Here is a 115343-nt window from a genome sequence, read left to right as displayed (position 1 = left end):
TTCTGCATTAGAATTAGCCTTTGGTTACAACGGTCTCCAGCGGCTGACTGGTCAACAGTCTGGCGGGGGAGGCGGCACAAATCAGGGTGAGGGACAGCCACCTCCACAGCAGGGTGATCAGCAAAATGACAATGATTCATCCACCATGCCTCAGCCGCCATCTAGTGGAAATCAAAACAACTCAGACAATTCAAACCAATCATCCAGTCAGGAACAGCCTTCAATGCAAGGACCCCCAAACAGTGTAAACGGCACAACACCACCTGATATGCCATTTGGCGGTAATGGTGATGGACCGCCAAATGGCGTGGGCGGAAAAATGGGAAATGGGTCCGGCATGTTTGGTACAGGAACCAAGGGACCGCTACGTTTATTCCAATCTGAACTATCCGATCAAATCAGCTGGCTGCTTCCATTTGCAATCTTCGGTGCGATTGGTATCTTCTTCTCGACTGCCTTTGAAAGAAGACGTCTCAATACAAAACAAAAAGAAACACTATTTTGGTTAGCTTGGCTTATTCCTGTTGCTGCATTTTTCAGTGTAGCAGGATTTTTCCATCATTATTATTTGATCATGCTGGCACCTCCAATTGCTGTATTAGTAGGAGCCGGATGGGTTTCGATGACACACTTATTTCAAACAGGAACTGGGTTTAAAAAATGGCTGCTTCCAATTGCGATATTCGTTACAACAGCATTTGAAATCTTTATCCTATCCACTTTTACAAGCACGATCGGTCTTGGACTAAGCATTTCAGTCGGTATCATTGGTGTTGGAACAATCCTTTCTCTGCTTTTCATAAAAGGAAAAGAAAAACGAAAACAATTCGTGTCTCTCATCGCCATCCTTGGCATGCTGATTGCACCACTATACTGGTCAAGCACACCTCTTCTTTATGGAGGAAACAGTATGCTTCCAGAGGCTGGTCCTCAGCTTGCCACTTCAAGTGGCAGCATGAGTTCACAAGTCAATGAAAAGTTGATCAGCTATCTTGAGAAAAACAATACGGGAGAAGAATTCCTATTCGGAACAACAGATGCAACCACTGCTTCACCTTACATTATTAAAACAGGAAAAGCTGTTATGGCATTAGGTGGATTTAGTGGATCTGATAACATTCTCACGCTTAGCGAATTTAAAGAGCTCGTCAAAGACGGCAAAATCAAATACTTCTATCTTTCTGGTATGAGAGGCGGCAGCTCTGACATTCTAACTTGGATTCAAAAAAATGGAAAAGAAGTATCTGCTTCTAAATGGCAGAACAGCTCTACATCCAAAACAAACCAGCAAACAGACAGCCAACAATCAGAACAAAATGATCAGTCAAATGGACCAATGGGCGGAATGGAGAGCGGCACTCTTTATGAACTATCCGTTGATTAATTCATCTATTAAAAGGGAGGAACGATGACTGATGGAAAAGAACATACGATATTCTATTGTAGTCCCAGTCTATAATGAAGAGCTTGTGATCCATGATTCCTATCAGCGACTGAAAACAGTCATGGATTCGACGGGAGAAGCATACGAGCTTCTCTTCGTCAATGACGGTAGTATGGATCGAACAGCTGAACTAATTAAAGGGTATTCCCAAAACGATCCGAAGGTAAGACTCATTGATTTCTCACGTAACTTCGGACACCAAATTGCAATTACAGCTGGGATGGATTATGCAAAGGGAGAAGCTGTCATCGTGATAGATGCAGACCTACAAGATCCGCCTGAATTGATATTAGAGATGATCGCAAAATGGAAAGAAGGCTATGAAGTCGTATACGCCGTGCGCACCAAACGAAAAGGCGAAACTTTTTTCAAAAAGCAAACCGCTTCCCTTTTCTATCGCGTTTTACGTCAGATCACCGAAGTAGATATCCCAATCGACACCGGTGACTTCAGGTTAATGGATCGTAGAGTGTGCCATGAAATGAGAAAAATACGAGAAAAAAATCCATTTGTTCGCGGCCTAGTCAGCTGGGTAGGTTTTAAACAAATTGCAGTAGAGTACGTTCGAGATGAACGTCTAGCAGGAGAAACAAAATACCCGCTCAAAAAGATGCTTAAGCTCTCGATGGATGGAATCACTTCCTTTTCCTATAAACCTTTGAAGCTAGCGAGTATAGCAGGAATTGCCCTTTCCGCTATCGGATTCATTTCAATGTTTCTTGTACTTTACTTAAAGCTTTTTACAAACAGCACCATTACAGGATGGAGTTCATTAATTGTCATACAGCTGTTCTTTAGCGGCATTATCCTCTTTATGCTGGGAATGATCGGGGAATACATCGGCCGAATCTACGACGAGGCAAAAGATCGACCTCTTTACATCGTAAGAGAGAGTTACGGGCTTCAGTCAAAGCCACATCCTGTTCAACCCCCTGTTCATTTCAAGCAATACAAACAGCATTAAAAAAGCGTGTGAGACCTCTTTAAAGGTCCCGCACGCTTTTTGTATTAAGCAGGTGTTTCAAACCGCTTTCTGTTAATGAAGAAAGAAAGAGTAATAATCAGATAAATGCCCATTGTGACCATTGTTTGGACAATTGGAGTTGTTGACACAACGCCGATGAAAATGGCAATGATCGCAATCACAGAAAACCATGTTGTAAAAGGATACAGCTTCACGCGATATCCTCCTGGTTCTGCTACACTTCGAGATTTTAAATGCCCGACAGCAATAATAAACCAGATGAATAAGACCGTATAGCTTAAAGATCCCATTAAATAATTAAAGGTTTGACTTCCTACAAAAAGAGAAATCAATACAGCGGCATACAATGTAGATGTACACACTAGGATTGCTCTAACAGGCACCTGCTGTTTTGATAGCTTTGAGAAGCCCTTCCATACACGTCCATCCATCGCTTGCGTATAAAGTACCCTTGAGGATGCGTACAGTCCAGAGTTCATAGAAGACAAGATCGCTAGTAAAATGATACCGTTCATGATATCACTTGCGTATGGCACGCCAATTGTTGCAAACACGGTGACGAATGGACTCACTTGCTCATTGTTTACTTGATTCCAAGGAATCAAGCTGACGATGATGAAAAACGGCAGTACATAGAAACCGATGATTCGTACAAATGTACTTTGAATGGCCTTTGGGATGACTTTTTCAGGGTTTTTTGTTTCTGCTAATGTGACCCCAATCATTTCCGTCCCTCCATATGAATACACCACAACAAGCATGGCCGCAATTAAGCCGCCCGTTCCATTCGGGAAAAATCCTCCGTGGCCGGTTAAGTTGGATAATCCCGGTGCTGCATGCTGACCAAATGAGACAAAAAGCATGGTTAACCCAATGATAATAAATAAAATAATGACAGCAATTTTAATAGAAGCTAACCAGTACTCCGTCTCAGCAAACATTTTAACAGAACAAACATTGATCAATGTCACAACAAGCGAAATGATTAACACAAGTATCCAAATCGGCACCTGTGGGAACCAGTACTGAATAAAGATCGCAGATACGATCGCTTCTGCTGCAATGTTCAGCACCCACATTTTCCAATATATCCAATCTAAGAAATAAGCTGGATATTTACCTAACACAGGTTCAATTAAATCACGAAACGTTCTTGCGCCAGGTCGTGCAACCGTCATTTCGGCAAGTCCTTGCATAATAAATAATAAAATAAGACCACCAATCATATATGCCAAAATGACAGCAGGACCTGCGATATCAATAGCAGAGCTGCTTCCTTTAAACAGACCAGCACCAATTGCACCGCCAAGTGCGAGCATCATAATATGCCTTGACGTCATTGTTCGTTTTAACTGCACATGTTCCTTTTCCATTTTCTATAGCTCCTTTAAATTTGAATCTTCAGACAAATATAAGATAAAAGCATATAAAAAGGCCAGTCATCTCATTGAAGAGACGACTGACCTTGCAACCGCGTTACCACTCTAATTGATTCAGCCATTGCTGAATCCAACTTAAAACCCATTAACGGAGGTCACACGTAAAGACTTACTATTCATTCAGTCTTACCGCTCTTTGAGCGAGTTCAATGATTCGTTTTACTGCGTTGCACCAACCCGCAGCTCTCTTAAAAAACGGATGTTCATCTACTATTCTCAAGTCAAAGCGTTTATAGTCAATTTGTATATTCATCAAAGATTTTATTTTTTAAATATACTGACTAACCACGCAATTGTCAACATCCTTTTTCAGACATTCTCTTTTAACGAATCCAAACAGCTACTTCATCCATCGGACGGCGCGTTTTGCCACGCTTCGGCTCGATCACACGATAACCAAAGGCTGCCATGACAGAAATATCATACTGACCATCTTCAAGAAGCCCTTCTTCATCTAAAATGCGATGAATCTCATCGTAGCTGAATCCCTCGACTGGGCATGAATCAATGCCAATTTGTGCAGCGGCTGTCATCATGTTTCCAAGGGCAATATACGTTTGTTTTGAAGCCCAATCAAAGAGCGTACGTTCATTTTCTAACAAATGAAGATCATTCTCTTGGAATTCTTGGTAGCGTCCCTTCACCATCTCGAACGTTTCGTCTGTCATTCCTTTGATTTGCTTGTTGATGTATTCTGCATATGCTGAATCATAACGGGCGTCTGTTCTTGCCAAGATGATCACAAAATGGCTGGCAGTCGGAAGCTGCTTTTGCGCTCCCCATGTATATTCTTTTAATTTTTCTCTCAATGCTTCATTTTGAACAACGAGGAACTTCCAAGGCTCAAACCCTACAGAGCTTGGGGAAAGTCTTCCTGTTTCTAAAATAAACGCAAAATCATCCTCTGATATTTTTTTCGCTGGATCAAACTCTTTTGTTGCATGGCGGAACTCATACGCCTCAATGATTTCTTTTTTTAATTGTTCTTTGTTTCGCATTGTATTCATCCTTTCTATTAACCAATTAGGGTGTGTGTTTCGTCAATCCAATTTCTTTCCATTCCCATATAGAAATTGTTATGATAAGAAAACAAACAGCCCGAATGTGTGATGTGATATCTATATGGTATAAGAAAAGCTTCGAGCGATTCAAGTACGCACATTTTTGTTCGTTAGTTACCATCTTGTTCGTATATCACCAAATTTGCCTTAGAAAGGAGTCTTAAGATGAGTGCACCATCCAATCCAGTCAGTATTGTCAATCATGGCTGTCCCGTTTCAGTGACGACAAGTGTCATCGGAGGGAAATGGAAAGGAGTGATCCTTTATCATTTGACCTGCGGACCAAAACGCTACAATGAATTGCGCCGGCTGCTGCCAAGAATTTCTCAGCGTGTCCTCACACTGCAATTGCGTGAGCTTGAACAAGACGGCGTTGTTCATAGAGAAGTCTATGAGGAGGTCCCCCCTCGTGTCGAATATTCACTCACTTCTCTCGGAAATACATTAAAGCCTATCATCTTCGCCATGCGTGAATGGGGCGAATCCTATGGGAAAGAAGCGCGCCCAAAAGAAAAAAGCTGCCATCTCTAGCAGCTTTTTTTTAAGATGAAATTGCCGTTGGCTCTTGCTGTGGATCATCCTTCACAAACAGGATGCCAAGCTGATGATGCTCCCCTTCGTAAGAAGCACGTTTCTCAAATCTTGTCTGACCATTTAAGCCAATGATCTCGAGCTTTGTCAATGCACGATTGGTTTGAAGGGCTTCATAAAATTCCGAAACGGTTTTGACCTCAATTCCATTCACTTTTGTAATGACTTCTCCGATCTCAAGCTTTAAATCAGCCGCTGGTGTATTTGGAATAATCCCCAAGACCATCAGCCCTTGATTACGCTTAGAGAAGTAGAACGGGGCCGCATTGTCATTGACCCTCTGCTTCCATGAGAGAAAGGCTCTTCCTATCACCGCAATCAATACAGCTCCCCAAGCAATCGGTTCAAACCAAATACTTGCAGCACCTAATAAGGCGACAGCGAGTCCGAGCATGAGAATACGACGTGCCGTAATTTGAATACTAACAATTGGCAGTGAGCCTTGAATTCTCTGACCGAATCCGATGATATATGGAATCAAAATAAATGAAAAGCTTTGATCATGCACTTGAAGTACCGGCCACCATGGCAGAGAAGAAGTGAATTCACCTGCCGGCATCAGCAAAACAAGCGGTAAAAGCCACAGACGGTTTGCCCGCTGCTGACCAATTAAAAGTCCTCTCGCACTCATCACCATAGCAGGCGATGTACGTAAATGCGCCGTTCGATAGGCTAGAATCCCCTCGGTCATTAATAAAAGTCCTAGCAGAATGACAACGGCTGATGCATTCATCATTGAGAGCTGCGGCAGCCAAGAATGACTCACTTGGAAATGCATCAGTCCAAGTGCCGCAATAAAACTGAAACCGAGTGTGTATGCAGACGAAAGCGCACTCGCCTTAAAGAATAAAGAGAAAACGATGGTCATCGCTGCAATCAGCACGATGAATCCAGGAGGGAGGGCAATCCCTAAGCCTACTGAAATGACGGATAGGCATATCCCTAGAATCCATCCCTTTGAATATGTAAATTTAAGTTCATCGTATACATCTTCTATTCTTGTTTGAAACGCTTTTCTCTCCCGCTTTACGCGGATGTAGCCATGCAATAGGCTGATTAATATCATGAAATAAAAAAGAGGATGGATTAAAAACAGACCGACCGCTTTTAATCCGGCTCCCATCCACTCCGAGCTCATTATCGTTCACCGCCCAAGTCAAGCATTTTCTCTTATTCTATCAAATAAATCGATGCTTGACATCAGGTTTATTTCTCCTGATTCATCCAAAGTGTGACATTCGACAGTGAAAAATCTTTTAAGTAGTGATTGACATCTACATCTAGTATGCCGCCGAGCAGCTGCATCGACCTCTTGATGTCGGTTAAGTTTATACCAAGTCTCTTATGATTATCCATTAAATAATTGAAGTATATCTCAGCACAGTCTTCATCGATTTCATCGACTGATTCTACCGTTGTGTAATTGACCAAGTACCTGCTTAACAGCATGAGCAGACTTAATGCCTTTGTAGCGGAAAACGTCACATCTTTCGAACGACTCTTAAGTTCCTCTACCAACTCGTAATATTTTTTCTCTCTCACAATACTTGCCCTTTTCAATTGTGTACCCCCATTTACTAGTTCTTTTAAGAAAAGCGCAAACCTCGGTACAGCTTAATGCTCAAGCTGAATATCCGCAAAAAATAAAATATTTAAAATGAGTGCTACTTTTTATTGTAAGAATTATTTATGTAACATACAACTTTCAAAAGTTTCATTTTCATGACATGTTTAAATCAACAGAAAGTCTCTTATATACATATGTTATCGGGTAAAATTGAAGGAATGTTATGTTTTTTGTAAAATAAATGAATATATTTCTCGATATAATTTATTTTTATAAATAAATTATTACATGTTCGTGACACTTATGAACCAAAAAAAAGAGGCAATTATTCGCCTCTTTATTTTTTAAGATATAGTGCTTTTAGTGCAGTCTGCAATTGAAGGTCATTTTTTTCGTATGATTTCACTTCATCCACCATTTTGTTCATCATTTCCGCTGTTTTCAAATCAATGACACCTGATTTATCAAGATTGTATGTGCTTTGGAAGGCAAGTACGGCCTTTTTCGTTTCTTCATCAAAGTATCCATCTACCCTGCCAGGGTCAAACGACAATCCCTTTAACAGTGTCTGGGCTTGTCTCACTTCCTCATTGTTCATATCAAGCTGAAGCGGTTCTTTTAGCTGAAGCGGACCTACGGTAAAGTAATCAGGCTGATGAATCGCAATTGTCGGTACAACGCCTTTTTTGTGAATCCAATTGCCTTTTGGCGTGAGCCATTTATAAAGCGTTAATTTAATATTACTTCCATCTCCCATCGGAACCGCCTGCTGCACAGTTCCTTTTCCAAAGGAGACATCACCGACGACTTCATATTTTCCAGCTTCTTTCATGGCTCCAGCAAGTATTTCCGAAGCGGAAGCACTTCCTTTATCAATTAAGACATTGACTGGGTAAGGCTTTTGTTCTTTCAGCTTTGAAAAATATCGTTTCCGGTCGCCATTCCGTTCTGCGATTTGAATATAGGGCTGATCCTTCGTAATAAAATGCTTCAAAATATCTTCCACACTTTGCAGATAGCCGCCAGGGTTTCCTCTCACATCCAGTACAAGGCCTTCTATGCCCTTTTTCTCGAGTTGTTTCAGGCTTGACGTGAAATCCTTCGCCGTATCTTCAGAGAAGCTGGAGATCGCAATATAGCCTGTTTTATGACCATTGACCTCTTTTACAGAAGAAGTCACTGTTTCAAGCGGGATTTCTTCTCGTTTGATATGGAACGTTAGCTCTTTTTCAATCCCGTTTCGTTTGATTGTTAAGGCGACAGACGTTCCTTTTTTTCCTCTTATTTTCAGTACAGCATCGTTTAAGCTTTTTTCTTTCATCGGCTCACCGTCAATGCTGATGACTTCATCTTTCGGCTTTAGACCCGCTTTTGCCGCAGGGGATTTTTTAAAGGCGGAGACGATAATGATCTTTCCTTCATCCATCCCCACTTCTGCCCCAATTCCCTCAAAGGAAGAATCAAGCGAATCAGAAAATTGCTTTGCGGTTTGCTTGTCCATGTATACTGAATATGGATCGTTTAACGTTGAAAGCATTCCTTGGATCGCGCCTTCAAGCAGCTTTTGACGATCCACTTCCTCTACATATTCATTCGAAATAAGGTCATAGGCTTTCTCGATCTTTTCCATCCCATTCTCTTTCGCCTTATCACTTGATTGAGCTTGTCCAGCCATTGCAGCAGCTGCTTGCGGTGACTCCGCATGAGTTCCCTCTTTATGCGTCATCACACCTGCACTTATTAAGAGAACGACACTTGCCATAATAGATGCGATTTGTTTTTTCATATTTGGCCTCCTTCTTCAACTCTTCCTGATGACCTGAGTTATTATATGCCAGAAGAAGGGATTTCATGTAAAGACATTCTCCCGTGAAGGCTTGACGAATCATTTTATTAGGTGTAATTTTTATTTTGTTATGATTGAGAAGGAGTCTTCGCTATGTATATTATCTTGACGATGCTTTTATTAGGAATTTTATTAGGTTTTGTAGGAGCAGGCGGGGCCGGATTTGTCATCGCATTGCTTACATTAATTTTTGATATCCCTATCCATACAGCACTCGGGACGTCATTAGCCGCTATGGCATTTACGACACTATCAGGTGCATACAGCCACTACCGGGAAGGAAACATTCAGCTGAAATCTGGTTTGATTGTCGGGGCTCTGGCTTGTATTGCTTCTTTTGCTGGGGCTAAGGTCGCTCCTTTTATTCCAGAAGAGAGTCTGCACTATTTAACAGCAGGGATGCTTTTTTTATCCGCTGTTTTTATGATGATCAAACTATTTGTTCTTAATGAAGAGGCTGAGCAGCAGCCGCTTTCTTCACGTCAGCTGATGACAAGAGGCATTATTTTAGGCCTTGTGTCTGGAATGCTGTCAGGCATGTTTGGTATCGGGTCTGCACCATTTATTCAAGTAGGACTTTTGATTTTACTGAAGCTGTCGATAAGGCAAGCCGTTGGCACGACAATGCTTGTCATTATTCCGATTTCCATCGGCGGTGGAATTGGATATATTTCAGAGGGCTATGTTGATTTTATCTTGCTGATCCAAATATTAATTGGAACCGTCTTAGGCGCATTTATCGGCGCGAAATTCACACGCCTTGCACCGAAGCTCTTATTGAAATCAGCTGTTCTGTTAACACCTATTATTGCCGGATTACTGCTATTATTTTAATTCTATCTAGACCAAAAAAGCCGATAACGACATGTTATCGGCTTTTTGATTAGCGGATATATTGCGCTGGATTGACTGCATTTGATTTCGCGCCATTCCATAATCCTTTATGAATTTCAAAATGAAGATGCTGACCATGTGATTGGCCGGTATTTCCCATATAGCCAAGGAATTGTCCTTGTTCAACTCTCTGTCCTGTTGACACACTTCTTGTAGACAGGTGAGCGTATACAGTTTGATATGTCTGTCCATTGATATTGTGCGTAATGAACACAACATTTCCGTAGCTCGATGAGTAGCTTGAGTTTGTAACGGTTCCAGATGCTGCTGCATAGACAGGAACTGTGCCTTTTGCTGCAATATCTAATCCGAAGTGGTTTCCGCCAGAACGTCCGCCAAAGCCAGATGAGAAACGCCCTGCAGCTGGTTTAATAAAGCCTGAGCTGCTTGCTGGTGTATCAGATACTTGATCTGAGCCGCCGCTACGAGGTGCAGGTTCATTTTTTTCAGCTGCTTGTTTTGCTTTCGCCGCTTCTTCCTTTTGACGGTGTGCTTCCTCAGACTTCACAGCCGCTTTTTGGTTCGCAAGAATTTCTTGTTCATTCTCAAGCTTGCCTAGTTCATCATGTGCATAATTTTTTTTATCTGTCACATCACCTAAAATATGTTCTTTTTCTTTATGCTTCTTAGATAAATCTTTTTTCAGTGCCTCTAGCTCTTTCAGAGATGTTTCAAGTCCACTTAGCTGATTATTTAGCTCTGCTTCTTTTTGCTCCACCAGCTTTAAATCATTTTCATGTTCTGTAATCATGTCTTTGTCGGCTTCGACAATCGTTGTGACAGCCCCAACACGACCGACAAAATCACTAAAGCTGCGAGCACCTAGCAGCACATCTAAATAGTTGATCGTACCGCCGCTTTTTTGCATAGAACGAATTCGGTCTTTGAAAATGGCTTTTCTTTTTTCAATTCGCTCATTGATAACTTGAATGTCTTTTTTTAGCTTCTTGATCTCTTGCTTCGTTTTTTTAACTTCTTTCTCTTTTTCAGCGACTTTTTCAGTTGCAGTACTTACCTTTTGGTCAATTTGTTCAATTTCTTTCTTGAGCTTTGATTCTTTCTTTTCAAGCTTTGCCAGCTCTGACTTTTTCTTCTTCAAGTTTGATTCAGTCTTCGATGTTTTCTCTTCGATTTGTTGACGTTTTTGATCTAGGTCTTCGTATGCGAATGCACGATTCTCGTTCCCTGGAATGTATAGCCACGTTGTTCCAATAAACGCTGCCATTCCAGCCATCATCAGCTTTCTTTTCAAAACGATATTCCCCTCCCATGACAACTGTCGACATGAAGAGCCGACCGGATGAATCGGATCAACCGGTCACATCTTCTATAGAAACCTCGAATGCTGCCATCAAAATATATTTATACTTTTAAGAATTTACGGATAGACGTTAAGCTTCCCCATACCCCAATGATTGCACCGATCACTAGCAGGATCAGTGATACTTGATAGACAAACGGGTTGTATGGAAGCATTGAAATAAATGAGCCTTGTACTCTCGGTGCGACCCAGCCCACTGCATATTGATACGTGCCGAGCAATAGAGCAATAGGTATAATGGAACCAAATACACCAAGCAATAATCCTTCAATGAAGAATGGCCAGCGGATAAACCAGTTCGTTGCACCTACCAGCTTCATAATCTCAATTTCTTTACGTCTAGCAAAGATCGTAATTTTGATCGTATTGGAGATTAAGAACATAGCTGTAAATAACAGTCCAATAATGAGCACAATGCCGACATTACGCGCTACTCCGACTACATTAAAGAGTCGGCTGACCTCTTCTTTCCCATAGGTTACTTTATATGTACCCTTTAGGTTTTCTAATTTCTTCGCTACTTTTGGTGTATCGTGAGGATCTGTTGTTTTCACAATGAACGCATCGTTTAATGGATTTTCTTGATCAACAAGTCCCATGGATTGTCCATTTTCTCCAAAGCTTTTAATCAGAGCTTTCAGTTCGTCATCCTTAGATGAGTACTTCACATTACTGATTTCAGGAATCTTTTCAATTTCTGCTTTTAATTCATCCTGCTGCTTTTGATTCGCCGTTAATTCGATTAATACTTTTACTTCTACTTCTTTTTCAGCGTTCGATGCCATGTTATTCAAGTTGAGCATAATCACAAGGAAAACCCCAACTAAAATCAATGTGACAGTAACCGCACTAATTGATGCAAAAGTCATCCACGTGTTTCTTCCTAGTGAACGGAAGCTCTCACGTAAATGCCGCGAGAGAGTTTTAATCATAAATTCCGTACTCCCCTCTTGCTTCGTCACGCACAATCATTCCATCTTCGATTGCGATGACGCGTTTCTTCATGGTGTTTACAATTTCTTTGTTGTGTGTCGCCATAACCACTGTTGTTCCGCGGTTATTAATCTCTTCGAGCGTCTTCATGATTTCCCATGAAGTGTCTGGATCAAGGTTTCCTGTCGGCTCATCTGCAATGACGACCTCAGGGCTATTGACGATCGACCGAGCGATAGATACACGCTGCTGTTCACCGCCGGACAGCTGGTCAGGAAATTGGCGCGCTCTGTGCTTTAGCTGGACCAGATCGAGAACATCAAGCACTTTTTTCTTAATGATATGAGGCTGTTCACCAATCACTTCAAGAGCAAATGCAACGTTCTCAAACACAGTAAGAGTTGGAAGTAGCTTGAAATCTTGGAATACTACGCCAATTTCTCTTCTTACGTAAGGAATTTCTTTTTCCTTCATTGAACCTAAATCTTTGTTATTAATTAAGATTTGCCCTTTGGTTGGCTTCTCTTCACGATACATCATTTTGATGAAAGTGGATTTACCAGCACCACTGGGACCAACAACATACACAAACTCTCCTGGATGGATAGAGACATTGATTCCATTGATCGCCTTTACGCCATTAGGATAGATCTTGTAGACTTCCTTCATTTGAATCATGTAATCACCTAATCTTTTCTTATTCGCTGACTAACAGCTTATCATGATGTTTTGACACTTCTCGTCAAAAAACGTTATGTATGGTTACGCACATACCCTTCGATACTTACTAGCAATTTATGTCCTTTTCATCCAAAAAGATGAAAAAATTGAATTGTCTCATTTTCAACAACTCCAATTATACGTCATGAATCGACGCAATGGTATTACATTTATATTTCAAAACTTATAAATAAAAGGTAAATAGAACAACCAAAACTGAGAAACGTGCCTTTATACCCTTATTTTTTAAATGAAATTTAATATAATACGTTTTCATACTATTCAAAAGTCTTTTTCTACATATAAAGAAACAAAAAAACCTTGTCGATTAGACAAAGGTTTTATTTTTTCTCTGCAAGCCATTTTGCTACTTCTTTTGCTTGCTTCTCATCTACCATTCCGCTTGGCATAGAGCCTTTACCGTTTTGCGCAATATCTGCGATTTGGCTTTCATTATATTTTTTCCCTACTTCTTTCAGGCTTGGTCCGCCTCCGCCAGATAGGTCTTTCCCATGACAGCCAATACAGTTTTGCTGATAGATCTCCTCACCACTGCTCACAGATGAAGCACTTTTGCTTCCTTCTTTTTCGCTGCTTGAATTTCCTCCACATGCCGCGAGAACAAGAAGCATTGCTGCAAATAGCATCGTTAATCCGCTTTTTTTCATCTATTTCCCTCCCTTACAATCATTTGGTCAACGCTATTATATCCTTGTTTATGCCCTTTTAAAACCCTCACCAAGCACCTCTTTTGCATCCATTACAATGACAAATGCTGATGCATCGATTGCTTTCACCACTTGTTTCAACTTTGTGAATTGTGACTGCCCAACGACACACATCAAAATTGGGCGGTCATGATCGGTATATCCTCCGACTGCTGAGATCTTTGTCACACCGCGGTCAATTTGATCAAAAACCGCCTGTCTGACCTCATCTTCATGCCCTGTAATGATCATCGCCATTTTCGAATGACTGAAGCCAGCCTGTACCACATCAATCGTTTTACTCGAAATAAACACACCAATGACTGCGTACAGCCCCTCTTCGATTCCAAAGACCGTCATCGCAGCCAGAACAATTAAGCCATCCATCATCGCTAAGCATGTGCCTAGCGTCAGTCCTGTGTACTTATTGATGATTTTGGCAGCGAGTGCCGTTCCACCTGTTGACCCATTCCCAAGGAACACGAGCCCTATACCGATCCCAATGACCACACCGCCAAAAATAGCTGCCAGCAGCGCTTCATGTGTGACAGGTGCAATATGTCTTGTGACAAACACCATGAAAGGTAAAAAAATCGAGCCAACGAGTGTTTTCACTCCAAATGTACCGCCTAATAAATAAAAGCCAGCGATAAACAGCGGAATATTGAGCCCCCATTGCACATACGCTGCTTCAAAGCCGAATGACTGCATAATGGTACTAATTCCGCTCACACCGCCTGCTGCAATCTGATTCGGCAATAATAACGTATTAAATCCAATCGCCACAATGGCAGATCCGATTAAAATGAACAAATAATTTTTCACTTCGATCCAAAATTGTGAATGTCCCTGCTTCATGTCTTTCTTCCTCCGTTACTTCTGAATGCACACCTATTTTAAGCCCTCTTAAAACGATTGTAAATAACAGCCAAATGCAGTGCTAATGGATTAATACTTTATCACACAGACGGATCAGCGTACTTGCCGGTTGGCATAGGATTAAATGATGGTATATTTAATATGTACATGAGAAAGAAGGGCATGCGATGAAAAAAATACTGAAGATAACAGGTATGACATTACTTGCACTGATCATCTTAGTTTTTGGTGCTTTCTATACATGGAGCCGCTTTACATATGGACCAACAGAAGCATTAAAAAAACAGTTGAACATGGAGCAAGTGGAACATAAAAACAATGTTTATACATTTAAAGTACCAAAAAGTGATACTGGCATCATTCTCTATCCTGGGGCAAAGGTGGAACCACTTGCGTATGCCTATATTGGGGATACGCTCATGAAAAAAGGCTACTCTGTCTTTATCCCTGACATGCCATTTTCCTTTGCGATCTTCAATCCAAACAAAGCACAGGACATCATCACAGATCATCAAACGATCAAACACTGGTATATTGGCGGACATTCACTTGGCGGGGCAGCTGCCGCTATGTTTGCAGAAAAAAATCAGAGCAAGCTCGAAGGACTCTTTTTCCTAGCATCTTATCCAGCATCAGATGACCTGAAACAATCTTCATTGAAAATCCTTTCTATTTCAGGTGAAAAGGATGGGCTGGCAACACAAGAGAAAATCAAGAAATCGAAAGCAAATCTGCCGTCTCAAACCGTTTATCATGAAATAAAAGGCGGGAATCATGCGCAATTTGGCATGTATGGCAAACAAAAAGGGGATCAACCGGCGGACATTCCAGCCCTATCGCAGCAAAATGATCTCATTCAGGCAATGCTTGATTGGCTGAAGCCAGCAAAAAAGCTCCCATAACGGGAGCTTTTCATTTTTATTTTTTCGTCACTTCTAAAAATTCTTCAGCATCTGCTACAGCCAAACGAATGGCTTCTTCCCAAAATGCTTTTTGGGTAAGATCAACGCCTAGATGCTTTTTGGCTAAATCTTCTACTGTCATTGAAGCAGTATCTTTTAATAATGCAATATATTTCTCTTCAAATGATGTACCAGCCTGCAATGCTTTTGCATAAATTCCTAAGGAGAACATGTATCCAAAGGTGTATGGGAAATTATAAAATGGAACATTCGTGATATGGAAATGCAACTTAGACGCCCAGAAATGAGGATGGTATTCATCTAATGAGTCACCAAACGCTTCCTTCTGCGCTTCGACCATCAATTCATTCAATCGGTCAGCCGGCACTTCTCCTTGTTTACGCTCTTCATAAAATCGCTGTTCAAATAAGAAACGAGATTGAATGTTCATGAAGAATGCTACACTGCGCTGCAGCTTATCCTCTAACAAGCTGAGACGCTCCTCTTCATTTGCCGCTTCTTTTAATGAAGCATCAGCTACAATCATTTCTGCGAAGGTGGACGCTGTTTCAGCTACATTCATTGCGTATTTACGATTCAGAATGCGAACATCCTGCATCACTTCCTGATGGAACGAATGACCAAGCTCATGCGCTAGTGTCGCCACATTGGATGGACTTCCTGAGAAGGTCATAAAAATACGTGATTCTCCGCTATCAGGGAAATTTGTACAAAAGCCGCCTACCCGTTTGTTTGGACGGTCCTCAGCTTCTACCCAGCGTTCGTTAAAGGCTTTTTCAGTAAAAGCAGCGAGCTCTTCTCCAAATCCAGCGAAATGTTTCACAATAAAAGCAGCTGCTTCTTGATAAGGATAGATTTTGGTCTCACTGCCGATAGGAGCCCCAACATCAAACCAGCTCAGCTTATCCACTCCAAGCATCTCAGCTTTTCGGTGTAAATAATCAATGAATGGCTGCTTATGTTCATCAATCACAGACCACATCGCATCTAGGGTTTCTTGTTTCATACGGCAAATTTCAAGCGGCTCTTTTAAAATGTGATCCCAGCCTCTTGCTTCATACACTTGCAAACGAAAACCAGCAAGGTGATTGAGCGTACTAGCAAATAAATGTTCATCCTGCGTCCATGCATGCTCTAGGTTGTGGTAAACGGCCTTTCTGACTTCACGATCTGAATCATCCATAGCATTTTCCGCTTGGCCTACAGAGATCATCTGCGTTTCACCATGCTGTTCAAACGGAATGGTAATTTTATTCACTAAGCTGGAATAAAGTTCATCCCATGCATGGTACCCATCTACAGCCAGCTTTTGGATCAGTGTTTCTTGTTCAACAGGTAATTGATCCTTCACACGGTCTCTTCGCTCATTTAATATGTAGCGGACATCTAAAAAGGCTGCTGAATTCATCAGTTCTTCCCACTTGTTTGCAGGGATAGCAGCAAGCGCTTGATCAAACAGTGCAAGAATGGTTCCTAAATCAGCTTCCAGCTTGGCAATCGTACCTCGAAGGCTGCCCGCCTTCAAATCCTTCGTATTTTGAGCTTGAAGACAGGATACAAATGAACCTGCTTGAGACAATTTTTTATATGTAGTTTCATACGTGTCAAGGACAGACGTTAATTTGCTTTCAATGTGTGTATCTTCTTTTGAAAAGGCATCCACCTTTTGTCGTAATTCATCTAATAGCTGCTGAATGTTTTGCAGGTATGTCTTAAATTCTGGTGAAGAACTGCCTCCTTTAAAAAAGGCATCTAAATCCCACGTTTCTTTCAATGGTGTTAATCCCAAAATATTTCCCCCTTTATTTGCTAATTTCATCATACAAAGGATATAGAATCAGTATGTCGTATGTATTCCTTTATATTCATTATATTTTCTCACAATTAAAAAAACCCGGCAAGAAGCCGAGTTTTTATGATAATTTCGAACGTAGGTAAGCATCGATAAATGAATCTAAATCTCCATCCATCACCGCTTGAACATTTCCCATCTCCGTATTGGTTCGATGGTCTTTCACAAGAGAATAAGGGTGGAATACATAAGAGCGAATTTGGCTTCCCCAGCCAATTTCTTTCTGCTCTCCTCTGATTTCATCCAATTCTGCCTGCTGTTCTTCGATCCGTTTTTGATAAAGTTTCGATTTCAGCATTTTCATCGCACGTTCTCTGTTTTTGATTTGTGATCTTTCTGTTTGACACGTCACGACGACATTGGTTGGAATGTGTGTAATACGAACGGCAGAGTCCGTCGTATTGACGTGCTGTCCGCCTGCACCGCTTGCACGATACGTATCTACCTTGATATCCTCTGTCCGAATATCAATATCAATTTCTTCATTGAATTCCGGCATAACATCACAGGAAACGAAGGATGTATGTCTACGACCAGATGAATCAAAAGGAGAAATACGGACCAAACGATGGACACCTTTTTCTGCTTTTAAATAACCGTACGCGTTATGCCCTTTGATGAGTAAAGTCACAGACTTAATTCCTGCCTCATCACCTGGAAGGTAATCAAGCGTTTCGACCTTAAAGCCTCTGCGCTCTGCCCAGCGAGTGTACATTCTTAGAAGCATAGAACCCCAATCCTGTGATTCGGTACCGCCTGCACCTGGGTGAAGCTCAAGAATGGCATTGTTTTTATCATAAGGTTCGCTTAAGAGAAGCTGCAGCTCAAATTCGTTAAATTGCTTCGTTAAGTTCTTCAGCTCTTTTTCAAGCTCTGCATGAAGCTCTTCGTCATAATCTTCCTTTAATAAGTCATGCGTCATTTGCAGCTCTTCATGCGATTCACTGAGCTCATGATAGGAATTCACAGAATCCTTCAGTGCATTGGCTTCATTGATAACGCCTTGAGCCTTTTGCTGATCATTCCAAAAATCAGCCTCTGACATCGTCGCTTCAAGCTCTGCGATTTTGGCTTCTTTTGTTTCTAAGTCAAAGAGACCCCCTAAAATCAGCTAGCCTGCTAGCCATATTTTCAAGCTCTTGTCTAATTTCTACTAATTCCATATCCTTCACCTCATAGATGTATGGGGGCTGACATGAATAGAAAGAGGTTTTCACCTCTTTCCATTACTTATTCTGTCTTCCCATGACAATTTTTATATTTCTTGCCGCTTCCGCAGTGACATGGAGAGTTTCGTCCAATGTCGACGACTTTACGTACCGGCTTTTTCTTCACTGTCTTCTCCTCATCGCCCTCTTGTGGCTGATGAGCCGTTGTTTGACCTTGAACCACTTCTTCTCGTTCTAGGTTGTTTTGGATTTCTGATTTCAAGACATACTTGGCCACATCATCTTCAATTGAAGCAACCATATGCTCAAACATCGCAAATCCTTCCATTTGGTATTCACGTAGCGGATTCGTTTGTGCATACGCACGTAAATGAATACCTTGACGCAGCTGATCCATTGCATCGATATGGTCCATCCACTTCGAATCCACCGCACGAAGAACGATGACTTTTTCAAATTCACGCATTTGTTCTTCGCCAAATGTTTCTTCTTTTGCATCGTATTTTTCTTTAATACGATCCATGATGAAAGTTGTGATTTCATCTGCTTCTTTACCGAAGATATCTTTGACTGTGATGGCACCTTCGTCTAAATAGTTCGTGTTGATTAATTCAACAAGACCATCTAGTTTCCATTCTTCAGGCAGCTCTTCTTTTGGCGTATAAGATCCCACAGCACGCTCAATTGAAGATTGGATCATATTGATGACAATTGATTTTAAGTTGTCGGAATCGATGACTTCAAAACGCTGTTTGTAGATCACTTCACGCTGTTGACGAAGCACATCGTCATATTGCAGAAGCTGCTTACGGGAATCAAAGTTGTTCCCCTCTACACGTTTTTGAGATGATTCAACGGCTTTAGACACCATTTTACTTTGGATTGGTGTAGAGTCATCCATACCAAATCGGTCAAGCATCGCCATCGTTCGCTCTGCACCAAATCGGCGCATCAATTCATCTTCCATGGATAGATAGAATTGGGTAATCCCTGGGTCTCCTTGACGTCCAGAACGTCCGCGAAGCTGGTTATCAATCCGGCGGGATTCATGACGCTCTGTCCCGATAACAGCCAGACCTCCAAGTTCTTTTACACCTTCTCCAAGCTTGATGTCAGTACCACGTCCTGCCATGTTTGTCGCAATGGTCACAGCACCTTTTTGACCAGCCTCTTCAATAATTTGTGCTTCACGCTCATGGTTTTTCGCGTTTAACACTTGATGAGGAATGCCTTTATTTTTAAGCAGCTTAGAAATAAGCTCAGATGTCTCAACTGCTACTGTTCCGACAAGAACTGGCTGTCCTGTCATATAGCGCTGCGCAACATCTTCAGCCACTGCTTTAAATTTACCATCCATTGTGCGGTAAATTAAATCAGGTCTGTCATCACGAACTACTGGTTGATTGGTCGGGATTGACACAACCTGCATGTTGTAAATGTTACGGAATTCTTCTTCTTCCGTTTTTGCTGTACCAGTCATACCAGATAACTTTTCATACATACGGAAGTAGTTTTGGAACGTAATTGTTGCTAGTGTCATGCTTTCGTTCTGCACTTCAAGACCTTCTTTTGCTTCGATGGCTTGATGCAGACCTTCACTATAACGGCGTCCTTTCATTAAACGTCCTGTGAAGGAGTCAACGATGACTACTTGGCCTTCTTCTACCACATAATCCACGTCTTTTTGCATCGCAACATGTGCTTTCAGCGCCTGAGCGATGTGATGGTTGAGCGCGACATGTTTGACATCAAACAGGTTCTCGATGCCGAAAGCTTTTTCCGCCTTCGTCATTCCGCTTTCAGTCAGCTGCACACTTTTTGTTTTAATATCATACGTAAAATCATCTTCGATTTTTAATGTACGGACAAATGCATTGGCTTGTACGTAAAGCTTTGTTGATTTCGCAGCTTGTCCAGAAATAATAAGAGGTGTTCTCGCTTCATCAATTAAAATGGAGTCAACCTCATCGATCACAGCATAATGAAGTGGTCTCTGAACCATCTGCTCTTTGTAAAGCACCATGTTATCTCGTAAATAGTCAAAGCCGAGTTCATTGTTTGTTGAATACGTGATATCAGCGGCGTACGCTTCTCTTTTTTCATCTTTGTCTAAGCTGTTTAAGTTTAAGCCGACCGTTAAACCAAGAAATTCAAAAATTTTGCCCATTTCCTGCGCATCACGGCTTGCCAAATATTCGTTGACTGTCACGATGTGGACGCCTTTTCCAGAAAGAGCATTTAAATAAACAGGCATTGTTGATGTCAATGTTTTCCCTTCACCTGTTTTCATTTCAGCGATGTTGCCTTCGTGAAGTGCGATCCCCCCCATGAGCTGCACCTTAAATGGGAACATTCCTGTTACGCGGCGGGAAGCCTCGCGAACCGTAGCAAATGCTTCAACCAACAGGTCATCCACGGATTGTCCTTTTTCAAGTTTTTCTTTAAATTCAATCGTTTTATTTCGTAAAGCCTCGTCAGATAATTTTTCAAAATCTTGAGCGAGAGCTTCGATTTCATTTGCCTTTTTTTCATATCGGCTGATCGTACGTTTCGTAGGATCAAACACTTTGTTTAAGATTCCAAGCATATAATAACGCTCCTCTATTTCATGCAATTTTTCGGCATGTCCAAAAGTTTGACAGGTCCATATTTACCTGCATTTATCATACCATACCTTCTTTCATTTCCAAAGAATTTGCCATAATTTCGCACAAAAAACCCGCCCCTTATGAAGGGAACGGGTTTACTTTATTTAGGTTGTTTTTGGATCAGCATCAACTGATATTTAAGCGTTTGGCTCAATGAGTCCATATTTACCGTCATTTCGGCGATAAACCACATTGGTCAAATTTGTCTCAGCATTTGTGAAAACGAAGAAACTATGACCTAACATGTTCATTTGGAGAATGGCCTCTTCGCTATCCATCGGCTTTAAGTTGAAACGTTTTTGTCTGACGATTTCTGTTTCATCAATCTCTTCGTCATCTTGAACCGCTACTTCAGCCGTACCATTTCCTCCAGCAAACAAGTGCTTTTTGGCACCTTGCTCGCGGAATTTACGGTTTACTTTTGTTTTGTGCTTTCTAATTTGACGTTCTAATTTACTGGCTGCTAGGTCTACTGCATTGTACATATCCTCATTATGCACCTCAGCTCGAAGTGCTAGATCAGTCATTGGAATGGTAACCTCAACTTTAGATTCTTGATCGTTGTAAAACTTCAAGTTCACGTTGACTGAAGCATCAACATCTGTCTCAAAATAACGCTCCAGCTTTCCAATTTTTTTCTCGACATGATCTCTTAGTGCAGGTGTTACGTCGATGTTTTCTCCTCTGACATTGTAATTCATGTAAAGAACGCCTCCTTTAAAATTAAGGATATGTAAACCTATTTCTACTTTTCCCTCCTTTTCTCCTGCTCAAACGTAAAAAAAATGTGAATATTTATTGAAATTTGTCGAATTTTGCGGTGCTTCAACTGTTGCTTGATAGGTGATGAATATATATTCGGCTGATTCTTGAAAAAGACCAGCGCACATTAAATGGTAAAAGATGAAATCGATGTTTTCAGCGATTGAGACAAGGATTTTAAATCCTCCGCAGCGGCTTTCATCTCTTCATTGGCCGCTAATGATTCTTCAACAGCAGCAGACATATACTCCGTCTCTTCTGAGTTTCGTTTCGCACCTTCTTCAATGACACCAACCGTTTGAGAAATTTCCTCTGTACTAGCAGAAATCTGTTCTGCAGTGGCTGACAGCTCTTCGGCTTTCATTGAAATATCACGAATAGATTCCAGGATTTCATGGAAGCTCTGTTCAGATAATTGTGATACTTTTACACCCTCTGCTACATCCCGCTCAACCTTCGTCATCGATTGCGATGACCTTTCTGTATCTTTGTCCACGTTCTCGAGTAATTGACTAATTTGATCTGTCAGCTGACTAGATTCTTCTGCCAGCTTCCTCACTTCATCTGCTACAACTGCAAAACCTCTTCCATGTTCTCCAGCTCTTGCTGCTTCTATGGCTGCGTTTAAAGCAAGTAAATTCGTCTGGTCAGCAATGGCATGGATATGACCTAACAGACCTTGAATGCCTGTAAACTGCGCTTGTACATTGGTCATTGTGGAATGGTGTTCATTCACAGATTCTTTAATAGAACTCATTTGTTTCACAAATTGTTGAATAAGGGCGGTACCCTCTTCAGCCTTTTCAGTCACTGAAATTGAGTGACCCGAAACATCGGACGTGTGTACAGCTGCATTTTGCATGCCAGTCGATACTTCTTGAATGGCAGAGGCGACTTTTCCGACCGCATCTGATTGTTCACGTGAAGCTTCACTGACCTGTTCGATCGAGCTAGATGTCTGCTCACTAGCCGATATCGTTTGACTGATGGTTTCCTCAAATTGAGCAGCAGAATCAGCAAGCTGTCTTGATCCGCTTTGCACCTGCAAAATAAGCTGACGCAAATGAGCCGTCATTTGATTAAAGGCTGTGCCGAGCTGACCAATCTCATTTTTAGAGGTCACTTCAATCTCTTCAAGGGTCAGGTCACCATCTGCCATCCTTCTTGCGGCATTTGTGACAGAAACAATTGGTTTTGTCATGCGATGAACGAATCTGACACCGATCACCAGAAGGCCAACAATAATTGCTGCACTGACCAAAATGAGTGTAAGCAATAATTGATTACTATCTTGATTGAGCTGATCGATTTTTTGATCACGTTGTTTTAGCTGGTTTTGAGCGAATTCTTTTGTAAAGGTATGTATTTCTTGTTCGATAGGTTGTAATTCTTGAGTGAGGCGGGTGTTGAATTCTTTTTGATTTTGCATATTTAATGAATTAAATAATCGATTCGTTGAGGTGTAGTAGAGATAATTTTTTTCTGAGATTTGATCTAATAGATTTTTTGCTTGCTTGACCGTACTTAATTTTGAAGCTTCTGTTGTTTTCTTATTAATATCTTCATATGTTTGCTCAATTTTCTGCAAATTTTCAGCATCTTGGACGACGACATATGTTTTGATCTGTGCTTCCTGCTTTTGCAGAAGAGCCTCTAATTCCAGCGAGGTCTGATAAAGCTTCACTTCCTTGCTTAATAACGCTTTATAGGATTGATCTGTTTTGTAATAGAGAAAGCTTGAGAATCCTAACATACTGACAAACAATACACATATGACAATAAGCCCAAATAAAAATTGATTTTTTAGTCTCATAATTTCCTCCGAATGGTCTGAATTGGACAAAAATTAATGAATGACATACGGCCTCATACAGGCATGTATTTCATCCATCCACTTTCTATATTCAGGTATAAAATATGATTTCAGGAATGATTGGAAGTGATTTGAAGGGAATGTATAGAAAGCTAGTATATCAAAACTTAAAAATATTTGATCAAACGAACGAATCGTTTTGGCAAAGTGTTCATTTTCAATAATCGAAAGCAGAAGGGGGTGTGTTGTGTCTAAATGAAAGAAGGCATGGATCAGATCATTAAAGATCCGATCCCCTTCTGTTTTGTCAAAATCCTTCTCAATTTCATCTAAATATTTTAGACTCTCTTCTATCGTGTATAGAAGTTCATAATATGTGGTTAATAAAATATAGTCATTTGAACGATACGCCACAGGTCTCACCTATTTATTTCCGTTTATCGTAGTATACGCCGTCACTTGTTAGGGGCTGGTATGGATTTTGATAATTCAGCTGTTTTGTTTTCTTTTTTTGAATGGCTTGAATATCTGCTTTTATCCCATTTTGGATAACCGTTAATTGCTTCGTCATCTGTTGATCTGTTTGTATGATTTCTCGGATTTTCTCTTTTTCTTGATCCGTCAATTCATGCTGTATATCTCTCATTAATTCGTCTCTTTCAATTAAAAAGGCATCAAAGTCTTCAACCAGTGTCTCACTTTGCGGATTTTCCGCTATTTCGGCTGCCATTTTTAATGTTTGATCATGCAGCTGGTCCACAATACTCATAGAGAGCCCCCGATAGAGTGGTGACGGCCTTTTCGATCGGTTTGAATGACTTCCTTCCACGCATCACGGAAATCAGTTACGTACTGTTCTACTTCATTCAATATCTCTTCGTCATTTTGAAGATTAGCTTCTATCAGTCTGCGATAAATGTAATCATACATACTTGCCATACTCTTTGATACGTCATAGGAACGATTTAAGGTGACATTTAATTCTTGAATGATGTTTTGAGCCTTTTTCAGGTTCAAGTTTCTCGTTTCTGCATCCTCTTTTTGAATGGCATGCTTCGCTATTCTAATGAACTTTAAGCAGCCTTCATAAAGCATAAGCGTCAACTCGGCAGGTGTTGCGGTCTCAATAGAATTTTTCTGATAGGCGGCATAAGGGTTCTGTATTGCCATATGTTATAAACCTCCAATTATTGTCCAAGCAGTTGAGAAAGGTAGCCAGATTGGTTGTTTAGCTTTTGAATTGCACTATCCATGGCGTTAAACTTTTTGTAGTAACGGGCTTCAACCATTTTTAAACGATCTTGGAATGTACTCATTCGTTTTGTCAAAGAATCAAGGTCCTTACCAAGTCCGTATTCCTTTAATTCCATTGTTGTGCTGCCAGCCTTTTTTTGAATGCTCTTCGAAAAGTTTGATAACGAATTTTTGATACGATAGATGATTCCTTGTTCTTGATATTGCTGCTGTGCTTTGTCTTTATCTTTTGAATCCACATTTAAACTACCCGAGATGAACATTTGTCTGACTTTCTCCGGGTCTTCTTCAATGGCTTTTCTTAATTTCTCTACTCCATTTATATCTTTACTAAATTCCAGCTTTCCGCCATCTTTATACTTGGATGATGTCTCAATACCGATTTGTGTGAGTTGGATTTTATTCGCATCACTTGTCGTAATATTAGCATACAAATCACTTCTTATTTTAGAGGCACCAGATCGTAAAATGGAATCACTTCTCAGCAAGCCAGACTTCGCAGTCGTTTCCCATAGCTCTATTTCTTTTTCAGACATCCCTTTTTTCTCTTCAGCCGTTAATGGTTGATAGTCTCTGTTTTTCTTTTCATTGACTTTACCATTAATCTGCTCAACGAGCTCATTGTATTTATCAACAAATTGTTTAATTTTGTCATAGATTGCATCCACATCTGTCGAAACGTTTAAGCTGACAGGCTGATCCGTTGTTCCTTTAAGTTCGTACGTAATATCAGCCTGTGTGAATGTATTGTTGTTATTTTCCATTTTCAGACCATTAATCTCGTATTGCGCTTTCTGTCCTTGAGTGGTCGCAACTAATTTGTTATCTCCATCTACTTGGAAGCCTAATTGCGTTAAAAATGAAGCTGAATTGCCATCAGCTGCTTTAATACTGACACCCTCACCAGTTGTCCGAGAAGTAAGAGCAATGGTATCCACGTAGTTAGTGCCATCAGAGATTTGGCCTTTGTAAGCCGTCACACCTAATTGCGCGCTGTTCAGCTTTTTCACGATGTCATCGATTGTATCGGAATCAGAGGTATTGATCGTCACCATTTTCGGTTTTGTTGAATCTGGCGTCGTCACTTCAAACGTAAACGTGCCATTTGCTGGTGTAAATCCAGATGTACCAGAGGATTTGAAGACAGAAGCTGTCGCTAGTTGAGTGACATGAATAGAGCCAGAGGTCGCATTTGTTGACCCAGTTGCTGTGACAGCAGATTCATTAGAGCTTGTTACCTTTTTTGCGCCATATGTACTTGGACGCGTTAAGTTTAAACTGTTGATCAAATCATCTAATTCTTTGATTTTCGAGTTAACCTCGCGATAGCTGTCTCTTTGCCATTCAAGTGTTTGTTTCTGGCGTGTCATTTTATCAAGTGGTGCCTGCTCCGTTTTCATCAGCTTTGATACGATTTCATCAATATCGAACACATTTGAAAATCCAGTAATACGATTGACCATTGTTTATGTTCTCCCTTCATTTACATTCTTTTATCTACAAATAAACCGACAATTTCTGTCATTGCCGCATAGAAATCAAGCCATTCCTTGGAAGGAATTTCTCTAATAACTTCTTCTGTTTGGTTATCTACGACTTTGACATAATATTCATTGAGTTTTTCATGTAATTCAAATTGAAGATGAAATTGAGTAGGCTCAATCAGCTTGTTTGCGCCTTGAAGCGTTTTTTCAATTTCTTCTTTTGAAACAGCCTTGCCATTTGCTTGTGAGTCAGAGTTTACATTTTCATTCTGGTTATTAGAAACACGGGTTTGAAATGCATCGATAATTGGCTCTAGCGATGTCAACTTACCAACAGACATAGTTATTCAGCTCCTGTGCTTTAATCTATCTTTTATATCGGCTTTGAATTTGCAAATTAAATATAGATGGACCGATTTGTTAAAGTTTCCTATAGATCATGAACATCTGTATCGGAACACGTTCACACGGAGAAGGACAGCTTAATGCAATAAAAAAATCCTCACTTTTTTTGTGAGGATAATTGAGAGAGGAGATCTAAGGATAAGCTCGCAGCACGATTGTTCTCTTCTTGAATAGACAGGTACACTTCTTTCCTGTGAATATCGATGTGCTTAGGAGCCTCAATCCCGACTTTCACTTGATCGCCCTCGATTGAAATAATCTTGACTTCAATATCATCGCCTATTTGAATTGACTGGTTTAATTTACGAGACAGCACTAACATGAGGATGCCACCTCTAACAAATGTTTTGTATGATAGGCTGAATCATGCAAAATCACCTGCTTGGCTTTCATGTTTTTCCGGTTCACAATAATAGGCGCTCTTAAATTAGCTGTTGTTTTTTCAATAGATGATTCCATTGTTAAAATAACCATTACTTCCACATCATTGGCATCTTCTACTTCCAGAATGTCTACAACCGTTTCGTCTAAATCAAATTCGTATTGATTGAAGAATAAAAACGGACTGCTGACGATAAAGCCTAATGCTGCGTTTTTCAATGATTGAAGAACTAAAAACGGAGATTCTTCTGATAAAGGCAAAATGACAAACTGTTTTTGATCCAGAAATCCTGGTATCCCGTTAGAGAAGTTAATAATTTGCTCCTCTTTGATTGTCACTTCACCATGGTATTTTGTTTGAATGATCATAATTCACGACCTTTTTCGTTTTTCTTAACTATACCTTATCACCATTTTGGCCCGTTTCGTCAACTTCTATTTTTAATTCCGGGTATTGTAACATATCAATATTGACTTTACCTGGCTGGTAGTTAACGATTGGTTTATGAGGTGTTGCCTCTATGACAGCTTTTTGCGGCTCCACATCAATTTGAAGCTCAGAAGGCTGATAGTGGATTTTCACACTAAAGAATGAAGGTATTACACCAATGGTGAATTGTTTTGCTGGAGGACTGCCGTTGATCTTGGCAAACTCAGCAATCGCATTCCCGCCATTCTCGATCTTGATCAGTTCACTTCCTTCTTCCGCTCTTCGACCCATTCCTTCTCCAACAGCACGCTTCCCCTCAGCTGCCCATTCCTCAGAACGTCTAAAAATCGACTTGATGTCCATATCGGCAAATGCCTCGGTTTGATCAATGGTTAATTTCGACGGTGTCCTTTTGATATTCATGACAGCTCGTGGCTGCTGAATCTCAAGATCAGCTCGTGGCTGCTCTACTTCTTGGCGAGAAGGAGTTGTCGACATTTGAAGTTTTGCATAGGTTTGCTGCATTAACAATCTAGGGATTTGCATATGTTCACCTCCATGATGCAAAAAAGCACCCATCGGATGCTTTTTATTATCTTAAGAAATCAACAAGGGATGGCTGAATGACTTTAGCTGTTGTCGCTAAAGCAGCTCTATTCACCGTCTCTTGTTGAAGAAGATCAAGAATGGCCTTTTCACTTTCAACATCTTCATTATCTGATTTAGCATTTTTCAATACTTGGTATTGTGAAGTCAAACGACTTCCTACTAAGTCAACACGATTCGAACGCGCTCCTAGGTCAGATCGCTCAGCACTCATCACTTCTTTAAACTGATCAATACTTCCTAATGCATCATCAGAATTCGCGAATGTTCCATTTTTCAATGAATTTTCTAAATCAGTCAGCATTTCAATGACATTTTGACCATTGGCCTGTCCACCAAACGCTGAGATTGGATTTGAGTTTACATTTAAAGTAATCCCATCAGAAATATTTGCTTGAACAGCATTCGCATCTGTATAATTTTCGAAGTTAAATGTATACGTTCCGTCTGCATTCTCAACAACTGGTTTAACATTTGTATTCGTCCCATTAAATACGAACTTACCTAGCATTTGAGTGTTCATTGCATCGATGATTTGATTCTTCATCTGACCAATTTCCACTCCGATAGCCGCTAAATCTTCGGGCTGCTTTGTTCCGTTTGCCGCATCAAGCACTTTATCTCGTATATTTGACATAATATCAATGATTTCAGTGACACTTGTTTCAGATGTATCAATCCAGTTTTGTGCTTCATTTAAGTTATTTTTATATTGTTCATTTCGAAACAAGGCAGTACTATATTGAAGGCTTTTTACTGCTGCAACAGGATCATCAGACGTATTCGTGAAACGTCTTCCTGTTTGTGCCTGCTCATTAATTTTAGAAAGTTTTTCATAACTTTTACTAATATTTCGAAGTGAGTTTTGAGAAATCATACCTTGTGTGACTCGCATCCGTTATCCCTACCTTCCTACGACACCCATGCCGTTTATTACTTTATCCAGTACTTCATCTTGTAATGTCATAATTCTCGCAGCCGCATTATATGCATGCTGGAATTGGATCATATTCGTCATTTCTTCATCGATGGAGACAGCGCTAGTCGACATTCTACGTTCATTGGCTGAATTGACAAGAGCAGCTGAACTGCTTTCAAGCGTCATGTTCTTTTTCCCTTGTACCCCCATCTCAGCAATGACATTTTGGTAATAATCCTGAATGGTCGTTGTATTTCCACCGATTGGTAACTTTAAGTCTTGTATATTAGCTAATTTCGTAGCATTCGAACCGTCACCTTGTGTTTGATTGAGAGATGCTGCAATATTATCTGTTGATGCTAAAATGACATCGCTCACTTTAATACGAGCTGCCAAACCTTTATTCAACTCATTGTTATTCTCGATATCAAAAAAGTCTTGTCCACTTGCACCAGTTAACGTGTACCCCTGCTTATGTACATCGTTAAATGTATCCATGAATACTTGTGCTACTTCATCCAGCTCTGCAAGCATATCTGGATACATGCCTTTTTCAGCACCGTTTGACATGTAGCCATAAGCCTCAACAAGTGCTTTTACTTTACCGTTTACTTGTAATTGATCCGCTGCAATAGTTGTTGTTCCGAATTGAAGTGAGTTAACAAGTCCCGTTGTATTATCGTAAGAGATTTGCAGTTCAGACTTTTCATTTGTAATACCATTCAAAATGTTTCCAGCAGATTGTCCATTTGCACCGATAATGTCGATGTTGACAGTTCCTTCAGCAATTTTAAGTGCATTACCACCAGGTGGATTGTAGCTGACCTTAATATCAACAAGTGAGGATAATTGATCGACCAAAGTATCACGTGTATCATAAAGATCATTTGGAAGATATCCATTTGGCTCAACCGCTGCAATCTGTTTGTTCACTTCATCTATTTGAGATAGAAGAGTGTTTACATCTTTGGCTGTTGAATCGAGTTCCGTTTTCAAATTCTTTTGTACCGTTGTTAAAGAAGAATTGAGCAGACGGAATTGGTCAACTAGAGCCTGTGCACTTGTTTTAACAACTGTACGTGCAGAAGCTGTATCAGCATTTTTTGTTTCTGATAAGACCTGTAATGATTTCCATAGATTATCAAAAGCTCTGTTCAAGCCTTCATCCGTCAAATCATTCATAACCCCTTCCATCTGTGAAAGGGCATCTGACTTCGTTGAGTAGTAAGATAAGTTATTATTATGATCTCTGTATTGTAGATCTAAAAAGCTGTCTCGAATTCTTTCGACCGTTCCAACTTGTACACCTGTCCCCATTTGACCATACGTCTTTCCATCATAAACAGAAAGGACTGGATAAGGATTTTCTGCTTTAAAGGTCACTCTTTGTCTTGAGTAGCCCTCCGTATTGGCATTGGAGACGTTGTTTGATGTGACATAAAGCCCTGCACGCTGAGCTGTGATTCCTCTTTTTGCCGTTTCTAGTCCCATGAATGTAGAACCCATTGGTATCCTCCTTGTTTACGCCTTTGAATCAAACAAAGCCCTTTGCTGTTTAGGCTTTGAACTCTCAAGACCATTTTGTCCGTAATTCATATTTTCTTTATTAGGGTTAACGAGATCGAATGTCAGTGAAATAAATTGAAGTGACTGCTGAATAAGCTGCTTGTTCAGTTCATTTACATCTTTTAGTTCCACCATGATGTTATTTAGTTTCTCATATAATGAAATAAGCTCTTCTTGATCTGTACCTTCAGCCTTTTCGATACATGCAGTGATGGTTGGTGATTGATCACTTTGTAAAAATTGAACGGTCGCTTCAATCCGCTTTTCTTCTAATTGAGAAATGGCCTGAATATACTTTTGCTCTAAATTCAGAACCTCTGAAAGAGCATCAATCTCATTGCTTTTCAGCATTTCTGTTTTATCCTTAGACAACTTTAATAGCTGTTCATGCAATCCATAGAGACGATGCAGTTCTTCAATAATTATTTTAACTGACATTCACGCTGCTCCCTTTTGTTATTGTTGTTTATAAAAATTCAGCATTTTATCTGCAATGCCTTTTGTATCTACTTGATATGTTCCGGCTTCAATGCTTTTTTTAATTTGGTCAATTTTATCTTGACGTTCTCTCATAATATTCGGCACCTTTTGCATTTCGATTGCCTTTTTAGAAATTTCGACTTTATCAGTTGATTTTGCTTGATTCGATTGCAACGTTTGTTTCTCATATGTTTTCTTGTAAGGATTTACTGGTTGTGTTCCATATCGATTAATTTTCACGGGATTCCTCTCGCTTTCCGTTACAGTCTGTCTTGATTCTATCCATTTTATCGACCAAACTGCAACTTAGTTTAGGGAATCAGTCGTTTTTAGGATTAATGGCATAATAGGTGTCTTTTTTCCTAGATTCAATCTCCCTTTTACGCTCCTCTTCTTGGTTCATTTGGCTGATTTGCGAATGAATATCCTGTTCACATTGGCTGCATAGCTTGTTTTTCCTGATCGCTTTGCCACATCTTTCACAAGGATAATTAATATTCGGAAATTGACTAATTTGCAGTCTTTTCAAACGAATAAATTTCAAGATTAATTCTTCATCAACTTCAGTTGCATCTACTATTTCAGCGATGGTTGATTGTCTATTACTTTGCTTCCTCAAGAATTTATATACGATATCAAAAGAACGTTCTTCTTCTTCATAGCATTTGTTACAAACCGTTTGGATGGTGGTTTTTAAAAATAGCTGATTACATTGTGGACAGTTTGCCAATTGATTCATAACCAAAACCCCTTACGTTATTTTCTTTTCTTATTATCGGTTAATTATCATGATTTTTAACTACGTATCAACGTAAAAGAAGAAACACTTTTGGCACCTGCATCTTTTAAAATTCTTGCTGCATCATAAATGGTTGCTCCCGTTGTATAGATATCATCAACTAATATAATATCCCTTTGAACAATCACATCTGTATGCTTTATTTGAAACAATCCTTTTTGATCTAGGCGTTCATTTTTCTTTTTTTTGGACTGCTTACTTTGATGTATTTTCACTAGTGGCTGCAATATTGGCTTACCTATCAAGGAAGCGATGATGACGGACTGATTAAATCCTCTTTCTTTTAGTCTTTCATGACTTAAAGGGATCGGAATCAGCAATTGTTCTTTTTTGCTGAAGGAATGTTTAAATGCTGCTTGTACATCTCGTTTAAACAGCTCAACTAAAGCCGTATCACCCCGAAATTTAAAGCGGGCAAGGACATCTTTCATCAACTCGTTGTAAGTATAAACTGACCTATTTTTCAAAAGGACTTTAGTAGAATCAGGGCGTTCATTCCATCTATCACAGTCCTGGCATATTTGGTCATTTGACTGCGCCCTTCCACACGTTGGACAAATAGGACGCTCAATCTTAACTAAGTCATTCTTACATGCTACACAAAGACGATCATCATTTAATAGTAGGAATGATTTCCATGTAAAAGCAGGCACAAAATGTCCCTCACAAATTTGGCAAATCAATTGGTTTCCTTGTTCAGCAGCAGACGATTTTCACATCTTGGAAATGCGGAGACCTTGGAAGCTGCTTCTGTCAGAATTACCAGCATAGCAGTATTCTTCTGTTTATCCACCATTTCAGATTTACTGTAAGATATTTTATCGATATCTGTTATATATTGTGGTTTCACTTGATTCAGTGAAATTGCTAATACATCTTCCATACACTTTTCACAATGACAAATCATGTTTAATTGGTTGAGATATTGATAGAGAATTTCCTTGAGTAGTATTTCTTTTGCATTGAGTAGCATATTTTGTCTCTCCTGCCATTTGTGTATTGTGAATATAATGTACCATGATTTAGTTGAACCCACACTGTTTTTCAGAAAACTCATTTGCAGCCGTATCATTCATTTTTACGATATGCTTCTTTGCTTGTTTCATACTTCTCGTTAAACCAAAATGAAAAAGGAAAACGTCTCCTGTACAATAATCCGGGTGTCTGCCTACTCTTCCAGAAATCTGAACAAGTGCACTCTCTGTAAAAATAGTAGATTCCGAACCTAAAACCCCGACTTGAACATTTGGAATGGTTACGCCTCTTTCTAGAATAGTGGTTGTAACTAGTACATCGTATTCGTAATCTCTAAAGTACTGAACCTTTTGTTTCCTATCTGGATCATCAGCAGATACTCCCTCCACGTTTAAGGAGTGTTCTCGAAGAATCTTCGTTACCTTCTTCATGGTAGCAATTGAAGGAACAAAAAGTAATACTCTTCTTTTATTTACAATATGTCTCTGCATCCAATTCATCACTTTACGGGGCAGCTGATTCTTTTTTAATTTCTTTTTCCAATGTCCAATCCAATGAAAGGTCGGTACGGGTAATGGTTGTTTATGAAAACGCAGAGGAATTTTTATCGCTTCCAGTTTTCCACTAGAAACCTCTCTCGTCATTTTTTTAGAGGGTGTCGCACTTAAATAAATCCTAACCCCTCCGTTCCTACTCATCGCCTTTAGAACAGCAAATTGGAGACGCTCATCCATTGAATAAGGGAAGGCATCGACTTCATCTACAATGAGGACATCAAATGCATTTTTGTACCTCATCAGCTGATGGGTTGTGGCGATCACAAGCGGTGCAATCTGAAACCTTTGAGAACTGCCTCCATAAAGTACGGCTATTGTCATCCCTTGAAATGCTTTTCTAAGTCGTGGTTCGAGTTCAAGCACAACATCTGTTCTAGGTGTCGCAATACAGACTCTCATTCCTTGATTTAACGCATATTCGATTCCGTGAAAAAGCACCTCCGTTTTCCCTGCTCCGCAAACCGCCCAAACAAGTAGATCAAATTTGTTTTTGATAGCTTCAATCATTCCTTCTGACGCTCTTTTTTGCCCTTTAGTCAGCTCTCCCTGCCATGTTAATTCAGCTCGATATGTTTCTACCATTTGTGGACCTGTCCATTCATAAAGAAACCCACATTCAGTTGCTTTTCCCATCATGATGCATGATCTACAGTATATACAATCCTTTTGACACACTTCACATGGAGAGTGAGCAAAGTACCGCTTGTGTGATACACCGCACCGGCAGCATGTAAAACCATTTGCTTTCCTCTCAATGGCAGGTGTTCGATTGACTAAGCCCTTCTCCTCCAACCAATCCAAATTGGACTGTGGGCACCTTGTTTCGGCGGTGAGCAGATGGCGTGAATGCAGCTGCCGCATTAGTTCCATTGCTTTGTCCATATTCAACTTCACCAAACACCTTTCAATTGATGTTTGCCTATTATGCGCAAAGACATGACCTTTCGTCCAACAGTTAAAATAGAAAAATAAAACCCCTTTTCTATACGAAAAGAGGTTTTTTAGGAATTATCTAATTACCCAGCCAAGAGCTAAAGAGCCTTCACCTAAATGGGTGCCGATCACTGCACCAAAGTAGCTTTTATAAAATTCAACATGAGGATATTTTTCTGATAAGTGCGCAATTAATTCTTCTGCTTCTTCTTCTCTATTACCGTGTATCAGGGTTGCTCTCATCGGAACACCACGTGATGCATCTTCATCAAATAATTCAAAAATACGTGAAATGGCTTTTTTACGTGTGCGAATCTTCTCAAAAGGGACAATTAGCTTGTTGTCAAAATGCAGAATAGGCTTTACCTTTAAGAGGCTTCCAATAAAAGCCTGTGCACCATTTAATCTGCCGCCTCTTTGCAAATGAGTTAAATCGTCTACCATAAAATACGCCCGCTGACTTTCTTTCAGGTAATTTAAATGTGCTAACACTTCTTCTAAAGAAGCACCTTCTTGGATTTTTTCAGCAGCTTCTAACACATAAAAACCTTGTGCCATACAGCTTGTTTCTGTATCAAACGGGTAAATATCAATCCCGTCAACTAGATCATTCGCTGAGGCAGCACTATTATACGTTCCACTAATTCCACTTGAAAGGTGAATACTAATCACGGCGTCGTATGTTTCACTTAGTTTTTCATATAAGGCTATTAATTCACCGAAAGCAGGCTGAGAGGTTGTTGGAAGATCTTTGTGTTTTTTGATTTCTTCATAATATGTCTTCCAGTCCATTTCTATTTCTTCACGGTATGATTCACTGCCAAAGATGACGTTGAGGGGGATCATATGAATATTATGTTTATCACGCAGCTCTTGTGGTAGATAAGCAGTACTGTCTGTTACAACGGCTATTTTCATTCTTAAATACCTTCCTTATTCGTTAAGTTACTCTTTTTTATTTTAAAAGAATGATCATTTTTTCATTAGATTTATAATAGTAATCAAAAAAGCCTGCCTAATCAATAGGCAAGCCCGCTATATCCGAAAAAGACTCCTTACCCTGTCTATCATATCTCTCCAGCTAAATGTGAGAGAACAAAAAACAGGCGAAAAAGGAGTACTTGTCCGGAACATTATCTCATTTCTACCCAGCCGTTTTTAATAGCTACAACAACAGCTTGTGTACGGTCGTTTACATTCATTTTTTGCAAAATGTTACTCACGTGGTTTTTGACTGTTTTCTCACTAATAAAGAGCGATTCACCGATTCCTCTGTTGCTCTTTCCGTCAGCTAACATTTGAAGAACTTCACATTCACGTCTAGTTAAGATATGAAGTGGTCTGCGAATTTCAGGATATACCTCGTGCTGTGGATGTGCTGAAACGCCACTAGTTGCTAGGCGTCGGAATTCATTTACTAAATTATGAGTGACTTTCGGATGTAAATAAGAGCCTCCGTCAGCTACAACTTTCACTGCTTCGATAAGTGTGTCTGCATCCATTTCTTTTAACAGGTAGCCTCTCGCTCCTGTTTTCAATGCATGTGTTACATAGTTTTCATCGTCATGAATAGATAGAATAATGACTTTTGATTCGGGATAAAGCTCAACAAGCTGCTTTGTAGCCTCAACACCATTTACATTCGGCATATTAATGTCCATAATGACAACATCCGGATGATAGTGTTCTACGATACGTGCAGCTTCGTCACCGTCGTCTCCTTCTGCAACTACTTCAAAAGTAGGTTCAAAATCTAAAATCCGTTTGACACCTTCACGGAATAATTGGTGGTCATCAATAATTACAATATTTACTTTAGTCACAAGCTACGCCTCCCCATGTTTATTGTTCTACACCTGAACTTTATGGTCAATATGTCTTTTGACTCTATTTTACAATTTTATTTTGCAATGTTAGCGGCACGCGAATCATGATGAATGTCCCTAGACCTATTTTTGAGTCTATGGTCATTTTACCTTCCAGTAAGTCTACGCGTTCTTTCATACCAAGTAAACCGAAGGATTTGTTTTTGTTTGTTTTCACATCTTTCATATCAAAGCCTTTTCCATCGTCTTTAATAATTAAGGTCACAAAGTCTTTCGTTACTTCTACTTTGACAGAAATTTCTTCAGCTTCTGAATGCTTTAATGAATTTGTGACAGCTTCTTGGGCTAGTCTAAACAGTGCTACTTCAAATTGAGAAGCAATTCTTTCGCTTTCTGTATCACCTAGGCATTGGAACGTAATTTTGGTTTTCCCATCATATTCTTCAATTGTGTTTAAGTATTTTCTCAGTGTTGGAATCAGACCCAAATCATCTAAAGCCATCGGTCTTAAATCATAAATGATTCTTCTCACTTCGTACAGTGCATTTCGCACATTTTGTCTGAGACTTCTAATTTCTTTAAAGCCTTCTTCTGTACCGCGGTCTCTAAAAATACGTTCAATTAATTCGGAACGCATCATCACGTTTGCCAGCATTTGAGCAGGGCCGTCATGAATTTCCCGAGACACTCTTTTGCGTTCTTCTTCTTGGGCTTCAATAATTCTGAGCCCAAAATCTTGTTTTGCCTGAGCATCTTCAAGTAAAACGCCGACCTGACGTAAATCCTGGTTGAGATAGTTGAGAACAACTGTAATCTGACTCACAAGCGTTTCAGAGCGTTCTATGACGTCTTGTAAGCTTAATAATCGTCTTTCAAGATCGTCTCTTCTTTCTCTCAGCTGCTTCTCACGCTGCTGAATCATGGTGAGTTCCACCTGCAAGTTATGTGCTTTTTCGTAGGCCTCACGAATTTCCTCTTCGCTGAATTTGTTGAAATTTCTGCTGACCTCAGATAAGCGATTTCTAGCATGTCTTGTATGGACTTCCAGCTTGTCCCCAAAATCAATTACTTCGTTTACTTGCTGCTTGATTTGCTTGAGCTCTTCTACTAGGCTTTCATATTGTTGACGGGACTGTTCGCCTATTCTAAATACTTCGTCCTTGCTGCCATCAACTGTACTTAGCATTTTCATGATGATTGAATCCAATAATTTCGGATCCATTTTGGGTGTTGTCATGGCTTTTCCCTCCCGTAACAGTGATGTCATCTTTTTTTATTATAAATGTCATTGATCTGCATTTTATGTCGAATTATAATGAAAGAATGCGTATAAATCATGAAGTTTTTATGACGACCCTTTTTCCACTCCTATCATCATAACAAAATACGCTGTAAAATTCTAAAACCAATGCAAATTTTCACTAGTCTTACAATTTGCTTGTCAGGAGGGTATGTCTTTTGCTGAATCGCTATCTTACAGTAAAAAGTCGTGGCGAGCATGAGATCGTCATTGAAAAATCACGTTTTATTTGTCATATACAGCGTGCTGTCTCAGAAGAAGAAGCACAAGCATTTATACAATCCATTAAAAAACAACATTGGAATGCCACACATAATTGTTCAGCCTATCTCATTGGTGAACATGACCTGATTCAAAAAGCGAATGATGATGGTGAACCAAGCGGTACAGCAGGTGTCCCAATGCTTGAAGTGCTAAAAAAACGGAAGCTGAAAGATACAGTTGTTGTGGTCACTCGTTATTTCGGCGGTATCAAGCTAGGTGCCGGTGGATTGATTCGTGCCTACGGAAAATCTGTATCAGAAGCTATCAACCATGTTGGAATGGTAGAGCGCTGTTTAATGCGTACAATGCACACAACAATAGATTATACATGGCTTGGAAAGGTAGAGAATGAGCTTAGAGCCTCATCTTTTCAGCTAAAAGAAATCCATTATGCAGAAGATGTTATTTTTGAGACATATGTCGAAGAAACACAAACAGAGCAGTTCATTGAGTGGATGACTGAGCTGACAAATGGAAAGAGTGTTACAAAAGAAGGCGAATTGATTTATTTAGAAAAGGACATTGGTCCGATAAAGGAGACAGATGAATGGCACAACGAGTAAAAGTGCGTGTACGAAAGAAAAAGAGTAAGAAGAAGAGAATTATCAAACGTATTCTGGTCTTATTTTTACTTCTTATCATCTGCATGGGCGGATTTGCAGTATATAAAATCGTCAATACTCTTCAAGCTGCTGACAAAACATATGATGAACTAGATCGCGGAGAGAAATCGAATCTTCGTGATGCTGTCATTGATATTAAGAAAAAACCTTTCTCTGTATTATTTGTCGGAATTGAGGATTATGCCACGAAGGGTGATCATGGCCGTTCAGATTCACTCATTGTCGCAACGATTAACCCTCAAGACAAAACGATGAAAATGGTTAGTATCCCTCGTGACACACGCGTACAGCTTGCAAGTGATACGACAGGAAGTAAAGAAAAGATCAATGCAGCATTTGCTAAAGGTGGTAAAGACGAAACGATTGAAACTGTCGAACAATTCTTGCATATTCCGATTGATAAGTATGCAACCGTTGATTTTGACGGGTTCAAGGATGTCATCGATGAAGTCGGCGGAATTGATATCGATGTTCCATTTGACTTCAATGAAAAAAGTGATGTTAAAAAATCGAAAAAGATTTACTTCAAAAAAGGCAATATGCATTTAAACGGGGAAGAAGCACTTGCTTACGCACGGATGAGAAAACAAGATCCACGCGGTGATTTCGGACGTAACGATCGTCAGAAACAAATTTTACGTGCAATGATTGATCAAATGGCGAAGCCAAATAACATTGCGAACGTCGATAACATTGCTAAAGAAGTCAGTGATCACATTACGACCAATTTCCGTATCACAGAAGGTCTTGCGCTTCAGCAAATCTACAGCGGATTTAAAGGAGACGACACAGAAACACTTTCTATTAAAGGAAAAGACCTTTACTTAGGTCCGAATCGGACGTATTACTTTGAGCCAGATCCAACCAATCTAGCTAACGTCCAATATGAATTACGGACCCATTTAAAGCTTCCTACTGAATCTCCAACTGAAACAGATTCACAAACCAATCCGTCCTCTGGTGAAACAGGGTCAAGTGATACAACTAACTCATCGACCAGCACACCTGGACAATAATAAAAACAGCCCAGTTCCTAGGAACGGGCTGTTTTTTACTGCCTTTTGACCATTCGTTTATAAAATTTCGTAAATGGTTTAAACTCTTCATTCACCAAGCCTGTGACTTCTGCAATCACTTGCATGAACATGACCAGTAAAAAGATAATAATCAGTGATAACCAAATGGTGGCGCTTGTCAGCAAAATCGCACTTAAGCTAAAGACTAAGCCAATCATATAAATCACGATGACAGCCATACGATGGGACAAGCCAAAAGCCATCAGTCTATGATGAATATGAGATTTGTCAGGTGCTGAGATCGGCTGTTTGTTTAATATTCGTCTAATGATGGCAAAGGTGGTATCGAAAATAGGGACACCTAAGATGATCACTGGGACAACTACACTAAACAAAGTGACACTTTTGTACAGCCCTAATAGTGACAGTACCGAAATCATATAACCTAAAAAAAGCGAGCCGGTGTCACCCATAAAAATCTTCGCCGGATGAAAGTTGTAAAAAAGAAAGCCGATGGTACTACCAATGACAACAAGGGATAAAGAAAGAATCAAAATTTTATCAGCTGAAAATGCCATCACGGCAATGGTTGATAAACCGATGACAGAAATACCGGCAGCCAGTCCATCAAGGCCGTCAATTAAATTAATGGCATTTGTGATTCCGACAATCCATAACACGGTTAGGGGATATGCCATCCAGCCTAACTCAATTCGATCTGTTAAGAAAGGAACAGAAAAAAAGTCCATTTTTAAGCCTGTGCTTACAATCAGACAAGCAACAAGAACTTGTACGAGAAATTTGAATTTTGCACTTAAATTATATTTATCATCAAATATACCTAGAATGACGATAAGTACGGCACCAACTGAAATTGCTGTAATTTTATTATGTAGAAACAGCCCGCCTGCTAATGCTCCAGCCGCTACCCCAATAAAAATTGCCAAACCGCCCATTCGAGGCATTACTTTATCATGAACTTTTCGTTTATTCGGCTGGTCCACTGCACCAATCTTAATTGCAAACTTTTTGACGATTGGTGTCACAATTAAAACTGTAGCCAGAGAGACAAAAAACGCTAATAAGGCGCGTTCGTAATCCATAGGTCAGTCTCCTTCTAAATTGAAATCTGTATTTTGTATATTGGCCGCTCTTTCCATTATACAATTGAATAGAGGATGATCACAAGCTCCCCCTGTGAAGAAGAAACAAATAAAAACGCACAATCCCTGATGAATTATGCGTTTTCTTTAATATTCGTTAGTTCCACCATATTTGTGAACAGCGCGTGCCAATCTTTTTTCTTCGCCCGGCTTTGTCTTAGATGTCTATAGTCCATGTCGTCTTTTTTGCTGATCACTTTTTGGCAGGCTTCTACGAAGAGTGCAGGATCTTCGCCCTCTAAATATTCATACACATCATTCTCTTTTAGCCTTTCCGTTGACGGAAGATTTAAACCAACAACCGGTATTCCTGCGGCTAAAAATTCATATAGCTTGAGTGGGAACACGGCTTGATTGTAAGGAGATTGTTTGTATGGCATCATGCCTACATCAATCAGCTTCATATACGCAGGCACTTCTTCTGGTGCAACAGCACCTGTCCAGATCACATTTGGCAGTTTAAGTGCATGCTGAAAAGATGGATCGCCATTTGTTCCATCCGGACCGACAAATAAAAATGTCCAATCAGGCTGCATGCGAGCAGCTTCTGCTATCATGTCAAAATCGAGCTTCGGCTTGATGCCTCCAATAAAGCCAAGAACAGTTCCTTCTCTTCCTCCCAACACATCCTCCTTACATGGAAGATTGCTTTTGGCAAACACATCGTACTCAACGCCATTTTCCACTGTAAAGACATCTTTCGGTTCACCCATGAGACGTTTTTTAATTTGATCGTGTAAGTATTGAGAAGAGCATGTAATGCTGTGTGCGTATTTGATAATTCGATTTTCTGCTTTCACAATGACACGCTGCCTCATATAAGAAAACAAATTATTTTTGCCGCTTATCGGCTCTCCCCACAGGTCACTGCAATCATAGACAATATGTTTCCATTCAAATAAAGAAGATAAGAGCGGAAAGCCCGGAAACGTATACCATAAGCAAACAGCGATTCCCTTCTTTTCCTCCTGCCGCAAATGCTCAAGAAGTGGGGACAATTTATGAATATAGAACATGTCTTGATATCGGCCAAAGCGAAAAAATTTGCTCTTAAGCACATCAGGAATGGTCAATTGCTTCATTCGATCGGTTATGGGCTGAAAGGGAGCTTTATGATGGGATGCAGATGGGCATACCCAGATGACCTCTTTCGTTTCTGGATCAGATGCTAGAAATTCCGCCAGTCGATGCCGTCTGTACCTCAAGCCGTCCTGTCCCCATTCTCCCGTCGCTACGATAACATGTATGATCGAGTCTGCTTTCACCTTTATCACCTTTTTCCCTTCTGTTTATAAGCGCTTCTTCACAGCATTTGTCGCATAGTGCATAAAACACCAAGATGCTTTGACAAAATGAAGCTGCTCAATTTCTCTGTAGACGAACCACGTTTTTTTCGCTGCTTTCCACTTGTTACTAGAGATCGAGTTTCCAACGATGCGGTATTCACTGAGTGGTTCACTCATACCATAGGCTGTAAATCCTCTTTTTAATATGGACAGCCACGTAGCTAAATCCTGTCTTGTGCGGATGTTTGGCATTTCTATATGTCCGATCTTCTGTACATCAAGCATCACCGTTAAACAGCCGATAATGGTATTTTTCAAAGCTTCATCATAAGTTAATCTTACGGGTGCAGTGACGGTTTTTTCTAGTGGTTCTCCATTTTCTGCAATGATGTCATATGCCGTGAATGTAAAGGCATAATCGTTTGTCAGCATGAAGTCTACCTGCTTTTCGAGCTTCGTCTCTTTCCACTTATCATCGCTGTCTAAAAAAGCAATAAAGCGGCCTTTTGCCTGCTTGATGGCTGTATTTCTAGCGATGGCGGCTCCCCCATTTTGCTCTAAATAAATGACGTTGATTCTGTCGTCTGCTTCACTTAAGTCCCCAAGCAGCTTCCTTGTTCCATCTGTTGAACAATCATCTGCGATGATCAGTTCCCAATTGGAATAGGTTTGGGCAAGGACGGAATGAACTGTATCCGTTAAATAACGTTCCGCATTATAGGCCGGTGTAATGATTGATACTAACGGTTGATTGTTCACCTAAGACTCATCTCCAGTTCATCATTAAGATTCTTTGAACACTTCGGGTAAGACCACAAACATGAGCGAGATACTAAAGCCAATGACAAGTCCAAGCAGTGCACGCTTTTTCGCTGACATGCCTTTATTGCCTTCATCAAGAACTTGAGCAGGGTCAACAATCTTCGCCTGCTTCATTCCAAGCTTTGTAGACTCCAATTCATATAAGAATCGTTCTTTATCTACTTTGGAATCGTTACTGACAGATTCGTCTTCTAGAGCAGATAATCTACTTTCAATCACCTGCTGCCTTTTTGTAAATAATGCTTTGTCTTGCTTCAGAAATGTATCCGACACCTGCTTTACGACAGCTAAAGCATGATCCTTATCAGCATCTGTGAAGGACAGCTGTAATTGTGTATCTGATTGATTGGTGAGGACGAGGCGACTTTTCACATCCTGCCTTTCTTCTTCTTTGACGTCACTGAGTGCTTCATTCAGAAATGCATCGCTTTTTAATAGAGATGTCACTTCAGCTATATTGTTATACACTCCGTCATCATATTTGCCAAGCGTGAGAGTAACAGCAGCTGTGTAACTAGACTGCTGCGTTGTTCCTTTGGCAAAAAAGAATCCAAAAGCGCCTAATACGACAGGCAGCAGCACGAGCCATACGATATACTTTTTGATTCGCTTCCCTATTCTAGATATGAAACCAGACATGTTCATTCTCCCAACATTGACGTATTTGCTTTTTCACTAGTGTAGCCATACCAGTGCAGCATCACACACGGTTTACCAAGTCTTAAACCGCTGTTTGTTTTTCAACATATTCACCGCTGCGATCACGAGTCCTAAAAAGACCCAGTGGAAATATAAATTCGAGACAGAACTAGGACTGATACTTGAAACGAGAAAGCTCAGCATGGCAGCGAACAAACCTTCAATGATCATTTTTGCTGATCTTGTGTCAGCCCATTGGTATTGTTTATACAGCGTGAACATGAGATAAGCGTAGACGGATATATAGCCCAGCATGACTGCAAATCCAAAGTTCGTCATCACTTCCAGCAGCCAATTGTGCACTTCAACGACTTGATCTGTATCAAAGATCGAAAAGTGGGCTAAGTAGTAAGACACATTCCCCGCTCCGACACCAAATCCGTATGAATCCGTAAAGAAATGCCATGCATTTTTGATCAAATTCGCTCTCGCAATGTTGGATGGGAGTGGTTCACTAAAAGAATGCGCGACCTGAGAAGCGAGAAACAAGTCATAAAAGACTGAATAAATCTTGGCTGAAAAAACAGCGATACAGATGACACCAAGTCCGCCGGCTGCGATGAGTGACCACTTTTTGAGAAAGCGCGGCATGAGCAGCCACACATAGATGGCGACTCCCGCAAATATGCCAAGCAGGCTCGCGCGGGATTCTGTTAACAAAATGAGATACAGTGCTGCAATGGCGCCAAATAATCCAAATGCTTTGATATAACCATTTTTCATTTGCCGCATACACGCTAAATATAAGAAAAAGCTAATCGATAAAAACGTCGCAAAGTCATTTTGATTAAAAAAGACAGCTGTAGGATAATGCTGTTTATACGCCGGCCCAAGATACAATGAAGTATTCGGTAAATGGTTCAAAGTAAAGTGATTATAAAACCCTATCCCCATGACAAATACAGTCATGACGAGCCAAATGCTATAAAAGGTGACCACTTGATCCATTCGCTGGATGTACATGACAACAAGAAAGACAAATCCCATCCCCATAGCAAGCAGGGACATATATTTGAGACCGTCTGTCACCGAATGAGCCCACAGCAGTGAGATGAGCCCGTAAAGAAACCATGCAGCAAAAAAGCCAAGAATCCCTTTTACACGAATCTGCTGCCACTGCGATATGTATGTCCCCTTATCTCTCATCCGCCATATGAATAAAGCAAAGGCAGCAATGAGCATGATACGGTAGAGAAAAAGACTAAAGAACCCGGCACTAATAGAAAAGAAAGCGTTGTTGAGAAAGGTCAATGCAATTAAAAGATAAATGGCTGACATGAACACTTGCTCACCGTTCATGTATAGCTTCATTAACACAATAAAAGCCGTCAGGACCAAAAGCAGGACCGGAATGGCGACGATCTTTTTTAACCCGATGGGCTGCGCAGACGCCATTTGTACAAGTCCTAGCCCTGCTGCAAATAATATACATCCAATCAAGATTTGCCATGCTGTTTGTTTCACGCTCATACCCATTTTCCTCCTAAGCAACCCATCCGATTTGAGGGATTAAGCCTTGACTTCCTGTTTATAGTAGGAAATGGTACGAGCCAAACCTTCCTGTAAACTCACAACAGGCTCCCAAGCTAAGACTTGTTTCGTTTCCTCATTTGCTAAAGTACTATGCACGATATCTCCTGCACGCTGCGGCTTGTAAATCGGTTCAAGCTGTGAACTCGTTACCCGTTTCATCGTTTGAAACAGTTCATTCACAGTGATGGAATCACCACACGAAATATTTAAACAAACGTTTGATTGGGCTGTTAAAGCCGCAACATTTGCTGCTGCTAGATCACCCACATAGATAAAGTCTCTTGTTTGTTCCCCATCTCCAAAGATAAAAGGGGCCTCATCCTTTGCAAACTTATCAGAGAAAATAGAGACAACACCGCCTTCGCCAAGTGCGTCTTGGCGCGGACCATATACATTGCTGTACCTGAGAATACAATAGTCTACATCATAGAGTGATTTTGCCATTTCTAAATACCGCTCTACTGTCAGTTTTGCTAAGCCATAAGGTGAACCAGGCTTCAGCCGGTGTGCGGTGTCTACTGGCAGATATACCGGGTCTCCATAGACAGCTGCTGAAGAGGCAAAGATGACTTTTTCCACTCCTGCTTCAGCCGCAGCTTTCATGACGTGCAGAGATCCTTTGATATTGACCTCTTCGTCATAAACGAAATCCTTAACGGAAATGGCTACACTCACTTGTGCTGCAAGATGAATGATGTAATCCGGTGCGATTTGTTTGATCAAATCAATCGTCGCTGGCTTTGTGACATCTGCCTCTATGCATCGCACGGAAAGATGGGCAATATTTTCTCGAGATCCAGTTGAAAAGTTATCAAGAACGATGGGCTCATAGCCTTTTTCTAGTAAAGCCTCTACCGTATGTGATCCAATAAATCCGCTTCCCCCAGTAACCAATACTTTCTTCATCCAAGCTCCCCCTGTTATTGTGCCTTCGATACCAATTCTGCTTCCCATACACTTGGGCGGCCGATAGACTGGTAAATAAATCCTCTCTCTTTCATTTCTGCTGGATCAAACAAATTCCTTCCATCAATTACAATTGGCGAACGAAGCAGCTGCTTGATCTGGTCTTTATCCATCTTCTGTACGTCGTCCCATTCTGTTAGGATGAGACAGGCATCGGTATCTTTTACTGTTTCATACAGGTCGTTGCTGAAAACCGCCTGCGGGCCAAGCTCCCGTTCAGCTTCTACATAAGCAATTGGATCATAGGCTTTCACAAAAGCACCTAGCTCTCTCAGCATTGGGATAATATCTAATGCAGGTGCGGAACGCATATCATTCGTATTCGGTTTGAATGCAAGGCCTAAGACAGAAATGGTTTTTCCTTTAATATCACCGAACACACTCATCAGTTTGCTGACAAGGTGGGCTCTTTGGTTGTTGTTCGTTTCAATGACAGATTCGATCAGCTTGAACCGATACCCGGATGTTTCGGCAATTTTGAGAAGAGCCATCGTGTCTTTCGGGAAACAAGAACCCCCAAATCCAATGCCTGCTTTTAAAAATTTATGCCCGATGCGGCTGTCTAATCCAACTCCTTCACTGACTTTTTCAACGTCAGCGCCTACCCGCTCGCAAATATTTGCAATGTCATTAATGAAAGAAATTTTTGTGGCAAGCATGGCATTTGCAGCATACTTAATCATTTCAGCACTTTCTAAGTTGGTCTCCACAACTTCTGTTTGAAACGGATCATGCAGCCTTTTGATGATGGTGGAAGCATGAGTGCTTGTTGAACCAATGACCGCCCGCTCCATATTCATCGTGTCTTGAATTGCAGAGCCTTCTCGGAGAAACTCTGGATTGGATACGACGTCAAAGGGATATTTGCTGCGCGATGCCTTTTCCACAATGGCTTGAACGAGGCGGCCTGTTCCAACGGGCACTGTGCTTTTATTGACGATGATTTTATAGCCATTCAGGTGTTCACCGATCGTTTGAGCGACGGCTTTCACATACGTTAAATCCGCTTCCCCTTGTGGTGTCATCGGTGTCCCTACGGCAATATAGATAATCTCTGATTCCCTAATAGCGGCAGGAATATTCGTTGTAAAAAACAGTCTTCCTTCTTCTGTATTCTTTTGAATCAATTCCTTTAAACCTGGTTCATAAATGGGAACGACACCACTTTTTAAGCTGTTGATTTTTGATTCATCAATGTCACAGCAGATGACACGATTTCCGATATCAGCAAAACAAGTACCCGATACTAACCCGACATACCCTGTTCCAATCACAGCAATTTTCTTCAACATTTTTCATCCTCTCAGTAAAAGCATATTGTCCGTTCCAAGCTGTTTATCTATCTATCATTCTTTGCACATTTCATCTTGTTTAAACGATGGATGTTGATTGATTGAGCACCTTCTCATATTGCTGAACGAGATGCTTCGCATTATGTTCTGATGAATATTTTGTATGAACCATTTCATGAAGATCGTTCTTCACTTCTTCATTCCATCTGTTTTCATAAAGGCAGGCGTGAATCGCCTCTTTCAGCTGACGCGTCGAACGCGGTTCAACGAGCAGGTGTTGATAGGTAGAAAATAAGGATGGGAGACCACCAACCCGTGTTGCAATGACAGGTACTTTTAAAGCGAGCGCTTCTAGAACGACGGTTGGCATTCCTTCACTGTAGGAAGGGAGTGCAAACAGATCAGCTGCCATTAAGTAGTCTCTTACCTGCTCATTCGGCACCTGCCCTGGAAGTATAATAGATGCTCCCCTCCGTTCCGTGAGCTCCTTTGCAAGGGGGCCTTTTCCGACAAAGACTGCTTTCACACCATCCATGCTGCTGACAGCATCAGCTAATTCCAGCAAGCCCTTCTCTTTCACTAAACGCCCGACGAAAACAACGAGCTTATCTTGAATCGGTAAACCTAAGTGCTTTCTGATGCCTTTTTGATCTTCTTCCGTTCTGGAAAATGATTGGAGCGGAATACCAAGCGGAAGACATTTTGCTTCTACCTTCGTCATATCATTTGTCTTTTTAGCCAGCTCCTCACTCACTGTCAGAACAACAGATGCCTGCTTCACCGCCGTTTCAAAGGCTACCTGTGCCCCTTTGCTATAGCTCGGATATACGTTCACATCACTGCCGTGTAAGGTCAAGAGATAAGGGATTTGCGTTTCTTTCTGAATGACAGCCGCCGCTCCGCCAGACGGCATGGCAAAGTGCGCATGAATAAAATCTGGTGACAGCTGATGACGCTGCATTGCTTCGAGAACGGAAGCCGCTATTCGTTTACTCGGCTGTGCCCATTTCAGCTGTCCAGGGAGCGCTCGATAAGGCGGTCTGTAAACCGTCACTCCATTCCTCACTTCCTGTTCAGGCAGCTCTTTTTTCTGCCGATAGGATGCCTTGAGCATCCGTAAAACCGGCGGATTCACTGGATTAGGACAAATGACAGTCACTTTTATTCCTTGTTTGAGCAGCTCCTGCACTTGCGTTTCATGAAATACGCCCTCACTCGGGTGTTTTTCACTAGGATATACACTTGTCAGCCATAGTACCTTCATGACGAACGACCTCTTCTCAATAATTTGCCTGCAGCCTGCGGATACATTTTGATGAGCAGCAAGCCATACAATGCAGCACTGACACAAACAGTCAGTAGTAATTGAAGTGAAATATCTGCTGACGTCAGCTTCATCCCTTGATGTAAAGCTATCGCACAGACCGCCATAAGCAGCGTCATGACAGCAGGCTTTCCAAGTGATTTTAAATACACCTTCATATCAAGCTGAATGACATATGCCATGAGCCATCTGCCGACAATAAAGTTGAGCAGGCTGACACCTGAGTAAATCCAAGCTACTGTGAGCAGACTGCCTGTCATGACACCTGCATATAATGCGCAGCCATACACGATGAGCATCCCCGTATCCCAATAAAAGGCTAAGTCCGCTCTCCCTTTTGCAAGAAGTATGGAACCGTTTGGATTCATTAGCACACGCAGCAGGCCGACAATGCACAATATATTTAAAACCGGAACCGCTACTAGCCATTTCTCTCCAAACACGACTTCTATAAAACTGTCTGATACGGCAGCAAGGCCGATTAATAATGGAAAACTAACCAATGCGAGCATATTCGTCATACTTAGGAAGCCCTCACGCAGCATGGAGTGATCACGCTGACTTTTTGCGAAAACTGGGAAAGCCACTCTCGTCACAATCGGATTAATCTTCAGCACGGGAATCGTCACAATTTGATACGCCAAGCTGTAAATACCTAACGCTTCCGCTCCAAGAAACCGTCCGATTAAAATCATGTCGATGTTCGATCCTGCTCGGTTAACCAATCTGGATGCGAGCTGGAATGCACCGAATGAGAAAAATTCCTTCACTTCTCCTAATGCAAAAACAGGTGCTGGACGCCACTTCTTCCAATAAGCCGCTGCATACATGAGACCTTTTCCTGATTGCAGCACCACTTGAGAGATGACATAGGCGACAATCGGATTCATGAAGAAGGCGAAAACAAGTAAAACGAGCAGCGATATGATGGTCGCAATGGCTTCAATGGTGCTTAAAGTTTTAAAGGCTAAGTCTTTTTGCATCATATACTGGTACTGCTGGCCAATCGGTGCGATCAGAAACATGATCGATAATAGCTTGAGCAGACCCTCTAGCTCTGGCCGGTTATAAAAAGCGGCTATCATTGGGCTTAGCAGGATGAGCAGACAAAACAAGATAATCCCTGTGAGCAAGTTGATCCAATATAATGTAGATAATTGACGTTCTGTCGTTTGTTCCTTTTGAATGATCGCTGCCCCAATTCCTAGATCAAGTAAAATCTGCGTAAATATTGTGACAGTTGTGATCATACCAACGAGTCCAAACTCTTTGAGTGACATCACGTTCCCTAAAAAGGCGAACTGTGCAATTTGGATGATGGTGATGATCAATGCGGACAAGCTTGTCCATTTTGCCCCGCCTAGCATGCGTTTTTTCATACTTGCCATTCTCTTCCCTACTTTACTTATCTGGCTCCGTCACCAGTCATGATGACTTTTAACGTTTTTACCATAATCTTCGTGTCGAGAGAAAATGTCAAGTTTTGAATATACTGTAAGTCATGTGTTAATTTTTCACTTGGACTCATTTCATATCCGCCATTTACTTGAGCAAGACCTGTCAGCCCCGGCTTTACTGCCAATCTTTTTGTGAAGCCTGGAATCGTCCGATTAAATTCTGCGGTAAACATCGGTCTTTCTGGACGAGGGCCTACGATACTCATTTCTCCTTTTAACACGTTGATAAATTGTGGAAGTTCATCAATTCTTGTTTTACGGATGAATGCCCCCACTTTGGTGATACGCGGGTCATTTTTTTGAGCCCATTTCGCTCCTCCGCTTTCTGCGTCAGTTCTCATCGATCTGAGCTTCCATAATTTAAAGTAAACACCGTCTTTCCCTACCCTTTCTTGCATATAAAAGGCTGGCCCTGGTGTTTCCAGCTTAATCAAAAGAGCAAACAGCAAAATGATTGGCGTACTCAACATCAATCCGATGAACGAGAACATTAAATCTATGAAACGTTTTGCAAATAAATAACGAACCATATGTTCTGTTAAGGCAAAAGAGTGATTTCGTCTCACTTCATATTCTCTGTAAAGATTCATCGCTTTCTCTGCACTCACTGACCTGCACCTCACCATTCAAAGTAGTTGTTGTGTAAAGAGATGTTCTATGAAAGTCAGTTTAGCAGAGCAACATTAAGCAAATGTAAATGCGCTGTTAAGTCTTGTAAAACTGTGTTAAGAATGTGCACTTATATCAAGTTATGCCCTTTTCAACGTAAAAAAGACCCGCAATTCTGCGGGTCTCCGAGTCTTTTCTTTATTTTGCTTTTACAGATTCGATTGTTTTCAATCGAAGTGTTCCGTTTGCATCTTTTGTATAGGTTACTTTCACTTTTGATTCTTCTTTTAAGCTATTCACTTGTTTAGAAAAGGTATTTCCGAATTGAATAGCTACTTCTTTTCCATCAATGTTGACAGCAATTGTATGTCCATCAGCCAAACCGACATATGTGCCTTCTTTGGTGACTTCATTTTTCTTACTAGTTGTTGATTCTTTCTTTGTTTTAGAGTCACCTTTTGAGTCAGATTTTGATTGGTCTTTAGCAGGTTCTTCTTTTGTGATTTCTTTGCTTGAGCTGTCTTTTGCTTCTTCATCAGATTGACCTGCTGGTTCTTCTGTTTGAGCAGCTGTTTCTTTACTTTGATCATCTGCTTTTTCATTTGATGATTGATCTTCTGATTTTTTGTCTGCAGCCTTATCTTTGTTTTGATCGGCTGCTTCAGTTGTTTCTTTTTTGCTGTCATCCTTTTTGTTATCGCTTGATTGATTTGTTGTGCCGCACGCTGTGAGCAATACTCCTAGAAGCAATACTAGAAACGGCATTGTGATTAATTTTTTCAAGTTCGTCACCTCTTCATGATTTGTCGGTTTGCTGTCTTTTGAAGATTTATGCGTAAACCATTCACCTTCTATGTTTCAATTATAACAAACATAACCAAAAATGAAATGTATTTTTAACTTGACACACCATTAACGATTCATTTTACGGCAAAGTAGTTGGACACACCAGTCGCAATTCCAGAAGCCAACCGATCCTTTGTAGCGGTTGATTTTAAAATACTCGCATCAATTGGGCTTGTCACAAAGCCGGTTTCTAGCAAGATGCTCGGCATTCTGGAATACTTGATGACATAGAAACCTGCTGTTTTCACTCCGCGGTCTCTTGTACCAAGGGCACTGACCATTCGGGGTTGAACCTGTTGTGCCAGCTTGACACTATGAGCTGCCGCATATGTCGTATCATAATACGTCTCTGTTCCATTCGCACGGCTGTTATCACTTGCGTTGGCGTGAATACTGATGAATACATCAGCGTTTGCCTGCGCTCCTTTACTGACACGTGTCTGCAAGGAGTCAAATGTATCAGATGTTCTCGACATGACAGTAAGGGCACCCGCTTGATTAAGCCTGGACTGCAGCTTTAATGCTACTCCTAAATTGATGTTCTTTTCAAGCAGTCCATTCCCTACCGCTCCAGCATCCTGCGCACCATGACCTGCATCAATAAAAATCGTTTTGCCTAACACCGCATTTTTCAGCTGTGTGATGACATTTGATTGAATGGTTGATGTTCCGCCTACCACAGAAAATGCTGACATTTGTTTTGTTCCAATGACTTTTCTGATGGCATTCGGCACCGTTTGAGCGTCTGTGAGAAGAAGGGTTTGTTCCTGCTTCGCTGCTATACTTGCCGCAGCTGCTGCATCTGCATAAGCATACCCATGACTTATAAATGTTTGACTTGTCTTCATTGGATACGTTTTAGCAATGTGGGCAGCCACCTCATACCGATCGGCACCGCTTATTCTGACTGGTGATGGAAGCTTTTGAAAAGCGGTTTTATTAACACTTGCTTCTCCGCCGATCACAATGGTCCGCTTGACCGCTTTGTTTTTTAATAGATTGGCTGTTTCCGCGCGCAGTCCTTTGGCATCTGTTAATAAAATAGGATAGCCTTGTTTGGCAGCGTATGGAGCAATCGCGACAGCATCAGCATAAGCAGAACCATTCACGACGACAGCTGCACTAGCACTCTTCATGTGCTTAGCCACATTTGCTGCCAATTCATAGCGGTTCTTTCCTTGAATACGGGAAACGGATAGATTCATCGCTTTTAACTGCTTCACGACTTTTTCAGAAATACTTGCAGTCCCGCCAAGAATCGTTACCCGCTTCGTTTTCAGCTGCTGCAACCCTGTCTTTACAGCACCTGAAAGACTGCCCGCATTCGTTAACAGGACTGGGGCCCCTTGCTGATAGGCATAAGGCACAGCACTTAGGGCATCTGCATAAGCATCACCGCCCACAAGAACAACTGCAGGCGCTTCCTGCCAGCCCCTTTTCGCGGCATTTACCGCCACCTCATACCGATTGCTTCCTTCTATCCTCGATACAGTGTGCTGAGCAAAAACGGATGGTGTATATAAACATAGTGAAATAGCAATCAGTAAAATACATTTGATATCAAAACGCATGAAGTCAACCTCCTTGGTTTGAACCCTTCACCCAGGATGCTTCATGGACTTTTGAAAAAAGGCTGCCGAGTACGTTCTCGAGCAGCCTAAGAGGATCTGAGGCACCCCCCAGGTTTGTGTTTTCTTATCTAAAATAACCTGACACACCGCTTGAAATGCCTGACGCTAATCGATCTTTATACGTAGCAGATTTCAAGATGTTTGAATCAACTGGGCTGGAAACAAAACCAGTTTCTAAAAGAACGCTCGGCATCTTAGAATATTTAATGACGTAGAAGCCAGCTGTTTTCACACCACGGTCTCTTGTACCTAGTGCACTGACCATTTTAGGCTGGATGTTTTGCGCCAGCTTCAGGCTGTTTGCAGCCGCATATGTTTTGTCATAGTATGTTTCTGTTCCATTTGCACTGCTGTTATCATTTGAGTTCGCATGGACACTAATGAAGATATCTGCTTTCGCATTGGCACCTTTGCTCACTCGTGTTTGAAGACTGTCAAATGTGTCTGATGTTCTTGACATGGTCACAAGTGCACCAGCGTTGTTTAATTTCGTATTTAAACGCTTTGCTACATCTAAATTCAAATTCTTTTCATATAATCCGTAACCTACAGCTCCTGAATCATGCGCGCCATGACCTGGATCAATGAATACTTTTTTCCCAACAGCCGGGTTTTTCAGCTGGTTTACAACAGTTGGTGTCACAGTATTTGTACTGCCTACGACAGTAAATTTGGTGATTTTCTTGCTGCTCACTGTTGCTCTTGTTACTTTTGGAAGCGTCTTTTCATTCGTTAGAAGCAATGCTTTGTTTTGCTTTGCTGCAATTCCTGCTGCAGAAGATGAAGTGGCATAGCCAAATCCTCTTCCTACATAGGTATTATTGACGCTCATATTGTACTTTTTCACAATATTCGCCGCAACATCATAACGAGTCGAGCCTTTGATTCGCGTTGGAGATTTCAATTTATTATAAGCTGCTTTTGTGACGTAATTCTCTCCGCCGACTACAATGGTTTGTTTCACATTGCTTGCTTTTGCAACAGAAGCGATTTCAGAACGAAGTCCCTTTTTATCTGTGTATAGAATTGGGAATCCTTTTTGTGCAGCTACAGGCGCAATCGCAATACCATGTGCATAGAAAGAACCTTCAACGACAACGACGCCTGCTGGCTTTTTCATTTTTTTCGCGATATTCGCAGATAGCTCATATCGGTTTTTTCCTGAAATACGCTGTGTGGAGATGCCCATTTTCTTCACTTGATTGACCACGTTGTTTGACACACTTGATGTGCTGCCTAAAACGATCACAGTTTTTGTTTTTAATGAAGTCAAGGCTTTTTTTGTATCACCCGAAAGGCTTTTACTGTTTGTGTAAAGAACTGGTCCATTTTTTTGGTGTGCAAGTGGAATTCCTGCTGTTGCATCTGCATACGCAGTTTTCCCTACTAAAATGACTGTACTTGCAGTTCCCCATCCTTTTTTCGCTACGTTTGCCGCTACGGCATATCTGCTCCCGCCATCAATTCTTGATACTGAATTGTCTGCCAAAGCTGTTGGAACGATAACGAAAATAGCGATGAGGCTGAGGATGGCTGTTTTCATCAATGAGCGCATCTTCTATGTCCTCCTTTTACCCTTTAATAGTTTGTTAGTTTTGTACCTGGATAGTAGAACGAGAGTATGGAAGAGTATGAGTTTCCAGATTCAGCTCTCGCTTTGGCTCCGTATTGGCTCATACCAATGCCGTGGCCATACCCTTTTCCTGAAATCGTGAAATCATTTGTGTTATTTTTGACTGACGCAAACGTGCTTTTCACTTTTGTTGCGCCCATGACTGATCGAAACTCGGTCATCTTCATACTTGCCGTTGTGCTTTTGTTCACCGAATATGTGCCTGTTTTGTTTTTCAGATGGTATGTCAGTTTGATCGATACCGTCTTCGCACGCTGGCCTTTTGTTTTCCCTGAGAACGTCAGGCTTGAGATTGATGCGATTTTCATATCAGATGCAGCAGTTTCTTTGTTTTTAAGCAGCCATGATTTCAGGCCAGCAAGGTCAGCTGCATTTGTCTCTTTTGCTTTAGACCATTGAGATGCTGCCGTACTAGCAGTCAATGTCGTGCCGAGTTGTTTTTTAGAGAGTTTCAGTGTCCATGGATTGACTGGATCTTTTGTGTCCTTTTTGGCCACTAAGTATGGCAGTGCATTTCCCCATACTTCTTCACTTGCCTCTGTATAACCGCCATTGCTAGAGTAATAGGTTGCTGAAATGAGCTGATTGTTGTATTTCAGAACCTTTCCTTTTGTGGCATCGACAGCTTTTGTCGAATTTGTGTACCAGTTATATCCTCCATAGACTTGGAAGGCTGTTGTATCAGGGACGACTTTTCCAATACTTTTCACCGAATACGTTCTAGCGGCAACCGCCTGTGCTTTTAACGCTTCAACATGCCAGCTTGCAGGCATTTCATTTGGCACTACGCCTTTTAGATAGTCTTCAAATGGAATATTTTCGAGAGTCGGCCTGATATACCCTGATTCAATTGCAAAGTTTACGCTGCCTAAATACGGCTTTCCTGCAATTTGAAGGACATTTTTTGTTGAATATTTCTCAGGAACAACTCTTACTGTGTTATACGTTTTTATGCCTTTTAATGAAATTTTTCCGTTAGAAATATTCAATTGGTAGTTTTGATTTTTTTTCAGATAAACTTGTTTGGCTAATGAATTTTTCAAGCTATCTTTAATCGCACTTGTGCTGCCCGCAAGATGATAAGCATATGTACCTTTTTCCTTCAACAGTGCTTTTAAAGACGCTGTGACAGAATCGGGTTTCACATACACAACGGTACTGTTAGATTTTGCAGCCAATTGCGACAGCGGCATAGCATAAATATAGCTAGAGGCTTTCGCCAAATAAACTTTATCTGCATTAATATTTAATTTCTTTATAATATTCACAGATAATTCATAGCGATTGGCACCGCTGATTCTTGTCACCTGTGAGGTTTTTTTGATTTGATTTTCAACTTTTTGTCCAGTACTTTTCGTACTGCCGATGATGATCACTTTACTTGGCATTCTATAAGACGGAATGGAATCTTTTTTCGTTAACAGGATAGGGTATCCCTTTCTCGATGCATAGGATGCAATGGCAATCCCATTCATAAATGAGTTCCCGCCGACAACGACAGCTTGCTTATAGTTACCCATTTCTTTAGCGATTTTTTGGGAGATTTCAAACTTGTCTTTTCCACTAATACGTCTGACTTTGCCATACTTTTTAATAGATTTCTCAGCAGCTGTTGAAATGCTTTTCGTATTTCCGACAATCAGAATGTTATCCGGCTTCATTTTCTTCAGCTGGTTTTCTGTTGTTTTCGTAAGCCTTTCAATATTCGTATACAAAATAGGTGCGCCCAATTTGTATGCTAACGGTGATACAGAAATCGCATGATCAAATGCATCACGACTGACAATGACGACAGTTGATGGATTTTTCCAGCCAGCAGATGCGATGCTGTTGGCTACTTCGTATCTATTTTTGCCGTCATATCTTTTCGTCACAGCAACATTTGATCCTGATAGCTTGTATTCCCCAGTTGTTGAGATATCCATGCTTGTTTTGTTTCCGATATAATTAGACAATTTCACTGAAATTGCCGAGCTTGCCATGGCAGACTGAAAGGGTGCAACTAGTAGAGTCAGTATCATGAGAACGATTAGTGTAACGCCTGTTTTCTTCAATTTTGTTCATCCCGCCCATCTTTTTTAATTCTGTTTTTCAATCTTCTGGATTTCCTTTTGACCACTGTCATTAATAAAGTAAGAGATTTCTACTGTGTCTCCTGGTTTAAATTCATTTAACACATCTTTAAAATTATCCGTAAATTCATAGCTTAGGGTCGTATTCACTTTTTTCACTTCGACTGTATGTGCATCAGCCATTCCAATAAATTCAGCTTTCTCTTCCAGTACCTGAGGAGTTGAACTGCTTGTCTTGTTTTCTCCTGTGGACTGCTCAGCCGTTCCACATGCTGTGAGCACGATACCTAGTAGCAGTATTAAGAACGGTAAAACGACGATTTTCTTCATTTTTTTCACCTCATGTCTTTGTATCGTCTTATAACTTATTATTTTAAGGTAAATTTAAGGTTTTTTGAAACCTTTTTTTTGTTACAACGTCTATATCTAGGTTCAGAGTAAAAAAATAACTTGTTTATCAAGATTCGTAAACCTATAATCATGGAAGAATCATAGAAAAGGTGAGGGACATTATGAGAGCTGAAAGAAAAAGAAAGAAGAAAAAGGTTCTTTGGATTGTTTTATCGATTATTGGCTTATTCGTATTAGCAACTGGCGGATACGCATATCATCTTTGGAACACAGCAGCATCGACCGTCGCAGGCATTCAGGAGAATTTAAAGAAGTCAGATAAGCGTGACAAAGATGTCGATTTAAATAAGAAAGACCCGATTTCTATTTTAGTTATGGGAGTCGATGAACGAAAAAATGACCGAGGCCGTGCAGACACATTAATATACATGACAGTAAATCCGAAAACGAAAACGACCGAGATGGTGAGCATCCCGCGTGATACGTATACGAAAATTGTCGGAAAAGGCACAATGGATAAAATCAACCATTCCTATGCATTCGGCGGTACACAAATGGCAGCAGATACTGTAGAGGAACTGCTTGATGTACCTGTTGATTACTTCGTTAAAGTCAATATGGAAAGCTTTAAGGATATTGTCGATACACTTGGCGGAATTACGGTGAACAGCACGTTTGCATTTAGCTATGACGGCCATTCATTTGGTACAGGAGAGATTAACCTGAACGGGGATCAAGCCCTTGCCTATACGAGAATGAGAAAGCAAGATCCAAAGGGTGACTTCGGACGTCAGCAAAGACAGCGCCAAGTCATTGAGGGCATCATTGCAAAAGGTGCCAACATTTCATCTATAACGAAATTCGGCGATATGTTCAAAGTCGTGGAAAATAATATGAAGACAAACATGTCATTTGACGATATGTGGACGATGATGAATGATTATCGTGATGCAAGACAGCATGTGGAGCAGCACGAGTTGAAAGGATCAGGCGCACGTATCAATAACATTTATTACTACCAGCTTGATGACAGCAGTCTGGCTAAAGTGAAGAAGGAATTGAAGGAAAGTTTGGAGCAGTAAAAAAGAAGACTACAGAAATGTAGTCTTCTTTTTTTATGATTGAAATGGAACTGGTCTTTCTTCGCTTAATCCAAAACGATGAAGAAGCTCTTCAACAATTCGTTTTGACGCTTGTCCATCACCATATGGATTAGACGCCTTCGACATGTTGTCGTACTCTTTCTGATCGACTAGCAGCTGTTTTGCCATATTGTAGATGGTCTCTTCATCTGTACCCGCGAGCTTAAGCGTACCAGCTTTCACACCTTCAGGGCGTTCTGTTGTATCGCGCAGAACTAGTACTGGCTTCCCTAGAGAAGGCGCCTCCTCTTGTACACCGCCAGAATCCGTTAATATAAAGTGTGAGGCAGCAGCGAAGTTATGGAAATCAACGACTTCAAGCGGCTCAATTAAGTGCACACGATTAAGATCACTGAATTCTGTCTGAGCCGCATCACGAACAGCAGGGTTTAAATGTACAGGATATACAACCTGAACATCTTCAAACTCTTCGACAATACGTCTAATCGCTCTAAACATGTTTTTCATCGGCTGGCCAAGATTTTCTCTGCGATGAGCCGTTAACAAAATCATTTTATCTGTGCCTATTTTCTCTAAAATAGGGTGTTGATACTGCTCTGTAACCGTTGTTTGCAATGCATCAATCGCTGTATTCCCCGTCACACAAATCGTCTCTTCTTTTTTATTTTCAACTAGAAGATTCTGCTTCGCTTCAGCCGTAGGGGCAAAATGAATATCAGCAATTGTGCCAGTCATTTGACGGTTCAATTCCTCAGGGAACGGTGAATATTTATTGTGTGTTCTTAAACCCGCTTCAACATGACCGACAGAAATTTGGTGGTAGAATGCGGCCAAGCTTCCTGCAAAGGTTGTTGTTGTGTCTCCATGAACAAGGACAATATCAGGTTTTTCCTCTTGGAATAATTGATCTAGTTTCAATAGTGCATTTGATGTGATTTCAGATAATGTCTGGCGTTCTTTCATAATATTTAAATCATGATCTGGTTGAATGTTAAAGGCTTTCAACACTTGATCAAGCATTTGCCGATGCTGTGCAGTCACAGTGACTGAGGATTTGATTTGCGGATGTTTTTTCAGCTCAAGGACAAGGGGTGCCATTTTAATCGCTTCAGGCCTCGTCCCGAATACAGTCATTACATGTAATGTTTTCAATAGTCGATGCCTCTTTCCTTCTCATTTATCATAAGTGTATTATACAAAAGATTAGGAACGAATCCTAATCATTCTATTTTCAATTTTTACATCACCTTTACTCTTTTCAACATAAAAATTTACACAAACTCTTTACAATAAACATTGAATCAGATCATGCATTTATCGTAAATCATTTGTCATTTCTATCATTTGTAAGTTACACTTTATGAAAGATGAAAAATAGAGCCAAATCATTTTTTCTATATGTAAGGAAGGTGCAAAGTTCATTGAAAAAAGTACGTAAAGCCATTATACCAGCTGCAGGTCTTGGGACACGTTTCCTCCCTGCAACAAAAGCAATGCCTAAAGAAATGCTTCCAATCGTTGATAAGCCAACCATTCAATATATTATTGAAGAAGCTGTTGAATCTGGAATCGAAGACATTATTATCGTCACTGGAAAAGGGAAAAGAGCCATTGAGGATCATTTTGATTTTGCACCAGAGTTAGAGCGCAACCTTGAGGAAAAAGGAAAGAGCGAGCTTTTAGAAAAAGTGAGAAAATCCTCTAACATTGCTGACATTCATTACATACGTCAAAAAGAGCCTAAAGGACTCGGACACGCGGTTTGGTGCGCACGCAACTTTATCGGTGATGAGCCTTTTGCTGTTTTATTAGGTGATGACATTGTTCAAGCCGAAACACCTGGGCTTCGCCAGCTGATGGATGAATATGAAAAAACTCTTTCATCTGTCATTGGGGTTCAGCAAGTAGCAGACAGCGATACTCATCGCTACGGGATCATTGATCCTCTTACACAAGAAGGACGCCGCTATCAAGTCAAAAACTTTGTTGAAAAGCCGCCGCAAGGAACAGCACCATCGAACCTAGCCATCTTAGGTCGCTACATTTTCACGCCAGAGATCTTTATGTACCTCGATCAGCAAGAAATTGGTGCAGGTGGCGAAATTCAACTGACAGATGCCATTCAAAAACTGAATGACATCCAGCGCGTCTTCGCCTATGATTTCGAAGGGAAACGATACGATGTCGGTGAGAAGCAAGGCTTCATTGAAACAACGCTTGAGTTTGCTCTTCAGGATGAAGAATTGAAAAAGAAACTCATTCCATTTATGAAACAGCTTCTCGAAAAAGAAGAAGTGAACTAAAAAAGCTGCCGGCATCGGCAGCTTTTTTAATTAATCACGGAAATAGTCAGTGTATGCTGTTCATTATCAATGACAAACAGATTGTTTTCGCCCTTCACTGCGAATTTCGTTTGTTTCTCATTCATCCAGACATTCTGTTCTGTCAGCCCAAGTGTGGAAGGAGAGATGGACATCACCTCTCGAAACACAATGGTGTTTGCCTGACCATTTTGAATGACATAGTCAGTTTTCTCTGTGGTCAAACGCTCAATCGTATCCCCTTGATCACTTTTGATCGAGCTCAGCGTCTGCATTCTTTGCTTTAGAACAGACTCTTCTTTTCCAAGGAAAGAAAGTAAATACTCATATGAACCTGCTGATGCAGGCGATACATAGGAATTAAACTGTCCTGGTCCAATGGATAATGACTTTAAATCCTCTGCATTTTGAAGCGCATCAGGTTTAACAAAATACGTTTCTGACGCTGTTTTAATTTGAACGGTTTGTTTATTTTCAGCCACAGCCTGTACTTCTTGTCCAAATGGCAAAGTGACATCAGCCTTTTTTTTCATGGCTCGGTCTTTGTAAACCTTGAGTGGATCAGCCGTGATAATCATCTGTTGATCCACCTTTTTCATATCGGGTGCCCCCTTCGTCTCTTGGTTCTTCGAATGAGGCGCTTCTATCTTATCTGATGGGATTGCACCAAATGTCGCCAGTGTACGAAGCGGGCGATCCGAAAACATCGATAAGGCAAGCAATATCGTTAAGGCCGCTAAAACTGTCACTTGAAATGCGGGTCCGAACAATGAGCGCCGTTTTCCGTTCTCTTGATAACGAGACACCTTTTCTGTCTTTTGTACGCCTTTTCTGCCTTCCTTATGTTCCATTTGGTATTTTTGTTTCTCTTTCTTGGAAAGCTTGTTAAACCAATCAACAAATTCCTTATATTCCTTTACGACCTTTTTCGTATCATCAAACATACGAAGCTCACCATAATGCATCCAAGCCACCCGATCACAGATTTTTTGGATTTGGCTAATGGAGTGACTGACAAAAAAGATCGTCTTTCCTTGTTCCTTGAATTCTGTAATGCGGTCCACACATTTTTGATAGAAGGTTTGGTCTCCAACAGACAGTGCTTCATCAATAATCAAGATATCTGGATCGATATGCGCTGAAATGGCAAAACCAAGACGGGATTTCATTCCGCTTGAATAGCTCTTTACAGGCTGGTCAATAAAGTCTCCAATATCCGCAAACTCTACGATTTTTTCATAAAGCTCATCTATCTCTTTATTCGTTAATCCCATCATTAAGCACTTTAAACGAATGTTGTCTTTTCCGCTTAACTGGTTGTTTAGCCCTGCTGCAATGGCAATTAACGAAGGCTGGCCGTCCATCTCAATTTCACCACTTGTCGGTGGAATGATTTTCGCTAGAAGGTTCGACATTGTCGATTTCCCAGATCCGTTAATCCCCACAAAACCAATGGTCTCGCCCTCATATACATCAAAGGACACATCACGAACAGCAAAGAAACCTTTTTCATTTTTATTAGGTAAAAACAGTCCTTTAATCTTATCCGACTGTTTTTTATATAGGACGTATTGCTTGGATACGTTTCGAAACGAAACCTTTAGTTTCATCGTATAATCTCCTTACTTTTTAAAGAAAATCGACAAATTTATCCCTAAATTTCATATGAAGCAATGAACCGACTGTTAAAAGAAGAAGCGTGATCAGCCAAAAATAAAGTGTGTATTTGACATCATGGAAAAACCATTCTCCCTTTAACAAACTATTTCTAAAACCATCAATAATGTAGAAAAGAGGATTCAGTCTTAATATATCCCCAATCCACGCTTTGTCTCCAGTGAGCTTTTCTGAGATATTCCAAAAAATCGGCAGCAAAAAGAAAAGTAATCTTGTCACGGATTGTAAAAGAAATTGATAGTCTCTCACGAGTACGCTAATCGTGGAATTAAACAAACTAAACGAAAACATAAACGCGATCATACAAATAAAATAGTATATATATTGCAGCCAATGCGCGTCAGGGTAGATGCCATAGGAAATCAGCACAATCAGATAGACACCCATCATAACAAAGTAGCTGAACAAGTTGGACATAATCACCACAGACGGCAGCGCACTAATCGGAAAATTCATCTTCGATACCATATTAATGCGTTTAAACACACTGTTTGATCCATCAAGAATGGTCGGACTAATGAAAAACCACGGGATTAATCCGGCAAGCATCCAGATGATAAATGGAATCTCCACACCGCCAATGACAATTGGCTGTCCTCCGCGAATGCCCATACCAAAAACAAACCAGTAAGCCAGCATTTGAATCAATGGATTTAAAAACTGCCATAAAACACCTAAATAATTCATCTGATATTTTGATTTTGTTTCATAAACAGCAAGTCGCATAATCAGCGGAAATGAGCTGATTTGCTCCTTTAGTATCGTCAACATTGCGTTCATTGTTATCTTCCTTAACAAAAGTTTTGAGTACCAAAATTAAAAGCACCGCTCATAATTGTAACAGATGTTGTTTATTTTTTCACTTTAAAGACAAAACAAAGATGCTATCCTTCATAAGTATAGGAATTATTTGCTTGATCATAGGTTATAAGCAAATTTGGGATGATATTTACATTTCAGAATAATGTATGTTAAACTATCTTGACTATATAATCAGAGCATATTATTTGGATATCCATATTATAGTTATTCAGTATTATTTTTACTAATTAAAAATAGATTATTAACTAGATTTTAAGGAGAGAGACTATGGTTTCTTTAGAAAGTATTTTAACTAGTAACTCTATCTTATCTTTGTTCATACATTCATATGATAAAAAAGACCTAAAAACAATAAATTTCATTCGTGATAATCAATCATTTGATTTTCCTCTACAGCAGAATAAAGATGGTTTTTACGTAGCAGAAATACGTGCTAAAGACATTCTCCCTCTAAAAGGTTCCTCTTTCAGTATTTTCGTAGCAGATCAAGTTGGAATACTCACTCCGCTACAATATGCCGTTCATCACAAATGGCAAAGAAAGATTCTGCATAGAGAATTGGCTGTACTAATTAAAAGAACAAGCAATGAAAACTTACAAACAAAAATAACGTTCGAAATTTTAAACGCTAGAAAAAGAACAAATTTATACAAAACCAATATGATTGATTTCATGCTTGAAAATTATACTCTCACAATAAATGGTGTTTCAAACATTTTAGACATTGATGCTCCATTAGATCAAAGAAAATTCTTTATTTCACTTCATAGAGTACCTTCAAAGGATAAGATATTATTTCCTGTTAATTCAATTTCAGAAAATGGAATTTGGTCTGCACACATAGATTTAAGTTCACTTGGCCTTCATAATTTATATGAGGGTATCTGGCAAATGCATTTTTATGAAGAAATAGAGGGTAAGCTACTAGGATCTTTTATAAAAGACAGAAAAAAATTGGTTCCTACAAATTCATTTAAAACTACTGATCATCTCTTTCAGTGTCAATTTAAAAAGAAAAATAGTGGATTGATATTAGATGTCAAACAAGAAAGTCTACTTGTTTCTTTTAAAGAGAGCTATATTCAAAATCAAACGATGACTGCCCAAATATCTATAGCAAGTGAACAATTAGCATTAATAGATCATCATGTCTCTGAAATTCACATGATAAATAACAAAGACACAGAGAGTACTGTGTTAACTAAAATAAAACGTATAAATGATGAAGATTTTATTTTAAAGATACCTTTTAAACGTATCATTGAAGCCTTACAAGATGGAAGTCAGAAACAATCTGACTGGCTCTTTTTATTAACAAACAAAAAAAGTCAGAAAACTATTTTCGCCAAAGTCACAAATACCTCTTTGACTTTTGATGAAAATAACGTTCTTAATATATTTGAGAAAGTACCTTTTGAAGTAGGACTACATCGAACCGCCAGTCAAAACTTGAGTTTTACAGTTAGGAAAGCTAGAACCGTAAGAAATCTCTATCAAGTCAAAAAAATACGTGGTCACTACTTAAAAATTGAAGGCGCTGCTATCTTAAGAGGCTTAGAAATGCCTCATTCAGATTCTGTTAAGCGCTCATTAGTCTTAAAAGAACGCGCATCTTTAAAAGAAATAACCATTCCCGTACAAAATAAAAGAGACTTAACATTTGCTTATCATTATAAACGGGACAAGAAAGACTATACGTACTGTGGGTTCAAAGTGTTATTTGATACATCCACACTCCCTGAAGAAAAAGGAGTTTGGGATTTCTTTATAAGATTCGATACAGAAAAGTTTTCATTTAATAGGCGTCTAGGGTTTGTTAAGTATACTTATAAGAAAGACAAGTATCTTTCTATTATCAAATATAAAGGTAATGATAACAATAAGATTTTTAACTTTTCGTCAACAACTCCTAAGGGAAATCTAAAACTAGAAGTACTTCCCTTTAAATCTTCTATTTCTGAGGATCAAATTAGTGAAAACAGAGAAGAAGTTTGGATTATAGGAGAAAGACCAGATACCGCTCAAGATACAGGTTATCACTTTTTCAAATATTGCAGAGAAAAGCATCCTGATAAAGAAGTTTATTATGCTATTGAAGAAGGAAGTAAAGATATTCGAAATATCGAACATCTTGGAAACGTACTGATCATTGGCTCAGCTGAACATATTGAAAAAACACTACAAGCTACACACTTTATCGGTTCTCATGATCTAGAATATTTCCTTCCATTTAAAATACCACAATATCAACATACGAAGAAAGCAAAAAGAATCTTTCTACAACACGGTGTAATGGGAAGAAAATCAGCCGAATATCATCGATTTTTCTATCAATATCCTTTTCATATAGTTTGTGTCAGCTCGGTTTATGAAAAGAAAATGATGATGGATCATTTTGGTTACAAAGAATCAGAGGTTAAGGTGACTGGCTTATCAAGATTTGATCATTTAGCTAATTCTAAGACAACAGATCATAATGGCGATAGAGAGATTTTAATCATGCCAACATGGAGAGAATGGCTCAATACAGAAGAAACTTTCTTAAAATCAGATTACTATGAGAAGTATATTTCGATTCTAAAAGATAAAAAACTGCTTCAAGAATTAAAAAAACATAGAGTGAAACTATTATTTTATCCTCATTATCGAATGCAGCCATATATCTCTTATTTCAACAAATATAAGAGTGATGTAGTGTCTATTTTGGAATTGGGTGAAGTAAACGTTCAAGAATTATTAATGAGAGCCTCTCTCCTTATTACCGATTATTCTAGTGTGTCATTTGATGTAAGTTTTATGAAAAAACCAGTTATATATTATCATTTTGATTTTGAAGAATTTTTCAATAAGGGTATTTTAAGAAGTAAGGAAGAAACTTTCCTAGGTGAAATTGTAGAAGATCAAGCAAGCTTAGTTAATGAAATTATTCATACAATTCATAATGGTTTCCGAGAGAAATTATTTGTCGAAGAAAGAAGAGATTTAATTCTAACGTATACTGATAACAAAAACTGCGAAAGAATTTTTAATGAAATATCTTCTTTAAAAGATGATGATTTTTCAATCATTGCTTCCTTAACAAGAATTTCTAAAGAAACTCTTCAAAATATAAAAATAGCGACCATTCAAACACTAGTCCGAAACTATCTTTTCACAATCAGTGTTAAAAAAGTAAAAGAGTTAAAAGGTAAATCTCGAAAAACACTCAAAGCTCTTAAGACAATTAAGAGACATCTAAAAAGAAACATACACAAAAAAAACTTTTCTAATTAATAGCTACTAAATAACGATATTGAGAATATTTATTTTTTGAAGATGCCAGTCCGAGACAGTCGACTGGCTTTTTTGTTTACTAGTCAGGATAAAAAAACACCTTTAAGTGAAAATCAACTTAAAGGTGTTTGTCTTCTTAATCATAATCTTGTTCATACAATAATACACGAATTTTAAGCATTATGTTTTTTATCAAACACTACTTCAACGACCCGCTTCGAAGATTCTCCAGTCTCTAAGTAGCAGAATTTCTCATAAAACGGCGAGAATGCCTCTGGTAATGTAAAGGATGGCTGTTCTGTTTCTCTGATCCAGTCAATGACACTTGCTGTCTCTTTCACAAGCGGTCCAGGTGCTTCTTGTTCAAAGTCGAAGTAGAAGCCTCTGAGCTTGTCTCGATAGGTTTCAATGTCTGGCACATAGAACAGCATTGGACGCTTGAGGTTTGCATAATCAAAGAACACAGATGAGTAATCTGTGATGAGCAGATCAGAAATCATATAAAGATCTCTAATGTCTTCGTAATGAGAGAAGTCATAGGCAAAGCCTTCATATGGGCCTAAATCAAAGTTTTCAGCAACTAAATAGTGCATACGCAGAATGATGATATATTCATCTCCGATTGCAGCTCTGAGCTCATGCAGATCAAGGTCTAAATCAAATTTGTACTGCCCTTTTTTATAAAATTGATCGTCTCTCCATGTCGGTGCGTATAAGATCAATTTTTTATCGAGCGGCAGGTTCATTTTTTGTTTCAGTGCTCTCATCGTTTCTTCATTGTTTTGATTGTGAAGGAAGTCATTTCTCGGATATCCTGACTCAATCATCGTCTTTTGAAATTGGAACGCACGTGTAAAGATTTCAGTCGAGTAGGCATTAGGAGAGATGAGATAATCCCAATTCGATGCTTCTTTCGTGAAATTCTTTTTGTATTTCTTCGTGTTTGTTCCAGGCATATGCACCTCGTCCATGTCCATTGCCAGTCGTTTTAACGGCGTACCATGCCAAGTCTGCAAGTATGTTGTGTGATCTGGCTTTGGAACCCACAGCGGAAGACGGCTGTTTACGACCCAATACTCGGCTCTTGCCATCGCAAAAATCCATTTCAATGACAGACGATTGATATAATAGATGCCTTTTTCCTTAAACGGTGCTTCATGACCCTTTTTAACGCTCCAGATCAGCGTATATTCAGGGTGATTTTCTTTCATATACTCATAAATACCACGTGGATTACAACTGAATTGTTTTCCGTTAAAGCTTTCAAAAACAACGGTTTTCTTTTTCACAGACAGCTTACTCGCCAGTTTAAAGGTCGTTTTAAACGTTCTTGTCACAAGGCGGTTACGGACTTTTTTGATTTTACCGATCTTCTTTTTGAATTTCTTCCACTTGCTTTTGACGTAATACTTGGCACGTGTTTTCATGGTGTAGTCATTAATACGGATGCCAAGCGTTTGTCTTTTTTTCTTTCGGTACACTTCATATCGAATCGGTACATCGTTACGCTTATGGATTTGAACAAGTCCTTTGAGTTTGTTCGAGCGGTCTCCAAGCACTAAAGAAGTGGTTGTTAATGTTTCCTCTACTCCGTTCACATCGCAGATAAATTCAAGATAGAAGCGATATACAAGGCGTCTGTTCAAGGAATAGGTCAATTCCTCTAAAGGAACTTCTGCTAAAAATTGATAAAGCTGTGGTACCTGTTGATCATCGCGGTATTCGATCACTTCATCTTTTATATGGGTGATATTGACCGGAAAACGATGTTCAATTGGTTCTTCACCATTTTTCTTCAATAGAAGTTTTGCTTCTTTGATCTCATATTGATGTTCTGCACTTAGAACACCTGCATACCCGGATAAAGATAACTTACATCCTTTGTTGAGCTCGATTTGATTGAATTTCACAACCTTTAGCTCACGCTTGATTTTCAAAGAAGCATTCCCTTTGTCTGTGCGGTATGGAATGATATACAGCATGGCGTCTTTATTTTCTAAAAAAGTCAGCTCAGGCTTTTCTACTTCCATTTTTAAACGGCGTTTATAGTTTGACGTTTTCTCTTCAGATTCATTATCTGTATTGATATCTGCTTCTTTTACTTCTTCTTCCTCTTCTTCGGAATCAGAATCATAAGCTGAGTCCTCAAGCTCGTCCTCATCCTCTTCTTGGTTTGTGCTTAAATAGTCCGTGACATACAAGTTATATGTCTGGCCTTGCTCTAACGAAAGCGGCAGCGATGATTCACTCAATATCAATTTGAATAGATTCTCTTCTTGATGAACAAGCGGAAGGAAAAGCTCTTGTTTTGATACTCTTTCCCTCATAAACAAATAAAATTCCCTATCTGTTAATGGCATGTCATCATCGATGCGAATCAGCATTTCTAATTTCTCATGGTGATTTTTTAACCCTTCAACAACACTCTTCTTCTTATGAATTCCCTCTTCAATCATTAATCGCTAATCTCCTCTGTTCAGAAATCTTACCGTTATATGGCTATTTCACTTTCCAAGAATAGTTTCCTTGCTTCGTTTGATATGACCATCCATCGATGGACGATGGTTTATTCGTAAGCAGCTCACCTTCTATTTCTAGACGCTGCAAAACCTCTTGAAGTTCTACTGTTTTAAAACGAATGTAAAAATCCACAAATTTCGTTTGATTGATTTCAATGTTTTTCTTTGTTTGAAAATGGCCGATTGGGAAGCTGACTAGATGGTTTTCATCGATTGTTTGAGAGATGATTTCAGCTCCATTCACTCGATCATATCCTGCAAAATCAATTTGCACATGATCCGCATGACTCATTTCATCTTTTACATCGAGTTGAAGGTGAAGAACATGATGCTCAGAGCTTAAATCACGCAGGACCCATTTCATACGGTCCACGATTCCTCTCAGTTCATCTTTATGCTTACGATTTTCGAGCATATGATGAATGGCCGTATTCCAAACAGTCTCTTCGTCAGAAGGAACAAGATAAAAATAAGCTTGTTCTCCCAAGACTTTCTCGACATCTTCTTTATGCTCAGTATCCCCAAAAAAGACAGCATCCACTTGCTGTTTTCTTATTTGTTTAAATAATTCTCCATATTGAGAATTGATTTGATGCAGATCTTCTTCATAATGTGCATGATGCACAAATGCAGCGTAATATGTTGTTTCAGGCTGATCGATTTTAAACAGGTGGCGGTCTTGATCCCGGTCCTCTGTAATCATCAATTTCAAACGGTCATTTTGGGATTGAATACTGGATAGCCATAATTGTTTAATATCCGTCTTCTTTGTAAATGTTTGAATTCCTGTTTTTTTATACCAATTAATATGCCGAACTGGATTCTTTTTTACATCTCCATGGTAGATGAACTCCATATAAATACTGCCATCGTCATTGATCAATTCCTCCAAGTATAGTGCACCTGTATGGGGAACAAAACTTTGTACTCTGCATAAAACGCCCTGCCAATTATATTCTTCCCTTTTCACCAATTGCCGCTCTTCATTATATTGTTCAATATAACAAATGGGAGAAGAAGACCGTTCATATCTCGTCACCTGAATCTTGGATTCTTCTGCTGGAATTACGGCTTCATTGATCGAATGCGATGATTCACCGACAATAAATTCCGAATAACGTCTTTTACTTCCGCTTTCCGGTAGAATATAGTGTTCATACACATTCAAGATCTCAACCTCAGGAGAAAAAATTTCTTCCATGCGGTGAATACGTTCCTTCATATTTACATCATAATTCAAAGTTAAAATTGCAGTACGTTTATGTTGATCAGCTAATGGTTCTATTCTTGTCTTTAAAGACTTCGTTAAGCCCTCATCCTGTTTTGGCACATCACCCATAATAAAGTAGTAGTCCATATCAGGCATGTCCACTGATGCCAGTGTTTCATGTTGTTCAGATTGATCCAATGTATCTTCAACTTTTTTCTTCATCCAATTTTGAAACAAAGGAAGCTCTCCTTAAAAATAATGATGACTTGCTCATTGTATTTTACATGAAAAAGTACTTCTCACCAAAAGATAAGAAGTACTTTTTTTCGATCTATTAAAGTCCCGCAATTTCTTCCTTAATTTGTGTTGTCGAGATGCCTTCTGTTCTCTTCAAGTATACGACTTCGCAATGTTCTTTTAAGAAATCGAATTTACCTTCCCAGTCATCTCCCATGACAAACACATCGATATCGTGCTCTTGCACGTCACGGACTTTTTGATCCCAGCTGTTTTCTGGAATGACTTCGTCTACATAACGAATGGTTTCAAGAATCAGCTTTCTATGCTCGTAGCTATGATAAGCTTTTTTTGATTTTTGTAAATTAAACTCGTCTGTAGAGATGGCCACCACTAAGTAATCTCCGAGCTGCTTTGCACGCTCTAGCAGCTTAATGTGCCCCCAGTGTAATAAATCAAATGTACCGTAAGTAATAACTTTCTTCATTGCAAACATAAACTCCTTTCTTCAATCCTTATTCGACTGCATTCGTGCAGTAATTTATCCGTAATTCTGTGATATTCGATTCGCTCTTCGGAACCTCATTATATCACAGCGCCCACCAAACGTTAAGTGGATGTAAAGACAAACTATTTCCAATTTATTGGGTGCAGGAGGGAAAGTCCGAGGAATCAATGTTTTACAGAGTATCATCCATATGAATTGATGAAAATGTCACGAAATTTAAAGGTTTGTAAAGTTATTGTTAATAATTCATGGAGCATCTGTGATAAAATGATGAGTAGGTGAAGAATGAATTTACAATGAACGTTCATAGATAACAAGATAAAAAGGAGGTCTAAACAATGCAAACAGAAGTGGTCTCTAACCTTTCTTATGTAAACGGCGACTTAGATGAATTTATCAGCTATATGAATCAGCATCATATTTCTCAGAGAAGAGGCGCCATGATTGCGACTGTTAATCCAGAGATAGGCTATGCCGTCATGAAAGATCATGCGTACCATCAAGTCGTCTCATCTGCGGATTATGTACTGCCGGATGGTGTAGGCGTCGTATTGATGTCTCGCATGACCCAAAGTCCGCTTAAGTCAAGAATTGCCGGCTTTGATGTCTTCATGTCTATGCTTGATCTAGCAAACAAGCAGTCTAAAAGAATCTTTTTATATGGTGCGAAAAAAGAAGTGCTTGAGGCTGTGAAACAGCGAATTGATACGGAATATCCAAATGTGATCCTTGCCGGAAGCTGTGACGGCTATCAAGCCGATAAACGTTTCGTAGCAAAGCAAATCGCGCGCTCGAAACCTGATATGGTGTTCGTTGCATTAGGTTATCCAAACCAAGAGAACTTTATTTACGAATACCGCCATTTATTCCCGCAGGCTGTTTGCATCGGTTTAGGCGGAAGCTTTGATGTATTTAGCGGAACGGTGAAGCGTGCACCACGCTGGATGATTAAGACAAATACAGAATGGCTGTATAGATTGATTGTGAATCCATGGAGATGGAAACGAATGCTGAATATTCCTAAGTACGCTTTTGCCGTATTGAAGGAAAGCAAAGGAAAAAAACGTTACTATCCTGAGCAAGTAAAGGATCAGACGAAGCAGCTGTGAGAGACTGACAAATGTTGAATATACGCTCAATGATGATTTCATGTTACGCAGCTTTTATTTCTTTCATTGGTTGGCTGATGAGCGGCGTGAAACCGCGTGAAAACCAGGTGACGCTGCTTGTTTCATTCCAAGAGAATGCGGCTGCTCTCATTCATACTTATCAACAACAGGCGAACATGACAATGAAGCTTACTGTCCTCTATACGAAGCATGCTTCTGCGATAGAAAAGGACGGGCCTCATCTGTCATTTCGCTATTTTCATGAAAAAAATCCTCTCCATCTCATTCAATGTATGTATACGATGTTTAAAAGCAAGGTTGTCGTGACGGATAATTACTTTCTCATGACCAGTGTGCTTAGAAAACGGCCTTCTACCACCTGTATTCAAGTATGGCATGCCAATGGCGCTTTGAAAAAGTTCGGGCTTGAAGATGCTTCAAATTCTGAACGAAGTCCCCGTGACATCAAACGCTTCAAACGCGTCTATGCTTCTTTTGATTACATCGTGACAGGCTCAGATCACATGCGTGAGATTTTCAAGACTTCGTTCGGGGCCAATGATGAACGCTTTTTACAAACTGGTGTACCACTGACGGATCTGTACTATGAACAGCATCGGCCTTCATTAAAGCTGAATGATATCCCAAAAGGGAAAAAGATCCTGCTCTATACACCGACCTATCGAGACTTTGCAATGGACAGCCTTGTCCTGCCTTTTTCAAAAGAGCAATTGCAAACTGAGCTGAATGGCGATTATATTCTGCTCGTCAAGCTTCATCCTGCAGTCAAACATTTAGCAAAAGCACAAACAGACGGTGAATGGATATTTGATGTGTCCGATCAGCCGCTCTATCCATTGCTTTGTGCTTGTGATGTCCTAGTGACAGATTATTCGTCGATTGTGTTTGAGTATGCACTGCTCGAAAAGCCTGTCTTGTTCTTCACTTATGACTTAGACACTTACCGGGAGAAACGCGGCTTAGTTGATCGGTATGAAGACATCATTCCTGGAAAGGCTTGCGTTACTCAAAACATGCTTTTGCAGGAGCTTTTACACCTAAACGTATCAACCAATAAAGAACAAATCAAAACCTTTGCTGAGGAATGGAACCAATATTCAAAGGGACAATCAAGTCAGCAGCTCCTTTCATTCATTGAACAGCAGCTGCTCTTACAAAAAAAACGTCCGGCTTCTCAATAGGAAGCACGGACGTTTTTTTATTTGTTATACACTGGGATATCGTAATAGAGCGTATAGTCATCAAGCAGGTTATACAAACTATACATACGAGTGACTTGCTTAGAAGCCCAGCCAATATCTGTTGCATATTGATGAGTTGCTGTAGCAGACCAGCGCATTTTATAAATCGTATCTTGTTTGTATGTCGCATTATTGATGTAGCTGTTGCCAATGAATTTTGCCCCGCCAATAATCGCTGCCTCTGGTGTGAACCATTGCTGTTCATACGCATACTTTGCACCGAGATAATTCGGATTGCTGTCATATGCGCCAATGCCATACATGTTATATACTTTCTTTCCATTAAACATTGTACCATTCGCTAAAATGGAACTTCCGTTACCCGTTTCAAGCAACGCATGAGAAATAAGATAAATTTCGTTGATATGATACGTTTTTGCTGCTGTAATAAAGGCTTGTCCTTTACCCGCAAGAATCCCTTTGCCTGCTAAAATCTTTGTATTAACCTCTGCCGGATTGAGATTCGCAGCTTCAGAGAGTTTCAGAAATTGAAAATAAGATTGCGTACCTTCTGCAATATTGGCTGGATCTACATATTTTTGCACCTCTGCTGCACTTGCATTTCTCCAGCCGAGGTTGATCCTGATCCAGTTTCCTTCTTTTCCAAGCTGTTTCACTTTTGCTCCTTTATTCAGCTGTGCCACAATGTTGCTTGCAGAGCTCGAATCAGGTGTAGAACGGACATTTAAGCCATCCGTATTCACTGTCGATGTTGCTTGGTCTACATATGCTGCATAAACATAGGCCGCACCATCTGTCTGTGGTGACACCTTCATTTGTTTGTTTACCATCTCATTGACAGTGAGGTTATAATTCGTTTGCATGACCATTGGGCCATTTTTAATTTTTACGGCTGTGGCTGTCCAGCCATATTGGCTTTTCACAAATGCAATGGCTGCATTTACAGTTGGTAATCCTGTAAATTGCTGCGTAATGTTGATTTTGTAAGTTGGTTTCGTTGTTGTTGTATACGCAGCGGTTTCATTCCGTTTTTTGAAAAATGCCATGCCTTGGTCACGCAGTGCCGCTGTTGAGATGGCACCTGTTTTGATCTGATATTGAGCATAATCGACTGCGGCTGTTTTTTGTGCAGCAGCCTTCATTTTTTGTTTCGTCAAATAGCTGAGTGCTTGATTCAGTTTTGTCTGATTCACTGTCGGCTCTGTCGTGATACGGTATTGCTTGACCGCTTGTGTCAGCGTTTTTGTACTGCTGGCAATGCCATTTTTCTTGATGATCTCTTGAGCCTGCTTCACTTTAGTTTGTTCATATACAGGTGTTGTCTTAAGACTATATGTTTTGCTGACAGCCTGTCCCTTACTTGTCTTGATGCTGCTTGTCACCTTCTGCGTTTTTAAGTATGCGGCACCTTTATTCACTTTCGCTTGGTCTACTGCTTGATTGACGACGAGTCGATATGTGCTGTCTGATACCTTGCCTGTTTTTTTCGTTGTCGCAGATACTTTTTTCTTTTGGAAGAAAGCTGCTGCTTTTTTCGCTTGATCATCTCCTAAAAGGTTCCCCGTCACTACATGATATGGCTGTGTAGAAGAAATCTTTTTGGACGTGTAGCGCCATTTCTTTTTCTTGAAAAAAGCTATCGTTTTTGCGTAAGCTGTATCGTTCAATTGATTGAGCTTTACGATATAATTTTTTGTTTTTCCCACTCGCTGCACAGTACCTGCAGCACCGGCTTGCTTCTTAATTTGAGCCGCAGCTGAAGCTGCTTGTTTGTTGTCTTTGAAATAGCCTGATTCCAAGCTGTAGACATTTTTTAAGGCTCCTGTCTTTTGAATCTTCCCGCTGATCTTTGCTTCTTTTTGCAGCTGAGTAAGGAGTGTCTGTGCCTTCGACTGGCTCGCTTGTGCAGCCGATGTGACGATGTAATACGGCTTACCCGCTGTCACCGTTTGAAGCACTGGTTTTAAACCGGATGCCTTTTGAAAACCTTGCAGAATGGTATTTGCCTTACTTTGTCCAACAATACCGCTTGAAATCAGCTGATATACAGTTCCAGCTTTGTTTTCTGTTTGGTATGTACTGGTGACGCCTGCCTGCTTTTGTAACTCGGTTTGAATATTTTTCACTTTCGTTTCAGAATCAATGGTTCCTGATATGACCTGATAGGAAGGTCTGCTTTGATTGATGACTTCATAGGAGCTATTGAGCCCAGATGTTTTTGTTAGCTCAAGTGAGAGCTTTTTCGCCTGACTTTCATCATTGACTGGGTCAGATACGATCTTTTGTAAAGGAAGGCGGTCACCTACTGGAGACACCGTACCGCTCATGCCCACCTCTTTTTTTAATGCAGCTGCACTTGCACTCGCTGCTGCTTGTGACTCATATCCTGAGGCAGTGAGCTGATAGCTCGACGTATTTCCTGAGGTTTGGTAAGTGGCTGTCCACTTTTTGTCCTTCTTCAGTGTTTCCACTGCTTTTTTCACTTCTGCTTCTGTTGTAAATACCTTTGTGGTGTTCATCGTATAAATGGATTGGTCGACATAGGAGGCTGCTTGTGCTTCTTTACCCGTGTGTAATGTCATACCAAAGGCAGCTGCGAGTAACATAATCTTGATGGTTTTTTTCACGTTCCCTGTCCCTCTCTTAACTTTGCATAATAGTCTACTAATCTCTTTATCGACAAAAACAAGTACTCTTTCAAGTCATTTATGCAATAGAAAAATAGAGGACCCCCTCGAAGTCCTCTTTGCCTTATATATGCGACACAATCAGTTCACAAGATCCTTCTATTGAGAAGCTTCCTGTTTCAGCCGGCAGAATAAAATGAGCGCCCTTTGGCAGTGGATATGTGTTTCCGTCATGCTCTAAAGACCCTTCTCCTTTAATCACACTGCATAGCAAAAACGGATAATCCTGCGCAAGCTCTACTTTTTGATCAATTTCCCATTTATACACAGAGAAATATTCTGCTTCGACAAATGTACGTATGGTAACTCCCTGGCGTGTTTCAACTGATTCATCTGCATAACCGTCTACATGAGGAACCGTTGTGACATCAATGGCTTGCGCAAAATGAAGTTCACGTTCGTTGCCATCCTGGTCTTTTCGTTCATAATCATATACGCGATAGGTTGTATCTGAGCTTTGCTGCGTTTCAAGGACAAGTGTTCCTTCGCAAAGCGCATGAATGGTACCGCTTGGCACATAATAAAAATCACCAGGCTTAATCTTCACCCGCCGCAAAAGACCTTCCCAATCTCCGCTATTCATCATGGTGACAAGCTCAGTTCTTGTTCTTGCATTGTGCCCATAGATCATTTCCGCTCCTTCTTTGCAGTCAATGATATACCAGCACTCTGTTTTTCCAAGCTCGCCATTTTCATGTCTTTCCGCATAATCATCATCTGGATGAACTTGTACGGACAAGTCTTGGTTTGCATCTAAAATTTTGGTTAAAAGCGGGAAGCGATCGCCTTCTATCCCCCCGAACAATTCTCTATGATTGTCCCAAAGTTCGATCAGCGTTTTCCCTTTATATGGACCGTCTTGCACGACACTTGGTCCGTTTGGATGAGCAGAAATTGCCCAGCATTCTCCCGTTTGATCAGAAGGAATATCATAGCCAAATTGATCCCTTAAGGCTGTACCTCCCCATATTCTCTCCTTCAATTCAGGCAGTAAAAAAATTGGTGACTGCTTCATTCAGGATGACTCCTCCCTTTGCTACCCTTTGATAATCCTTGCCTAGCTTGATGAAAACTAGTAAGTCTCAACTTTTATTATGACGCTATCTAAAGAGAAGTCAATCCTTTCAGTACACCGAATGAAAACGATAACACAAAAATTGTTTTACCCTTTGACAGAGCCTGCAAGAAGCCCTTTGACAAAGTATTTTCCAAGAAGAATATAGACGAGTAGTGTCGGCAGCGCAGCCAATATCGCTCCTGCCATTTGGACGTTCCATTGCACAATTTGACTGCCTGATAGATTTTGCAAGGCAACCATCACCGGCTGATGCTCCGCAGTGGTCATCGTGACTGCAAATAAGAATTCATTCCACACATTTGTGAACTGCCAAATGGCGACCACAACAAATCCTGTGATCGAAAGCGGAAGAATCATATGTCTGAAAATCCCGATAAAACCTGCGCCATCCATTTTCGCCGATTCAATCATTTCATCTGGGATGCTCACATAGAAATTTCGGAACATGAGTGTTGTGATCGGAAGTCCATACACGACATGGACAAGCACAAGCCCTGGAATTGAATTATACAATCCGACTTCACGCAAAAATTGAATAAGTGGAATTAGAATACTTTGATATGGAATAAACATCCCAAATAGCATCAGCGTAAAGACGACTTCTGATCCTTTGAAACGCCATTTTGATAGGACATAGCCATTCATTGCACCTAATACAGCTGACAATAAAGTAGCAGGAATGACTAGATAAAGAGAATTCATTAAATTGGGTGCCAGCTTTTCAAACGCGATTTGATAGCTTGAAAAATCGATGGTAGATGGCAGCGACCACATTCGCTCAAGGGTGACTTCACCTAATGGCTTCAAGCTAGTGACGAGCATGACATAAACTGGCATCAAAAAAAATAGACTGCACAAAATCAATAAAGCATAAAGAACTGGACGGACAAACTGTCTGGCTGTCATGATGAAGCCCCCTTCCGGCTCGACAGGAGGTATGGCACGATAAAGACCGCAACAGAGATCAGCATGACAATCGCAATGGCGGCACCGCCTGCATAATGGTTTCCTCTAAAGGTCATTTCAAACATATACACGCCCGGGACATCCGTGACAAAGTTCGCACCCGGTCCTGTCATCGAGTAAATCAAATCGAAAATCTTTAATGAAATATGAGCCATGATGATGACAACACTTGCAGTAATCGGTTTTAAAAGAGGAAAAATGATTTTCCAGTAAATCTGCCACTCCGTTGCACCATCCATTCTAGCAGCCTCTCTTACTTCCTCTGGAATTCCTCGGAGACCCGCCAAATACATCGCCAGAGAGAAGCCTGTCATTTGCCAAACAGCTGCAATCACGACGGCAATCATGGCCGCAGGTACACCAAACTCAATTTTTCCCCAAACAAATCCGGCTAAAATATTCGTATCCGTGTACCATTTAGGCTGGATACCGAGCGTTTTCAAAAATAAATTCACCCCTGTTGACGGGTTTAAAATCCATTGCCAAACAACCCCTGTGACAACGAAGGAAAGGGCCATCGGAAAGAAGAATAAATTCCGAAAAAGAGATTCCCCCTTGATCTTCTGATCTAGTAAAATTGCAAGTGCAAGACCAGAGACAATGACAGCCCCAATAAAAAATAGAGTAAAAAAGACCGTGTTTCGAAGATCTGACTGAAAGCGGAAATCTTGAAACAGCATGGCATAATTGCGAAGACCTGCGAATGAGAAATCAGGAACAAGCGTGGTCCAGTTTGATAATGACACATATCCTGTCCAGCCAATAAAGCCGTAAACAAAGATGAATAATAAAATCGCTGAAGGGGCTAAAAAGAGCAGCGCCAGCAGCTGGTCTCCATTCCATTTTTTCCGCATACGTTTGACCTTGGGCATAGATGTTTTTGTCATCGGCGATGTGTCCATGCGCATGAAGCTACACTCCTTTTAAAAAAGAGGCGGTGCCTAGCCGCCGCCTCTTTCGTCTTTATTTCATTGCATCTTTTAAAGATGAAACAAACTGGCTGCTGTCTTTTTGTGTCACGAAGATATTGACGGCTTGATTCGCTTTTGTCACAAACCCTTCTTCAGCAGCTGAGCCATGAGCAAGAGACGGCGCCAGCTTTGACTCTTTAAATGCCTTCATCGCCGATTTTCCGTATTCATCATATTTTGATACGTCTGCATCCACACGTGCTGGAATCGATCCTTTTAGCGGATTAAATGCATCCTGTCCTTCCACAGATCCTAAAACAGATAAGAATTTCTTCACGTTTTCTGGCTGTTTCACACCCTTTGGCAGTCCGAATGTATCGGTGATCACCATAAAGCTTCCTTCCGTTCCAGGAGTCGCCGTGAATCCAAAGTCTTGATTCACCTTCAAATCAAGATCATTCACAAAGTACCCCTTCGCCCAGTCACCCATGACATTCATTGCTGCTTCCCCTTTTGCCACGAGCTGTGAGGCATCCTGCCAGTTACGTGAGCTGTGATCATCATTGACGTATTCGAGCATCCGTCCAAAGATGTCTGCCGCTTCCTTCACTTTCGGGTCATCCATTTTCATGTCGCCATCCCAAAGTTTTTGATAACCATCTGCCCCTAATACACCCAGCAACACACTTTCAAACAAATGAGTCGCTGCCCAAGGCTCCTTATCTCCAAGTGCAAGTGGTGTGATCCCTTTTTTCTTTAATGCATCTGCTGTTTTGAAAAATTCATCAAATGTTGTTGGCGGCTCTAAGCCTGCATCATCAAATACCTTTTTGTTATACCAAAGCACATTGCCCCTGTGAATGTTCACTGGCACGGAATAGATTTTTCCATCTTTGCTGACAAGATCAATCAGTGATTTTGGAAATTTGTCTTTCCAGCCTTCTTTTTCATATAAATCATTCAGCGGCTCCATTTTGCCTGCCGCGACCCAGCTCTCATTCAGCTCCGCCCCGCCATGCACTTGAAACGTTGCAGGCGGATCATTCCCCTGCATACGGCTAGTCAGAACAGCCTTTGCATTCGTACCAGCACCACCTGCGACAGCTGCATTTTCAATTGGAATATCTTTATTCTTCTCTTCAAACAACTGGATGAGTGCCTTCAGCCCGTCTTCCTCACCCGCTCCTGTCCACCAAGAGAAAATTTCGAGCTTTTCCGTTCCGCCTTCTTTTTTTGCCTCTGAGTTCGTCGATGAACTGCAGGCAGTAACGATCAGCATACAGAGTGCAAGCAGTGTAAAGCCTAATTTGACCTTCATGATTGATCCCCCATCCCTATTTTGTAAGCGTTATCAAAACAAGTATAATGGCAGATCCTTGCTTTTTTTCAGGCAAACTTCTGCACTTTTTTATGAAATTCTTCATTTTTTTACGGCCTGTTTTCGATATTCCTTCGGTGAACAGCCGACCATCTTCTTAAACACACGGCTGACGTAATTAGGATCTGTATATCCTGCTTGATAGGTAATTTCTTTTAAGCTAAGCGAGCTGTCCTTGAGGAGCTTTTTGATTTTATCCAGCCGGCAGGTTGTCACATACTCTTTAAATGTCAGACCCGTCTCGTCTTTAAATCGTTTTGTGAAATAGGTTGGACTTAAATCAACATAAGCGGCCGTTTGTTCAAGTGTGATCTGTTCACAATAATGCGTTTTGATGTAACGTTTTGCCCGCTCAATGTCATTGATGGTCTGGGTTCTCGCTTCGTACACGTCAAATAGGTGTTCACAGCACTGACGGCATTCAGCTGCGGTGCTGATTGTCAATATTGATAGATCTGTACGGAGACGTGATTTGAAGAGAATCAGCAGTTCCTTTACTTGTGAAATCGTCGCCCCCTCTAATTGGAAAGCATCAAATAAAGCCAGCGCATCCTCTCTTCTCCCTTCCTCGAGCGCCTGCATCATGCTATCCGCAAGGTCTGGCAGATGAATCAATGGACCGGGCTTTATGTCTGTTTGGTAAAAGCCATAACGAACAACGCCGCCACTCTTTTTTCGCTGATAATAGGAAAGCTTCGCCTCTGCTGCACTTTTCTGAAGATGAAGCGGGTTTGAGACTGGGTGCCCTATGCCAACGACAGGTGAAGGCTGACCATTTGTCATGGCAGCTCGAATAGCTTGCAGCACCTCTGCCTTAAGCTGACCTGGTCCTTGCTGACTATAAATGAAGCATGTAAACAGTTCACCCCCCATCTGAATAGGCACCGTATGAAATTGTGCAGATTTCAGTAAATCGTCCAACAGTTGATTCCCTCCCGTCCGCTGCACCGCGATGATAAGACCTGCTTCATATTCTGAAAATAGTTGTTGAAACTCCATGGAGGTATAGGATTGACCGTTCATGATATGGGCTTCAAGCCACTTTGACTGCTGATCGGCCGCTGCCGCCTGCCGCTGAGACGCCTCCTGCTTTATTTCTGCTGCTACAAATCGAATGGCTGCGATGGTTTCGTCTTTATCAGCTGGTTTGACCAGGTATTGTTTCACCCCTTCTTGCATCGCTTGCTTGGCGTAATCGAATGTATCGTAGGCTGTCAGCATAATGAATTTTGTATGAGGACTGCTTGCTTTGATCTGTTTGATCGCCGTCAGTCCATCTATGCCAGGCATCTGGATATCCATGAGCACAAGATGAATGGGCTCAGATCGCACGAATTCAACCGCCTTCTTTCCATTTTCCGCTTCTCCTGCTATATGACACTCTGGAACCCATTCGGTTAAGAACTTCCGCATCGCTAGTCGTTCTATTTTTTCATCATCGACAATCAGCACGTTCAGCATGCCGATCCCTCCTTCATCGGAATAGCCAATTGTATGGTGGTGCCTTCGTTTGGCTTTGAATCAATTTGAAGGGCATCCTGTACCCCGTAAAACAAACGCAGTCTTGACATCACATTTCGAAGACCAATTCCTGTCGAGTGGCCTTTACTCAGTATGTTCGGATCTTCCTCTTCTTTTTCTGACAGCAATCTTCTTTTCTCCAATTCATTGATGCCCATCCCATTGTCCCGAATCCGAATCATCACATAGCCGCCTTCTTGATAGATTGAGAGCTCGACAAGTCCCTCTTCCTCCTTTGGTTCGACGCCATGAATGAAGGCATTTTCGACAAGCGGCTGTAAGGTGAGACTTGGGATATGTACAGATAAACATGATTCATCAATGGACGTTTTGCATGTAATACGATCGGCAAACCTCGTTTCTTGTATATGAAAATACTCTTTCACCACTTTCACTTCTTGTTCCAATGTAACGGATGTACTCAGAGCAGACAGCGAATACCGCATCAGCGTGGAAACAGATTGAATCAACCTCGATGTCGCTTCCGCTGATTCTAAGTAAGCCATCCGCGAAACGATGTTTAATGTGTTAAATAAAAAATGCGGGTTCATTTGGTTTTGCAGCGTTTTTAGCTTCATGTCTTTGATTTTTTGATCCAATGCTGCCTTTTGTTTGATCTCTTCAATCATCATTTTCATCTCTTGCCGCATTCGCTGAAAGGCTTCATTTAAAACAGAAATTTCATCCTTTGAGGTGACATGCAAATTCGATCCATCAAAATTTCCTTCTGATACTTCTTTTACGCTTCGGGACAGATGAACGATGGGTCTTGATATCCCGCCAGCAATCATATAAGCCATCCATAATGCGACCCCGATTGATAACGTAAACAGACACAAGGTAAAGAGCGCATAGGTTTGATGTCTTTTTTGAAGAGATTGATAGAGTACTTGATATTCAGATAATTCATCATCAAGCAGGGTCATCGTCTGCTCTTGTATATAGGAGGAGACGGTTCTCACTTCCTTCACACTTGCAGCATATTCTTCGATTTTCCCTTCTTTTACATGTGTCATGGTTGCATCACTTTCATTGATGAGCGTCCATATCATATATTGATATTTTTCAATAGAAGGAATCGCAGCATGAAGCCCGGCATCCTTTCGCAGCGCTTGATCGTAGGATTTCATTTTCTGTTTTGACGTAATGTATTCTTTGGCAAACTTCCGATCCTTTTCAATGGCATAGGCATTGACTTTTTCATACATCGTTTTCGCTTCTGTCGATATATCATTGAGCAGCAGAAAAGAACGGAAGCTCCTGCTATATTCTGATGTGATTTTTGAACTGCTCCAGTAGACAAAAAAAGCAGCTACGTTGCCAAGAAGCACAAGGGTTAAAAATGCCAATAACAGCTTACTTCGAATCTTTCTCATGGCTGCATCCCCTGCTTTCTGTCTGTTTGCTGAAGGGGCAGATCCCCGCGCCGGATCACACTCGTTCCCGTGTACTGAAGAGGTTCTTCTTTTTCACCTTTTTGCAAACGAACAAGCGATTCAACCGCTTGATAGCCCATTTCATAAGGATGCTGCACGACCACGGCATCAATCGTTCCATCATCAAGCGCCTGAATCGTATCAGGCAATGTGTCAAATGCAAGCACATAAAAATCAGTGGATGATTGGTACTGTGCGATTGCTTGAATGATGCCTGCACCATCTAATGCACTTGTGCCATAAAATGCGGTGAGCTTCGCATGATCGTTTAATAGTTTATAAGCTGCACCTGAGGCCCCTGACTTCGTAATGGCTGATTCTTCTATTCCAGCAATATGAATGCGTTTTTCAGCAGAGACGGCATCTCGAAAGCCCTTGACGCGCAGCTTTTGATGAATGGCATCCAGCCTGCCTGTGACAATTCCTACATACTGTTCACCTTTCGTATCTGCTATGAGTGCTTGCCCTGCGATAAAGCCTGAATAGTAATTGTCCGTTCCTACATACACTTGACGCTTGCTCCCTTCTGCATCTGTATCGACGGTGACGACATCAATTCCTTTTTCCCTCGCCTTCTGAAAAAGCGGTTTGTATTTTTTCGCATCAAGTCCCTGCGTCATAATGCCATCAACATGCCCAGCGATCGCCATATCAATGGTTTTCAGATGATCGTCTACATCCGCTTGCTTTGGGCCTAAATATTCTAGATACACGTGATGAACGTCTGCCGCATCAGCAGCTCCCTTTTGTACAAGCTGCCAATATTCGTTATCAAGTTCCTCCGGTACAAGAACAAAATGATATTGATACGTTGGCGCCTCTTTATCGGAAGCGCTTTCAACTTTAAGTAAATCTTGACCTAATAACGTTAAAAAGATGACAGAGACCACACAAAATGTGAGAAATGCGCCTATTCCGATCCACTTAGATAATTTCACCTTATCCTCCTCCTTTTCACTATTTCCGCATAAAAAAAAGAGCTGCTTATAAGCATACTCTCTCGACCTCTATAATTCCTTTGTCATAAATAAACTGTTTGGATCTTCTTGATATGTATCAAAAGGCGGACAATACTGAAATCCAGCGCTCTCATATAATTTTCTTGCTGGTTCAAAGAAAGCCATTGCCCCTGTCTCTAAGCTGACTCGTGAATAGCCACGCCGTTTTGCCTCTTGGAGAAGATGATTCAGCATATACCTCGCTACACCTTTTCGCATATGGAGGGCTGCGGTTCTCATCGATTTGATTTCCCCATGTTCACTTGACAGCTCCTTTAACGCTCCGCAGCCAAGAAGCTCCTCTCCATCTCGCACACTCCACACGGTGACATCCTGCTTTTTTAAATCAGTTAATGGAAGGGCATGAATGCTTTCTGGCGGCGAATGCTTCTTCATTTCTTCTAGATGTGCAGTAATCAGCTGATCAATTCGTCCATCCGTAAGTTCATCTTGTAGAATATACATTTCCATCACTCCTTCCAGATTATTGTACGTGAAGAGTTGAATGGTTATCTGCTGTTATGTCAGATAAACGAACAAACAACTGGCATCTATGAGCCAATTGTTTGTTCGTTTTACAAGTATTTATGAGGAAAGAACGGCTTGTAATTCCTCTGCTGTACTGTTTTCAAGCTGACTTCCGACACCGACAGCCACCGCGCCTGCTTGAAGCCACTTCGGAACATCAGCTGGATGAATGCCGCCCGTAGGAATAAATTCAATCTCTGGAAATGGACCTTGCAGGTTTTTCATATAGGATAAACCGAAGGAGCCGCTTGGGAAAAGCTTGAGCAAGCCGTAGCCATTTGCTTTCGCCTGCATGATTTCACTCGGGGTGAGAACCCCTGGTACATAGAGTGTGTCGTAAAATGAGAGATGTTCTCCAATCATAGGAAGATATCCTGGACTGACGATAAACTGTGAGCCTGCCTCAACAGCTGATTGTGCCTGCTCCAGTGTCGTAATCGTTCCCGCTCCTACAACGAGGTCTTGCTCCTGTTGAAAGGATGCGATAATGCGTTCAGCATTTGGCGTGGTATACGTCACTTCAATGGCACGGACCCCTTTTTTCTTTAAACGCTCAATCATTTCAATGCCTTCTGTTTCACTACCCGCTCTCACCACTGCGATCAATTTACAAGACGCGAGCTGCTTTTTAACGTTCAAACTTGCTGACTTTCCCATATCTCTCATCCCCTTTCATGTAATCCCGCCTTTGATATCGCTTGGCTTCTTTCATAAAAGCTTGAAGCTCCTCTCGGGTAGGCAGTCCATCCTTATCGCCAGGAGACATCACTGCAAGTGCCCCAACCGCATTGCCTCTTGTCACGGATTTTTCATCTGATAAGCCGTCAAGCAAGCCGCTGATAACCCCCACTGCAAATCCATCACCAGCTCCGACTGTATCTACGACATCCTGCACATAAAATCCATTCACAACTCCTTGTCCGGCTGCACTTTTATAAAAGGCACCTTCTGCCCCTAGCTTAATGACCACTAGCTTGACGCCTTTTTGCAAATAAACATCTGCAATCTCTTCTGGCTCGTGACAATCCGTGAGTCTTTGTCCTTCTGCAAGCCCTGGAAAAAGCCAATCCACTTGCGAAGCGATATGATTCACCGTCTGAATCATATCTTCCTCTTCTTCCCATAGCTGAAGTCGAAGATTTGGATCAAATGAAATGGTTTTGCCCGCTGCTTTCATTTCTTGAAGGGCACGAAAAGAAAACGCTCTCATTTCACTGGATAGAGCAGGCGGAATACCAGTCATATGAAGGTGGCCTGCCTGTTTGAAATAGGTGGCGGGAAAGTCGCTTGGACTCATTGTGCTCGCAGCAGAGCCTTTCCGATAATACGTGACGTCAGGGTCTCCATCGATCACTTTTGATTTAAGCAAGATCCCCGTTTGAGACCCATCATTTGAACGGAGCACTGCACTTGTATCGACCCCTTCTTTTTGAAGCTCTTCTAAAATAAATGTGCCAAGTGAATCTGCTCCGACTTTGCTCATCCAGCCCACATGAAAGCCCAGCCTCGCCAAACCGACAGCCACGTTACTTTCTGCACCAGCAAGCGCCTTTTGGAATGTATGCACTTGATGAAGCTCCCCAATTTCCTTTGCATAAAACATCGCCATGGATTCCCCAAATGTGACCGCATCCAATGCTTTCACTCATTTCTCCCCTTTCTCGGTACCGGTTTCAAATCAGTTGAAAAAGAGAGAGCATGCACGTATGTATACTCTTCTCTGCCTATCATTTATAAAGATTTCCTTACAACGATTTCACCATCAAGCTGAATCGTTTGGGGTGCACTTTCATCCCCTTCCAGCCGTGTCTTGATTTTTTGCATGGCTGCTTTTCCCATTTCATGAGATGGCTGGGCAACCGTCGTGATTCCAGGGCCAATCAGCTTATACCATTCTGTATCATCAAATCCTGCAATACCTATCTCATCAGGAATCTTCATCCCAAGCTCTACAAGTTCACTAATCAGCTTCAGCATGAGTAATCCATTGCCTGCTAAAATCGCTTTTTTCTGTTCGTTTGATTGTAAAAAACGGACAATCTCTTCGCGCATTTGTTCCTTTTGCTTTAAATCAATTTCTGCAATGACCGGCTTCTTATGTTTACTCAAAGCTGTCTGTTCATATGCTTCCTTTCGTTCTTCACGAGGACTGATTCCATCGACGGGCTCAGTAAAGAATGCGATGTGATCATAGCCTTTCTCATACATTTGTTGGAGTAGGCGGATTGTGATATCACGGTTGTTCGTGGTCACTGTGTCGACTTTTAGTTCAGGCAATTTCCGGTCCACAAGAACAATCGGCACACCGTTTTTCTTAAAATCCTCCAGAATGTCATTGTTCTGTCCTGTCGTATTGATGATGAGCCCTTCAATATAATGTGCATTCAGCTTAAGGAGCATTTCCCGTTCTTTTTCTGGACGATTATCTGTGTTGCATACCATGATGCTGTATCCATATTCATCACAAATCTCTTCGACCCCGCGAAGTGTTGCCACAGAGAATGGATTCGTAATGTCGGCTACAATAAACCCAATGACCTTACTTTTTCTGACTTTTAGTCCTTGAGCAAGCTGACTCGGACGATAATGGAGTTCCTCAATGGCCTTCTTGATTTTTTTTACCTTTTCAGAAGAAATTTCATTTGTTCTGCCATTGATATATCTGGAGACAGTTGATTTCGAGACCTCAGCATAAGCCGCTACTTCATTAATTGTGACTTTCGTTTGCTTTTTCTCTTTCATTCAAAAAACTCCCACAATTGATCTTCTCATTTGGTTCGAAACCGATTTCAAATAAACTTAAAAAGAGCATATCATAATTGAATGCATTTCAGAAGATTTTTTTGCTTGATGATGGCAAAAATTTGTCTAATTAGAGAAAAAGAAAGCGATTTCAAATTAACGGTTGACTGCGCCCTCTTTTTCCTCTAGAATTTTCCTTGAAACCGATACCAAATAAATATCAATATTTGTTTCAGATGAGGGAGGCTTATCCAAATGGAAAATCGTTATGCTGTACATCCTGAGCAGGTCAAACGTTTTACAACAGAGGAACTTCGTCGTCATTTTCATATTCCTACGCTATTTGTCAGTGGTGAATTAAAGCTCTATTACTCACATGAGGACCGCGTGGTGATCGGCGGAGCCATGCCGGCAGCAGAGCCGATCACACTAGATGCTGGGGACTTTTTACGTACGGAGTATTTTCTTGAAAGACGAGAAATCGGGATTGTGAATGTCGGCGGACAAGGAACGGTCACTGTTGATGGTGAGGCCTTTGTGCTGGAGCATAAAGATTTCTTATATATTGGTCTTGGTCACGAAGATGTACAGTTTGCTAGTTCATCAGGCGACGAGGCCAAGTTCTATCTAGTTTCAGCCACGGCTCATAGAGCGTACCCTACGCAAAAAGCAGCCATCGCTGAATTAACACCAAACCACTTAGGGGAAGCAGCTGCCTCCAATGTACGAAACCTGTATCAAGTCATCCATGCAGACGGCATCCAAAGCTGTCAGCTCATGATGGGAATCACTCAGCTTGAAACCAATAACACGTGGAACACGATGCCCGCTCATATTCACGACCGCCGGATGGAAGTCTACTTATATCTTGATATTGAAGAGGATGCACGAGTCTTTCATTTTATGGGGGAGCCATCTGAAACAAGACATCTTGTTGTGGCAAATGAGGAAGCTGTCATTTCACCTGCCTGGTCCATTCATTCAGGCTCAGGTACAGCAAATTATTCATTTATTTGGGCAATGGCGGGCGAAAACTATACGTTCAAAGATATGGACTTTGTCCCAATGGATCAGCTGAGGTAACGAGGGTGATGACAACATCATATGCAGCGTCCCTCTTTTCCCTTGAAGGAAAAACAGCCCTTGTGACAGGCCCTGGAACTGGCATTGGGCAAGGCATTGCCGTGGCGCTTGCCAAATCAGGTGCAGATATCATCGGCACATATCATCATACACCGCTTGAAGAAACAAAGGCGCTTGTCGAACAGGCAGGCCGAACATTTCATGCGATTCAGGTTGACTTTTCCGATCCTCAAACTGCAAAGCAGGATGTCGACGCCATATTAAAGAAGCATACGATTGATATTTTAATCAATAATGCTGGAACCATCAAAAGAGAGCAGGCGGTTCACTATTCAGAGGAAGATTGGCATACAGTCATGGATGTGAATATCAACAGTCTCTTTTTCCTCACGCAAAAGGTTGGACAGCAGATGCTGAAAAACGGGCAAGGGAAAATCGTCAATATCGCCTCCCTTCTATCGTTTCAAGGCGGCGTTTTTGTCCCTGCTTATACAGCAAGCAAGCATGCAGTCGCAGGGCTGACGAAGGCTTTTGCAAACGAATGGGCGAGCCAGCATATTCAAGTGAATGCGATTGCTCCTGGGTATATTGCGACCAATAACACACAAGCCATTCGGGACGATGAAAATCGAAATGAAGAGATTCTCAAACGAATCCCCGCCGGACGCTGGGGAAAGCCTGAGGATCTAGCCGGTGCTGCTGTTTTCCTTAGCTCACCAGCTTCTGATTATATGAACGGCCACATTTTAGCAGTTGATGGGGGCTGGCTTGCGAGATAAATATACGAGAGAATTCCTATTCGGGGATTCTCTTTTTTCTATTTGCATAATTCTCCACCTTCCGAGTCACTCTATAAAAAACATGTGATGAGGGTGAGGTATTATGAAAAGTCGTATTGAACAAGATATAGCGTCCGTCATTAAGCGTGTCAAAAGCTTTGCCGGAAGAAGTGATGATATCGTGTTCCACTCTTTTTCATTTGGTCCTTCCACTATTTCTGCATGTCTCGTGTACGTTGAAGGACTCACAGAATTTGAGTTGCTTTCTAAGCAAATCATTTCACCAATGCAAAAGGAACTGGACATCACTGAGGTAGGTTCTGCTACTCTTTCCTCCCTTTCAAAAACGTTCTTTGGCATTCAAAGTGATGTGCTGGATGATATGAACCTTGCCATCGAGCAGTTATATAGCGGCAAGGCTATTTTATTTGTAGATGGAGCGGCTCAAGCACTTGCACTCCATACAAATCTTTTTCAATTTAGGGAAGTAGAAGAGCCGCAATCTGAAGTTCTTGTAAGAGGACCGCGGATCGGATTTATTGAGAATCTTGAAAAAAACACGGCTTTACTCCGTGAACGGGCAAACGACCCTAATCTTGTGATTCAAAAAGTAAGTATAGGTACTCGCAATAAAAAATCCGCTGCTCTTGTATATGTTCGTGATATTGCTGATCCTAAACTAGTAGAAGATGTTCTATCACGCATGGCCGAAATCAAAATGGATGACATCCCCGAAACCGGCTATATTGAACAGTTGATTGAGGACAGTCACATCTCCATTTTTCCACAGATTCAAAACACAGAACGTCCTGACCGGGTGATTGCATCTGTGCTTGAAGGCAAAGTCTCGATTTTGCTCGATGGGACTCCTTTTGCCCTCATTTTACCTATGACACTTACAGCTTTAATGCAATCACCGGAGGATTATTATCAGAGGTGGACAAGCGCGACTCTTTTGCGTTTACTTCGTTATATTGCCGTTCTGCTCACGATTTTTTTACCCGGGCTTTATATTGCTCTCGTCTCTTATCATCCCGGTTTATTACCGACAAGAATGGCACTCACCATCGCAGGTAGCCGGCAGAATGTTCCCTTCCCTCCTGTTGTCGAAGCCATTCTCATGTCTTTTACAATAGAGCTTCTGCGGGAAGCTGGACTACGGCTTCCAAGAGCCATTGGACAGACAATTGGACTCATTGGCGGCGTTATTATTGGTCAGGCAGCTGTCCAAGCCAATATCGTCAGTGCCTTAATGGTGATTATTGTGTCGCTGACCGCACTGGCTGACTTCACGGCACCGTCATATGATTTTAGTTTCCCACTGCGTATTTTGCGGTTTATGGCCATTTTTAGTTCAGCATTGTTTGGATTATACGGTTTAATCATGTGTTATTTATTTGTGCTTTGTCACTTGATGCAGTTAAAGACTTTTGGTTTTGACTATTTCACACCAGTGTTGTCTTCACCGTTTTCAGATTTAAAGGATACGTACGTTCGTTTACCAATCGGGCTATTTAAATCTAGACCAAAAACAGCAAAAATAAAAAATCTCAAAAGACAAGGAGATTAAACGATGTACAGACCTGAAAAGCTATCATTGTTACAAGTCACCATTCTGTGCAGCTCTACAATGATAGGCGCTGGAATTTTAACCATTCCACGCAGTTCTGCCAATTCAGGATTCCCTGATGGCTGGATCATTGTATTAATACAGGGAGTCATCTTTGCTTTCGTTGCTTTTTTGTTGGGGTGGATTGCCGAAAAGAATGCACCAGACACCATCTTTGAGTCAAATACAAAAGGAGCAGGGGCATTCTTTGGCACGATCTTTAATTTAATGCTGATCGCCTATTTACTTGGCATTGTCGGCTTTGAAGCACGTGTCCTTGGGGAAGTGGTTCAGTTTTTCCTACTACAATCGACTCCCATGACCGTGATTGTGATGATATTTTTACTTGTGGCGATCTATCATTTAAAAAGCGGTATCCTTCCAGTCGTCAAAATGGTGACCTATATTTATCCGATCACAATGGTCATTTACATAGCGCTCATGCTGTTTTGTTTAAAAATATTTGATTTTGATTATTTGCGCCCTGTGATGGCGCATGGTTTTAAAGATTTTAGTAACCTGTTCTCTCAAACCTTTATTCAATTTACAGGGTTTGAAGTGATTTTGTTTGTCGTGCCACTCATTTATAAAGACAAGTGGTCGAAGGCGAAATGGGCTGCTGCCATTGGAGTTGGCATTACAACCCTCGTTTACTCACTCACACTTTTTATTGTAATCGGCTCCATGACAGTAGGAGAAACAAAATCTCTCACTTGGCCGACGGTTTCCCTCATTCAAGCGCTTGAACTTGAAGGGGTGTTTATCGAACGATTTGATATATTCTTACTGACAATTTGGACGTGCCAGCAGTTCATTTGTATGCTGGGCTTTTTCCAGTTTGCGATTAAAGGCTGCTTCACCGTTTTTAAAACAACCAATATAACAAGACTGCTATGGCTGCTATTTTTAATTACATCAGCACTCTCACTTTTCCCTAAAAATATCAATGAAGTCTTTTACTACTCTACTTTACTCGGCTACGCATTGTTCGCGGTATTAGCCATTCCTTTTATTACAGCTATCCTGCTGATGATACGCAAAAAATGGGGAGGTCGTTCTACATGAAAGCCAGGCGTATACTGTTATTCTTTTTTTCCTGCTGTCTTTTTTTTCTATCAGCTGGCTGCTGGGACTTAAAGGATATTGAAAAACTATCGTTTGTACGCGGTGTTGGCATTGATGAACAAGATGAGAATGGAGTTAAGCTAACCTACCAAAACCTTGTACCAAAAATAAGCGGAACACAAGAAGCCGATTCTCCTGGCTATGTGAATGTTGTCTCGAAGGGAAAGAATGTGCTTGAGGCTGTCAGTAATGTCGCTTTGAAGGACCCGCCGATCTATAGTGATCACCTGAAAATCTTCTTGTTTGGCAGAAATCAAGCGGAGCATCACGATATTCAAGGAACACTTAATCATTTTATTCGAGATGATGAGGTTCGGCGCAGCAGCTATCTCCTCGTGTCACGAGATGATGCGTCAAAAGTGGTCAATCAAAAGTTAAAGTCTCAACAGAAGGTACCGGTTGAGCATATCTTTGAAACATCCAAAAACCAAAGCTTTAACGGAAAGATCGCACCGCCAACACGTATTGGCCGGGCGTCTGATTACTTTCAGATGGGTGTTAGCTTCCTTGTGCAAAGTGTAGATGTGATCGACAGTGAAATTATTTATGATGGGGCAGGAATCATAAATGGGAAAACCCGAAAGCTGATTGGTTTTATCCCAGCAAAAGATGTCCAATCTTTAAACTGGGTAATGGGCCGTATCACTGGCGGCGTCGTACCTGCCACCTACAAAGGTTATCCGATAACGTATGAAATAAAAAAAGCTAAAACGAAGGTTGAGCCCTATCTGAAAGATGGAAAGGTATCCTTTAAAATTAGCGTACAAACAAATGGAAAATTGTCTGAGGATCAAAATCCTCCTGAAAACTCATTCGATGAGCAGTACATCAAACGATTTGAGCGTATCTTTGCACATAAAATTAAAGAACATATTCAAAAAGCGGTTCATCATGTGCAAAAAGAAGTGGGCGTTGATCCTATATTTTTTAACCAACAGTTCCGTATAAAATATCCTGACTATTGGGATCAGCATGGTACCGAGTGGGATAGACTATTCCAAGAAGCAGCCATCGATTACGATGTAAAAGTCAGCATCTTGAACTTTGGGGCAGAAGGCGCAACAAAAAGCTTCAAATGGTAATGCCAAAAGGCGGTTATCCCAATGGGAGGCCGCCTTTTTTACGTACGACAATGAGAAGCTGATACAAAGTCACTTGGTCAGATAACGCTTTTGTTTGAAATCCAAGTGACGCCCCTATCCTTGCTACTTCGTCAAAAAACAATTGGACGTTTTGATTAATCTGTACATTGATTCGCTGTTCGATCACGCGTTCAAACAATTGGTCTGGGAAAAGCGCACGCATCGTGTTTGGTGTGAAGAACCGCATATGGGTTCGGTCTAAAATTCCTACATCTTGATACGTAAAGTCCCCTGCCATCAAAGGAAGAAGCACCTCTGCATGCATCATGTTAGGCAGGCAGCAGATGATGACACCGCCTGGCTTTAAAGATGCGTGCGCTTGCTCAATGATGTGCCAAGGATCTGAAACATGCTCTAAAACATCTGAAAAAATGACCGCATCAAAAAAGGCCTCTTTCTCTGACCATGGGTATTTATCCGCATGTGCCTCGATGACTTCTTCATAATACGCCTTTGCGACCGCTGCTTTTAATGAATCCGCCTCTACGCCGTACATGTCAACAGACTGACGATTCATTAGTTCAAGCCCGGTTGCCCCTGCGCCGCACCCAACATCCAGCACGTGTGTAGCGTCCTCAGGGAGTAATTCCGCAAAATAAGGATGAGGGGTGATCAAATTTAGATCTATGCCCCACTTATCTAAAAATCGAAGTCTGTTCTCAGTAAACAGTGTAGAGATGTTCGTTTCTTGATTGGCATTGAAGGTAGCATGACCATGATGATGCACAAAGGAATCATGCACAATTTGCAGCTGATACCCTTTCAGTAATGAACGTAAGCATAGATCGTCATCCTCAAATGATCCATATACGAACCGCTCATCAAATAACCCCACATCCTCGATCATCTTTCTTTTCACGAGCAAGCAAAACCCCACAAGCCGGTGCACATAAGTTCTCTGCCCTTTTCTCTTAGACGTATACTCCTTAGCAAAGGCTGGGAGCTCCTTCACATCTGTATATGATGGCTGGACCATCTGAGGGCCGCTCACATAATTGGAGACTGGCCCCACCATCCCAATCTGTTCTGATGCGAATAACGCCTCTTTTAATGGAGAAAGCCAATTTTCCGTCACGATCGTATCATTATTTAAAAAGAGAATGCTATCTCCTGAAGCTTTTTTTGCCCCTTGATTACATCCTTTTGCAAAACCTTGATTCTCTTCATTATCAATGAAAATCACATCTTCCAGCTCTCTTACATATTCCTTCGTGCCGTCAGTTGACGCATTATCGACGATGATGAGTTCATATTGGTCACTGCTCGTATGCTTTTTAATGCTGTCAATACATGTTTTCGTTAAGTGCAGTTCGTTGTATGTCAGCATAACAATGCTTGTTTTCCCTTTCATCTCATTTCCACCTTTCGCCCTCCTGTTCCATATGTATGTGATAGGCAGCACGTTCAGAAGATGTGGGAATGTCCTTTCTTGATTAAACGTTTGTTTAACATAGAAAAACCAGCTGCACGCAGCAGCTGGCCATTGTTCACACCGTTTTCCCTTCGTCACTTGCGACGACACGATTTCTCTTTTTTAAATCTCCTTCAATTTCTTCAAGACTTTTCCCCTTCGTTTCGGTCACCAAGTATCTCACAAATAAGAAGGCGCCTACGCCGATGACCGCATAGATGAGGAAGAGATTACTGATACCAATCGCGCTTAATAAAGCTGGGAATGTAAGCGAGATGATTAAATTTCCTGTATGAAGGAGGAAGGTCGAGACACCTGTACCGATTCCTCGGACATGTACGGGGAACAGCTCTGGGAGCATCACCCAAACGACTGGACCCCAGCTGACAGCAAAGATGACGATAAAGAGACCTAAACAAATAACGGTTGTCCATCCTGCAGCTGTTGACCCTTCGAAAAATCTGTTGACCACTGACAGGACAATTAAACTAAGGACCATTCCTGCATTCCCGAATAGGAGCAGCGCTTTACGTCCTACACGGTCAATGATTTTGATGGCGACAAACGTCATAATGACATTCACTGCACCAATTCCGACAGTTCCTAAAATCGCCGCAGAATTCCCAAAGCCAACACTTGTGAATGTTTTTGGTGCATAGTAAATGATCGTATTTGTACCGATAAACTGCTGCAGAAAGGCAAGGCCCACACCGGCAATCAATGCTGGGCGTACCCAAGGCTCAAATAATTCCTTAAAACCGCCTTTTTCTTCACTTTCCGCCTTTTGAATATCTGAAATTTCTTCTTCCACTTCTTGCTTACTTTTTCTGAGTTTAGATAGTACCTCCTTCGCACGGTCAGCCTGTCCGTGGACAAACAGCCAGCGGGGACTTTCCGGCATAAACAAAATCCCACACAATAAAAGAACAGAAGGAACAACCGCAATTCCAAGCATCAAACGCCATGCCTCTGCATCCGCTAAAGCGTAGTTCACAATATAGGCAAGAAGAATACCAAATGTGATCATGAGCTGATTTAAAGAGGACAGTGCCCCTCGTGATTCCTTTGGCGCAAGTTCAGATAAATATAATGGAACAATCGTTGTCGAGCACCCGACAGCAAGCCCTAGTACAATTCGGAATAAGACCATCACTTCCGTATTCGGGGCAAGAGCTGTACCAAATCCACCGATAATAAACAAAATAGCTGCGGCGATGATAGCTTTTTTCCGACCAAATTGGTCTGTTAGCTTTCCAGAAAGAGAGGAACCCAGCATAGCCCCGATTAAAATCGAACTGACGACAAGCCCCTCTGTAAATGCGTTTAAACCTAAATCCTCTTTCATAAATAAGATGGCGCCAGAGATGACACCTGTATCATAGCCATATAAAGCACCGCCAAGGGCGCCGAAGAAATAAAGCCATCCATTCCGATTTTTCATGTTTATAACCCCACTTTTGTCTCTGTACTCTATGAAAAGTCATTTTCCTCACTTCCTGTCATTTCAAACATTTCGATGTTTTATGACAAATATATTTCATTTGTATATCTTTGAAACTTTTTACGTGAAGCAAACGTCAATTAAGCGTTAGTGAAAAAAATGTCGCACTATATCCCGTTTTAAGGTATATTTGTTTTAGTTTGTAAACATAAAGAAGGACATATTTACTATAAAATCATAGCGAGGGTTTAAAATATATGGATCAATCACGAAGTAAACGCAAAGGGAAAAAGCGTTTAAAACCATGGGTGAAAGTCACACTTTTTATAATTAGTATTCTTTTACTAACAACTGCCTCAGTCACAGGCTATGCCTACTATAAAATAACAAATGCTGCTAAAAAGGCTCAAGTATCTCTTGATCGCGGCGCACAATCTGTGAAACGGATTGAAGCATTCGATCCAGGAAAAGACAGCTTTTCTGTCTTGCTGCTTGGAATTGACAGCAGACCGGGCGAAACAGTGAAACAAGCACGAAGCGATGCAATGGTGTTGGCAACCATTAACCGCACAAATAAAACCGTTAAATTATTAAGCATTCCTAGGGACTCATACGTTAATATTCCTGGCCACGGTTTTGATAAAATTACTCACGCACACGCATTTGGCGGTGCAGATTTAACAGTAAGTACAGTTGAAGATTTACTAGATATTCCGGTCGATTTTGTCATCCAAAGTAATTTTGTAGCATTTAAAGAAATCGTCAATGAATTAAACGGTGTGTCTATTAACATCAAGGATGATTACCTTGTGAAACAGATTAAAAAAGATACAAAAGGCAAGGTTGTGCTTCAAACGGGAACTCATACACTAGATGGTGATCAAGCGCTCGCATATGTGAGAACAAGAAAAGCAGATAGTGACTTAATGCGTGGACAGCGTCAAATGGAAGTATTAAAAGCCATTTTTGATAAATCAAAATCATTAACATCTATTCCGTCATACGACAATATCATTGATACACTCGGTGATAATGTGTCAACGACCCTTTCTATGAAGGAGTTAGTCGGTCTTTTCCCACTTCTGACTTCATTAAAATCAGTGGATACCATTCAGCTTAAAGGATCTGATTACCAGCCAAACGGGGTCTATTATTACCAATTGGATCAAAACCAGCTGAACGAAGTGAAGACTGAATTGAAAAAGCAGCTTGAATTATCATAAATAGAAGCGTCCCTTTGGGGCGCTTCTAGATTATTGACAAAGGGATAAAATGATGTTTATTTTAGCCCCTTTGTCTTCTTTTCAGCGTGATAGAAAACCTTTGCAGCCCTAGGAAGGGCGAGCACCGGAACAGAGCGAATTTGAGATTCGTGAGTACCGGAGCGCAGACCTGACATCGAATGCGAGGGTTTGTCTACACGCTGGAAGCGTCCCTAAGGGGCGCTTTTTCTTATTTCCTTGATCATTCGCTCATTTTTGTTTAGCCTTGATAGTGAGGAATCAACCATCCTTTTTTTATGAAAATGAAGGAAATCGTACATACTTTGAAGAGGCTATTGCATGAATGAAGGAGGATTTGACAGCGATGAAAAAAATGATTGCGATTGATCTAGACGGTACACTCTTAAATACAAAAAGTGAAATATCCGCTCAAAACCGAGAGGCATTGATTCGTGCGAGGGAAGCTGGATATATTGTGACCATCTGTACAGGGCGGGCAACTTTTGATGTAAAGGAGCTGCTTGGCGATTTGGACCTCCCCATTATTGCGGCAAACGGCGGGACTGTCCATACAGAAGGATACGAGCTCTTCAGCCGAATCACATTGGACCAAGAAGCGGGCAAACGGGCTGCTAAGGCATTAGTGGAACGAAACATTTACTTTGAAGTCTATACGGACGATGCTCTCCTCTCCCCTTACGATGGAAAAGAGAAGCTGAAAGCAGAATTTGATCTGATCGAAAGCGCAAACCCAAATGAGGATCTCGCTGATCTATGGGAGGGAGCCATGACGCAATTTAAACAATTTGGCATCAAACCAGTGGATGATATCCGTCAGATTTTTGAGTCGAATGAGCCGACCTATAAATTACTCTGCTTCTCGTTTGATATGAACAAACTGACCGAAGCACGAAATCTTTTGGCAGACATGCCCGAGCTTTCATTGACCTCGTCTGGAAAACATATTATTGAGGTGCTGCCAAAAGAGTCTGGAAAAGGACATGCCCTGAAAAAGCTCGCAGCCCATTATGGTGTAGACCGCTCACATATTTATGCAATTGGTGACAGCCCAAACGACCTTTCTATGTTTGAAGAATCAGGCCACCGCATTGCAATGGGGAATGCGGTTGATGTCATTAAAGAAAAGAGCACTTACATCACAAAAGGGAATCATGAAGATGGTGTCGCTTATTTTATTGATCTTCTTTTACAAAATCAATTCCATGAAAAAAAGACGCTTGTCTGATCAGCGCCTAGAGAGAAGTCCAGAAGTCCGATACAAGTATTGATCGGGCTTTTTCTTTATTTTTTGATCCTAACAGCCGTTTCATATTTGTCCTTCCAGTACGTACTTGTTTTCATATTGGTTAAGACAACACCGTTTGAGACAGTCACATGAATGACTTGATTTGATCCTGCATAAATTGCTGGCATCAAAGATGTCCCGCTGAAGAAGACAAGATCTCCCGGCTGAAGCTCAGAACGTTTCACAGGCGTACCTGCTTTGACTTGACCTGATGCATAGCGGGGCAACTCAATGCCAAGCACTTCTTGATACACGTACTGTGTGAACCCTGCTGTATCAAATCCTTGCTTTGGGTTCGTACCGCCTTTGACATAAGGAACTTCGCCAATATACGTAGCGGCTTTTGATACGATAGGGTCCTCTTTCGAAAGCTCCTGATCTGTTAATCGTTTCGCACCTGTCCATTTTTCACGCCAATACGATTCAGACAAATAAGAAATTGTCACACTTTCAGAACGGCTCGCATGAATAAAGCGGTCGCCTCCAATATACATACCTACATGAGAAATTCCTGGCTTATATGTGTTGCTAAAAAAGACAAAATCCCCAGGGCGAATATTGTCTAATGCCACTTTTTCTCCAACGATCCACTGCTGTTCAGCACTTCGAGGTAAATAAATTCCAAGTGATTTTTCAAATAAATACTGTAAAAAACCTGAGCAATCAAATCCAGTCTTTGGATCTGCTCCTCCAAATACATAAGGAATTCCTAAATAGGTCATCGCATCTTTCACAAGAGGGTCATCAGAAATTTCTTGTGTGCCGGGCAGGCGTTTGACCGTATAAAGCCGGTCTGTCCAATATTTACTTTTGCTGACATCCGTTTTCACCACACCTTGACTAAGCGTGATGTGGATGACCTGATCGTTCCCAGCGTACAACGCCACATGTGTTGGGATATCCTTCGTTTCTTCAAGACTTCGGAAAAACACAAGATCACCTGGCTGCGCTTTATCCCATGATACCTTTTTTCCAATCTGATATTGGTCAATTACCTTCCGTGGCAAATCAAATGTTTCGGATGTCTTGTACACATATTGAATAAAACCAGATGCATCAAAGCCCGTTTTAGGATCGGTTCCTCCTTTATGATAAGGTGTTCCAATCAGCTTTTCCGCTTGTTCCAAAAGAGATGGTGTTTGAGCAGATACTGCTGATTGGGACATGAACATCAGCCCTACGAGTGCACAACCTCCAATCAGCATTCCTTTCCATTTCATGATCCTTTCCCTCCTATCTTCTATAGTTTCGGCATGACACCTTTCATTTTACACCCTTTTTCGACAAAAAAAGAGCACGCGATGTGCGTGCCCTTTATCCTATTTAGGTTATTTACCTGCTTCCGCTTTTGACTGCTTTTGCTGTTCAATTTTCTGCATTTCAACAGAAATCTTTTGTTTCTCGTGATCTGTCAGACTGTCACTAAATTTAAAAGCAGACATAAAGACAAAGACTAAAATTAACGCAACAAACGGCCAAATTGCTTTTAGGAATTTCATTTCTTCTCTTTCCCTCCGTTTTCTTTTAAGTTTTTAACTTTATCAGCGTGATCTACTTCAAAGAAAATGTGTCCGTCTTTTTCTTTCCAATCCGCATTCGTTCCATTGGTCAGCATACGGATAATGGCTTTTGATTCAAGAGATCCTGCTTTTACTGGGGCAGGTGTTGCTTCTTTAATGTACATTGGGACAACTTCAAATGTCGCTTTTCCATCTTCATTCAGATGATACTGAACAAGTGCAGAATCACGTGTTCTTGACCAGCCTTGGTCAAAGATAAAGTTGCCTAGGCTATAGAAAATCGCCGTTCCGTTATAGACTTCCATTGGTTCAAGGACGTGCGGGTGAGCACCGATAATGATATCGGCTCCGGCCTTAGACATCGCTCTTGCCAATTCTCTTTGTCTGTCGTTTACTTCATTGTTGTACTCCTGTCCCCAGTGAGCATGAACAACGACGATATCTGCCTTTTCAGCAGCCTGCGAAATCATCGGAATAAAGATAGATGGATCGGCTGGCAGAATACCCGCCTGGCGATTCGTTGCTTTGAAATCTTTCCCATACACATCTGTAAAACCAAGTGTAGCAATTTTGACACCATTTACTTCTTTGTACGAAATGTTCTGCTTCGCATCTTGGAGATTACGACCTGCACCTGTATAATCCATGCCAGCTTGTTCAAAGGCATTGATCGTGTTGTTCAGCCCTTTTTCACCATAGTCTGCCGCATGGTTATTCGCAAAGTTTAACACTGAGAAATTTAAATCCTTCAACGCTTGGACAGAATTTTCATCTGTTTTTAAATGAATATTCTTTTGGGCTGCCTGTTCTTTATCTGATGCGACTGGATGCTCAAAGTTGCCTGTCATATAATCTGACACATCAAAATATGGCTTCGCATAGCGAAAGAGATGCTGTTTTCCATAGCGGTCTGTTACTTTCTCTACGTTTCTTCCAAACATAATGTCACCGACAAACGAAGCGGTCAGGATGTTTTCTGGATTCTTTTGTACAGTTGGCACTTGTGCTTTCCCGATAAACGTAAATAGAAATGTACAAGCAATAACGATCGGTAAAGCAATTAGTACGTGTTTATTCGTCTTTTTCTTTTGATTCTTTGTGATTTTCAGCAGCTTTTCCTGAAAGCTCAATTTTTTATTCATCATTGGACACACCTTATCTTAAAATAGATAGTAAACATACATGATGGCAAATGTTGCACCACTTAGAAGTAACGTGCTTCCAAGGGTAATCGTAAGACCTTGCTTTTGAATTGTATTCGCAATCAATCCAGGGACGATGATTCCAATTCCGCGGAATTCTGCTATTTCAAATGGGACCACTGGATAGAAGAAATCAAATATCAGTTTTAAGGCAATCCCTGTAATCAGCATCGCAGCAAATTTTCTGCGTCCGTATAAAATCATAAATTTTGATAAGCCAAAACGAACGATCACATACGTAAGCAAGCTGACAGATAAGACGACTAAAATGAAGACTGGCTGGTTAAATACGAGCGCCAGATAACCCGGGACAACGAGTCCAGCTGGTACGATTCCTGTTTTTTCTGCAAAGATTAAACTAAGTAGAACACCTAAAATTAACGAGATATAAAGATCTGATCCGAACATTTTCTATATTTCCTCCTAGCTGACAAGCTGCTTAATTTTGTATTCTTGAATTTTTTCGATTAACGGTTCAGCGGCACCATGGATATTGCCGACTCCATAAACCACTCGATTATGAAGCTTTTTCTCAAGCATGTTCATAATTTCTTCTGTAGATTGATATTCAAGGTTGTGTAAGTGGTCAGCCGGAATTTTCCCTTCCTCATATGCCTTCACAATCGGATCTGTTGTTTCACCAATTAAGACAAGATCACTTGCTTCAATATAAGGAAGTACATCCTCCGCAAACTGGATCGTTCTATCTACACGATCCGCACGGCAGTTCATGATAATAATCGGTTCATCTGTTGGATATCCAATTTCTTTCACACGCTTCCAAATATTCAATGTAGATGCTGCGTCATTTGCCGCAAATCCATTTACAAAGTGTCCAGGTGTTTTCGCGTCCATTAATGGAAGAATTCTCATCGCTCCTGGATCAGGCGGCGCATTTAACATTCCTCTGAATGCCGTATCTTCATCAATCCCTAATGCTTGGGCAACACCAAGTGCCAGTGAAGCATTATCTGGGAAAACCATGTACTCAAATTTCCGCAAAAACTCATCGGAAATCTTGGAATTATCTGCAACAATGACTTCTGTGTTGCGTTTTTGCGCAATCTCTTTAAAGAAATCCGTATATTCACTATCCGTAATAACCAAGTGTCCATTGTAAGGAATTGTCGCTGTAAAGGCTTCTGCTATTTCATCAAGTGTCGGCCCCATGACGTCCATATGATCTTCAAGAACGTTTACGATCACGCCAATGTTTGCTTGAAGCAGCTCTTCCTGAAAGATAATTTGGTAATCTGGATTTACCGCCATACATTCACTGACGATGGCATTTGCTCCTCTTTCAACTGTTTCTCTCATAACTTCCTTCTGCTCTCCGATATTCGGTCCTTGCGGTTTCCTTTTAATCGGTTTCTCATCTGGCGTATCCCAATAAATCATTCTTGCATCCGTTCCCGTTGTTTTACCGACAGTTTTATAACCTGCCTCCATTAAGATACCGGTTGTCAATCTTGTAACGGTAGACTTTCCGCGAATACCATTAATATTGACGCGCACCGGCAGGGCATCGATATTTTTCTGATGACGCTTCTTTTCAATAAAGCCAATCCCTAACATGATGACACAGGCTATAACGATTAACCACATCGCTATCTACATCTCCTTTTTTTATGAGTGTGATATGTAAATTCAATCAACAGTATATCTGTTCAGCATAAAATCACAATCGGTATTATGTAACATAATCTTTCACTTCCTTGTATGCCAAATTCCTCTAATCAAAAGGCTTTTTTGCCTACCCATCCTTTAAATGAAAAGGCCAAAAGGCGGACAAAAATCATTCTGAATTTCTGCTGAATTCAAGAGAAAGCGTTAACATCAATGATCCGAAAATCTTTTGTCCTTTTCTCCCTAAATTTTTCGACAATTATTAAGATGTATTTTGAATCAATGTTTTAAAACCCGATCTTCTCTATAACATCAGTCATATCAGTGCTTTAAATGAATAGTGCGTGTTTTGGAATGTTTTATATTTTTGAACGAACAGGTTAGAAAGTCATTCTCATTGGTCAGATTGCTGTGTGTTGACCTATGACAAAGGTCACCTCTGAAAAAATCAAGTCATCTGCTTATTTTTAGGTCACAAAAAATTGGGATAAGATGTAAAAGATTGATCATTTCGGTGTACCTTCTCTTTACGAGATTCACACCTTATGACCTAAACAATGAAACATTATTCATTTGTTTTTATCAAGATTCATCATTTCTTAACATTTTTAATATGAATTTAGTTGAAAGTTGTCAGCTCATGTCATGCTTTCCCCTAAGGTGACGAATAAAATTCGCTTCTCAGCTTACACTATGGTTAAAAAATCTGTGAGAGGAGGCTAAAGATGCCAAACACCAATGAGCAAACACGCCTGCATTTTTTATCAGGCAGCTTCGAGGAAAAAATTCGTATCCTGAAAAAGACATTTCAGCAAAGTGGCGATTTTGAATACCGAGAATTAATGGTAAATGAAACGAAATCTGTCCTTTTCTTTATTAAAACAAGAATAGATGAAGGAAAACTAAATGATTTCATTATCGGCAACTTGTTAGGCTCTCCTGGAAAGCAGAATTATATAAAATCTCTTAGCACACTTGAAACAGGCGACTTGACGCTGATCACAGACAGTATTATTGCAGGAAGTATTGCCTTTCTTGATGAAAATTCCTCGCAGATCAAGTTATTTGCTGTCGGACAGCCGCCGCTGCGCTCTATTTCTGAGCCTTCTTCTGAAAGTATTATCGCCGGAGCACATGATGGGTTTGTAGAAAGTATTGATACCAATATCTACTTACTGCGTTCCCATTTAAATGATCGAAAGCTCGCCATTCAATATCATAAGATCGGGACAAAATCTGAAACAAAGCTTGCAATTGTTTATATTTCTGATATCGCTAATCAAAAAATTGTAGATGAAGTAAATAGACGGATTTCTTCCATTAAAGTAGACACACTGCTAAGCCCCGGCTCGGTCGTTGAGGCAATTGAGGAAGATTCATTTTCTATTTTCCCACAGCTGATTGATACAGAACGTCCGGACAAGGTGAGATCTGCGATCCTTGAAGGAAGGATAGTCGTACTCATGGACGGCAGTCCAATGGCCATCATTCTGCCTATCACGTTCTTTAGTTTCTTTCAGTCACCAGATGATTATAACAGCCGCTGGATTCCTGCTTCATTTATTCGTATTCTTCGTTATCTTGCGTGTATCATCGCAGTCATATTGCCATCTTTTTATATTGCTGTTATTGCGTTTCATTATGAGGTTGTCCCAGATGAACTAGCCATTACGATGAAGAACTCTATTATTGGCATTCCCTTTCCGCCATTGATAGAGGCTATGCTGATGGAGATCACGATTGAACTTATACGTGAAGCTGGGGTGCGCCTGCCTAAACCAATCGGGCAGACCATTGGAATTGTAGGTGGTTTGGTCATTGGGGATGCGGTTGTACAAGCAGGACTTATTTCTAATGTCCAAGTGATTGTAGTTGCTGTGACAGCTGTCGCTTCGTTTGTACTTCCATCGTTTGAAATGACGTCCACCATCAGGATGCTTCGTTTCCCGCTCATGTTTATGGCATCGATGTTTGGATTTATTGGCATTTCATTTGGGCTCGCCATTATTCTCATGAATTTATGCCGCTTAGAATCACTAGGAGTTCCATATTTATCACCTGTTACTCCATTTAACTGGCAGGACTTAAAAGATACTGTGGTTCGACTCCCAATGTGGATGTACAAAAATCGACCTGTTTATTTAAATCCGCAAAAGAAAAAACAAATTGAACAACTGAGAGGGTGGAAAAAGAAGAATGAAAAATAAAATATCTCCCCCTCAAGCTGTCTTTTTTATCATCCAGTCTCAAATTGGTGTTGGTATTTTAGCGCTCCCCCATTTACTCATGAAAGACATAGGACACGATGGTTGGATGGCGATTATTTTAGCGTGCTTTTTTATCCAGATCATCAATACCATTTTTCTTTATATCATCTACAAGTATCCTGAGACGTCATTTTTCCAAGCGTTGATTGAGGTCTTTGGAAAATGGATTGGGCGCATCTTGGTCACGCTCTATATGGTGTACTTTGCCTCGGTTTGTATCGTTGTGCTTTCTATCTTCACAAGGATTCTTGGCATATGGGTGCTCCCTCTTACACCGAACTGGGTCATTAACCTATTACTCATGATTTGTATTATCTATATCGCAAAGGAGCAAATTACAGCCATTGTCAGGTTTAACTTTATCTTAACTCCCTTTTTGCTTATGCTCTCTCTATTGATGTTCTATGCATTGAAAGGAACCAATATTGATTACCTCATGCCTTTTTTCCAAACAGAAGTTTCTCAACTCCAGCTTGGGTTGAAGGACGTGGTGCTGTCAATGAATGGTTTTGAGATGATTCTGGTCATCTCTCCACTGATGAAGGGCACCATTAAGGAACGATATAAAGTAATGACCATTTCAAATATATGTACGACGCTTTACTACCTATTTATTACATTAATTTGTTTTATGTTTTTCAGCCCGGCTGAGCTTGATGTCATCCCGAATCCTGTTTTGTATCTATTAAAAACCATTACATTCGGTGTCATTGAGAGGACAGATTTAATTTTTCTCAGTTTCTGGGTCTTTGTCATTTTAGCCACACTAAGTAATTATCTGTACTTTTGTGCAAATGGCGTATCCAGTATTTTAAAGAAGAAAAATCACAAAAAATATGTCTACTATTTTGCCATTTTGATTTATGCTGTCAGCTGTTTTCTTTCAACCGATAACTTTAGAATTCAGCGCTTTAATGACTTTACCACCGTTGCACAATATTCATTTATTTACACACTTCCGATCATGATGGCCGTTATCATCTTGATCAAACACCGCAAAAAGAAGGTGAAATCACATGCTTCATAGGTACATATTGATGCTGCTTATGTGTGTTTCCCTCATTTTCATGCCTGGCTGCTGGGATCAAAACCTATTAAAAGACATCTCTCTTGTTTTAACTTCAGCCGTTGATCAAGGTGAGGATGACAATGCGAAATATTCGATTACCTATCGAAAGGTGCAGCAGTCTCAAAGTATGCAGCAAGGGAATACTGGCAGCTATTTAACCACTGTTCTCACAACCGAAGCGCCTACTTTAAGAAAAGCAAGAAGTAACTTTAGCCGGAGTGTAGACCAAAAAATTGATATGTCGAAAATGAGGGTGATGCTGATCGGTGATGAATTTGCCCAAAACCGGTTGCTTCCTTACTTAGATATGTTTTATCGCGATCCGAAAAGCCCTTTGCTCGCAAACTTGGCAGTGGTGCAAGGCGGAAGCTGTGTGGAATTGATCAATCAGCTGCTCAAAGAAAAACTCATTGTAAGCGACTATTTAAACAACCTGATCACTTCTGCATCACACTCCTCTCAAGTTTCACCTAAAAACATTCAAAATGTAAGGTCCAAAATGCTGCAAACCGGGGAAGACTTCACACTGCCGTTACTCTACTACGATAAGTCAAAAAAGTTAACGAGTGTGAGAGGGGTTGCCTTATTTGATAATGAGAAAAAGAAAGGTGAACTATATGCTCAGGATGCCATCTTGCTCACCATCATGGATGGGAAAATGGGCAATTATGCAAACTTCACTAAAAAAGTAAGAAATGATATGAAATCAAAGGAGAACAATTACATCACCATTCAAGTAACCGATTCAAAGAGAGACATAAAAATCGTCAATCCTGATCATCGAAACGTAACCTTCTCTCTTGAGTTTGAATTCACCACCTCTGTTCTTGAATATCCGAAAGACAATTTAGATACAGACAAGAAAATTGAAATGTTAAATAAGAGACTGTCAGCTATATTGACAAAAGACGCCGAAAAAGTCATTGCATCCCTGCAAGAGGCGAATTCTGACGTCCTCAGTCTTGGCAGAAAATATCGAGTAAGACACTATGATGAGTATATGAAAATGAACTGGGTCACCGATTATCCGAAGGTAAAAATCATTCCAAAAGTGAAAGTGAATATTACACAAACAGGTATCATTAGTTAAAGAAAAGAAAGAAGCCATCTTTCTTTTCTTTTTTTATTTTTTTTAGATTGTCATTTCGATGCTTTCGTGATAATCTATGTGTGTAAACGGTTACACACTCACGAAGGGAGGCTCTCCATTGGCTACAATTAAAGATGTTGCAAAAGCTGCACAAGTGTCTGTTGCCACTGTTTCACGCGTGCTCAATGATACTGGATATGTCCATTCAGATACTAAAACCCGCGTGACACAAGCAATGCAAGAGTTGAACTACTTTCCCAATGAAGTGGCTAGATCCCTTTTCAAAAGAGAATCACGCTTAATCGGCTTAATCTTGCCTGATATCACAAACCCCTTCTTTCCTCAGCTGGCTAGAGGCGTTGAGGATGAGATTCATGCGCACGGTTTTCGGTTATTATTCGGGAACAGTGATGAGGATCGAGAGAAGGAAATGGCCTACTTACAAACCTTTAAACAAAATCAAGTGGTCGGTGTCATCGCAGTCACAAATGAACCTGAATCAGATATATACAACGATGATGATTTACCTGTTGTGTTTTTAGATCGAACCGTTCCACATGCACCTTCTGTTTTTGCAGATGCTGCAGCTGGCGGGAAAATGGCCGCGATGGAATTAATTAGACGCGGCAGCCGGCAGATCACACTGCTAAAAGGACCTGCCCATCTGCAAACAGCTCGGCAGCGCTTCAAGGGCGCACTCGATGTTCTCACGGATACAGGTGTCGACTTTCATGTGATGTCTAATGCTTCCTTTTCCTTTCAAGAAGCCCGAAAAAGCGCCAAAGCCCTCTTCCAGCTGTACCCTGAAACAGATGGGATCATTGCCAGCAATGACATCGTCGCAACAGCGGTCATCCATGAAGCACTTCGTATCGGAAAAGCCATTCCAGGAGACGTTCAAATCATTGGATTTGATGATATTCCGCAAAGCGAGCTGCTTTTCCCTTCCTTATCGACCATTAGGCAGCCCGCCTATGAGATGGGGAAAGAAGCGGCACAGCTGTTAATCAAAGCGATTCAGAAACAACCGATAGATCAGCCAGTTATTCAAATGCCCGTCTCTTTTATTGAACGAGAGACCACAAGAAAGGTGGATTCACAATGAGTCATATTGTTGTAGTAGGAAGCTGTTCAATGGATTTAGTCGTCACATCAAATAAACGGCCAAATGCCGGGGAAACGGTTTTAGGCGAATCGTTTAAAACGGTCCCAGGCGGAAAAGGTGCCAATCAGGCTGTCGCAAGTGCCAGACTCGGTGCAGATGTATATATGGTCGGCCGAGTTGGTGATGATGCTTATGGTCAGGATATTCTCAGCAATTTACAAGCACAAGGTGTCCGTACCTCATATATGAAACCGGTTACCGAAATAGAGAGCGGCACAGCTCATATCATTTTAGCAGAAGGTGATAACAGCATTGTCGTGGTCAAAGGGGCAAATAATGAGGTCACTCCTGACTATGTAATTGATGCTCTTTCTACAATTGATGATATCGGGATGGTTCTTATCCAGCAGGAAATACCTGAAGAAACGGTCGAATCAGTCTGCGCCATTTGCAGTGAAAAAGAAATAACTGTGATTTTAAACCCTGCACCAGCCCGCAAAGTATCGAAGCAGGTTTTAGAGCAGGCTGCTTACATTACACCGAATGAACACGAAGCTATTCTTATGTTTGATGATCTGCCAATCGAAGATGCCTTGCGTCAATACCCTAACAAATTACTGATCACAGAAGGGAAAAATGGGGTTCGATATTTTGACGGTTCAAAAGAAGTGTTAGTTCCAGGTGTACCTGTCGAAGCAGTCGATACAACAGGAGCTGGCGATACCTTTAACGGAGCCTTAGCTGTCGCCCTAACAGAAGGCAAATCCCTCTATGACGCACTTGCCTTTGCCAATCTTGCAGCATCAATGTCTGTCACAAAGTTTGGCGCACAAGGCGGCATGCCAACAAGAGAAGAATTGGAGAAAAAGAAATGAAAAAAAACGGCATCCTAAACAGCCATATCGCCAAGGTGCTTGCTGACCTTGGCCATACAGATACAATCGTCATCGCAGACTGCGGCCTCCCTATTCCAGAAGGTCCAGTCAAAATTGACCTGGCATTATCGATCGGCACACCGTCCTTTCAGGAGGTCACCTCCCTCCTTCTTCAGGAAATGGCTGTTGAAAACATGACTGTGGCTAGTGAAATCAAAGAGGCCAATAAACGAGATCATTTATTTCTTAAGAAAGCGTTCTCAAAACCATTACATGAAGTAGACCACGAGACGTTCAAAGACATGACCAAACAGGCAAAAGCAGTCATTCGAACGGGTGAAGCCACCCCATACGCAAACTGCATTCTTCATGCCGGTGTCATCTTTTAAAAGGAGGAGCCAGATATGAACATAGAGATGCATAACATCCATAAGGCTTTTGGGAAAAACACCGTTCTCTCCGGGGTCTCCTTTGACCTCGTCACAGGCGAAGTCCACGCACTCATGGGTGAAAATGGTGCGGGAAAATCAACTTTAATGAACCTGCTCACAGGTCTTTATTCTTTAGATCAAGGAACGATACAAATCGACGGAAAAGAAACCGCTTTCAAAAATCCAAAAGAAGCGGAACAGCACGGCATCGCCTTCATTCATCAAGAGCTCAACATATGGCCGGATATGACCGTCTTGGAGAACCTATTCATCGGGAAAGAAATCTATACGAAGCTTGGGCTGCTAGACACAAAGAAAATGAAGGTCCTTGCCCAAACGCAGCTGGACCGGTTGTCTGTGAATCTCTCGCTTGATCAAGAGGCAGGAAGCTGTTCTGTTGGACAAAAACAAATGATTGAGATTGCAAAAGCATTAATGACAGATGCGAAAGTCATCATCATGGATGAGCCGACAGCAGCTCTAACGGAACGTGAAATTGAAAAGCTCTTCCAGGTCATTGAATCTCTCAAAAAAGAAGGCGTTTCTATCGTCTATATTTCTCACCGTATGGAGGAAATCTTCGCAATCTGTGACCGGATTACGATCATGCGTGATGGGAAAACGGTCAATACGAAAGCCATACCTGAAACGAATTTCCATGAAGTCGTCAAAAAAATGGTCGGCCGTGAATTGACAGATCGATATCCCGAGCGTACGCCTTCTACAGGAGATATTGTCCTTGAGGTGAAACAAGCAACGAAAAAAGGACAATTTCAAGATATCAGTTTCTCAGTTAAAGCTGGAGAAATCGTCGGTGTTGCAGGCTTAATGGGTGCTGGCCGGACTGAAATGATGCGGTCTCTCTTTGGCCTTGACCCTCTTGACCAAGGAGAAATCTGGGTTCATGGAAAAAAGGCTGTTATTAAAAAACCAAGTGATGCTGTCAAGCTCGGTATCGGCTTTATCACAGAGGATCGCAAGGATGAAGGGCTCATGCTTGATGCATCCATCCGAGAAAACATCGGTCTGCCAAACTTAAAAAGCTTCTCTCCAAAGGGACTGATTGATAAGAAAAATGAACAGGATTTTGTCGACCTGCTCATCAAACGACTGACGATTAAAACGGCTTCCTCTGACATTTCTGCCCGTAGCCTGTCTGGTGGAAATCAGCAAAAAGTCGTCATCGCCAAATGGATCGGCATACAGCCAAAGGTCTTGATTTTAGATGAACCGACACGAGGTGTTGACGTCGGAGCGAAACGAGAAATCTATCAGTTAATGAATGAACTGACCGATCGAGGCGTTGCCATTTTAATGGTCTCCTCTGAACTCCCAGAGATACTCGGGATGAGCGATCGAGTACTCGTCATTCATGAAGGAACCATTAGCGGAGAATTAGACAAAACAGAAGCAACGCAGGAACGAATTATGACACTAGCTACAGGAGGGAAGTAACATGAAACCACTTACTTCAAATGGACGATTTGATAACATCATGCAAAAGCTTGGGCCATTCTTAGGACTCATCATCCTTGTCGCCATTGTTTCTATTTTAAACCCGGCCTTTTTAGAACCTTTAAACATCTTAAACTTACTGAGACAAATCTCCATTAATGCCCTCATTGCCTTTGGGATGACGTTTGTTATTTTAACTGGAGGTATTGATTTATCAGTCGGTGCCATTCTTGCACTGTCCAGTGCCCTGACTGCCGGCTTTATCGTTTCTGGCATGGACCCGATTTTAGCCATTATCGTCGGCTGTATCATCGGTGCTGTTCTTGGGATGATCAACGGTCTTTTAATCACAAAAGGAAAAATGGCTCCTTTTATCGCAACACTTGCGACGATGACGATTTTCAGAGGTTTGACACTCGTTTATACAGATGGAAACCCGATTACTGGGCTTGGCTCTAACTATGCATTCCAATTATTTGGCAGAGGATATTTCTTAGGCATTCCTGTTCCAGCAATCACGATGCTTCTCACCTTTATCGTCCTTTGGGTACTGCTTCATAAAACGCCTTTCGGCAGAAGAACATATGCGATCGGCGGGAATGAAAAAGCTGCGCTCATTTCAGGAATCAAAGTACCGCGCGTGAAAATTATGATCTATTCATTAGCAGGCTTCATGTCTGCCTTAGCAGGTGCGATCTTAACATCTCGTCTGAATTCTGCACAGCCAACAGCTGGTACGTCCTATGAGCTTGACGCCATTGCTGCCGTCGTACTTGGCGGGACAAGCCTGTCCGGCGGAAGAGGACGAATTGTCGGCACACTCATCGGGGTACTCATTATCGGTGTCCTGAACAATGGTATGAACTTACTTGGTGTTTCATCATTCTATCAATCTGTTGTGAAAGGGATTGTCATCTTGATTGCAGTCCTGCTAGACAGAAAGAAATCTGCTTAAGGAGGCAGCTGCTATGAAAAAATATCTTATTCTCATCCTGACTCTCTCATTGTTCATGCTTTCTGCCTGCTCACTTGAACCACCTGAGTGGGCCAAGTCATCAAAAGATGGCAAGAAAAAAGACATCAAAATTGGGCTGTCAATCTCGACATTAAATAACCCATTCTTCGTTTCTTTGAAAAACGGTGTGACAAAAGAAGCGAAAAAGCTAGGCATTGACGTCGTGATTGCAGATGCACAAAATGATTCAGCTAAACAAACAAGTGATGTAGAAGATTTAATTCAGCAAGGTGTCGACGCATTGCTCATCAACCCAGCGGATTCATCTGCTATATCAACCGCTGTCGAATCAGCGAACGCTTCTGATATACCTGTCATCACATTAGACCGCTCAGCCGAAAGTGGAAAGGTAGAAGCACTTGTCGCCTCAGATAACGTCAAAGGCGGCGAAATGGCAGCTAACTTTATCATCGACAAGCTCGGCAAAGGAGCAAAAGTCGCTGAATTAGAAGGCGTACCAGGCGCTTCCGCTACACGTGAGCGCGGAAAAGGATTCCATCAAATAGCAGATAAAGACCTAAAAGTGACAGCGAAACAAGCTGCTGACTTCGACCGGACAAAAGGACTGAATGTCATGGAAAACCTCCTTCAAGGAAACCCAGACATCAAAGCCGTTTTTGCCCACAATGATGAAATGGCACTTGGCGCGCTAGAGGCAATTCAAAGCTCTGGAAAAGACATTCTTGTCGTTGGCTTTGATGGGAACGAAGATGCACTCAGCTCAATCAAAGCAGGAAAACTCTCTGCAACGGTTGCGCAGCAGCCAGAACTAATCGGTCAACTGGCAGTCGGTGCTGCAAACGACGTATTAAAAGGGAAAAAAGTACAAAAGAACATCGCAGCTCCACTGAAACTAGAACAGAAAAAATAAACAGAACCCCCGAGAATCACTCGGGGGTTTTTCTATTACTGTGGTCTTTTCAGCACAAATGACGTGCCTAAATGGGCATAATCATTACCTGCTAGTCGCGCGACTGGTTTCAGTTCATTAGTAGAAACATAGCCTTTTTCTAGATCATAAACACCCTCATCTAAATGTGCACATACAACCCGGCCAATGATATGATCGACCGTGATCTCCCCTTCATCACTTTGAAAGGTGAGATGCTTTTCCAGCTGACATTCAAAACGAATGCGCGCTTCCTTGATCCCCGGCACTGAAATGACATGACTCTCTACTTGATGAAGACCGGTTCGTTCCAGCTCACTCTCTTCAACCGGCAGTGTAGCAGCTGTTTCATTAATATCTTCTATCATGTCTTCGTCACTCACATGAACGACAAACTCTTCCCTGTCGATGATATGCTGCGCAGTATCTTTCATCTGACCTTCACGTCGTCCGATAGAAACCGCAATGAGCGGCGGGGTGTCCACTGATGACATTAAAGAAACTAAATGGTGCGGCATTGACGACATTTTCTTTAGATAGACTTGTAATAAACGCTATCGGTCTTGGAACGATAGAACCAGATAATAATTTATATGCCTCTTTTCGTGACAGCTGATCCATTTGCAATGTAATCAATTCAAGTACGCCTCCTTTTAATGTAACGACATCATACCATAACCCGTTCCCTATACCTCTTATTCCAGCTCGGTGCGATGCAGAATATGGTGGACAAGATGAAATAAAGCAGGATTATGATTTTCCCGTCTATAGGAAATCGTCCATTCCGCCAGAAGCTGTTCATCCTCAATCGCCCTATATACAACATCCAGATTAAATAAACGCCGGGCTGATTTTGGAATCACTGCAATACCGATCCCTGCTGTGACAAGGCCAATAATCATTTGATATTCCGCCGCTTCCTGCACAATATTTGGAGAAAACCCGTACTTTTCACATAGCAGAACAAAGTGCTGATAAAGGGATGGCCATGATTCCTGTGATAAAGAGATAATCGGTTCATGACGGATATCTTCAATCGTGACCGTCTCTTTATTAGCCAATCGATGATTTTTTGGAATCGCAAAAATACATTCACTTTGCTTCATTAAACGACTGACTAGTTCTTCATGCGGCGATGTAGGATGTAAAAAACCGATATCAATCTCACCATTTAATAGTGCCTCTAGCTGCTGCGGAACAGAAAGCTGCTGCAGCTCGATACTGACAGAGGGATACAGCTCCCTGAATTCACGAACAACGGGCGGCAGAATATCATACGTCGCAGTTCCAACAAAACCTATGATGATTTTCCCCAGCTCTCCTCTTGCTGTATGACGGGCATGATCAACCGCTTTATCAAGCTGCTGCAGCACTCCCCGAATCTCATGTAAAAAGACCTTTCCAGCAGCTGTTAGCTCCACCACCCGTTTCGACCGGTGAAATAAAGGAAAACCCAATTCTTCCTCAAACTGCTTAATTTGCTGACTAAGTGGAGGCTGTGTCATATTCAACCGGGCGGCTGCTCTGCCGAAATGCAGCTCCTCCGCTACTGTGACAAAATACTGCAAATGTCTCAGTTCCATCCTTTCACTCCTCACACACTTATTCGTGAAACATATCAAAACTACGTTAAACATATATTGGAAATTTTATTTTATGAAATGTATAGTAAATCATATCATGAAAATATATTTTCATAAAAAATTTTACTTGCCGAAAGGAGTGCGGGGTAAATGAAATCTCAAGCACAACCCCTAACAAGACGAGGAGCAGAGTTGATTGTTGATACGCTGATTGCTCAAGGTGTGACCCATGTTTTTGCCATTCCAGGTGCAAAAATTGACGCTGTATTTGATGTATTAAAAGACAGAGGTCCAGAGCTTGTCCTATGCAGACATGAACAAAATGCAGCCTTTATGGCAGCTGCTGTCGGACGACTAACTGGCAAACCAGGTGTTTGTCTCGTCACATCAGGTCCTGGTGCATCTAATTTAGCAACAGGTCTATTAACAGCCAATACAGAAGGTGATCCTGTTGTCGCAATCGCTGGAAACGTCATTCGTGCGGATCGTTTGAAACGAACACATCAATCACTCGACAATGCGGCATTATTCAAACCAGTCACAAAATATAGCGTTGAAGTACAAGACGTTCATAATATACCAGAAGCATTAACAAATGCTTTTCGCGCGGCACAAAAAGGGCAGGCTGGAGCAGCATTTATCAGCTTTCCACAAGATGTCGTGACAGAACACACCACACAAACAGCAGTGTCTGCTCACCCTTCTCCAGAATTAGGTCCTGCACCGGATGCTCTCATCAGTTCGGCTATCGCCAAAATTCAAAATGCACACTTACCTATTGCGATTGTGGGAAT

At 41.0% G+C, this 115343-nt stretch carries 104 protein-coding genes, 1 pseudogene and 1 other annotated feature (1 of these 106 only partly in view); of the genes and pseudogenes, 29 read left to right on the top strand and 76 right to left on the bottom strand.

What is annotated here, in order from left to right:
* On the top strand, positions 1-1384 hold the 3' portion of the coding sequence (locus tag V6Z54_RS10140) for a glycosyltransferase family 39 protein (protein WP_041088077.1). Its footprint begins 731 nt before the window's first position; the window shows 1384 of its 2115 coding nt (coding positions 732-2115); its start codon lies off the left edge, out of view; it ends in the stop codon at positions 1382-1384.
* Between the two features lie 31 nt (positions 1385-1415).
* Entirely contained in the window at positions 1416-2408 is a 993-nt protein-coding gene (locus V6Z54_RS10135) for a glycosyltransferase family 2 protein (RefSeq protein WP_218677426.1), read from the top strand.
* 44 nt (positions 2409-2452) lie between these two features.
* Here the strand turns inward: V6Z54_RS10135 and V6Z54_RS10130 are convergent, their stop codons facing one another.
* Both V6Z54_RS10130 and V6Z54_RS10125 read right to left on the bottom strand, forming a co-directional pair.
* Complete coding sequence (locus tag V6Z54_RS10130; RefSeq protein WP_041088073.1) at positions 2453-3802, bottom strand: amino acid permease; 1350 nt, start codon at positions 3800-3802, stop codon at positions 2453-2455.
* Between the two features lie 75 nt (positions 3803-3877).
* Positions 3878-4102 (bottom strand) — a binding site (T-box leader).
* An 89-nt stretch (positions 4103-4191) separates the two neighbouring features.
* The gene (locus tag V6Z54_RS10125; RefSeq protein ID WP_041088071.1) at positions 4192-4866 is read right to left on the bottom strand and encodes an NAD(P)H-dependent oxidoreductase; all 675 of its coding nucleotides are present in this window, start codon (positions 4864-4866) and stop codon (positions 4192-4194) included.
* A 228-nt stretch (positions 4867-5094) separates the two neighbouring features.
* Here V6Z54_RS10125 and V6Z54_RS10120 point away from each other — a divergent pair, with 228 nt between their 5' ends.
* The gene (locus tag V6Z54_RS10120; RefSeq protein ID WP_024423595.1) at positions 5095-5460 is read left to right on the top strand and encodes a winged helix-turn-helix transcriptional regulator; all 366 of its coding nucleotides are present in this window, start codon (positions 5095-5097) and stop codon (positions 5458-5460) included.
* A 10-nt stretch (positions 5461-5470) separates the two neighbouring features.
* Here V6Z54_RS10120 and V6Z54_RS10115 read toward each other — a convergent pair whose 3' ends face one another.
* From V6Z54_RS10115 to V6Z54_RS10105, 3 genes are all read right to left on the bottom strand, one after another.
* Positions 5471-6658 (bottom strand): PDZ domain-containing protein, encoded by a 1188-nt coding sequence (locus V6Z54_RS10115; RefSeq protein ID WP_024426241.1) that lies wholly within the window; start codon positions 6656-6658, stop codon positions 5471-5473.
* A 68-nt stretch (positions 6659-6726) separates the two neighbouring features.
* Entirely contained in the window at positions 6727-7080 is a 354-nt protein-coding gene (locus V6Z54_RS10110) for a swarming motility protein SwrAA (protein WP_003212923.1), read from the bottom strand.
* A 344-nt stretch (positions 7081-7424) separates the two neighbouring features.
* Positions 7425-8873 (bottom strand): S41 family peptidase, encoded by a 1449-nt coding sequence (locus V6Z54_RS10105; protein WP_305960485.1) that lies wholly within the window; start codon positions 8871-8873, stop codon positions 7425-7427.
* 153 nt (positions 8874-9026) lie between these two features.
* Between V6Z54_RS10105 and V6Z54_RS10100 the strand changes: the two genes are divergently transcribed.
* Positions 9027-9767: a sulfite exporter TauE/SafE family protein gene (locus V6Z54_RS10100; RefSeq protein WP_024423598.1), complete on the top strand. Its 741-nt coding sequence runs from the start codon at positions 9027-9029 to the stop codon at positions 9765-9767.
* Positions 9768-9816: 49 nt separating this feature from the next.
* Here the strand turns inward: V6Z54_RS10100 and V6Z54_RS10095 are convergent, their stop codons facing one another.
* The 5 genes from V6Z54_RS10095 to V6Z54_RS10075 all read right to left on the bottom strand — a co-directional run bounded on the left by V6Z54_RS10095 (position 9817) and on the right by V6Z54_RS10075 (position 14366).
* Positions 9817-11079 (bottom strand): peptidoglycan DD-metalloendopeptidase family protein, encoded by a 1263-nt coding sequence (locus tag V6Z54_RS10095; RefSeq protein ID WP_338527282.1) that lies wholly within the window; start codon positions 11077-11079, stop codon positions 9817-9819.
* 110 nt (positions 11080-11189) lie between these two features.
* Entirely contained in the window at positions 11190-12080 is an 891-nt protein-coding gene (gene ftsX, locus V6Z54_RS10090; protein WP_039181755.1) for a permease-like cell division protein FtsX, read from the bottom strand.
* On the bottom strand, positions 12073-12759 hold the full coding sequence (gene ftsE / locus V6Z54_RS10085) for a cell division ATP-binding protein FtsE (protein WP_024423601.1): 687 nt from the start codon (positions 12757-12759) through the stop codon (positions 12073-12075). Before ftsE ends, ftsX begins: the two co-directional genes overlap by 8 nt.
* Before the next feature lie 383 nt (positions 12760-13142).
* Entirely contained in the window at positions 13143-13469 is a 327-nt protein-coding gene (gene cccB / locus V6Z54_RS10080; protein WP_041088068.1) for a cytochrome c551, read from the bottom strand.
* A gap of 48 nt (positions 13470-13517) precedes the next feature.
* Entirely contained in the window at positions 13518-14366 is an 849-nt protein-coding gene (locus V6Z54_RS10075) for a YitT family protein (RefSeq protein WP_024426245.1), read from the bottom strand.
* Positions 14367-14554: 188 nt separating this feature from the next.
* Between V6Z54_RS10075 and V6Z54_RS10070 the strand changes: the two genes are divergently transcribed.
* The gene (locus V6Z54_RS10070; RefSeq protein WP_041088066.1) at positions 14555-15289 is read left to right on the top strand and encodes an alpha/beta family hydrolase; all 735 of its coding nucleotides are present in this window, start codon (positions 14555-14557) and stop codon (positions 15287-15289) included.
* 16 nt (positions 15290-15305) lie between these two features.
* On the opposite strand, the gene V6Z54_RS10065 is transcribed toward V6Z54_RS10070, so the two are convergent.
* The 24 genes from V6Z54_RS10065 to V6Z54_RS09950 form a co-directional block, all read right to left on the bottom strand.
* Complete coding sequence (locus V6Z54_RS10065) at positions 15306-17099, bottom strand: M3 family oligoendopeptidase (protein ID WP_338527281.1); 1794 nt, start codon at positions 17097-17099, stop codon at positions 15306-15308.
* Between the two features lie 124 nt (positions 17100-17223).
* A protein-coding gene (gene prfB / locus V6Z54_RS10060) for a peptide chain release factor 2 (protein WP_098677688.1) occupies positions 17224-18325 on the bottom strand; the annotation gives its coding sequence in 2 pieces (ribosomal slippage) (positions 17224-18252 and positions 18254-18325; 1101 coding nt in all).
* A gap of 67 nt (positions 18326-18392) precedes the next feature.
* Positions 18393-20918, bottom strand: a complete 2526-nt coding sequence (gene secA / locus V6Z54_RS10055) for a preprotein translocase subunit SecA (protein WP_034281086.1) — start codon at positions 20916-20918, stop codon at positions 18393-18395.
* 198 nt (positions 20919-21116) lie between these two features.
* On the bottom strand, positions 21117-21680 hold the full coding sequence (gene raiA / locus V6Z54_RS10050) for a ribosome-associated translation inhibitor RaiA (RefSeq protein WP_024423608.1): 564 nt from the start codon (positions 21678-21680) through the stop codon (positions 21117-21119).
* Between the two features lie 188 nt (positions 21681-21868).
* The gene (locus V6Z54_RS10045) at positions 21869-23554 is read right to left on the bottom strand and encodes a methyl-accepting chemotaxis protein (RefSeq protein WP_338527280.1); all 1686 of its coding nucleotides are present in this window, start codon (positions 23552-23554) and stop codon (positions 21869-21871) included.
* 33 nt (positions 23555-23587) lie between these two features.
* A complete protein-coding gene (locus V6Z54_RS10040) occupies positions 23588-23968 on the bottom strand; it encodes a hypothetical protein (protein WP_039181775.1) in 381 nt (126 codons plus the stop codon).
* A 13-nt stretch (positions 23969-23981) separates the two neighbouring features.
* Positions 23982-24323: a flagella biosynthesis regulatory protein FliT gene (gene fliT, locus V6Z54_RS10035; protein WP_041088059.1), complete on the bottom strand. Its 342-nt coding sequence runs from the start codon at positions 24321-24323 to the stop codon at positions 23982-23984.
* The gene (fliS, locus tag V6Z54_RS10030) at positions 24320-24724 is read right to left on the bottom strand and encodes a flagellar export chaperone FliS (RefSeq protein ID WP_039181781.1); all 405 of its coding nucleotides are present in this window, start codon (positions 24722-24724) and stop codon (positions 24320-24322) included. The genes fliT and fliS overlap by 4 nt, the downstream gene beginning before the upstream one ends.
* A 17-nt stretch (positions 24725-24741) precedes the next feature.
* Entirely contained in the window at positions 24742-26271 is a 1530-nt protein-coding gene (locus V6Z54_RS10025) for a flagellar hook-associated protein 2 (RefSeq protein WP_269102623.1), read from the bottom strand.
* Positions 26272-26291: 20 nt separating this feature from the next.
* A complete protein-coding gene (gene flaG, locus V6Z54_RS10020) occupies positions 26292-26633 on the bottom strand; it encodes a flagellar protein FlaG (protein ID WP_041088053.1) in 342 nt (113 codons plus the stop codon).
* Between the two features lie 161 nt (positions 26634-26794).
* Positions 26795-27019 (bottom strand): carbon storage regulator CsrA, encoded by a 225-nt coding sequence (gene csrA / locus V6Z54_RS10015; RefSeq protein ID WP_008360181.1) that lies wholly within the window; start codon positions 27017-27019, stop codon positions 26795-26797.
* Positions 27013-27447, bottom strand: a complete 435-nt coding sequence (fliW, locus tag V6Z54_RS10010; RefSeq protein WP_041088051.1) for a flagellar assembly protein FliW — start codon at positions 27445-27447, stop codon at positions 27013-27015. Before fliW ends, csrA begins: the two co-directional genes overlap by 7 nt.
* 28 nt (positions 27448-27475) lie before the next feature.
* Positions 27476-28054, bottom strand: coding sequence for a DUF6470 family protein (locus V6Z54_RS10005; RefSeq protein WP_041088049.1), 579 nt, complete (start codon positions 28052-28054; stop codon positions 27476-27478).
* A gap of 46 nt (positions 28055-28100) precedes the next feature.
* A complete protein-coding gene (gene flgL, locus V6Z54_RS10000; protein WP_041088047.1) occupies positions 28101-29009 on the bottom strand; it encodes a flagellar hook-associated protein FlgL in 909 nt (302 codons plus the stop codon).
* A 9-nt stretch (positions 29010-29018) separates the two neighbouring features.
* Positions 29019-30539, bottom strand: coding sequence for a flagellar hook-associated protein FlgK (flgK, locus tag V6Z54_RS09995; protein WP_041088045.1), 1521 nt, complete (start codon positions 30537-30539; stop codon positions 29019-29021).
* Between the two features lie 15 nt (positions 30540-30554).
* Positions 30555-31037, bottom strand: a complete 483-nt coding sequence (locus tag V6Z54_RS09990; RefSeq protein ID WP_041088043.1) for a flagellar protein FlgN — start codon at positions 31035-31037, stop codon at positions 30555-30557.
* Between the two features lie 18 nt (positions 31038-31055).
* A complete protein-coding gene (gene flgM, locus V6Z54_RS09985; RefSeq protein ID WP_024423620.1) occupies positions 31056-31319 on the bottom strand; it encodes a flagellar biosynthesis anti-sigma factor FlgM in 264 nt (87 codons plus the stop codon).
* A gap of 79 nt (positions 31320-31398) precedes the next feature.
* The gene (locus V6Z54_RS09980) at positions 31399-31818 is read right to left on the bottom strand and encodes a TIGR03826 family flagellar region protein (RefSeq protein ID WP_039181808.1); all 420 of its coding nucleotides are present in this window, start codon (positions 31816-31818) and stop codon (positions 31399-31401) included.
* 56 nt (positions 31819-31874) lie between these two features.
* The gene (locus V6Z54_RS09975; RefSeq protein ID WP_330221691.1) at positions 31875-32531 is read right to left on the bottom strand and encodes a ComF family protein; all 657 of its coding nucleotides are present in this window, start codon (positions 32529-32531) and stop codon (positions 31875-31877) included.
* 26 nt (positions 32532-32557) lie between these two features.
* Positions 32558-32851, bottom strand: coding sequence for a competence protein ComFB (locus V6Z54_RS09970; RefSeq protein WP_041088040.1), 294 nt, complete (start codon positions 32849-32851; stop codon positions 32558-32560).
* Between the two features lie 49 nt (positions 32852-32900).
* Entirely contained in the window at positions 32901-34298 is a 1398-nt protein-coding gene (locus V6Z54_RS09965; protein ID WP_269199592.1) for a DEAD/DEAH box helicase, read from the bottom strand.
* Positions 34299-34418: 120 nt separating this feature from the next.
* Positions 34419-35261 carry a DegV family protein gene (locus V6Z54_RS09960; RefSeq protein WP_041088038.1) on the bottom strand — a complete coding sequence of 281 codons (843 nt, stop codon included), beginning with the start codon at positions 35259-35261 and terminating at the stop codon, positions 34419-34421.
* 215 nt (positions 35262-35476) lie between these two features.
* Entirely contained in the window at positions 35477-36166 is a 690-nt protein-coding gene (gene degU, locus V6Z54_RS09955; RefSeq protein ID WP_008348273.1) for a two-component system response regulator DegU, read from the bottom strand.
* Positions 36167-36230: 64 nt separating this feature from the next.
* Positions 36231-37406, bottom strand: a complete 1176-nt coding sequence (locus V6Z54_RS09950; protein ID WP_003213166.1) for a sensor histidine kinase — start codon at positions 37404-37406, stop codon at positions 36231-36233.
* Between the two features lie 221 nt (positions 37407-37627).
* Between V6Z54_RS09950 and V6Z54_RS09945 the strand changes: the two genes are divergently transcribed.
* The gene (locus V6Z54_RS09945; protein ID WP_012011434.1) at positions 37628-38296 is read left to right on the top strand and encodes a YigZ family protein; all 669 of its coding nucleotides are present in this window, start codon (positions 37628-37630) and stop codon (positions 38294-38296) included.
* A complete protein-coding gene (locus tag V6Z54_RS09940) occupies positions 38281-39372 on the top strand; it encodes an LCP family protein (RefSeq protein ID WP_041088032.1) in 1092 nt (363 codons plus the stop codon). The genes V6Z54_RS09945 and V6Z54_RS09940 overlap by 16 nt, the downstream gene beginning before the upstream one ends.
* Positions 39373-39407: 35 nt before the next feature.
* Here the strand turns inward: V6Z54_RS09940 and V6Z54_RS09935 are convergent, their stop codons facing one another.
* The 15 genes from V6Z54_RS09935 to V6Z54_RS09865 form a co-directional block, all read right to left on the bottom strand.
* The gene (locus V6Z54_RS09935) at positions 39408-40475 is read right to left on the bottom strand and encodes an MraY family glycosyltransferase (RefSeq protein WP_034660156.1); all 1068 of its coding nucleotides are present in this window, start codon (positions 40473-40475) and stop codon (positions 39408-39410) included.
* 134 nt (positions 40476-40609) lie between these two features.
* Entirely contained in the window at positions 40610-41806 is a 1197-nt protein-coding gene (locus V6Z54_RS09930; RefSeq protein ID WP_269103017.1) for a glycosyltransferase, read from the bottom strand.
* Between the two features lie 18 nt (positions 41807-41824).
* Complete coding sequence (locus tag V6Z54_RS09925; protein ID WP_041088016.1) at positions 41825-42580, bottom strand: glycosyltransferase family 2 protein; 756 nt, start codon at positions 42578-42580, stop codon at positions 41825-41827.
* Positions 42581-42604: 24 nt separating this feature from the next.
* On the bottom strand, positions 42605-43282 hold the full coding sequence (locus tag V6Z54_RS09920; protein WP_041088014.1) for a hypothetical protein: 678 nt from the start codon (positions 43280-43282) through the stop codon (positions 42605-42607).
* Positions 43283-43354: 72 nt separating this feature from the next.
* On the bottom strand, positions 43355-44812 hold the full coding sequence (locus V6Z54_RS09915; RefSeq protein WP_073978919.1) for an O-antigen ligase family protein: 1458 nt from the start codon (positions 44810-44812) through the stop codon (positions 43355-43357).
* Between the two features lie 39 nt (positions 44813-44851).
* Positions 44852-45781, bottom strand: a complete 930-nt coding sequence (locus V6Z54_RS09910; protein WP_041088010.1) for an NAD-dependent epimerase/dehydratase family protein — start codon at positions 45779-45781, stop codon at positions 44852-44854.
* 14 nt (positions 45782-45795) lie between these two features.
* Entirely contained in the window at positions 45796-47133 is a 1338-nt protein-coding gene (locus V6Z54_RS09905) for a UDP-glucose/GDP-mannose dehydrogenase family protein (protein WP_041088008.1), read from the bottom strand.
* A 79-nt stretch (positions 47134-47212) separates the two neighbouring features.
* Entirely contained in the window at positions 47213-48397 is a 1185-nt protein-coding gene (locus V6Z54_RS09900) for a glycosyltransferase (protein WP_338527279.1), read from the bottom strand.
* On the bottom strand, positions 48394-49845 hold the full coding sequence (locus tag V6Z54_RS09895) for an MOP flippase family protein (RefSeq protein WP_305960492.1): 1452 nt from the start codon (positions 49843-49845) through the stop codon (positions 48394-48396). Before V6Z54_RS09895 ends, V6Z54_RS09900 begins: the two co-directional genes overlap by 4 nt.
* Positions 49846-49862: 17 nt before the next feature.
* A complete protein-coding gene (locus V6Z54_RS09890; RefSeq protein WP_034281119.1) occupies positions 49863-50522 on the bottom strand; it encodes an exopolysaccharide biosynthesis polyprenyl glycosylphosphotransferase in 660 nt (219 codons plus the stop codon).
* A 199-nt stretch (positions 50523-50721) separates the two neighbouring features.
* Positions 50722-51315, bottom strand: coding sequence for a hypothetical protein (locus V6Z54_RS09885; protein ID WP_231120175.1), 594 nt, complete (start codon positions 51313-51315; stop codon positions 50722-50724).
* A 128-nt stretch (positions 51316-51443) separates the two neighbouring features.
* Positions 51444-52940: a cell wall-binding repeat-containing protein gene (locus tag V6Z54_RS09880; RefSeq protein WP_338527278.1), complete on the bottom strand. Its 1497-nt coding sequence runs from the start codon at positions 52938-52940 to the stop codon at positions 51444-51446.
* A 124-nt stretch (positions 52941-53064) separates the two neighbouring features.
* Positions 53065-54555, bottom strand: coding sequence for an N-acetylmuramoyl-L-alanine amidase (locus V6Z54_RS09875; RefSeq protein WP_041087995.1), 1491 nt, complete (start codon positions 54553-54555; stop codon positions 53065-53067).
* A gap of 23 nt (positions 54556-54578) precedes the next feature.
* Positions 54579-56687 (bottom strand): SpoIID/LytB domain-containing protein, encoded by a 2109-nt coding sequence (locus V6Z54_RS09870; protein ID WP_269102645.1) that lies wholly within the window; start codon positions 56685-56687, stop codon positions 54579-54581.
* 24 nt (positions 56688-56711) lie between these two features.
* Positions 56712-57035 (bottom strand): hypothetical protein, encoded by a 324-nt coding sequence (locus V6Z54_RS09865; RefSeq protein WP_041087991.1) that lies wholly within the window; start codon positions 57033-57035, stop codon positions 56712-56714.
* A gap of 182 nt (positions 57036-57217) precedes the next feature.
* Here V6Z54_RS09865 and V6Z54_RS09860 point away from each other — a divergent pair, with 182 nt between their 5' ends.
* Entirely contained in the window at positions 57218-58138 is a 921-nt protein-coding gene (locus V6Z54_RS09860) for a LytR family transcriptional regulator (RefSeq protein ID WP_041087989.1), read from the top strand.
* 33 nt (positions 58139-58171) lie between these two features.
* On the opposite strand, the gene wecB is transcribed toward V6Z54_RS09860, so the two are convergent.
* Positions 58172-59311, bottom strand: coding sequence for a UDP-N-acetylglucosamine 2-epimerase (non-hydrolyzing) (gene wecB, locus V6Z54_RS09855; protein WP_073978910.1), 1140 nt, complete (start codon positions 59309-59311; stop codon positions 58172-58174).
* Between the two features lie 269 nt (positions 59312-59580).
* Here wecB and galU point away from each other — a divergent pair, with 269 nt between their 5' ends.
* Positions 59581-60462: a UTP--glucose-1-phosphate uridylyltransferase GalU gene (galU, locus tag V6Z54_RS09850; protein WP_008343198.1), complete on the top strand. Its 882-nt coding sequence runs from the start codon at positions 59581-59583 to the stop codon at positions 60460-60462.
* Between the two features lie 26 nt (positions 60463-60488).
* Here the strand turns inward: galU and tagH are convergent, their stop codons facing one another.
* Both tagH and V6Z54_RS09840 read right to left on the bottom strand, forming a co-directional pair.
* A complete protein-coding gene (tagH, locus tag V6Z54_RS09845) occupies positions 60489-62090 on the bottom strand; it encodes a teichoic acids export ABC transporter ATP-binding subunit TagH (protein WP_269102649.1) in 1602 nt (533 codons plus the stop codon).
* A 19-nt stretch (positions 62091-62109) separates the two neighbouring features.
* Positions 62110-62937, bottom strand: coding sequence for an ABC transporter permease (locus V6Z54_RS09840; RefSeq protein WP_024426273.1), 828 nt, complete (start codon positions 62935-62937; stop codon positions 62110-62112).
* Between the two features lie 309 nt (positions 62938-63246).
* On the opposite strand from V6Z54_RS09840, the gene V6Z54_RS09835 reads away from it, so the two are divergent.
* Positions 63247-66252, top strand: coding sequence for a CDP-glycerol glycerophosphotransferase family protein (locus V6Z54_RS09835; RefSeq protein WP_338527277.1), 3006 nt, complete (start codon positions 63247-63249; stop codon positions 66250-66252).
* Between the two features lie 173 nt (positions 66253-66425).
* On the opposite strand, the gene V6Z54_RS09830 is transcribed toward V6Z54_RS09835, so the two are convergent.
* From V6Z54_RS09830 to tagD, 3 genes are all read right to left on the bottom strand, one after another.
* Positions 66426-68708 (bottom strand): CDP-glycerol glycerophosphotransferase family protein, encoded by a 2283-nt coding sequence (locus V6Z54_RS09830; protein WP_338527276.1) that lies wholly within the window; start codon positions 68706-68708, stop codon positions 66426-66428.
* A gap of 43 nt (positions 68709-68751) precedes the next feature.
* Positions 68752-70218 (bottom strand): alpha-glucosyltransferase N-terminal domain-containing protein, encoded by a 1467-nt coding sequence (locus tag V6Z54_RS09825; RefSeq protein WP_338527275.1) that lies wholly within the window; start codon positions 70216-70218, stop codon positions 68752-68754.
* A gap of 97 nt (positions 70219-70315) precedes the next feature.
* On the bottom strand, positions 70316-70705 hold the full coding sequence (gene tagD / locus V6Z54_RS09820) for a glycerol-3-phosphate cytidylyltransferase (protein WP_008343212.1): 390 nt from the start codon (positions 70703-70705) through the stop codon (positions 70316-70318).
* A 359-nt stretch (positions 70706-71064) separates the two neighbouring features.
* Between tagD and V6Z54_RS09815 the strand changes: the two genes are divergently transcribed.
* Both V6Z54_RS09815 and V6Z54_RS09810 read left to right on the top strand, forming a co-directional pair.
* Positions 71065-71835, top strand: coding sequence for a WecB/TagA/CpsF family glycosyltransferase (locus tag V6Z54_RS09815; protein WP_041087979.1), 771 nt, complete (start codon positions 71065-71067; stop codon positions 71833-71835).
* An 11-nt stretch (positions 71836-71846) separates the two neighbouring features.
* Positions 71847-73037 (top strand): CDP-glycerol glycerophosphotransferase family protein, encoded by a 1191-nt coding sequence (locus V6Z54_RS09810; RefSeq protein ID WP_075612014.1) that lies wholly within the window; start codon positions 71847-71849, stop codon positions 73035-73037.
* A 17-nt stretch (positions 73038-73054) separates the two neighbouring features.
* Here the strand turns inward: V6Z54_RS09810 and V6Z54_RS09805 are convergent, their stop codons facing one another.
* The 12 genes from V6Z54_RS09805 to V6Z54_RS09750 form a co-directional block, all read right to left on the bottom strand.
* Positions 73055-75685: an N-acetylglucosaminidase gene (locus V6Z54_RS09805; RefSeq protein WP_338527274.1), complete on the bottom strand. Its 2631-nt coding sequence runs from the start codon at positions 75683-75685 to the stop codon at positions 73055-73057.
* 124 nt (positions 75686-75809) lie between these two features.
* Positions 75810-76760 (bottom strand): mannose-6-phosphate isomerase, class I, encoded by a 951-nt coding sequence (manA, locus tag V6Z54_RS09800; RefSeq protein ID WP_041087977.1) that lies wholly within the window; start codon positions 76758-76760, stop codon positions 75810-75812.
* A 147-nt stretch (positions 76761-76907) separates the two neighbouring features.
* Positions 76908-77729: a carbohydrate ABC transporter permease gene (locus V6Z54_RS09795; RefSeq protein WP_041087976.1), complete on the bottom strand. Its 822-nt coding sequence runs from the start codon at positions 77727-77729 to the stop codon at positions 76908-76910.
* A complete protein-coding gene (locus V6Z54_RS09790) occupies positions 77726-78697 on the bottom strand; it encodes a sugar ABC transporter permease (protein WP_175297114.1) in 972 nt (323 codons plus the stop codon). The genes V6Z54_RS09795 and V6Z54_RS09790 overlap by 4 nt, the downstream gene beginning before the upstream one ends.
* Before the next feature lie 55 nt (positions 78698-78752).
* On the bottom strand, positions 78753-80018 hold the full coding sequence (locus V6Z54_RS09785; RefSeq protein ID WP_073978902.1) for an ABC transporter substrate-binding protein: 1266 nt from the start codon (positions 80016-80018) through the stop codon (positions 78753-78755).
* Positions 80019-80120: 102 nt separating this feature from the next.
* Entirely contained in the window at positions 80121-81539 is a 1419-nt protein-coding gene (locus V6Z54_RS09780; protein ID WP_338527273.1) for a response regulator, read from the bottom strand.
* The gene (locus tag V6Z54_RS09775; RefSeq protein WP_338527272.1) at positions 81533-82975 is read right to left on the bottom strand and encodes a sensor histidine kinase; all 1443 of its coding nucleotides are present in this window, start codon (positions 82973-82975) and stop codon (positions 81533-81535) included. The genes V6Z54_RS09780 and V6Z54_RS09775 overlap by 7 nt, the downstream gene beginning before the upstream one ends.
* A complete protein-coding gene (locus tag V6Z54_RS09770; protein ID WP_041087969.1) occupies positions 82972-83973 on the bottom strand; it encodes a sugar-binding protein in 1002 nt (333 codons plus the stop codon). The genes V6Z54_RS09775 and V6Z54_RS09770 overlap by 4 nt, the downstream gene beginning before the upstream one ends.
* A gap of 69 nt (positions 83974-84042) precedes the next feature.
* The gene (locus V6Z54_RS09765) at positions 84043-84498 is read right to left on the bottom strand and encodes a GNAT family N-acetyltransferase (RefSeq protein ID WP_041087967.1); all 456 of its coding nucleotides are present in this window, start codon (positions 84496-84498) and stop codon (positions 84043-84045) included.
* Between the two features lie 120 nt (positions 84499-84618).
* Positions 84619-85218: a bifunctional 4-hydroxy-2-oxoglutarate aldolase/2-dehydro-3-deoxy-phosphogluconate aldolase gene (locus V6Z54_RS09760; RefSeq protein WP_073978898.1), complete on the bottom strand. Its 600-nt coding sequence runs from the start codon at positions 85216-85218 to the stop codon at positions 84619-84621.
* Positions 85190-86206 carry a sugar kinase gene (locus tag V6Z54_RS09755; protein WP_041087963.1) on the bottom strand — a complete coding sequence of 339 codons (1017 nt, stop codon included), beginning with the start codon at positions 86204-86206 and terminating at the stop codon, positions 85190-85192. Before V6Z54_RS09755 ends, V6Z54_RS09760 begins: the two co-directional genes overlap by 29 nt.
* A gap of 86 nt (positions 86207-86292) precedes the next feature.
* Positions 86293-87303, bottom strand: a complete 1011-nt coding sequence (locus tag V6Z54_RS09750) for a LacI family DNA-binding transcriptional regulator (protein ID WP_338527271.1) — start codon at positions 87301-87303, stop codon at positions 86293-86295.
* A gap of 255 nt (positions 87304-87558) precedes the next feature.
* Between V6Z54_RS09750 and kduI the strand changes: the two genes are divergently transcribed.
* The 5 genes from kduI to V6Z54_RS09725 all read left to right on the top strand — a co-directional run bounded on the left by kduI (position 87559) and on the right by V6Z54_RS09725 (position 92981).
* Positions 87559-88386 (top strand): 5-dehydro-4-deoxy-D-glucuronate isomerase, encoded by an 828-nt coding sequence (gene kduI, locus V6Z54_RS09745; protein ID WP_041087959.1) that lies wholly within the window; start codon positions 87559-87561, stop codon positions 88384-88386.
* Between the two features lie 8 nt (positions 88387-88394).
* A complete protein-coding gene (kduD, locus tag V6Z54_RS09740; RefSeq protein ID WP_041087957.1) occupies positions 88395-89165 on the top strand; it encodes a 2-dehydro-3-deoxy-D-gluconate 5-dehydrogenase KduD in 771 nt (256 codons plus the stop codon).
* Between the two features lie 103 nt (positions 89166-89268).
* Complete coding sequence (locus V6Z54_RS09735) at positions 89269-90735, top strand: spore germination protein (protein ID WP_041087955.1); 1467 nt, start codon at positions 89269-89271, stop codon at positions 90733-90735.
* A 3-nt stretch (positions 90736-90738) separates the two neighbouring features.
* A complete protein-coding gene (locus tag V6Z54_RS09730) occupies positions 90739-91839 on the top strand; it encodes a GerAB/ArcD/ProY family transporter (protein ID WP_041087953.1) in 1101 nt (366 codons plus the stop codon).
* On the top strand, positions 91836-92981 hold the full coding sequence (locus V6Z54_RS09725) for a Ger(x)C family spore germination protein (RefSeq protein WP_338527270.1): 1146 nt from the start codon (positions 91836-91838) through the stop codon (positions 92979-92981). The genes V6Z54_RS09730 and V6Z54_RS09725 overlap by 4 nt, the downstream gene beginning before the upstream one ends.
* Positions 92982-92994: 13 nt before the next feature.
* Here the strand turns inward: V6Z54_RS09725 and V6Z54_RS09720 are convergent, their stop codons facing one another.
* Positions 92995-94392 (bottom strand): bifunctional glycosyltransferase family 2 protein/class I SAM-dependent methyltransferase, encoded by a 1398-nt coding sequence (locus V6Z54_RS09720; RefSeq protein ID WP_269102666.1) that lies wholly within the window; start codon positions 94390-94392, stop codon positions 92995-92997.
* Between the two features lie 136 nt (positions 94393-94528).
* The gene (locus tag V6Z54_RS09715) at positions 94529-95893 is read right to left on the bottom strand and encodes a sugar porter family MFS transporter (protein ID WP_041087948.1); all 1365 of its coding nucleotides are present in this window, start codon (positions 95891-95893) and stop codon (positions 94529-94531) included.
* A gap of 257 nt (positions 95894-96150) precedes the next feature.
* Here V6Z54_RS09715 and V6Z54_RS09710 point away from each other — a divergent pair, with 257 nt between their 5' ends.
* Complete coding sequence (locus tag V6Z54_RS09710) at positions 96151-97116, top strand: LCP family protein (protein ID WP_041087945.1); 966 nt, start codon at positions 96151-96153, stop codon at positions 97114-97116.
* Between the two features lie 364 nt (positions 97117-97480).
* Positions 97481-98362, top strand: coding sequence for a Cof-type HAD-IIB family hydrolase (locus tag V6Z54_RS09705; protein ID WP_175297113.1), 882 nt, complete (start codon positions 97481-97483; stop codon positions 98360-98362).
* A 56-nt stretch (positions 98363-98418) separates the two neighbouring features.
* Here V6Z54_RS09705 and V6Z54_RS09700 read toward each other — a convergent pair whose 3' ends face one another.
* The 5 genes from V6Z54_RS09700 to pgsB all read right to left on the bottom strand — a co-directional run bounded on the left by V6Z54_RS09700 (position 98419) and on the right by pgsB (position 102749).
* On the bottom strand, positions 98419-99642 hold the full coding sequence (locus V6Z54_RS09700; RefSeq protein WP_041087941.1) for a C40 family peptidase: 1224 nt from the start codon (positions 99640-99642) through the stop codon (positions 98419-98421).
* 108 nt (positions 99643-99750) lie between these two features.
* Positions 99751-99921 (bottom strand): hypothetical protein, encoded by a 171-nt coding sequence (locus tag V6Z54_RS09695; RefSeq protein WP_175297112.1) that lies wholly within the window; start codon positions 99919-99921, stop codon positions 99751-99753.
* Positions 99918-101084 (bottom strand): CapA family protein, encoded by a 1167-nt coding sequence (locus V6Z54_RS09690; RefSeq protein WP_338527269.1) that lies wholly within the window; start codon positions 101082-101084, stop codon positions 99918-99920. Before V6Z54_RS09690 ends, V6Z54_RS09695 begins: the two co-directional genes overlap by 4 nt.
* 18 nt (positions 101085-101102) lie before the next feature.
* Positions 101103-101552 carry a poly-gamma-glutamate biosynthesis protein PgsC gene (pgsC, locus tag V6Z54_RS09685; protein ID WP_007497520.1) on the bottom strand — a complete coding sequence of 150 codons (450 nt, stop codon included), beginning with the start codon at positions 101550-101552 and terminating at the stop codon, positions 101103-101105.
* Between the two features lie 15 nt (positions 101553-101567).
* Positions 101568-102749, bottom strand: coding sequence for a poly-gamma-glutamate synthase PgsB (gene pgsB, locus V6Z54_RS09680; protein ID WP_041087937.1), 1182 nt, complete (start codon positions 102747-102749; stop codon positions 101568-101570).
* Between the two features lie 746 nt (positions 102750-103495).
* On the opposite strand from pgsB, the gene V6Z54_RS09675 reads away from it, so the two are divergent.
* The 9 genes from V6Z54_RS09675 to rbsB all read left to right on the top strand — a co-directional run bounded on the left by V6Z54_RS09675 (position 103496) and on the right by rbsB (position 112948).
* Positions 103496-104977 carry a spore germination protein gene (locus V6Z54_RS09675; RefSeq protein ID WP_041087935.1) on the top strand — a complete coding sequence of 494 codons (1482 nt, stop codon included), beginning with the start codon at positions 103496-103498 and terminating at the stop codon, positions 104975-104977.
* A complete protein-coding gene (locus tag V6Z54_RS09670) occupies positions 104967-106064 on the top strand; it encodes an endospore germination permease (RefSeq protein WP_041087933.1) in 1098 nt (365 codons plus the stop codon). Before V6Z54_RS09675 ends, V6Z54_RS09670 begins: the two co-directional genes overlap by 11 nt.
* Positions 106054-107196 (top strand): Ger(x)C family spore germination protein, encoded by a 1143-nt coding sequence (locus tag V6Z54_RS09665; RefSeq protein ID WP_041087932.1) that lies wholly within the window; start codon positions 106054-106056, stop codon positions 107194-107196. The genes V6Z54_RS09670 and V6Z54_RS09665 overlap by 11 nt, the downstream gene beginning before the upstream one ends.
* 118 nt (positions 107197-107314) lie before the next feature.
* A complete protein-coding gene (locus V6Z54_RS09660; protein ID WP_039181973.1) occupies positions 107315-108301 on the top strand; it encodes a LacI family DNA-binding transcriptional regulator in 987 nt (328 codons plus the stop codon).
* Complete coding sequence (rbsK, locus tag V6Z54_RS09655; protein WP_073978891.1) at positions 108298-109176, top strand: ribokinase; 879 nt, start codon at positions 108298-108300, stop codon at positions 109174-109176. The genes V6Z54_RS09660 and rbsK overlap by 4 nt, the downstream gene beginning before the upstream one ends.
* Entirely contained in the window at positions 109173-109565 is a 393-nt protein-coding gene (rbsD, locus tag V6Z54_RS09650) for a D-ribose pyranase (protein WP_064497940.1), read from the top strand. The genes rbsK and rbsD overlap by 4 nt, the downstream gene beginning before the upstream one ends.
* A 15-nt stretch (positions 109566-109580) precedes the next feature.
* The gene (locus V6Z54_RS09645; RefSeq protein WP_338527268.1) at positions 109581-111062 is read left to right on the top strand and encodes a sugar ABC transporter ATP-binding protein; all 1482 of its coding nucleotides are present in this window, start codon (positions 109581-109583) and stop codon (positions 111060-111062) included.
* Between the two features lies 1 nt (position 111063).
* Positions 111064-112017 carry a ribose ABC transporter permease RbsC gene (gene rbsC, locus V6Z54_RS09640; RefSeq protein ID WP_039181984.1) on the top strand — a complete coding sequence of 318 codons (954 nt, stop codon included), beginning with the start codon at positions 111064-111066 and terminating at the stop codon, positions 112015-112017.
* A 13-nt stretch (positions 112018-112030) separates the two neighbouring features.
* Positions 112031-112948, top strand: coding sequence for a ribose ABC transporter substrate-binding protein RbsB (gene rbsB / locus V6Z54_RS09635; protein WP_041087924.1), 918 nt, complete (start codon positions 112031-112033; stop codon positions 112946-112948).
* A gap of 35 nt (positions 112949-112983) precedes the next feature.
* On the opposite strand, the pseudogene V6Z54_RS09630 reads toward rbsB, so the two are convergent.
* Positions 112984-113602 (bottom strand): annotated as a pseudogene (locus tag V6Z54_RS09630) (flavin reductase family protein).
* Positions 113603-113661: 59 nt separating this feature from the next.
* Positions 113662-114549, bottom strand: coding sequence for an acetoin biosynthesis transcriptional regulator AlsR (gene alsR, locus V6Z54_RS09625; RefSeq protein ID WP_073978888.1), 888 nt, complete (start codon positions 114547-114549; stop codon positions 113662-113664).
* A 150-nt stretch (positions 114550-114699) separates the two neighbouring features.
* Here alsR and V6Z54_RS09620 point away from each other — a divergent pair.
* Positions 114700-115343: thiamine pyrophosphate-binding protein (locus V6Z54_RS09620; protein WP_338527267.1), on the top strand; the 644-nt coding region annotated here is incomplete at its 3' end.

It is taken from the genome of Bacillus sp. MAG717A (genome assembly GCF_036884855.1).
In the GTDB taxonomy this organism is placed as follows: domain Bacteria; phylum Bacillota; class Bacilli; order Bacillales; family Bacillaceae; genus Bacillus; species Bacillus safensis.
Note: the sequence above shows the minus strand (reverse complement) of the source record. Positions and strands in the feature narration are given on the sequence as shown.

Coding starts and splice junctions, on each gene's coding strand:
- V6Z54_RS10135 (WP_218677426.1), top strand. CDS start 1,416: ATGGAAAAGAACATACGATATTCTATTGTAGTCCCAGTCTATAATGAA.
- V6Z54_RS10130 (WP_041088073.1), bottom strand. CDS start 3,802: ATGGAAAAGGAACATGTGCAGTTAAAACGAACAATGACGTCAAGGCAT.
- V6Z54_RS10125 (WP_041088071.1), bottom strand. CDS start 4,866: ATGCGAAACAAAGAACAATTAAAAAAAGAAATCATTGAGGCGTATGAG.
- V6Z54_RS10120 (WP_024423595.1), top strand. CDS start 5,095: ATGAGTGCACCATCCAATCCAGTCAGTATTGTCAATCATGGCTGTCCC.
- V6Z54_RS10115 (WP_024426241.1), bottom strand. CDS start 6,658: ATGAGCTCGGAGTGGATGGGAGCCGGATTAAAAGCGGTCGGTCTGTTT.
- V6Z54_RS10105 (WP_305960485.1), bottom strand. CDS start 8,873: ATGAAAAAACAAATCGCATCTATTATGGCAAGTGTCGTTCTCTTAATA.
- V6Z54_RS10100 (WP_024423598.1), top strand. CDS start 9,027: ATGTATATTATCTTGACGATGCTTTTATTAGGAATTTTATTAGGTTTT.
- ftsX (WP_039181755.1), bottom strand. CDS start 12,080: ATGATTAAAACTCTCTCGCGGCATTTACGTGAGAGCTTCCGTTCACTA.
- ftsE (WP_024423601.1), bottom strand. CDS start 12,759: ATGATTCAAATGAAGGAAGTCTACAAGATCTATCCTAATGGCGTAAAG.
- cccB (WP_041088068.1), bottom strand. CDS start 13,469: ATGAAAAAAAGCGGATTAACGATGCTATTTGCAGCAATGCTTCTTGTT.
- V6Z54_RS10075 (WP_024426245.1), bottom strand. CDS start 14,366: ATGAAGCAGGGACATTCACAATTTTGGATCGAAGTGAAAAATTATTTG.
- V6Z54_RS10070 (WP_041088066.1), top strand. CDS start 14,555: ATGAAAAAAATACTGAAGATAACAGGTATGACATTACTTGCACTGATC.
- secA (WP_034281086.1), bottom strand. CDS start 20,918: ATGCTTGGAATCTTAAACAAAGTGTTTGATCCTACGAAACGTACGATC.
- raiA (WP_024423608.1), bottom strand. CDS start 21,680: ATGAATTACAATGTCAGAGGAGAAAACATCGACGTAACACCTGCACTA.
- V6Z54_RS10045 (WP_338527280.1), bottom strand. CDS start 23,554: ATGAGACTAAAAAATCAATTTTTATTTGGGCTTATTGTCATATGTGTA.
- fliT (WP_041088059.1), bottom strand. CDS start 24,323: ATGAGTATTGTGGACCAGCTGCATGATCAAACATTAAAAATGGCAGCC.
- fliS (WP_039181781.1), bottom strand. CDS start 24,724: ATGGCAATACAGAACCCTTATGCCGCCTATCAGAAAAATTCTATTGAG.
- V6Z54_RS10025 (WP_269102623.1), bottom strand. CDS start 26,271: ATGGTCAATCGTATTACTGGATTTTCAAATGTGTTCGATATTGATGAA.
- flaG (WP_041088053.1), bottom strand. CDS start 26,633: ATGTCTGTTGGTAAGTTGACATCGCTAGAGCCAATTATCGATGCATTT.
- csrA (WP_008360181.1), bottom strand. CDS start 27,019: ATGTTAGTGCTGTCTCGTAAATTAAACCAGTCAATTCAAATAGGCGAT.
- fliW (WP_041088051.1), bottom strand. CDS start 27,447: ATGATCATTCAAACAAAATACCATGGTGAAGTGACAATCAAAGAGGAG.
- V6Z54_RS10005 (WP_041088049.1), bottom strand. CDS start 28,054: ATGCAAATCCCTAGATTGTTAATGCAGCAAACCTATGCAAAACTTCAA.
- flgL (WP_041088047.1), bottom strand. CDS start 29,009: ATGCGAGTCACACAAGGTATGATTTCTCAAAACTCACTTCGAAATATT.
- flgK (WP_041088045.1), bottom strand. CDS start 30,539: ATGGGTTCTACATTCATGGGACTAGAAACGGCAAAAAGAGGAATCACA.
- V6Z54_RS09990 (WP_041088043.1), bottom strand. CDS start 31,037: ATGTCAGTTAAAATAATTATTGAAGAACTGCATCGTCTCTATGGATTG.
- V6Z54_RS09980 (WP_039181808.1), bottom strand. CDS start 31,818: ATGAATCAATTGGCAAACTGTCCACAATGTAATCAGCTATTTTTAAAA.
- V6Z54_RS09970 (WP_041088040.1), bottom strand. CDS start 32,851: ATGCTACTCAATGCAAAAGAAATACTACTCAAGGAAATTCTCTATCAA.
- V6Z54_RS09960 (WP_041088038.1), bottom strand. CDS start 35,261: ATGAAAATAGCCGTTGTAACAGACAGTACTGCTTATCTACCACAAGAG.
- V6Z54_RS09950 (WP_003213166.1), bottom strand. CDS start 37,406: ATGACAACACCCAAAATGGATCCGAAATTATTGGATTCAATCATCATG.
- V6Z54_RS09940 (WP_041088032.1), top strand. CDS start 38,281: ATGGCACAACGAGTAAAAGTGCGTGTACGAAAGAAAAAGAGTAAGAAG.
- V6Z54_RS09935 (WP_034660156.1), bottom strand. CDS start 40,475: ATGGATTACGAACGCGCCTTATTAGCGTTTTTTGTCTCTCTGGCTACA.
- V6Z54_RS09920 (WP_041088014.1), bottom strand. CDS start 43,282: ATGTCTGGTTTCATATCTAGAATAGGGAAGCGAATCAAAAAGTATATC.
- V6Z54_RS09915 (WP_073978919.1), bottom strand. CDS start 44,812: ATGAGCGTGAAACAAACAGCATGGCAAATCTTGATTGGATGTATATTA.
- V6Z54_RS09910 (WP_041088010.1), bottom strand. CDS start 45,781: ATGAAGAAAGTATTGGTTACTGGGGGAAGCGGATTTATTGGATCACAT.
- V6Z54_RS09905 (WP_041088008.1), bottom strand. CDS start 47,133: ATGTTGAAGAAAATTGCTGTGATTGGAACAGGGTATGTCGGGTTAGTA.
- V6Z54_RS09900 (WP_338527279.1), bottom strand. CDS start 48,397: ATGAAGGTACTATGGCTGACAAGTGTATATCCTAGTGAAAAACACCCG.
- V6Z54_RS09895 (WP_305960492.1), bottom strand. CDS start 49,845: ATGGCAAGTATGAAAAAACGCATGCTAGGCGGGGCAAAATGGACAAGC.
- V6Z54_RS09880 (WP_338527278.1), bottom strand. CDS start 52,940: ATGCGTTTTGATATCAAATGTATTTTACTGATTGCTATTTCACTATGT.
- V6Z54_RS09875 (WP_041087995.1), bottom strand. CDS start 54,555: ATGCGCTCATTGATGAAAACAGCCATCCTCAGCCTCATCGCTATTTTC.
- V6Z54_RS09865 (WP_041087991.1), bottom strand. CDS start 57,035: ATGAAGAAAATCGTCGTTTTACCGTTCTTAATACTGCTACTAGGTATC.
- V6Z54_RS09860 (WP_041087989.1), top strand. CDS start 57,218: ATGAGAGCTGAAAGAAAAAGAAAGAAGAAAAAGGTTCTTTGGATTGTT.
- tagH (WP_269102649.1), bottom strand. CDS start 62,090: ATGAAACTAAAGGTTTCGTTTCGAAACGTATCCAAGCAATACGTCCTA.
- V6Z54_RS09840 (WP_024426273.1), bottom strand. CDS start 62,937: ATGAACGCAATGTTGACGATACTAAAGGAGCAAATCAGCTCATTTCCG.
- V6Z54_RS09835 (WP_338527277.1), top strand. CDS start 63,247: ATGGTTTCTTTAGAAAGTATTTTAACTAGTAACTCTATCTTATCTTTG.
- V6Z54_RS09830 (WP_338527276.1), bottom strand. CDS start 68,708: ATGATTGAAGAGGGAATTCATAAGAAGAAGAGTGTTGTTGAAGGGTTA.
- tagD (WP_008343212.1), bottom strand. CDS start 70,705: ATGAAGAAAGTTATTACTTACGGTACATTTGATTTATTACACTGGGGG.
- V6Z54_RS09815 (WP_041087979.1), top strand. CDS start 71,065: ATGCAAACAGAAGTGGTCTCTAACCTTTCTTATGTAAACGGCGACTTA.
- V6Z54_RS09810 (WP_075612014.1), top strand. CDS start 71,847: ATGTTGAATATACGCTCAATGATGATTTCATGTTACGCAGCTTTTATT.
- manA (WP_041087977.1), bottom strand. CDS start 76,760: ATGAAGCAGTCACCAATTTTTTTACTGCCTGAATTGAAGGAGAGAATA.
- V6Z54_RS09795 (WP_041087976.1), bottom strand. CDS start 77,729: ATGACAGCCAGACAGTTTGTCCGTCCAGTTCTTTATGCTTTATTGATT.
- V6Z54_RS09790 (WP_175297114.1), bottom strand. CDS start 78,697: ATGCGCATGGACACATCGCCGATGACAAAAACATCTATGCCCAAGGTC.
- V6Z54_RS09785 (WP_073978902.1), bottom strand. CDS start 80,018: ATGAAGGTCAAATTAGGCTTTACACTGCTTGCACTCTGTATGCTGATC.
- V6Z54_RS09780 (WP_338527273.1), bottom strand. CDS start 81,539: ATGCTGAACGTGCTGATTGTCGATGATGAAAAAATAGAACGACTAGCG.
- V6Z54_RS09775 (WP_338527272.1), bottom strand. CDS start 82,975: ATGAGAAAGATTCGAAGTAAGCTGTTATTGGCATTTTTAACCCTTGTG.
- V6Z54_RS09765 (WP_041087967.1), bottom strand. CDS start 84,498: ATGTATATTCTACAAGATGAACTTACGGATGGACGAATTGATCAGCTG.
- V6Z54_RS09760 (WP_073978898.1), bottom strand. CDS start 85,218: ATGGGAAAGTCAGCAAGTTTGAACGTTAAAAAGCAGCTCGCGTCTTGT.
- V6Z54_RS09750 (WP_338527271.1), bottom strand. CDS start 87,303: ATGAAAGAGAAAAAGCAAACGAAAGTCACAATTAATGAAGTAGCGGCT.
- kduI (WP_041087959.1), top strand. CDS start 87,559: ATGGAAAATCGTTATGCTGTACATCCTGAGCAGGTCAAACGTTTTACA.
- kduD (WP_041087957.1), top strand. CDS start 88,395: ATGACAACATCATATGCAGCGTCCCTCTTTTCCCTTGAAGGAAAAACA.
- V6Z54_RS09735 (WP_041087955.1), top strand. CDS start 89,269: ATGAAAAGTCGTATTGAACAAGATATAGCGTCCGTCATTAAGCGTGTC.
- V6Z54_RS09730 (WP_041087953.1), top strand. CDS start 90,739: ATGTACAGACCTGAAAAGCTATCATTGTTACAAGTCACCATTCTGTGC.
- V6Z54_RS09725 (WP_338527270.1), top strand. CDS start 91,836: ATGAAAGCCAGGCGTATACTGTTATTCTTTTTTTCCTGCTGTCTTTTT.
- V6Z54_RS09720 (WP_269102666.1), bottom strand. CDS start 94,392: ATGAAAGGGAAAACAAGCATTGTTATGCTGACATACAACGAACTGCAC.
- V6Z54_RS09715 (WP_041087948.1), bottom strand. CDS start 95,893: ATGAAAAATCGGAATGGATGGCTTTATTTCTTCGGCGCCCTTGGCGGT.
- V6Z54_RS09710 (WP_041087945.1), top strand. CDS start 96,151: ATGGATCAATCACGAAGTAAACGCAAAGGGAAAAAGCGTTTAAAACCA.
- V6Z54_RS09705 (WP_175297113.1), top strand. CDS start 97,481: ATGAAAAAAATGATTGCGATTGATCTAGACGGTACACTCTTAAATACA.
- V6Z54_RS09700 (WP_041087941.1), bottom strand. CDS start 99,642: ATGAAATGGAAAGGAATGCTGATTGGAGGTTGTGCACTCGTAGGGCTG.
- V6Z54_RS09695 (WP_175297112.1), bottom strand. CDS start 99,921: ATGAAATTCCTAAAAGCAATTTGGCCGTTTGTTGCGTTAATTTTAGTC.
- V6Z54_RS09690 (WP_338527269.1), bottom strand. CDS start 101,084: ATGAATAAAAAATTGAGCTTTCAGGAAAAGCTGCTGAAAATCACAAAG.
- pgsC (WP_007497520.1), bottom strand. CDS start 101,552: ATGTTCGGATCAGATCTTTATATCTCGTTAATTTTAGGTGTTCTACTT.
- pgsB (WP_041087937.1), bottom strand. CDS start 102,749: ATGTGGTTAATCGTTATAGCCTGTGTCATCATGTTAGGGATTGGCTTT.
- V6Z54_RS09675 (WP_041087935.1), top strand. CDS start 103,496: ATGCCAAACACCAATGAGCAAACACGCCTGCATTTTTTATCAGGCAGC.
- V6Z54_RS09670 (WP_041087933.1), top strand. CDS start 104,967: ATGAAAAATAAAATATCTCCCCCTCAAGCTGTCTTTTTTATCATCCAG.
- V6Z54_RS09665 (WP_041087932.1), top strand. CDS start 106,054: ATGCTTCATAGGTACATATTGATGCTGCTTATGTGTGTTTCCCTCATT.
- rbsK (WP_073978891.1), top strand. CDS start 108,298: ATGAGTCATATTGTTGTAGTAGGAAGCTGTTCAATGGATTTAGTCGTC.
- rbsD (WP_064497940.1), top strand. CDS start 109,173: ATGAAAAAAAACGGCATCCTAAACAGCCATATCGCCAAGGTGCTTGCT.
- V6Z54_RS09645 (WP_338527268.1), top strand. CDS start 109,581: ATGAACATAGAGATGCATAACATCCATAAGGCTTTTGGGAAAAACACC.
- rbsC (WP_039181984.1), top strand. CDS start 111,064: ATGAAACCACTTACTTCAAATGGACGATTTGATAACATCATGCAAAAG.
- rbsB (WP_041087924.1), top strand. CDS start 112,031: ATGAAAAAATATCTTATTCTCATCCTGACTCTCTCATTGTTCATGCTT.
- alsR (WP_073978888.1), bottom strand. CDS start 114,549: ATGGAACTGAGACATTTGCAGTATTTTGTCACAGTAGCGGAGGAGCTG.